The 115,343-nt window shown below is 45.6% G+C and carries 94 protein-coding genes (1 of these 94 running past the window's edge); 52 read left to right on the top strand and 42 right to left on the bottom strand.

The genetic code is table 11. The features are described from left to right. The 3 genes from KI655_RS03300 to KI655_RS03290 all read left to right on the top strand — a co-directional run. Positions 1–120 carry the final stretch of a YoaK family protein gene (locus KI655_RS03300; protein WP_285401704.1) on the top strand. 555 nt of this gene lie to the left of the window's left edge, so the window shows 120 of its 675 coding nt (coding positions 556–675); the start codon falls outside the window, past its left edge; the stop codon is at positions 118–120. 227 nt (positions 121–347) lie between these two features. After that, positions 348–1,718, top strand: coding sequence for a YjiH family protein (locus KI655_RS03295; protein WP_285401702.1), 1,371 nt, complete (start codon positions 348–350; stop codon positions 1,716–1,718). A gap of 420 nt (positions 1,719–2,138) precedes the next feature. Next, positions 2,139–4,010: a methyl-accepting chemotaxis protein gene (locus tag KI655_RS03290; protein WP_285401700.1), complete on the top strand. Its 1,872-nt coding sequence runs from the start codon at positions 2,139–2,141 to the stop codon at positions 4,008–4,010. A 163-nt stretch (positions 4,011–4,173) separates the two neighbouring features. Here KI655_RS03290 and KI655_RS03285 read toward each other — a convergent pair whose 3' ends face one another. Both KI655_RS03285 and ppiC read right to left on the bottom strand, forming a co-directional pair. Beyond that, positions 4,174–5,571, bottom strand: a complete 1,398-nt coding sequence (locus tag KI655_RS03285; protein ID WP_285401698.1) for an alpha-amylase family glycosyl hydrolase — start codon at positions 5,569–5,571, stop codon at positions 4,174–4,176. A 277-nt stretch (positions 5,572–5,848) separates the two neighbouring features. After that, positions 5,849–6,127 carry a peptidylprolyl isomerase PpiC gene (ppiC, locus tag KI655_RS03280; RefSeq protein WP_032550441.1) on the bottom strand — a complete coding sequence of 93 codons (279 nt, stop codon included), beginning with the start codon at positions 6,125–6,127 and terminating at the stop codon, positions 5,849–5,851. Positions 6,128–6,308: 181 nt separating this feature from the next. On the opposite strand from ppiC, the gene KI655_RS03275 reads away from it, so the two are divergent. Further along, positions 6,309–7,235: a chemotaxis protein gene (locus tag KI655_RS03275; RefSeq protein ID WP_285401696.1), complete on the top strand. Its 927-nt coding sequence runs from the start codon at positions 6,309–6,311 to the stop codon at positions 7,233–7,235. Between the two features lie 51 nt (positions 7,236–7,286). On the opposite strand, the gene KI655_RS03270 is transcribed toward KI655_RS03275, so the two are convergent. The 4 genes from KI655_RS03270 to hutW all read right to left on the bottom strand — a co-directional run bounded on the left by KI655_RS03270 (position 7,287) and on the right by hutW (position 10,618). After that, entirely contained in the window at positions 7,287–7,823 is a 537-nt protein-coding gene (locus KI655_RS03270; RefSeq protein WP_285401694.1) for an ATP:cob(I)alamin adenosyltransferase, read from the bottom strand. A 139-nt stretch (positions 7,824–7,962) separates the two neighbouring features. Next, positions 7,963–8,493 carry a heme utilization protein HutZ gene (gene hutZ / locus KI655_RS03265; RefSeq protein ID WP_285401692.1) on the bottom strand — a complete coding sequence of 177 codons (531 nt, stop codon included), beginning with the start codon at positions 8,491–8,493 and terminating at the stop codon, positions 7,963–7,965. A 172-nt stretch (positions 8,494–8,665) separates the two neighbouring features. Further along, on the bottom strand, positions 8,666–9,187 hold the full coding sequence (hutX, locus tag KI655_RS03260; protein ID WP_285401690.1) for a heme utilization cystosolic carrier protein HutX: 522 nt from the start codon (positions 9,185–9,187) through the stop codon (positions 8,666–8,668). Positions 9,188–9,208: 21 nt separating this feature from the next. Further along, entirely contained in the window at positions 9,209–10,618 is a 1,410-nt protein-coding gene (gene hutW, locus KI655_RS03255) for a heme anaerobic degradation radical SAM methyltransferase ChuW/HutW (RefSeq protein ID WP_285401688.1), read from the bottom strand. Between the two features lie 161 nt (positions 10,619–10,779). Here hutW and KI655_RS03250 point away from each other — a divergent pair, with 161 nt between their 5' ends. From KI655_RS03250 to KI655_RS03225, 6 genes are all read left to right on the top strand, one after another. Further along, positions 10,780–11,607, top strand: coding sequence for an energy transducer TonB (locus tag KI655_RS03250; protein ID WP_285402003.1), 828 nt, complete (start codon positions 10,780–10,782; stop codon positions 11,605–11,607). A 3-nt stretch (positions 11,608–11,610) separates the two neighbouring features. After that, positions 11,611–12,300 (top strand): MotA/TolQ/ExbB proton channel family protein, encoded by a 690-nt coding sequence (locus KI655_RS03245; protein ID WP_285401686.1) that lies wholly within the window; start codon positions 11,611–11,613, stop codon positions 12,298–12,300. A gap of 2 nt (positions 12,301–12,302) precedes the next feature. Then, positions 12,303–12,719 (top strand): biopolymer transporter ExbD, encoded by a 417-nt coding sequence (locus tag KI655_RS03240; RefSeq protein WP_285401683.1) that lies wholly within the window; start codon positions 12,303–12,305, stop codon positions 12,717–12,719. 101 nt (positions 12,720–12,820) lie between these two features. Beyond that, positions 12,821–13,732: a hemin ABC transporter substrate-binding protein gene (locus tag KI655_RS03235; protein WP_285401681.1), complete on the top strand. Its 912-nt coding sequence runs from the start codon at positions 12,821–12,823 to the stop codon at positions 13,730–13,732. 35 nt (positions 13,733–13,767) lie between these two features. Further along, on the top strand, positions 13,768–14,805 hold the full coding sequence (locus tag KI655_RS03230; protein WP_285401679.1) for an iron ABC transporter permease: 1,038 nt from the start codon (positions 13,768–13,770) through the stop codon (positions 14,803–14,805). Then, a complete protein-coding gene (locus tag KI655_RS03225) occupies positions 14,805–15,587 on the top strand; it encodes a heme ABC transporter ATP-binding protein (protein WP_285401676.1) in 783 nt (260 codons plus the stop codon). The genes KI655_RS03230 and KI655_RS03225 overlap by 1 nt, the downstream gene beginning before the upstream one ends. 315 nt (positions 15,588–15,902) lie before the next feature. Here KI655_RS03225 and KI655_RS03220 read toward each other — a convergent pair whose 3' ends face one another. Beyond that, entirely contained in the window at positions 15,903–16,364 is a 462-nt protein-coding gene (locus KI655_RS03220; RefSeq protein ID WP_285401674.1) for a TetR/AcrR family transcriptional regulator, read from the bottom strand. A gap of 529 nt (positions 16,365–16,893) precedes the next feature. Here KI655_RS03220 and KI655_RS03215 point away from each other — a divergent pair. Beyond that, complete coding sequence (locus tag KI655_RS03215) at positions 16,894–17,193, top strand: YfcZ/YiiS family protein (protein ID WP_285401672.1); 300 nt, start codon at positions 16,894–16,896, stop codon at positions 17,191–17,193. A gap of 33 nt (positions 17,194–17,226) precedes the next feature. On the opposite strand, the gene KI655_RS03210 is transcribed toward KI655_RS03215, so the two are convergent. Next, positions 17,227–17,496 carry a DUF1496 domain-containing protein gene (locus tag KI655_RS03210; protein ID WP_285402001.1) on the bottom strand — a complete coding sequence of 90 codons (270 nt, stop codon included), beginning with the start codon at positions 17,494–17,496 and terminating at the stop codon, positions 17,227–17,229. A 130-nt stretch (positions 17,497–17,626) separates the two neighbouring features. Here KI655_RS03210 and KI655_RS03205 point away from each other — a divergent pair, with 130 nt between their 5' ends. Then, entirely contained in the window at positions 17,627–18,226 is a 600-nt protein-coding gene (locus tag KI655_RS03205; protein ID WP_285401670.1) for a hypothetical protein, read from the top strand. 112 nt (positions 18,227–18,338) lie between these two features. Here the strand turns inward: KI655_RS03205 and KI655_RS03200 are convergent, their stop codons facing one another. Beyond that, positions 18,339–19,445, bottom strand: a complete 1,107-nt coding sequence (locus tag KI655_RS03200; protein ID WP_285401668.1) for a 1-acyl-sn-glycerol-3-phosphate acyltransferase — start codon at positions 19,443–19,445, stop codon at positions 18,339–18,341. A gap of 176 nt (positions 19,446–19,621) precedes the next feature. Between KI655_RS03200 and KI655_RS03195 the strand changes: the two genes are divergently transcribed. After that, positions 19,622–20,248: an AraC family transcriptional regulator gene (locus KI655_RS03195; protein WP_285401666.1), complete on the top strand. Its 627-nt coding sequence runs from the start codon at positions 19,622–19,624 to the stop codon at positions 20,246–20,248. A 124-nt stretch (positions 20,249–20,372) separates the two neighbouring features. Here KI655_RS03195 and KI655_RS03190 read toward each other — a convergent pair whose 3' ends face one another. Continuing rightward, entirely contained in the window at positions 20,373–20,858 is a 486-nt protein-coding gene (locus KI655_RS03190; RefSeq protein ID WP_285401664.1) for a hypothetical protein, read from the bottom strand. 27 nt (positions 20,859–20,885) lie between these two features. Beyond that, on the bottom strand, positions 20,886–21,407 hold the full coding sequence (locus KI655_RS03185) for a nicotinate-nicotinamide nucleotide adenylyltransferase (RefSeq protein ID WP_285401662.1): 522 nt from the start codon (positions 21,405–21,407) through the stop codon (positions 20,886–20,888). 107 nt (positions 21,408–21,514) lie between these two features. On the opposite strand from KI655_RS03185, the gene nadE reads away from it, so the two are divergent. After that, a complete protein-coding gene (gene nadE / locus KI655_RS03180) occupies positions 21,515–22,345 on the top strand; it encodes an ammonia-dependent NAD(+) synthetase (protein ID WP_285401660.1) in 831 nt (276 codons plus the stop codon). A 125-nt stretch (positions 22,346–22,470) separates the two neighbouring features. Here nadE and KI655_RS03175 read toward each other — a convergent pair whose 3' ends face one another. Next, on the bottom strand, positions 22,471–24,312 hold the full coding sequence (locus tag KI655_RS03175; protein WP_285401658.1) for a hybrid-cluster NAD(P)-dependent oxidoreductase: 1,842 nt from the start codon (positions 24,310–24,312) through the stop codon (positions 22,471–22,473). 226 nt (positions 24,313–24,538) lie between these two features. Between KI655_RS03175 and KI655_RS03170 the strand changes: the two genes are divergently transcribed. From KI655_RS03170 to KI655_RS03160, 3 genes are all read left to right on the top strand, one after another. Next, positions 24,539–24,697 carry a YqaE/Pmp3 family membrane protein gene (locus tag KI655_RS03170; protein ID WP_032550463.1) on the top strand — a complete coding sequence of 53 codons (159 nt, stop codon included), beginning with the start codon at positions 24,539–24,541 and terminating at the stop codon, positions 24,695–24,697. Positions 24,698–24,891: 194 nt separating this feature from the next. After that, positions 24,892–25,920 (top strand): dihydroorotase, encoded by a 1,029-nt coding sequence (gene pyrC, locus KI655_RS03165; protein WP_285401656.1) that lies wholly within the window; start codon positions 24,892–24,894, stop codon positions 25,918–25,920. A gap of 376 nt (positions 25,921–26,296) precedes the next feature. Next, positions 26,297–27,226 (top strand): M14 family metallocarboxypeptidase, encoded by a 930-nt coding sequence (locus KI655_RS03160; RefSeq protein WP_285401654.1) that lies wholly within the window; start codon positions 26,297–26,299, stop codon positions 27,224–27,226. Between the two features lie 126 nt (positions 27,227–27,352). On the opposite strand, the gene KI655_RS03155 is transcribed toward KI655_RS03160, so the two are convergent. The 3 genes from KI655_RS03155 to KI655_RS03145 all read right to left on the bottom strand — a co-directional run bounded on the left by KI655_RS03155 (position 27,353) and on the right by KI655_RS03145 (position 31,526). Then, positions 27,353–27,925 (bottom strand): hypothetical protein, encoded by a 573-nt coding sequence (locus KI655_RS03155; RefSeq protein ID WP_285401653.1) that lies wholly within the window; start codon positions 27,923–27,925, stop codon positions 27,353–27,355. Positions 27,926–28,269: 344 nt separating this feature from the next. Beyond that, on the bottom strand, positions 28,270–30,456 hold the full coding sequence (locus KI655_RS03150; protein WP_285401651.1) for a malate synthase G: 2,187 nt from the start codon (positions 30,454–30,456) through the stop codon (positions 28,270–28,272). 116 nt (positions 30,457–30,572) lie between these two features. Further along, on the bottom strand, positions 30,573–31,526 hold the full coding sequence (locus KI655_RS03145; RefSeq protein ID WP_032550470.1) for a LysR family transcriptional regulator: 954 nt from the start codon (positions 31,524–31,526) through the stop codon (positions 30,573–30,575). Between the two features lie 131 nt (positions 31,527–31,657). Here KI655_RS03145 and KI655_RS03140 point away from each other — a divergent pair, with 131 nt between their 5' ends. Continuing rightward, a complete protein-coding gene (locus tag KI655_RS03140) occupies positions 31,658–33,256 on the top strand; it encodes an isocitrate lyase (protein ID WP_285401649.1) in 1,599 nt (532 codons plus the stop codon). 192 nt (positions 33,257–33,448) lie between these two features. Beyond that, positions 33,449–34,027, top strand: coding sequence for a hypothetical protein (locus tag KI655_RS03135; protein WP_285401647.1), 579 nt, complete (start codon positions 33,449–33,451; stop codon positions 34,025–34,027). Positions 34,028–34,155: 128 nt separating this feature from the next. Here KI655_RS03135 and KI655_RS03130 read toward each other — a convergent pair whose 3' ends face one another. Both KI655_RS03130 and KI655_RS03125 read right to left on the bottom strand, forming a co-directional pair. Beyond that, on the bottom strand, positions 34,156–35,499 hold the full coding sequence (locus tag KI655_RS03130; protein ID WP_285401644.1) for a TldD/PmbA family protein: 1,344 nt from the start codon (positions 35,497–35,499) through the stop codon (positions 34,156–34,158). Further along, positions 35,499–36,884: a TldD/PmbA family protein gene (locus KI655_RS03125; protein ID WP_285401642.1), complete on the bottom strand. Its 1,386-nt coding sequence runs from the start codon at positions 36,882–36,884 to the stop codon at positions 35,499–35,501. Before KI655_RS03125 ends, KI655_RS03130 begins: the two co-directional genes overlap by 1 nt. Positions 36,885–37,420: 536 nt before the next feature. On the opposite strand from KI655_RS03125, the gene KI655_RS03120 reads away from it, so the two are divergent. The 5 genes from KI655_RS03120 to KI655_RS03100 all read left to right on the top strand — a co-directional run bounded on the left by KI655_RS03120 (position 37,421) and on the right by KI655_RS03100 (position 43,183). Beyond that, positions 37,421–37,804 carry a hypothetical protein gene (locus tag KI655_RS03120; RefSeq protein ID WP_285401641.1) on the top strand — a complete coding sequence of 128 codons (384 nt, stop codon included), beginning with the start codon at positions 37,421–37,423 and terminating at the stop codon, positions 37,802–37,804. Between the two features lie 191 nt (positions 37,805–37,995). After that, a complete protein-coding gene (locus tag KI655_RS03115) occupies positions 37,996–38,616 on the top strand; it encodes a heme-binding beta-barrel domain-containing protein (protein ID WP_285401639.1) in 621 nt (206 codons plus the stop codon). 223 nt (positions 38,617–38,839) lie between these two features. Further along, positions 38,840–39,559 (top strand): ABC transporter ATP-binding protein, encoded by a 720-nt coding sequence (locus KI655_RS03110; RefSeq protein ID WP_285401637.1) that lies wholly within the window; start codon positions 38,840–38,842, stop codon positions 39,557–39,559. Continuing rightward, a complete protein-coding gene (locus KI655_RS03105) occupies positions 39,546–42,071 on the top strand; it encodes an ABC transporter permease (RefSeq protein ID WP_285401635.1) in 2,526 nt (841 codons plus the stop codon). The genes KI655_RS03110 and KI655_RS03105 overlap by 14 nt, the downstream gene beginning before the upstream one ends. Further along, entirely contained in the window at positions 42,071–43,183 is a 1,113-nt protein-coding gene (locus KI655_RS03100; protein ID WP_285401633.1) for a lipocalin-like domain-containing protein, read from the top strand. The genes KI655_RS03105 and KI655_RS03100 overlap by 1 nt, the downstream gene beginning before the upstream one ends. A 62-nt stretch (positions 43,184–43,245) precedes the next feature. Here KI655_RS03100 and KI655_RS03095 read toward each other — a convergent pair whose 3' ends face one another. Then, on the bottom strand, positions 43,246–44,262 hold the full coding sequence (locus KI655_RS03095; RefSeq protein ID WP_285401631.1) for an AraC family transcriptional regulator: 1,017 nt from the start codon (positions 44,260–44,262) through the stop codon (positions 43,246–43,248). Between the two features lie 275 nt (positions 44,263–44,537). Between KI655_RS03095 and KI655_RS03090 the strand changes: the two genes are divergently transcribed. The 3 genes from KI655_RS03090 to KI655_RS03080 all read left to right on the top strand — a co-directional run bounded on the left by KI655_RS03090 (position 44,538) and on the right by KI655_RS03080 (position 47,815). Continuing rightward, positions 44,538–45,662 carry an AI-2E family transporter gene (locus tag KI655_RS03090; RefSeq protein WP_285401629.1) on the top strand — a complete coding sequence of 375 codons (1,125 nt, stop codon included), beginning with the start codon at positions 44,538–44,540 and terminating at the stop codon, positions 45,660–45,662. An 81-nt stretch (positions 45,663–45,743) separates the two neighbouring features. Next, positions 45,744–46,805, top strand: a complete 1,062-nt coding sequence (locus KI655_RS03085; RefSeq protein ID WP_285401627.1) for an HlyD family secretion protein — start codon at positions 45,744–45,746, stop codon at positions 46,803–46,805. 5 nt (positions 46,806–46,810) lie between these two features. Beyond that, on the top strand, positions 46,811–47,815 hold the full coding sequence (locus KI655_RS03080; RefSeq protein ID WP_306416435.1) for a DUF2955 domain-containing protein: 1,005 nt from the start codon (positions 46,811–46,813) through the stop codon (positions 47,813–47,815). 125 nt (positions 47,816–47,940) lie between these two features. Here KI655_RS03080 and KI655_RS03075 read toward each other — a convergent pair whose 3' ends face one another. Continuing rightward, positions 47,941–48,729: a helix-turn-helix domain-containing protein gene (locus KI655_RS03075; RefSeq protein ID WP_285401624.1), complete on the bottom strand. Its 789-nt coding sequence runs from the start codon at positions 48,727–48,729 to the stop codon at positions 47,941–47,943. Between the two features lie 99 nt (positions 48,730–48,828). Between KI655_RS03075 and KI655_RS03070 the strand changes: the two genes are divergently transcribed. The 4 genes from KI655_RS03070 (at position 48,829) to KI655_RS03055 (ending at position 52,798) form a co-directional block, all read left to right on the top strand. Continuing rightward, positions 48,829–49,722: a DMT family transporter gene (locus tag KI655_RS03070; protein ID WP_285401623.1), complete on the top strand. Its 894-nt coding sequence runs from the start codon at positions 48,829–48,831 to the stop codon at positions 49,720–49,722. 238 nt (positions 49,723–49,960) lie between these two features. After that, on the top strand, positions 49,961–51,583 hold the full coding sequence (locus KI655_RS03065; protein WP_285401622.1) for an ABC transporter substrate-binding protein: 1,623 nt from the start codon (positions 49,961–49,963) through the stop codon (positions 51,581–51,583). Positions 51,584–51,884: 301 nt separating this feature from the next. Further along, positions 51,885–52,379, top strand: coding sequence for an acyl-CoA thioesterase (locus KI655_RS03060; RefSeq protein ID WP_285401621.1), 495 nt, complete (start codon positions 51,885–51,887; stop codon positions 52,377–52,379). Positions 52,380–52,552: 173 nt separating this feature from the next. Then, positions 52,553–52,798 (top strand): hypothetical protein, encoded by a 246-nt coding sequence (locus KI655_RS03055; RefSeq protein ID WP_285401620.1) that lies wholly within the window; start codon positions 52,553–52,555, stop codon positions 52,796–52,798. Positions 52,799–53,319: 521 nt separating this feature from the next. Here the strand turns inward: KI655_RS03055 and malG are convergent. The 3 genes from malG to malE all read right to left on the bottom strand — a co-directional run bounded on the left by malG (position 53,320) and on the right by malE (position 57,056). After that, the gene (gene malG / locus KI655_RS03050; RefSeq protein ID WP_239839628.1) at positions 53,320–54,210 is read right to left on the bottom strand and encodes a maltose ABC transporter permease MalG; all 891 of its coding nucleotides are present in this window, start codon (positions 54,208–54,210) and stop codon (positions 53,320–53,322) included. A gap of 11 nt (positions 54,211–54,221) precedes the next feature. Then, a complete protein-coding gene (gene malF / locus KI655_RS03045; RefSeq protein WP_285401619.1) occupies positions 54,222–55,793 on the bottom strand; it encodes a maltose ABC transporter permease MalF in 1,572 nt (523 codons plus the stop codon). Between the two features lie 78 nt (positions 55,794–55,871). Next, positions 55,872–57,056: a maltose/maltodextrin ABC transporter substrate-binding protein MalE gene (gene malE / locus KI655_RS03040; RefSeq protein ID WP_285401618.1), complete on the bottom strand. Its 1,185-nt coding sequence runs from the start codon at positions 57,054–57,056 to the stop codon at positions 55,872–55,874. A gap of 686 nt (positions 57,057–57,742) precedes the next feature. Between malE and malK the strand changes: the two genes are divergently transcribed. Beyond that, on the top strand, positions 57,743–58,855 hold the full coding sequence (malK, locus tag KI655_RS03035) for a maltose/maltodextrin ABC transporter ATP-binding protein MalK (protein ID WP_285401617.1): 1,113 nt from the start codon (positions 57,743–57,745) through the stop codon (positions 58,853–58,855). 251 nt (positions 58,856–59,106) lie between these two features. Here the strand turns inward: malK and KI655_RS03030 are convergent, their stop codons facing one another. After that, positions 59,107–59,304: a hypothetical protein gene (locus tag KI655_RS03030; RefSeq protein WP_032550492.1), complete on the bottom strand. Its 198-nt coding sequence runs from the start codon at positions 59,302–59,304 to the stop codon at positions 59,107–59,109. Between the two features lie 132 nt (positions 59,305–59,436). Then, positions 59,437–61,353 carry a methyl-accepting chemotaxis protein gene (locus tag KI655_RS03025; RefSeq protein WP_285401616.1) on the bottom strand — a complete coding sequence of 639 codons (1,917 nt, stop codon included), beginning with the start codon at positions 61,351–61,353 and terminating at the stop codon, positions 59,437–59,439. 378 nt (positions 61,354–61,731) lie between these two features. Between KI655_RS03025 and KI655_RS03020 the strand changes: the two genes are divergently transcribed. From KI655_RS03020 to KI655_RS02995, 6 genes are read left to right on the top strand one after another with little or no spacing between them, the layout of a single operon-like run. Then, positions 61,732–62,688: a MoxR family ATPase gene (locus tag KI655_RS03020; protein WP_285401615.1), complete on the top strand. Its 957-nt coding sequence runs from the start codon at positions 61,732–61,734 to the stop codon at positions 62,686–62,688. 8 nt (positions 62,689–62,696) lie between these two features. Further along, positions 62,697–63,629 carry a DUF58 domain-containing protein gene (locus tag KI655_RS03015; RefSeq protein WP_285401614.1) on the top strand — a complete coding sequence of 311 codons (933 nt, stop codon included), beginning with the start codon at positions 62,697–62,699 and terminating at the stop codon, positions 63,627–63,629. Further along, the gene (locus KI655_RS03010; RefSeq protein ID WP_285401613.1) at positions 63,619–64,086 is read left to right on the top strand and encodes a DUF4381 domain-containing protein; all 468 of its coding nucleotides are present in this window, start codon (positions 63,619–63,621) and stop codon (positions 64,084–64,086) included. Before KI655_RS03015 ends, KI655_RS03010 begins: the two co-directional genes overlap by 11 nt. Beyond that, positions 64,083–65,060 (top strand): VWA domain-containing protein, encoded by a 978-nt coding sequence (locus KI655_RS03005; RefSeq protein WP_285401612.1) that lies wholly within the window; start codon positions 64,083–64,085, stop codon positions 65,058–65,060. The genes KI655_RS03010 and KI655_RS03005 overlap by 4 nt, the downstream gene beginning before the upstream one ends. Continuing rightward, complete coding sequence (locus KI655_RS03000; protein WP_285401611.1) at positions 65,053–66,909, top strand: VWA domain-containing protein; 1,857 nt, start codon at positions 65,053–65,055, stop codon at positions 66,907–66,909. The genes KI655_RS03005 and KI655_RS03000 overlap by 8 nt, the downstream gene beginning before the upstream one ends. Positions 66,910–66,911: 2 nt before the next feature. Then, on the top strand, positions 66,912–68,561 hold the full coding sequence (locus KI655_RS02995; protein ID WP_285401610.1) for a BatD family protein: 1,650 nt from the start codon (positions 66,912–66,914) through the stop codon (positions 68,559–68,561). Positions 68,562–68,669: 108 nt separating this feature from the next. Here the strand turns inward: KI655_RS02995 and KI655_RS02990 are convergent, their stop codons facing one another. From KI655_RS02990 to KI655_RS02970, 5 genes are all read right to left on the bottom strand, one after another. Continuing rightward, a complete protein-coding gene (locus tag KI655_RS02990) occupies positions 68,670–70,814 on the bottom strand; it encodes a GGDEF domain-containing protein (RefSeq protein WP_285401609.1) in 2,145 nt (714 codons plus the stop codon). A gap of 284 nt (positions 70,815–71,098) precedes the next feature. Beyond that, positions 71,099–71,848 carry a phosphate ABC transporter ATP-binding protein PstB gene (pstB, locus tag KI655_RS02985; protein ID WP_285401608.1) on the bottom strand — a complete coding sequence of 250 codons (750 nt, stop codon included), beginning with the start codon at positions 71,846–71,848 and terminating at the stop codon, positions 71,099–71,101. 109 nt (positions 71,849–71,957) lie between these two features. Further along, positions 71,958–72,821, bottom strand: a complete 864-nt coding sequence (gene pstA / locus KI655_RS02980; RefSeq protein WP_285401607.1) for a phosphate ABC transporter permease PstA — start codon at positions 72,819–72,821, stop codon at positions 71,958–71,960. Between the two features lie 16 nt (positions 72,822–72,837). Beyond that, the gene (pstC, locus tag KI655_RS02975) at positions 72,838–73,767 is read right to left on the bottom strand and encodes a phosphate ABC transporter permease subunit PstC (protein WP_239839615.1); all 930 of its coding nucleotides are present in this window, start codon (positions 73,765–73,767) and stop codon (positions 72,838–72,840) included. 98 nt (positions 73,768–73,865) lie between these two features. Continuing rightward, positions 73,866–74,687, bottom strand: coding sequence for a phosphate ABC transporter substrate-binding protein (locus KI655_RS02970; protein WP_285401606.1), 822 nt, complete (start codon positions 74,685–74,687; stop codon positions 73,866–73,868). Positions 74,688–75,127: 440 nt separating this feature from the next. On the opposite strand from KI655_RS02970, the gene KI655_RS02965 reads away from it, so the two are divergent. Continuing rightward, positions 75,128–76,771: a methyl-accepting chemotaxis protein gene (locus KI655_RS02965; RefSeq protein WP_285401605.1), complete on the top strand. Its 1,644-nt coding sequence runs from the start codon at positions 75,128–75,130 to the stop codon at positions 76,769–76,771. A 63-nt stretch (positions 76,772–76,834) separates the two neighbouring features. On the opposite strand, the gene KI655_RS02960 is transcribed toward KI655_RS02965, so the two are convergent. The 7 genes from KI655_RS02960 to KI655_RS02930 all read right to left on the bottom strand — a co-directional run bounded on the left by KI655_RS02960 (position 76,835) and on the right by KI655_RS02930 (position 87,321). Then, a complete protein-coding gene (locus tag KI655_RS02960) occupies positions 76,835–77,401 on the bottom strand; it encodes a DUF1566 domain-containing protein (RefSeq protein ID WP_285401604.1) in 567 nt (188 codons plus the stop codon). A gap of 1 nt (position 77,402) precedes the next feature. Next, complete coding sequence (locus tag KI655_RS02955; RefSeq protein WP_285401602.1) at positions 77,403–78,839, bottom strand: DUF1566 domain-containing protein; 1,437 nt, start codon at positions 78,837–78,839, stop codon at positions 77,403–77,405. Positions 78,840–78,872: 33 nt separating this feature from the next. Beyond that, complete coding sequence (locus KI655_RS02950; RefSeq protein ID WP_285401600.1) at positions 78,873–81,155, bottom strand: proprotein convertase P-domain-containing protein; 2,283 nt, start codon at positions 81,153–81,155, stop codon at positions 78,873–78,875. 9 nt (positions 81,156–81,164) lie between these two features. Further along, positions 81,165–83,309, bottom strand: coding sequence for a TonB-dependent hemoglobin/transferrin/lactoferrin family receptor (locus KI655_RS02945; protein ID WP_285401598.1), 2,145 nt, complete (start codon positions 83,307–83,309; stop codon positions 81,165–81,167). Beyond that, the gene (locus KI655_RS02940; RefSeq protein ID WP_285401596.1) at positions 83,310–85,319 is read right to left on the bottom strand and encodes a prolyl oligopeptidase family serine peptidase; all 2,010 of its coding nucleotides are present in this window, start codon (positions 85,317–85,319) and stop codon (positions 83,310–83,312) included. Positions 85,320–85,502: 183 nt separating this feature from the next. Beyond that, positions 85,503–86,375 (bottom strand): lipase secretion chaperone, encoded by an 873-nt coding sequence (locus KI655_RS02935; protein ID WP_285401594.1) that lies wholly within the window; start codon positions 86,373–86,375, stop codon positions 85,503–85,505. 16 nt (positions 86,376–86,391) lie between these two features. Next, positions 86,392–87,321 carry a lipase family alpha/beta hydrolase gene (locus KI655_RS02930; protein WP_373417259.1) on the bottom strand — a complete coding sequence of 310 codons (930 nt, stop codon included), beginning with the start codon at positions 87,319–87,321 and terminating at the stop codon, positions 86,392–86,394. 479 nt (positions 87,322–87,800) lie between these two features. On the opposite strand from KI655_RS02930, the gene KI655_RS02925 reads away from it, so the two are divergent. Further along, entirely contained in the window at positions 87,801–89,048 is a 1,248-nt protein-coding gene (locus KI655_RS02925) for an SGNH/GDSL hydrolase family protein (protein WP_285401590.1), read from the top strand. An 85-nt stretch (positions 89,049–89,133) separates the two neighbouring features. On the opposite strand, the gene KI655_RS02920 is transcribed toward KI655_RS02925, so the two are convergent. After that, a complete protein-coding gene (locus tag KI655_RS02920) occupies positions 89,134–90,465 on the bottom strand; it encodes a DEAD/DEAH box helicase (protein ID WP_285401588.1) in 1,332 nt (443 codons plus the stop codon). A 361-nt stretch (positions 90,466–90,826) separates the two neighbouring features. On the opposite strand from KI655_RS02920, the gene KI655_RS02915 reads away from it, so the two are divergent. Continuing rightward, a complete protein-coding gene (locus KI655_RS02915) occupies positions 90,827–91,093 on the top strand; it encodes an Lpp/OprI family alanine-zipper lipoprotein (protein WP_285401586.1) in 267 nt (88 codons plus the stop codon). Between the two features lie 146 nt (positions 91,094–91,239). Here the strand turns inward: KI655_RS02915 and KI655_RS02910 are convergent, their stop codons facing one another. Further along, positions 91,240–92,223, bottom strand: coding sequence for a L,D-transpeptidase family protein (locus KI655_RS02910; protein WP_285401584.1), 984 nt, complete (start codon positions 92,221–92,223; stop codon positions 91,240–91,242). Between the two features lie 343 nt (positions 92,224–92,566). On the opposite strand from KI655_RS02910, the gene deoD reads away from it, so the two are divergent. The 4 genes from deoD (at position 92,567) to KI655_RS02890 (ending at position 98,067) form a co-directional block, all read left to right on the top strand. Further along, positions 92,567–93,277, top strand: coding sequence for a purine-nucleoside phosphorylase (gene deoD, locus KI655_RS02905; protein WP_032550517.1), 711 nt, complete (start codon positions 92,567–92,569; stop codon positions 93,275–93,277). Positions 93,278–93,358: 81 nt separating this feature from the next. Continuing rightward, positions 93,359–94,828 (top strand): lactate dehydrogenase, encoded by a 1,470-nt coding sequence (locus KI655_RS02900; protein WP_285401582.1) that lies wholly within the window; start codon positions 93,359–93,361, stop codon positions 94,826–94,828. Positions 94,829–95,018: 190 nt separating this feature from the next. After that, entirely contained in the window at positions 95,019–96,506 is a 1,488-nt protein-coding gene (locus tag KI655_RS02895; RefSeq protein WP_285401580.1) for a hypothetical protein, read from the top strand. Next, positions 96,487–98,067 (top strand): GGDEF domain-containing protein, encoded by a 1,581-nt coding sequence (locus tag KI655_RS02890; protein ID WP_285401578.1) that lies wholly within the window; start codon positions 96,487–96,489, stop codon positions 98,065–98,067. Before KI655_RS02895 ends, KI655_RS02890 begins: the two co-directional genes overlap by 20 nt. A 124-nt stretch (positions 98,068–98,191) precedes the next feature. Here KI655_RS02890 and KI655_RS02885 read toward each other — a convergent pair whose 3' ends face one another. Then, positions 98,192–99,079, bottom strand: a complete 888-nt coding sequence (locus tag KI655_RS02885; RefSeq protein WP_285401576.1) for a DMT family transporter — start codon at positions 99,077–99,079, stop codon at positions 98,192–98,194. Between the two features lie 192 nt (positions 99,080–99,271). Between KI655_RS02885 and KI655_RS02880 the strand changes: the two genes are divergently transcribed. The 6 genes from KI655_RS02880 (at position 99,272) to KI655_RS02855 (ending at position 104,816) form a co-directional block, all read left to right on the top strand. After that, positions 99,272–99,670 carry a DUF3302 domain-containing protein gene (locus tag KI655_RS02880; protein WP_285401574.1) on the top strand — a complete coding sequence of 133 codons (399 nt, stop codon included), beginning with the start codon at positions 99,272–99,274 and terminating at the stop codon, positions 99,668–99,670. Next, positions 99,670–100,800, top strand: a complete 1,131-nt coding sequence (locus tag KI655_RS02875; protein WP_285401572.1) for an HlyD family secretion protein — start codon at positions 99,670–99,672, stop codon at positions 100,798–100,800. Before KI655_RS02880 ends, KI655_RS02875 begins: the two co-directional genes overlap by 1 nt. Before the next feature lie 288 nt (positions 100,801–101,088). Next, positions 101,089–101,637 carry an ECF-type riboflavin transporter substrate-binding protein gene (locus KI655_RS02870; RefSeq protein WP_032550524.1) on the top strand — a complete coding sequence of 183 codons (549 nt, stop codon included), beginning with the start codon at positions 101,089–101,091 and terminating at the stop codon, positions 101,635–101,637. 7 nt (positions 101,638–101,644) lie between these two features. Next, a complete protein-coding gene (locus tag KI655_RS02865; RefSeq protein ID WP_285401569.1) occupies positions 101,645–103,339 on the top strand; it encodes an ABC transporter ATP-binding protein in 1,695 nt (564 codons plus the stop codon). Further along, the gene (locus tag KI655_RS02860; RefSeq protein WP_285401567.1) at positions 103,336–104,175 is read left to right on the top strand and encodes an energy-coupling factor transporter transmembrane protein EcfT; all 840 of its coding nucleotides are present in this window, start codon (positions 103,336–103,338) and stop codon (positions 104,173–104,175) included. Before KI655_RS02865 ends, KI655_RS02860 begins: the two co-directional genes overlap by 4 nt. A 170-nt stretch (positions 104,176–104,345) precedes the next feature. Beyond that, on the top strand, positions 104,346–104,816 hold the full coding sequence (locus KI655_RS02855) for a TetR family transcriptional regulator (protein WP_285401565.1): 471 nt from the start codon (positions 104,346–104,348) through the stop codon (positions 104,814–104,816). A 109-nt stretch (positions 104,817–104,925) separates the two neighbouring features. On the opposite strand, the gene glgB is transcribed toward KI655_RS02855, so the two are convergent. From glgB to KI655_RS02840, 3 genes are all read right to left on the bottom strand, one after another. Continuing rightward, complete coding sequence (glgB, locus tag KI655_RS02850) at positions 104,926–107,106, bottom strand: 1,4-alpha-glucan branching protein GlgB (RefSeq protein ID WP_285401563.1); 2,181 nt, start codon at positions 107,104–107,106, stop codon at positions 104,926–104,928. A gap of 175 nt (positions 107,107–107,281) precedes the next feature. Beyond that, positions 107,282–109,462 carry a 4-alpha-glucanotransferase gene (gene malQ / locus KI655_RS02845; RefSeq protein ID WP_285401561.1) on the bottom strand — a complete coding sequence of 727 codons (2,181 nt, stop codon included), beginning with the start codon at positions 109,460–109,462 and terminating at the stop codon, positions 107,282–107,284. A gap of 130 nt (positions 109,463–109,592) precedes the next feature. After that, the gene (locus KI655_RS02840; protein ID WP_285401559.1) at positions 109,593–112,046 is read right to left on the bottom strand and encodes a glycogen/starch/alpha-glucan phosphorylase; all 2,454 of its coding nucleotides are present in this window, start codon (positions 112,044–112,046) and stop codon (positions 109,593–109,595) included. 567 nt (positions 112,047–112,613) lie between these two features. Here KI655_RS02840 and malT point away from each other — a divergent pair. Continuing rightward, on the top strand, positions 112,614–115,322 hold the full coding sequence (gene malT / locus KI655_RS02835) for an HTH-type transcriptional regulator MalT (RefSeq protein ID WP_285401557.1): 2,709 nt from the start codon (positions 112,614–112,616) through the stop codon (positions 115,320–115,322). Positions 115,323–115,343 lie beyond the last annotated feature (21 nt).

Here is a 115,343-nt window from a genome sequence, read left to right as displayed (position 1 = left end):
TGCCTATTCCAACAATACCAAATCACCGCTCTGGCTTTCCCAGCCTCTTTTGCGTTTGTGATTGCCTTTGTTTATTGGCTCTACCTATATCGCCAAACAAACAGGGTCGATCTTTTATAAAAAGCTAGCAACACAACCAAAACAAAAGTAACATCTGCGAAACTTTATACTAGACTTTCAGGCAATGGCAGAATTTCGACGGTGAATATTTACCGATATACGATGAATAGTATTGCAAGTTGGCATAATACTATGTAGTCTTGCCGCAAATGAAAGAATACGGATGTTTAGTGCATAAAAATGCCAAGGATGTGGCTTTTTACGAGTAGATATACGAGAACTATACAATGTCTAACAACATGAACACTGCGAATACTGAAAAATCAAAAAGCAGTTTCTGGATTTTCTTAATCCCTTCGCTCATCGGTTTATTCTTATTCATGGCACCTATCAGCTATGAAGGCGATCTAACTATTCCCGTTGCAATCCTTGCTAAATCAATCCAAGCCGTTTTTGGTGATGTTTTGGTCCCTGCAATTACTGCAATTGTTGCGTTTATGGCGGTTGCGTCACTTTGCACTAAACTTTTCAAGCCCGCTTTTATTCAATCTAGCCCATTCTTAAACGGTTTATTCAACCCATCTCCACTTTGGCTAGCTGTGCGCGTTATTGGTGGTGCTGCGGCAGTGATGACCTTCTTCCAAGTTGGTCCAATGGCGGTATGGGAAGAGAATACTGGCGGTCTCGTGCTTGAAGGCCTACTGCCAACGCTATTCTCTGTATTCATTTTTGCTGGTCTACTACTACCGTTACTGCTTAACTTCGGCTTACTCGAGCTATTTGGCACACTACTAAGTAAAGTAATGCGTCCAATCTTCAACCTTCCGGGTCGTAGTGCAATCGACTGTATGGCCTCTTGGTTAGGTGATGGTAGCGTTGGTATCCTGCTAACCAGCAAGCAGTACGAAAATAAGTTCTACACTCAGCGTGAGGCTGCGGTTGTTGGTACGACGTTCTCTGCGGTTTCTATTACATTCAGCCTAGTGGTTATCGCACAGGTAGAACTAGAGCACCTATTCCTGCCTTTCTACGCAGCTATCTGTTTAGCGGGTTTCGTTGCGGCGGTTGTTATTCCTCGCCTACCGCCACTGAGCATGAAGAAAGATACCTTTATCGATGGCTCTAAACCAAAAGAAGACGCAGACGCAATCCCTGCTGGTCACAGTACCTTCTCTTGGGGTCTTGAACTTGCGGTTAACAAAGCATCACAAGTGAAATCAGCGAAAGGTGTCTTCGGTGAAGGCGTTCGTAACGCCGTTGATATGGTGTTTGGTGTACTACCTGTCGTTATGGGTTTAGGTACCATCGCACTGATCATCGCTGAGTACACGTCTATCTTCGCTATTCTGGGTCAGCCATTCATTCCATTCCTAGAGCTACTGGGTGTGCCTGAGGCTGTAGCAGCGTCTGAGACTATCGTTGTTGGTTTTGCAGACATGTTTATCCCAGCGATTCTTGCAGCCTCAATTGATAACGAGATGACACGTTTCGTGATTGCAGCAATGTCGGTAACACAGCTTATCTACATGTCTGAAGTGGGTGCTCTACTACTGGGTAGTAAGATTCCAGTTAACATTTTTGAACTGTTTATCATCTTTATTCTTCGTACGCTGATTACGCTTCCAGTTATCGCTGGTGTCGCGCATATGATATTCTAAATAAACGTCGTACAATTATATTTAAAGCCTCACTTATGTGGGGCTTTTTATTTTCCTGCGTATATAAAACAAGCTGCACAATATTTAACCACCCTTCCCCCTCTATAAATTACAACCCTTCCATACACTGAGAAAATAACTAGGTTAACACCTCTTGTTGCTTGGCATAAAAAGAGCCCAAGCCTTATGCATCATGGGCGCGCAAACGAATGACAGTTTGTTATCACAAGTCTATGAACTTTAATGATAAATATATAAATGAGCAGCATACGGAATTTTATGTTGTTTATTTTGTTGTGGTTTTGTAATCTTTTTTGTGAAAATATCTTCAAGTAAGAAATTTATTTGCCGATATATATAGAACAATAAAAACAATAGTTAATTTGGTCTTCGCAAAGCCTGTGAGAAGGGGATTATTAAATGAAATTTAGCCATAAGGTGGTCGCAGCATCATCGGCCTTACTGCTAGTCACAGTATCACTACTGTCTATTCAGCAACTATACACCGTTCGAGGAGCCGTTGAGAATCACGTCAATGCCAGCCTCAAAGAGATGGTTGCAGGTGTAAAAAATACGGTTGTTTCAGAAATGACGGCCAAAAAAGCACTCGCTCAATCGACAACAGAGGTTATCGAGATAGCGCCACAAGACCGTGATTACGTTAAAACGATCCTTGAGAAACCAAAACTCAAGAGCAGCTTCTTAGCGGTCGGTTTTGGTTATGAAGCCAATGGCTTTGTGATTGAAAACGACGATGGTTGGGAAGCGGGTCCAGATTACGACCCTCGTGTTCGCCCTTGGTATATCGATGCAAAATCGAAAAACTCTCTTGTTGTAACGGCACCTTATGTAGATGCATCGAGCAAGAAAGTAATCATTTCTGTTGGTACACCGGTTAAGGACAACGGTCAATTCACAGCAGGTATGTTCTACGACCTAGAACTGACTAACCTTGCGACACTTGTGAATAAGGTAAACCTATTCGATGCGGGCTACCTATTCCTAGTGACAGCAGAAGGCACCACCATTGCCCACCCAGATGCGAAGAATAACGGTGAGAAGCTTTCAAGCTACCTACCACAAGCCTCTATTCGCGAGGGTTCGCAGTCTATTGAAATCGATGGCAAACCATTCCTTGTTAGCTTTACTCATATCCCAAGTGAAAACTGGTACGTGGGTGCAATTCTCGATGAAGAAATCGCGTTCCAAACAGTCGCAGAACTAAAAAACAGCTCAATCATTTACTCTTTGATTGCGGTTGTACTGAGTGTGATTGCTCTGACTGTACTGATTCGCGTATTGATGCGTCCACTGGATGCGCTTAATGAAGCGATCAACGATGTAGCAAGCGGTCAAGGTGACCTGACTAAACGCCTAGACACTAACACAGATCAAGAGTTCTCTGAGCTAGCTAAAGGCTTCAATACCTTCACTGAAAACCTGCAAAAGCAGATCATTCAGTCGAAAGCAATTGGTGTTGAAATCAAACGCGGTACAGAGATAACGGTTCAAGGCGCTGAAGAGTCAGCAAATGCTATGGGCACTCAACTGCAAGAGCTTGAGCAGCTAGCAACAGCAATGAACGAGATGGCAGTAACCGCGACCGAAGTAGCAAACAATGCTCAAGGCGCAGCAGCAGCGGCTCGTGAAGCAGATGAAGCAACGCTGGACGGTACTTCGGTAGTAAGCGATACAACTCAAGCGATTGATAACTTGTCATCTCGTATCGACCAAGCGGTAGCAGAAGTTGAAGTTCTTGAGTCTGCGACAGCAAACATCGAAACAATCTTGAAAGTAATCAACGACATTGCTGACCAAACAAACCTACTGGCATTGAATGCAGCTATTGAAGCCGCACGTGCGGGTGAATCAGGTCGTGGTTTTGCGGTCGTTGCTGATGAGGTTCGTACTCTAGCACAGCGTACTCAAGAATCGACCACTGAGATTCGTAACATGATTGAACAGCTTCAAGCTGGTGCAAGCTCGGTATCGAATGCGATGAATCAGAGCAAAGACACGGCGACAGATGCCGTAGAACGCGCTCAGCAAGCGAACTCGGCACTCGACCGTATCCGCGATGCGATTCAACGTATCTCTGATATGAACATTCAGATTGCATCGGCGGCGGAAGAGCAGAGCTTAGTTGCAGAAGAGATCAACAACAACACTGTGAAGATCAAAGACCTGTCTACTCAGGTATCAGAGTCTGCACAACAAGCGAATGAAGCGATGCAAATCCAAACGGACAACGTTCGCCAACAAGATGAGCTATTAAACAAGTTCATCGTGTAGCTTCTTAAAACATTTACTTCAGCAAAACATTAGCTTCATTAAAACAGTAGCTTAATCGTTATACGAAGCAAAAATCAAAGGCCGGTTTGAATATCAAACCGGCCTTTTTTATCAGTATTTTATAACACAAGTGATGAAGCTTAAGCTTTGAATCAAACTAAAGCTAAGCACTCTCTGGCTGAGCTAACAGCATCAAGCAACTGTTCGACGCCACATTCAATGTCAGTGTCTTCTCTTTGCTCTCAAACGTCTTACCCGTCAGTGTATCAACTACGGAACCACACCATGTTAGAGTCGCGGTCTTGCTGCGCTTGGATTTGTTGATCACCACAATGCCTTTATCGCCACGAACAAATACCAGCAAGTCGTCATTCGCCTCAACCACGCGCATTGTCTCGCCATGAACATGGTTGTGGAATTGAATCATGCCGCGCATATACGGCGCTTTCCAATCATTGAGCCAGCGAGGTTGTCCGTTACTGTCTTTGATTCCACTGGTATCGAGTTCACTGTACACCAATGGCACACCGCCATCTCGACCTAAGATGAATGCCGTAGCGAGCTGCTCCGCCTCTTCTCCCATCACATATTCAAGGAATACATCGTTATTCGGAATATCATGAGTCACAGCAAACGTAATCGCACGGGTATTCGACAACGCCTGACCGAAACAGTAAGGGTTGATCAACGACTTAAAACTGCCCTTTTTGTCGAACGCCTTGAATATGGTGTTAAACAGTGGGAAATCATAAGCACCTAAACGCGTGTGCTTAAGATACGGCTCTAGAAAGAGCTCGTACTCTTCTTCCGTCGCTCCGCCATCGGTAATAATCTCACCAAAGATATGCATCTGTTCACAAATGTCATCCGTCCACACCTTACGCAGGTGTGACAGGCTCATATGCTTGGCAGCATCAATACGGAAGCCTTTCACGCCCATTGCTTTAAGCGCTTTGAGGTAACTGCGTTGCTGCTCTACAACGTTATCGTTGTCCAATAAAGTCGGCAGCCCCGGATCCGTCGGTCCGCCCGTGATGCGGCCATTTTGCACTTCCCATTTGTCGCGCCAGTTCTTGATGCCAAACGCCTCAACGAAGTCATTCTCATCAAACAATGGTTTCGACAAATCACCAAAGAGGCATATCGAATCGTAATATTCGCGCTCTTGTTGGTAAGCGTTAAGGTCAGTTTTATTTGGGTACGTTAGATCGCTGCGAATGCTTGACTCATTCGCCATGTGGTTAAACACCACATCAACATAGGTTCTAAGGCCATGCTGTTTAAGCGTATCGACCATAGCGGCGAAATCCAACGTATCGCCTAATTCGTTGTCGATAACACGATAATCTTGGGGTTGGTAGCGCTGCCACCATTGGGTTGGTTTCTGTTGTGGTTTGTTCTTGTCGCTACGAAGCGACTTCATTGCGGGTGAAACCAATACTGATTTGTAACCTAGTTCTTGAATCAGTGCAGCGTTGTCTGCGATGTCCGCGTAACGCCAATCAAAGGCGTGCAAAATAACATCTGTGGCTGGTTGGTTTAACATTGCTGAACTCTCCATGTGGTTCTCCTACCAAACTCAGTCGCAACCTTAAACTACAGAGTATAAAACGAAGGTTGCAGATAAATTTTATCTAAGAATGCCGTTCATTATATTGCCATGCCTTAAATTTCCATCCTCCTAACCAATAAGGGCTTAGGGGGATAAAACAGGGCGTAGCCTAGAATATCGCACAACATTTGGGATGAAGCGCTCCGCCATATCTCAATAAAACCTGCCGTAGGTAGCAAAAAAGGAGCGTATTTACGCTCCTCTATATTCCATTGAATGCTTACAGCTAGGTGCGGTAAAGCACTTTCACTACGTGCCAGCCGAATTTGGTTTTCACCAAGTGTGGCACTAATGTTTCTCCGGTAAAGCACACTTTGTCGAACTGAGGCACCATTTGGCCCTTTTTAAACTCACCTAAGTCGCCGCCTTTTTTACCTGATGGGCAGGTTGAGTACTTCTTAGCGAGCGTCTGAAACTTAGCGCCTTTTTTCAGCTGCTTAATGATGTCTTCTGCCTGTTCTTTATGCTTCACCAAGATGTGAAGCGCTGCTGCGGTTCTTGCCATGATCATTCTCATTGTGTTGCGATGCGCCGATTTTAACTCAAGACTGAGCAATCTTCACTCCATTAAGCCCTGCATGGCCTAAAAGAACGGTAAAATTGATTCAGTCCCTTGCCGCACCGCCCAATTCCCTTTACATTGATTTTTATAAATAACAAAACAGTGACGAAATCAGGAGACAACAATGGCGAAAACGATCAGCAAGGCGAGCCAGTCTCAGGGGATGCTCATGTTTAAGCTATCTCTAACTCAGAGTTTTGCTATAGGCACATTGAAAGTGAGAGAGATCGTTCCCTTTCAGCCAATGACTCAGCTTCCCTACTCTCATCACCATGTTATCGGCACTGTCACTATTCGCGACCTTACCGTTCCTGTTATCGATATGTCGGCTGCAGTGGGCTTTCGTCCTATCTCACCAGAAGAGTACCAAAGCTGTGTTTTGATCGTCACAGATTGCTTGAGAACCGTAGTCGCCTTCTTAGTTCGCTCTATCGATAAGATCATCGAGTGTGATTGGCGTAGCATTGAATCGCCACCCGCTAGCGTGGGACAAAATGTTTTCGTAACGGGTATTACTCGCTTTGAAGATCGCATCGTACAGATGCTTGACGTCGAACTGCTGTTATCAAAGATCTATCCAGAGTATGAAAATGCGCAGATCCCTATGCTGACCGACATAGAGCGTGAGCGTCTTAAAGCCCTCAACATTCTATTGGTCGATGATTCCCTGATCGCAAGAAAACAGCTCTCTGATGCACTCGATAGCATCAACATTCCTTACAGTATTTGTAACAACGGTATGGATGCACTCAACTTGATGCGCGAACAGGCTCAACGCGGACAAGCCATAGATCTATTGGTGAGTGATATAGAGATGCCGGGGCTTGATGGCTATGAATTAGCATTTGAAGTACAGAACGATGACACACTTCGTCACGCTTACTGTATTTTGCATACATCGTTGTCGAGCGAGATTTGTGTCGACCGCGCACAGCAGGTTGGCGCTCATGAGGCGTTAGAGAAATTTAACGCCGGTGAGCTGATAGAAGCGATGCTAAAAGGTGCGAAAAGCCTTGAAAATGCACCTAATAAGCAGAAAATAACCATTTAACGGTGAGTAATATCTCACCGCTATAAGGTGCTCTATTTCTTGCGTTATTTCTTATTTCTTCGGCATTGGGTAGCTTTTGCTAACAAACTCCACCTCTTCCACGCCCTCTATGAAATTGGTTAACGAAGCCAGAGCATATAGGGTGTTGGCGACTAGGTTGGCGTATTTAAACAGAATATCCGCGGGTGACTTCTTACCACTGTGCTCAATCGCAACTAAAGCTCTCACGACTTTTTTAGCTTGGCAGCGGGCTAAATGCAGCTCGCTGGCAACACGGCTGCCTCCCGGTAAGACAAAGCCAGAAAACCCACCCTCTAGTCTCTCTCGGATTGCATGGTAATCGGCCTTGAGTTCATCTAAATCTTGTTCTGTGATCGCCAATTTACCGCGTACCGAGCCATTTAGGTGATAAACATTGGGTTGCAGACGAGCCAAAACGTCACGCACTTGAGGCTCTAGTTCCATCGTAAGAACCAAACCTATTCGACAGCAAAGCTCATCAGACAGGATTTCAAAATCGCATGCTGGGCTCTCTTCATAAATAAATGGGTAACAGAACTCATCCCAATCTCGGCTTACTGGTTTCACTTAACGCTCCTCATGTGTGGCTCGGGCACACTATTAGATATTACTTTGGCAAAAGCAAACACAAACGTCATCCTGAACGCATAAAAAATGGCTCCCACCTAGGGTGAGAGCCATTTAATCATCGGATAAAAAAGTAAGATTACTCGTTAGATACTTTTTTGTGACCTTCTTGTAGGTGAACGAAGTCCACTAGATCATCACCAGATACTTGGTAAGCCTGACCAAAGCCTTTTACGAATAGACCGTTTTCAGCTTTAAGGTTGAATAGTGAGAAGTCTTGCAGTTGGCTCAGACCATCAATGATCTCACCAAAACGATCTTTCATTTGAGCAATAACTTGTGTCCAAAGCTCGCTCTCACGCTCTACCACTGATGCCGTTGCATCAAAAGTTAGACGCTTGCGTGCGTAAAGCTGCTTTGAGCTCTCTTCGTCTTCGATCATCATCAATGAAACTTGCGGGTTCGCCTTAAGGTTACGAGCGTGACGCGCAATATCAGAAATTAAAACAAAATAGCCCTCTTGGTTTTGAACAAACGGCGCGTAGCTAACGTTTGGGCGGCCTTCTTCATCAACAGTAGCCAGTTGCAGCGTACGGCGTTCTTGGCGGAACTCTTTGATTTCTGGACCTAAACGACCTTGAAGACGTTCTTGTTTTACTTGCTGTTCCATGGTAATTCCTTTGTATACTTTCTCTGAATTATTATATTTTTACTAAGGGAAGAGCTTGCCTTCTTCCCTTAATTCGCTCTGTTTGTTTTCTTTCCCAAGCCTCTTATAAGCTTGAGTTTTGAAATCGGTGTTTCTAATTGTCGCTTGAAGCTTAGCTATTTGAGTTGAGTCTTTATGCTTGAGCTTTCAATGCGTTGAAACGTTCTACTTGATCCGCAATCAGTTCACGTTTTTCATCGCGGCCAAGGTAAATCTTAAAGATGTTTTCACCCGTTTCGCTGAAGAAACCAAAGTAGTGGCTCTCACGCCCCATGAATGGCTTGCTTACCAACGCAACGTGCTTAACGTTGTCTAGTTTTAGGTGACCGTGTAGCTCACCCTCTTTGCCCATTAGGTTGTAGTAACCACGCGCTACTTTACCTTTCGGGAAAGGCGCTTTTACTTCAAAGATTGAACCAAAAGAGTGAACGATGGTTGTCACTGGTCCCCAGCCAACAAGACCTTCCAAGATCTCTTGAGCACGTGCGCCGTCTAACATTACAGACATCTCGCCTGGGAAAGCAGCGACAACTTCAGCTTCTGTTACATTTAGCTTTTCAGCAATCGCTGTAGGAAGTAGCTTTGGCTCTTCTTCAAGAATACGAGCTACGCTCTGCTCTAGTGTTTCGATCATGTCTACAGTTGTATCTGTCATTGAATCCATTTCCATTATTAATTATGCGTGTTTCTTTACAGCATGAGGGTGATGAGCGGGACGCGAAGGCCTCGCTTGTGGGTTTGCTTCAAAGTACTCAGCATTCAAAATCTGAATGACACTTTGCGCTAAAGTCACAGCCCAAAAGCTGCCTGCATTAGTAAGAGTTAAGTAGTCTTCTGACAATTCGACCAGACCATTACTCTGCCAATGCGAAAATAGGGGTTTTAAATAATCAAACGTGTCTTGTCCCATGAAGGTAGGCAGTAAGCTTCGACGTACTACTCCAGAATCAAAACCCGCTTTTAGTGAAGAGAAAACTGGCTCAAGCGAACTCTGCTTGGTCATCATAGCGATTGGAAGCTCACCACGTTTCACCGAGTCCATATACGTTTCAAGTGTTCGATGCTGCATGATGCCATGCCCACCAACGTTACCGCCGGCGCCACAACCAATAGGCAGCACTTCAGCGTAAGTTTTTGCCAAGCTGTTGTAGATACTGCGTTCACGGTTATCGCGAGCCCAGTGATTCACACTCAGTTTTTTGACCTTGTGTTTTTCCATAAACTCTACACCCGCCAAGTACATGCTTGCTTTGTCAGGTGTTGTTGCTGGCGGCGGGATTTTCCCTTTATCAACAAGATTAAGCATCGGTGCATCACCACCAACAATCAGTTGGTAAAGGTCAATGCCGTGAGCGCCCGTTGACATGTAATCTTGTAGATCTTGCTCAAACACGTCCATGGTTTGGTGAGGTAGCCCATAAAGCAAATCAAGAACAATAGGGGCCTGCTCTGTTTTGCTCAATGAGCTAATTCTTTCTAGAACCACCTCTCTGTCATCGAGTCTTTTAGCACTGCGACGCACTTTGGTATTAAAGCTCTGAATACCAAAAGAGAAACGGTTGAATCCGCCCTCTAAGGCACGATCAAACATCTCATCACTGAATCGATTAATGCGCCCTTCTAAGGTCATCTCAACATCATTCGCCAGAGGGAAGTGTTCGCGAATTGCTTTACCAAGCAGCTCAACTTGGAGTGCCGATAAATCCGTCGGAGTGCCGCCACCGATGTATACGGCGTGGAAAAGACCAGACTGTGCCCAAGGCGTTTTTGCTTTTTGCTTCAGCTCGCACAGTAAAGCTTCAAAGTAATCATCGACGAGTTTACGGCTCGCTGCGTTCTGGAAAAAGTTGCAGAAAGTACAGCGAACTCGACAGAAAGGAATGTGGATATACAGGCATCGTTTATCCTGCTTCTTGCCTTCAGTTAGCATCAAATCATCGAACAAATTCAACTTCTTATCTTGTGCTATCGGAGTCGCACTTCCTCCTGCGTGAGCAGAGTGCTTTTTGGCAAACGCAAAGCGCAATGGATCAGGCGTGGAAACACCCAAAATTGATTCGTCAAATTTATAAATATCGAGAGTCATATAACTTACCTAAACGCTTACCGAGCAAAGCTTGGAAGACTATTCGCTAAAAACTGAGAGAATCATAAATATCCTGAAATGATAATGCAATTGATAATTGATCTTATTTAGATTCTGAGCAATAATCCGTGACAGATTTTCGTTTAGGTGAAGGGTTAATTGTGAACGTTCCAAGGTATGTCATAGCGGGTGGAGCCTCTTTGGTGATTCATGCTGCATTGCTGTTTGTTGCTCAGGAATCAAAAGTATTCGCTATGCCTGCTGGTGCCGAATCTAAAACTGTCTCTCTCAACTTTACACCGCAAACCCTGCCATCGGCGCAACGTGAAGAAACCGTCACTGAACCTGTCGAACCTGAACCAACACCAGAACCTGAAATTACAGAAGCGCCCGTTGAGCCCGTAACACCTCCGCCTGTTACAGAACCAAAAAAGGTGAAGCCGAAAAAAGAGGCGATCACCAACAAGCCGAAACCAGAGCCTAAGAAAGAGATCGTCAAAAAGCCTGAGCCTAAAAAAACTCCGGTGAAAAAACAGGTGCAGAAAAAACCGGTAGAGAAAAAACCGATCGAAAAGAAAGTCGTGGAAAAGAAACCTGAACCGGTTAAACCACAACCTGACAAAAAAATCGCCGAGAAAAAAGTGGAACGTAGCGAGCAGCAAGAAGCGCAGCCAGCAGCGGTTAATCAAGGCGTTTCGAACTCAGAGCCTGTTCTCGTGACCAAACCAAGTTTTAGTGCACGCCCTACTCCACCTAAATACCCAAGACAAGCCCGTAGACGCGGTGTAGAAGGCGTCGCGACCTATGAGATCTGGCTTGATGAAGACGGCAAACAAGTTAAGCAAGCGCTCGTCAATTCTTCAGGTGCACTGCTTCTCGACAAAGCGGCACTCGACGCAATCAAAAAATGGAAATTTTCACCACATACCGTAAATGGTCGAGCGATCGCTCACCGTGTACAAGTACCTGTTCGTTTTAAGTTGGACTAATCAATGCAACAAATCAGTTATTTACAAGAGCAGCTGGGCCTAATGACGTGGCCACTGCTTATATGCTCAGCACTTACCGCAATGATCATCGTTGAGCGAATTTTCCAAGTGATGTTAAGTATCGGTGTTGGACGCCGCGCTATTCGTAAAGAGCTTCATCAAATCTCTCCAACAGACACTCGCCAAATTGAAGGCTTAGCCGCTGACCTATCCAACAAGAGACCACTGCTTTACAAGGGCGTCTCTATGCTGCTTGCTCACCACTATTTTTCTAAGGGTCTGCGTGAAGATGCGGCGGGTATCTGGCTTCAAGAGAAACGCCACCAGCTTCACGCAGGTTTAAGACTGCTTGGTTTAATTGGTGTGATTAGCCCATTGATCGGCCTTCTAGGTACGGTTCTTGGTCTGATTGAGATGTTTAAAGGCGTGGCCGCAACAACTGGCAGCATCACACCTAACGACCTAGCCGATGGTCTTGGTCTTGCGATGCGAACAACGGCAGCCGGCCTGATTATCGCCCTTCCAGCTATTTCAGGTGCACAACTGCTTGGCCTGTGGGCTGATCGTGTTTTGGCTCAGTTGGAACATACACTGAATTACGTAAATGTTTGGCTTGAAGGCATGTCAATGCAACCAACGACCAATCAAGAGGAATCTTCGCAGCAAGCTTCAACAGCTCAAGGTACACACTAACCATGATTAAAGTCTCTCAGAATTACAATTCGTCGAGTTTAACGCCAGACCTGACTCCACTCCTCGACATCATCTTTATCGTGATGGTGTTCTTGCTGCTGACCGCTTCAGTAAAGCTGGAATCTTTGGATGTTGAATTGCCAAGTAACGACAGTAGCAACGTCTCTGAGGTACATAAAGATTCTATCAGCGTTAACTTGCTGAACCGCGAACCTTATTGGGCAATCAATGGCAAAGAGTACATTGACTGGGAGAACTTTAAGCTCGCGCTACTGGAAGAAGTCGGCTCAGACGACAACAAGAAACCGATCATCATCGGTGCCGACAAAACAGCCGATGTGCAGAACTTAGTTAAGCTGCTCTCGTTCCTTCAAGACAATGGTATCCCAGCAACGCAGCTGCTCACCGAAGGCGAGTAATTAATTTTTAAGGGCGCTGTGATTAGCAGCGCCTTAAACACCACTTTCAAATCGTGAGGCCACACAAACGGTCAATCACAACAAACAATAAGAATAGAATTATGAACATATTTAAAGAGCTCAATCATCAAGATTCCATTAAACAACCGCTGAAAAAAGGCTTACTTTCTGTCGCGGCGGTTTTAGGTTTATCTTTTGCAACACACTCAGCGACTGCAGCTGAAGGTACTCATGAACAACGCATCATCAGTGCGGGTAGCGCTGTAACGGAACTTGTATTAGCGCTTGGTGCTGAAGACCAATTGGTTGCTATTGATGTCACTAGCCGCTTCCCTCAATCTGAAAATCTCCCTAAGATCGGCTACCACCGCAACCTATCTGCAGAGGGTCTTATTGCCCTGCAACCTACAACCATCATTGGTTCCGATGAAATGGGTCCGGACACGGCGATTTCACAGCTAAAATCTGCGGGCGTTGATGTTGAGATCGTTAACACAGACGCAAGCGTTGATGGTCTTCTAAAACGTATCGACCAGATCGCAGAGATCACTCACACCGAAGAGAACTCAAAAGCTGTAAAGGCGAGTGTGAATGAGAAAATTGCAGCGCTTGAAGCGAACCAAGTTCCAGAAAATGAAGCGAAAAAGGTGCTATTCCTGCTTCTTCATGAAGGTCGTCCAGCAAACGTTGCCGGTGGCGAAACATCACCGAATGCCATTATTGAACTGGCTGGCGGTGTTAACCCTGCCGCTGACAGCCTGACGTCTTACAAACCACTATCAATGGAATCTATGGTAGAGATGCAACCAGATGTGATTCTTGTGAGCGGCCGTAGCTACCAAAAAATGGGCGGCGCAGATGCCATCCTTAAATCACTACCTATGCTTGCAGCAACACCAGCGGGCATGAACAAACAGATCATCACGGTTAAGGGCAGTGCGCTGGTTGGTGGTTTGGGGCTTGCAAGCCTAGCAGAAGCAAAACGCTTGAACGCACGTATTTACCCAAAATAGTCCACAGATAATGCGTCCAGTTTAAGGCTCTGATTATGTTGTTAAGAACCGTACCTTTAAAAGCATCCATGACAGGCTTTGGCATTGCCTTAGTCTTCATTGCGCTATTCTCTATCACTGTTGGACCAATGAACATAAGCTTGAGCGACAGCGCGGCGAGCTTGTTCAATCCTAACAATGACTTAGCGCCTCACATTAATCTTGTCATCCAAGAGATTCGCCTACCACGAACCATTCTTTGTATGGTTGTAGGAGCGATCCTTGCGCTGTGTGGCGCAGTCATGCAGGGTCTATTCAGAAACCCACTGGCCGAACCAGGCATCATTGGTGTCTCTGCCGGTGCAGCCTTGGGGGCAGCCTTAGCGATCGTTCTTTTTTCAGAGTTGAGCCTTAGCTACCCAGGCTTCATGAACTTTGCAGCGGTTCCTGTGTTTGCTTTCCTTGGTGGCGCGCTAACCACACTCTTGGTTTACAAGCTGGGTACAGGCAAGTTCGGTACTTCTGTCACCATCATGCTGCTAGCGGGTGTGGCTATTAGTGCTCTCTCTGGTGCTGGTATTGGCTTTTTGAACTTTATCGCTGACGACCAAATGCTTAGAGACCTGTCACTATGGTCAATGGGTTCGCTTGCAGGCGCAAAATGGTCAGGAATTGTTCTTGCTAGCGTTACGCTTATTGTTCTGTTTGCACTGTTTTATCGCCAAGCAATGTCACTCAACGCTTTACTCCTCGGTGAATCAGAAGCGCAGCATTTAGGTATTCCAGTTCAGAAACTTAAACGACAGCTGATTTTGCTGACGGCGGCAGGTGTGGGCATCACGGTCAGCCTGTCAGGTATGATTGGATTTATCGGTCTAGTGATTCCTCACCTAGGTCGCATGCTAGCCGGGCCAGATCACCGCGTTCTCCTGCCCCTATCAGCGGTATTGGGCGCTCTACTGTTGACGGCAGCGGATATGTTCTCACGTATCGCTCTGGCACCTGCTGAATTGCCAGTGGGTATCGTAACAGCGATCATCGGCGCACCGTTCTTCTTATACCTACTGTTTCAACAAAAAGGGAGAATCCTGTAATGCGCTCCCCAGCCCTAAAAGCCAGCGATATTCACGTAAAGTTTGGCAACAAAGTTATATTGAATAACGTCTCTATTGAGATTGAAGCGGGCAAAGTCACCACGCTTCTTGGTCCTAACGGTGCCGGAAAAAGTACTCTGCTCAAAGCGTTATGCCAAGAGATCGAAAGCCAAGGTGACATCGATTATTTTGGCCAAAGCAGAAAACAGTGGTCACAGAGCCAGTTGGCGAAACACTTGGCGATGCTGCCACAGCACAGCACTCTTACGTTTCCGTTTCTTGCCAATGAAGTGGTTGAACTAGGTGGCATACCACTGCAAGAGTCAAATAAAGCTCTGACCAAGATCGCACAAGAGAAGATGGATACCGCGGATGTCTCTCATCTTGCCAATCGTCTTTACCCATCATTGTCAGGTGGTGAAAAACAGCGTGTACATTTGGCGCGCGTGTTGACTCAACTTCATCACTCTGGCGACCAATGTGTGTTGATGCTTGATGAACCAACCTCTGCACTCGATTTGGCTCATCAGCACAATACGCTCAAGATCGCGCGTAAGATGGCGGACGAGCAAGGCGCGGCTGTGATTGTGGTACTGCATGACTTGAATCTTGCAGCCCAGTATTCGGATCGTTTAGTGGTGTTAAAAGGCGGTCATTTAGTGTGTGATGGCACACCATGGCAAGCGCTCAAGCCCGAGATGATCGAGGACGTTTACGGCTATCGAAGTATTGTTGAAAAACACCCAACAATGAACTTCCCTCAAGTCCATCCTGCAGCCTAAATACAAAAAGAGCACCTAACGGTGCTCTTTTTAGTTTCTAAAGGCTTAAAACGCCACTCACAGCCATTTAAGCTATTGTTCAGATTGACAATAGGTATTCTTACTAGAGATTCATAAAAGTTCGAACGATTGGATGCTCTAAATCAGACACTTCTCACTAGATAAAAGACTTTCCAAATGTCCGATGCTTCGTTGTTTTTAAAGCCATCATGAGAGCCAAGAATAATTAGCTATAGAAACAACAAGAGCTACAAGAGCCAGAAAAACAGCAAGCACAAAAAAAGCTCCTAATAAGGAGCTTTTTCTACAAATGGTTTATTTGCTCATTTGAATTAGAGACTTACCAATCAACCACTCAAGTTCTTTACCGCTTGTATCACCAAACTGAGTTTCTGTCAGTTTGTATAGGCGGTCAATACCGTTAGCAGCGAACTCGTGTGCGCTCTCTGAAGTAACGATATGGTGGAATAGCAGGCGTAAGATTGCTAGGAACTCAGCATCTTCCAGGGCTTTAATCCAGCTATTAGAAAATGCGTCCAACCCATTTTCAAAATCAATGTGTTCCATGAACATTTTGAAGATACGACCATCAAGCGCTGCCGTAAAATCTGTCTTCTTTGGAAAGTGGTGACTAATACCAGTACGAGAAACACCCGTTTGTTGACTTAACGTCGTGTATGACATCTTGTCGTAACCCAGTCTTAGTAGCTGGTCAACTACGGCATCCATGATTTTCTGGATAGTGATTTCTGTATCTTCTTTACTACGCTTTGGCATATTCAGGCTCTTCTTTTTGTAAATCCATCTAACTCATCAAATGAAGTCAGAATGAAAATCGTTATCAGCATTATGTGAGTAAGGCAATTTTTCGCAAGTATTTACGCCCAAAATCACGGAAATACTCTGTACGACCAATTTTACAGTGTTGCGTCTTTGCGCACTTCGTATAATTAATCTTCAAAAAATACCATACACTTCTAAAGCAGCGTTTTAAAATAACCGCATAGAATATGAAATACGAAACGATAAATTCATTATATAAATACCTATCAAGCGATAGATACTCTTATAAAATCATTCGTGGTGCAACTAACTGAATGATGTTCTGACAAAATAATGACACTAATTTTCAGAAAAATATGAGATTGATCACACCCACATTCACATTTATAAAACGCCATGCTCATTGTTTTCCTTAACAAACAACATAGCATACCAGTACAAGATAGGCCAAAGGATTTAATTTTTGTAGATACAGATCAAATTGCTCGCTAAAATAACCTCAGATTTTGTAAGAGGATTATTTATGAACCAAGAAGTTGGAAATAATGATGTATGTGAAGCTTGCGGCTGCGCAGGTGAAATGGGCTTCATCATTAAAGAAGGCGACGATGTAGCAGAAGTTGTAATCTACGGTAACTCAAAAGAGACCATGGAAGCAGAGCTTGCTAAGTACATTGATTTAGCTAAGCAAGTTTCTAGCAATGTTGAGTTTGAATCAACAGAGCTTACTGGAGAGAGCAACGAACTTCGCACACGCTTCAAGTTCGAAGTTAGCGCAGAGAAAATCATCTTTGAGCTGAAGACTCGCTCAATCGCACGATAACACGCGCCACACTATTTGATTAAGACGAGTCTATTACTCGTCTTTTTTTTCGAGCGTTTTCCACGACAACGCACCGTTTGTCTCAAAATCATTCAGCTCCGCACATTGAATCACAACACCCGATATTTCGAGTACAGCGCCTAGGCTGTAGGCCTTGTCGTCATAATAACAAACTCTTGGGTGCGTATTCTTTTGTGAAACAACGACCGCTTTTTTTGCCGGAACCGAAATAATATTGTTGGCATAAACGTTTGCGTTATTTCCAAATAGACCGAAAATCACTGTCAAAGATATGACTTTAATTGCATTTAATCTTTTCACTTATATTTCGCTCGCTTTTATATTGGCTATATTTAACAATTATCGGCGATATTTCTGGGCTCGTATTCAATTTTCGCTATAGTAGTCGCTACTCTGTTGGAAGATGTTCATTATGCTCAGAATCGTCACATTACTCACGTGTCTACTCACCATATCAAATAGTTACTCGCTGCCCCTCGATCACTATCAAATATTGAATCATCTCGACAACTACGGAAACCTGTATCTGCGTAATAAGCCCTACACAGAACTTCCCTCTGGCCTAGTTGTTAAAGGCAATCTAAATATAGAGAAAACTTCGATCAAACGACTCCCTAAAGACCTAGAAATTGGAGGAAGTTTGCAGGCTGCCAACAGTTTACTGTCGCGTGTCCCAGCAGGAACCTCAATCAAAGGTTACGCCAATTTACTCGGCAGTCAGATTCAGAGCTGGCCAAAAGGCGTCAAGGTGGGCGGTTTTATCAACTTTACCGATACGCCTTTGCAGAAGCTGCCAAATGGATTTCGCGTCAAAGGTGACCTAAGCCTGATTCGGACACCGTTAACAGCGCTTCCGAATGGTCTCATTGTTGAAGGTAACCTTTATATCGGTGGGTCGAGCATTACCGAGTTTCCCGACGTGATGACAGTGAACGGCAACATCTTCCTTGGTGGGAATGTGATTAGCAAATGGCCGACAACTTTGAACCTTGGCGGTGCAGTCGCTCGCTGATTACCAAGAGTAATTGAAATGTACAGCGATCAAAAAAGGAGCATGACGCTCCTTTTTATTGCTTAAAAGCTTGTCGTTCAAGCCGTTAACTTATCGATACCACTTAACTGGGTTAGCCGATATTTTTCACTGGGTTCGCATAGCTGTCGATCAGGTACTGGTGCGCACCATGAGGAATGCTCGCCAGTTTCTCCTCAAACTCACGCTTCACTGTATCTGTGATGCTGTCGTCTTCTTTTTCAGCTGCAAGCAGGTTCACTGGGAACAGTTTGTAGTTCTCGTGAATCTGACGGTCAATCTCTTCCGCTAACGCTTCTGGCGTTTCGAAATCTTGGTTGATTACCGAGCCAAACCCTACGTGGACGTGACCTTTATTACCGACGATACCCTGAATGATGCTTTCGATATCTTCAAACTCACCTTTTTCGTATGAGCCATGAACGTCTTTTTCAAACAGCTCCAGTGCTTTTGCCGTATCACAAGGGTCATTTTCATACGAGATCGCTACTGGTACGATCTTCAGAGACTTCACGTACTCTGCAAACGCAACCTTCTGCTTACGACCCTCAACATGGAACATCTTAAGAATCGCTGGATCAGTAAAGTCATTGCCGTCTTTAGCACGACCCTCTTTTTGAGCGATCCAGATTGAGTTGCCCGTATCTAGAGAATGCTTGATGTAAGAAGAAAGCTGCCCTAGCGCTTTCATCATCTCACGCGGACCTTTTAGAGAGCGCTTAACAATAAAGCTCTTATTCAAGCGCATCAGCTCAGTCGCACAAGGTTTCTTTAGCAAGTTATCGCCAATCGCAATACGGCAGGTATTGTGATTCTGTTGATGCAGTGCGTAGTTAACCAGAGCGGGATCCATAGCGATATCGCGGTGGTTAGAGACAAACAGGTATGACTGGTTTTGATCTAACGACTCAAGCCCTGTGTAAGTGACACCTTTAGTGGTGTTGGCTAACGTATCACGAAGGTACTTTTTCACTTCGATCTGAATCGCTTCAACACTCTGCAACTTACTCCATTTCATTTTTAGGTAAACGCGCAGAATTGGGCTCATGATCGCTTGGAACCAAGCGGCATGGTTTGAGAAACGATAGTTTAGGATCGCGCTGATGAATTCTTCATCATTGATGAGGCGATCAAGTGCCGCAGGAATTTCGTCGTCGTTATAAGGACGAATATCAATATATGGATCAGTCTGAGAGGTCATTTTTCACTACATCTAATAAAAAGCTGGCTCATTCTACGCATTGTTTTGCTTTCTCGCAGCTACAGAGCCCATACTTTTGACAAGGTCAGACCAGAAACAGGGAATTTACCTGCATTATTGTTGGCATACGTTAAAATTAACGGTAATCTTAGCGGCCGCAAAACTAAGGACCTTCTATGAACTTCGCTATCGAATACACATCGGCTTACTACTCTCACCTAGAGATCACTCCTAGAAAAAAAGTGGTAAAACATAGCCTTGTATCCGTTGAGAGCGGATTAGTTTTGATTAAGATTGGTAAGCAAGAACACGTCATTGAACCGGGTCAAAGCTTGTGGATCCCGTTTGATTGTCTGACTTCACTGACCTACTTCCCGAATACTCAGATCGCTCGCATCGACTTTTCCGTACGCCTAACCGATGCTTTCCCTAAGCAGGCTGGCTACGTAAACCAGACGGCGCTATCTCAAGCCCTGTTAGATAAGCTAGCAACCTTGGCTGTGAAGAACAAAGACACGAACAATGCCTCTACGCCGTTTAAAGAGTTACTCGCAGTACTCAAACAAGAAGTTCTCACCTTCAAGCCTCTGCTATGTGAAAGTGAACTGTCGCAGCGATTCAATCGTTGGAATGTGGATGACTCTCCGCTATCTCAAGAGCAAACCCTAGTGATGGTGATGCGCGAAGCGAAAAAGCGCATGCAGTCTGGCCAGAAAAAAGAGAAGGTCATCGAAGAGCTGTTCTCTGGTCAAACAGAAGAGTTTGAACAACTGTGTATGCTGGTATTTGGCGACACGCTATAAACTGAAATAGTCTGCCCAAGCATAGTCTGCCGAAACAACGAAAAGCCGCGAACTCTATGAGAGTCGCGGCTTTTTTAATTCGGAGTGTTTTTCCAGAGCCTACTTTTGCCTGAAATGAGTTCTGTTAGAACGGAAATTCAATCTGCATCATCATGTCGGCTTCTCGCGCATCATGCCAGCGATAATCAAATCGCATACGAGGTTCACCTTCGATTTTCTCACCAAACCCGATGCTTAGTTGAAGGCCGTGATTAAGAATCCACTCTTCGGTGCTCATGTCGTACTTCTGATCTTCAAGATCTTCAGGGAACCACATACCTAGACCGACATAATTCGATTCTATGCTCTGAGTAAATAGAGGAGAGTCTTTGGTTTTCAATACCCAATCAGACCAATAGTCATTAGAGGATTCGTCTGTTTCATCCGCAAAGCCACTCAAGCTCATCATACGTTGGCTGAACGATTCGAGACTGTCAGAGAAATCGAGGCACGCTGTCTGCTCATCTGAGTTAAACATGATTGAGTCTAAGCTGAATAGATCACAATCAGCATGCGCATGCAGGCTGAAGGTAACGACAAAGCTTGTCGTTAAAAGTGCTCTTTTTAGCATAGTGCTCTGACCTCTAGAATATAAGGACTACATTGTCTTATACAGCCCGCCGTCTTGCAACATGTTTGTAACTGACTTTGTGCTCAAGTTTGTAATATTGTCACCATTTATAATCGCATTGCGGATATCGGTGCTACGAACCTTCACTTTTTCTGGGCAAGCCATCACAGACCAACGCTCAGTAATCTCATCTGATTTATAAAAAGAGGAGAACTTAAAGAAGTTATCCGGTCCGATTACAAATGTTATATCGGCGGTCGGGTGAGATTCTTGAAGTTTTTTTAATACCGCGTACGTTGTGACGCTCTCACCTGGGGTGTACAAACTTTGCTCTACTAAAGATAGCTCAACCTGCTCAATAGCCAAGTCATTGATAAATGCCTCAACAAGCTGGCATCGAATATCATAATCCAGCATGGTTTTCCCCCACGCGTGAGCAATGCTCGGAACAAGTAAAATTCGGTCGAAGTGCACCAAAGATTCAATGACACTTTTATGCCCTAAACTTGGTGGGTTAAATGCACTGCCAAAAACCGCTATTTTTTCCATCGCTTGTCGCTGCCTTCTTTTATCTCACTGTGTAAAGAGGTTTTTATCTCTCTTGATTTCGGTATGATAACACTAGATTTCAATTTGCTTGCAGGAAAGGAATACGAATGGAACAGTTAATTCGTGATGAAATGCGCGTTCTACCATCAATTGACGCTCAATTTGAAGTGGATCGTCGTGTAGAGTTCATCAAAACCAAATTACAACAATCAGGATGTAAGTCTCTTGTACTGGGTATCAGCGGTGGCGTTGACTCAACAACATGTGGCCGACTCGCTCAGCTAGCAGTAGACAGCCTTAACGAATCAAGCAACAGCAACGACTATCAGTTTATTGCCGTGCGCCTACCTTACGGCGAGCAAAAAGACGAAGACGAAGCACAGCTTGCTCTCTCTTTCATCCAGCCTTCTCAATCAGTGTCAGTAAACATTAAAGCGGGCGTTGATGGTCTACATGCCGCATCTCATGTTGCACTTGAGGGTACAGGTCTACTTCCTACTGACTCAGCTAAGATAGACTTCGTAAAAGGCAACGTAAAAGCTCGTGCTCGCATGATCGCTCAATACGAGATCGCAGGTTACGTTGGTGGCTTAGTTATCGGTACTGACCACTCGGCAGAAAACATCACTGGTTTCTACACTAAGCACGGTGATGGCGCTTGTGACCTTGCACCACTGTTTGGTCTAAGCAAACGTCAAGTACGTGAACTTGCAGCAACACTAGGTGCACCTGAGCTTCTAGTGAAAAAGGTACCTACGGCTGACCTTGAAGAGCTAGATCCTCAAAAAGCAGACGAAGATGCACTGAACCTAACTTACGACCAGATCGATGACTTCCTAGAGGGTAAACCTGTCTCTCAAGAGGTTTCTGATCGCCTAGTCAGCATCTATAAAGCAACTCAACACAAACGTCAGCCGATCCCAACGATCTACGACTAAGCTCAAGCCTCTCACGCGGTAAACTGCGTAATTATGAGCTCGAGATACAGCTAAGCAAAAGGCCGATGGTGAAGTTCACCATCGGCCTTTTCAGTTCTATCGCCAATTACATCTGAGCGATCATTTTAGTCGACTACTTCGATATCAGTTTGTGGCACACAGCAACAAGCCAACACCTGCCCCATATTGCGCTCATGCTCTTGCAGTGCAGGCACGTCAGGCTGATGTACTTGACCTGACTCCAGTGTCACCTTACACGCACCGCAGAACCCTGCTCGGCAGCTTGATGCGATCGAGATACCCGCCGCTTCCGCTTGGTCAAGCAAAGTACCTTGGTTATTGCCCTCAAATAGGTAGCCATTCACGCTCAATTGAAGTGTTTTAACAGCTTCTTCCGTTGCTTGGTTCACACCAAACGCTTCTTGATGATAATGCTGTGGGTTAAGCCCCATCTGAATCAGCATTTTCTTCGCGCTATCCATGAAGCCATCTGGGCCACATACAAAAGCTTGGCGACGGTGTAGGTCGTCGATCTTTGCAATGTGCGACACACTCAAGCGTCCAGATAGACCTTGCCAATCTTTAGCGGGTTGACTCAAAGAGTAGATCACCTTCAGGCCGGAGTGCTGCTGCGCGATCTCTTCGATCTCTTTTTGATAAGGGATATCCTGTTCACTGCTGCATTGATGATAGAACACCACATCTTCTACTTGGTTGTGATCGGCAAGGTAACGAAGCATAGAAAGCATTGGCGTTACACCGCTGCCTGCAGAAAGCAGCAATAGCGGGTGATTTGGATTCTCTTCCAGATAGAAAGCGCCGTCTGGGTTTTGCGCTACTAACGTATCACCCACTTGGAAATGGTCATTAAGCCAGTTTGAGATTCGGCCATCATCGACACGCTTTACCGAGATCGCAAGGCGACCTGCGCGTGATGGGCTTGAAGACAGTGTATAACGACGAGAAATCTTTTCGCCATCGATGGTCATCTCAATCGGTAGGTGCTGACCTGGCTGGTAGCTAGGTAGGACGTTGTCACCTTTGGCAGGCTCCAACCAAAACGTTGTAAAGTCGCGCGCGATCTCTTCACGCTCAACACATGTAAGATGCAACGACTCAACCCACGTATCTTCATACTGCTCTTTAGGTTTGGTCTCTAGCACTTCAATCTTATCGCCTTCCTTAATCACACCTTCGTTTTTCGCTACAAGGTTCTGACCAAAGAAAACACCGCCAGTCTCATCAGCGCGGAACTGAGAGAAGGTATTCAGTGGCTCTTTTGAAGGGCGGAACTCACCTTTATCTACATCAACTGTTGTTAGAATACAGCGCTGACACGGTTTCACCGCTTCAAACTCGACTTCGCCAATTCGAATGCGCTTCCAACCATCTTCGGCGAAAGCTTCGGTATCAGAAACAACTAAGTTGGTACGAAATTGATCCATGGTGTGTAGCTCTGGGCTACGACGGTTTAGCTCTGCTAGTGATGCTTCACTAATAATCAGCATTGGATAACCATCGGCAAAGCTTACGTTGTGACCAAGCTTTTCACGCACACGGTTTGATTGCTCGCCAGTAAACAGTAGCTCGACACGTTGACCAAGAACATCACTGAACCAGTCGTCAGCGGCATCATTGGTGGTGTAAGCCGTGAAGCTGTCTTTCCACACCGTCGCTGGTGTCTCTTGCATCTTGAACTCGCTGTACTTCACGCGCAGCGCAGGTTTACCTTCGCAAGTAAAAATCAGACCATCCGGCTGTAAACTAGAGGATACTTTAACCATCTGTGGGTATTTGCGAGCCGTTACCATTGACCCATCAGCCAGTGCCAACATAAAACGTCGGTCAAAGCTCAGACCTTGTTTCTCGACCCATGCACTTGATAGTGAGATACCACCAACCGATTTAACCGGGTAGACATTCACTTGAGAGAGATAAGGACTTTGCGCTTCCGAGGACTTTGACATAACGACTCCAGTGTTATTAGATTTTTAACAATGCTAACAAATGCGATTACTTTTAGGAACTCACTCGCAATAAACACTTGATACTAAGCTATTATATTGAGATGTTAGCAAAATACGATTTTAACCATCACTCATGTTATAAATCGATAGCATCTTGCTGATTCACGCAATACCTCGAAAAGTAAGATGCGGCTTTTGGAATTTCATTGAATAAAAAGGAATTATCATGAATAAACTTCTCGTCATCATTTTATGTGTTCTTCTACCACCACTGGGCGTGTTCGTTGCTCGCGGCGCTGGTAAAGACTTACTAATCAACATTGTGCTTACGATTTTCTTCTGGGTCCCAGGAATGATTCACGGCTTATGGGTCGCGACACGATAATCGAGCACATTTAATACAAATCAACACTCTTACGAGTACAGATCGAAGCTTCTACCGATCAAGTAGTAAAAATAGGATGAAATAAAACGGCTTTTCCACTATCATCCTGTCGCCTAAACGTAAGCGATTGCTTTCACAGATTTCGCCTCGTTTAGGCTCCAACTACATAACATTTCAATTGGTGGGAGCTTTCAATGACACAACTTACGATTACTCGTCCTGACGACTGGCACGTTCATCTTCGCGATGGCGATGTACTGAAAGATACGGTTCGCGATATCAGCCGTTACAATGGTCGAGCGTTAATCATGCCAAACACTGTCCCACCTGTAACTGATACGGAAATGGCTCTCGCATACCGTGAACGTATCATGGCAGAAAAGCCAAGTGAGCAGTTCGAGCCACTGATGGCACTTTACCTAACAGACAACACGACTCCTGACGAGATCCGCAAAGCGAAAGCGTCTGGCGCAGTGGTAGCAGCAAAGCTTTACCCAGCTGGCGCAACGACGAACTCTGATTCAGGTGTGACATCTGCAAAGAACATTTACCACGTACTAGAAGCGATGCAAGAAGTAGGCATGTTGCTACTGGTACACGGTGAAGTAACCACACACGATGTTGATATCTTTGACCGTGAGAAAGAGTTCCTAGAGACGGTACTGGCTCCTATCGTTAACGATTTCCCGAACCTTAAGATTGTTCTAGAGCACATCACAACAGCTGATGCAGCAACATTTGTTAAGAACGCTAACGAGAACGTTGCAGCAACCATCACAGCGCACCACCTACTGTACAACCGTAACCACATGTTGGTTGGCGGCATCAAGCCACACTTCTACTGCCTACCTATTCTTAAGCGTAACACCCACCAGCAAGCGCTAATTGAAGCTGCAACAAGTGGTAGCAAGAAGTTCTTCCTAGGTACAGACTCAGCACCTCACGCGAAAGGCGCAAAAGAGTCAGCATGTGGTTGTGCAGGTTCATACACAGCACACGCAGCAGTCGAGCTTTACGCAGAAGTGTTTGACCAAGAAGGTAAGCTTGAAAACCTAGAAGCTTTCGCAAGCCACAATGGCCCAGACTTCTACGGCATGCCACGCAATACTGACACTGTGACTCTTACAAAAGAAGAGTGGAACGTATCAGAGACAATGCCTTTTGGTTCAGACATCGTTGTGCCAATCCGTGGCGGTGAGACCATCGCTTGGACAGTGAAATAATCACCTCGACGTCTATGCCGCTCCATAGGGGCGACTAGCCAAAAATCAAAAATGCCGCTGACTTTTATCAGCGGCATTTTTATTAAAGCTAGTTAAACGGCGCTAGATACGACTAAGCAACCGACCTACCCATTCAACTTGGCCATATTCAATCAAATCAAATGCCGTAAAGAAGATAGCGCAAATCACAGCAAGCTTTAAAAGACGAACAAGAATTAGCATGATATTTCCCTTGGGATTCTCTCCCATTCCAATTTCTGTGCGTAGAATAAGTCTTTTGTGTCAATTGTTCATCAACATCCTTCTAATTGATTGTTTTACTGTCTATTGCCCTTTATCCTCCCTTGTTACTTAGTTCAAATAATAGGACATGGACATGCAAACCTCTTCAACTTACCCAATCGGTATTTCTGGACAAAAATGGGGCGAAGCTGAACGTCTACAATGGCGTGAAAGCCAAACAATCAAACGTGAATACCAACAAGAAGTTGTGCCAAAAATCAAAGCGCTGGCAGAACGTTTCGACGTTGAGCAATATGGTGCCCTCAGCTACGACGAAGCACGTTTCCCTCTATTCTCAATCAAAACCAAAGCTTGGGATGAGAACAAGCCAACGGTACTTGTTACTGGTGGTGTACATGGTTACGAAACCAGTGGTGTTCATGGCGCACTCAAGTTTGCCGACACACAAGCAGAGCATTATAGCCAGTACTTCAACATCGTGATCGCACCTTGCGTGAGCCCTTGGGGTTACGAGGTAATCAACCGTTGGAACCCTAACGCTGTCGATCCAAACCGATCTTTCTATGAAGATACTCCTGCTGAAGAGTCTGCTAACTTGCGTGCGTTAGTTGCTTCACTTCCTCAAGAAGCTCTTATGCATATCGATCTTCATGAAACAACCGATTCTGATGAAACTGAATTCCGCCCAGCTCTCGCTGCGCGTGATGGCATTGAATACATCGAAGGTATGATCCCTGATGGCTTCTACACGGTGGGTGATACAGAAAACCCACAACCTGAATTCCAAGCGGCTGTTATCGCTTCTGTAGAGAAGGTGACGCACATTGCACCTGCTGATGCCGACGGCAAGATCATCGGCTCAGAAGTGACTCAACACGGTGTCATCAACTACCCGATGAAGAAACTTGGTCTTTGTGGTGGCGTGACTAACTGTAAGTACGGCACAACGACGGAAGTTTACCCTGATAGCGAAAAAGTGACTGATGAAGAGTGTAACGACGCTCAAGTGGCCGCTATCGTGGGTGGTCTAGAGTACGTGATTAAGCACGAGCTAAACGCTTAATCGTTACTCTGCGAAATTTGCCTCTAATTAAATGGCTTATAATGAACAAGAGCGACAAGCATTTTCATATTTGTCGCTCTTTTTTATATCTAATGTATAAGGTTGTCCGGCTTTGTTGAAGTCACCTTACAGCGCGAAGCTAAACCCTAAGCTGTAATCATCACCGTTTTTCGCAGTATATTCTTTATCTTCACTGCACGCGGTAGGTCGACCTTTGTCGTCACCTTGAACCAAGCTTACCCAATGGCGAATGCCCGATGTGTAGCTCTCTTCCGTTTGACCAAATGTGGTACATGTCTCTAATTGAATATCTTCGATATTTACAAGCTCTAGGCGACCAGTACCAGCGCGAGCGCCAATGGTCACTTCAACATGAGTTCCACTCTCGTCACGGAACAAAATCGCTGAAGGCTTAGATTTGTCGCCTGCGTAAGCCACAAAGTGCTTAGCTCTTTTCAGACCCGTGTGTTCGCCATTCTTAAAGTAAACTTGCACGTGACGGTAATCGATCTCATAGCTAACTGCATCTTCATGTGAGCCGCTTTCTAGAGGGAAAAGCGTGTCTAGCAGTTGCTTCGCCATGCGTTGCTTTTCCATCTGTTTATCGGCTTTAACCATTTCGACAGCAAAGACAGCTTCAGCGATAAAGGTAGAATGATTTCTGTGTAGTTCTGTTTTATCCAATGTAAGCATATTCATAGTCTTTCCCTCGTACGGCTTTAAAATTCCATCTAGATCAAAAAGCTTAATCGACCCGTTTCTAATTGATTATTGCGTTGTGTTTTGCAGTAACTAAAGACTACATTGATTTTAGAAACAATTTCACAACAAAAACTTCACAGTGTTAATTTTACAGATTTTGTCAATTTTACAGTGTGAGATCATTGTTGTGGAATAACTCAACGCCTAGCTAAAGAACACTCTATCTTCATGAAATTTAAAATAAAAAAAGCCGCACTAAATAGTGCGGCACCTTGGGCTTGGTAAATAACAGGGATTTTACCGTTTCACTTTTTTGTGAAATTCGTTTTATTAGAATTCTGTTATTGGGTCGATTCTTTTAACTTCAGGCGCATCGCATGAAGCACGGGTTCAGTGTAACCACTAGGCTGAGCACAACCTTCAAACACCAGCTGACAAGCAGCGGAAAACGCAATGCTGTTTTCAAAATCATCCGCCATGTTACGGTAAATTGGGTCTCCTGCGTTTTGCTCATCAACCACCGCAGCCATACGCTTCATGGTTTGCATCACCTGAGCTTCATCACAAATACCGTGGCGTAACCAGTTAGCAATGTGCTGGCTAGAGATACGCAATGTGGCACGGTCTTCCATCAAGCCAACATCGTTGATATCTGGCACCTTAGAACAACCGACACCTTGGTCAATCCAACGTACTACGTAACCCAGAATACCTTGGGTATTGTTATCCAATTCACCCTGGATATCTTGAGCCGTCAGCTTCTGGTTACCTAGTAATGGAATCGTTAGGATGTCGTCGACATTCGCTCTCACACGTTCGCGAAGCTCTTTTTGACGACTAGGAACACTCACTTGATGGTAGTGAAGCGCGTGCAACGTTGCTGCAGTCGGTGAAGGAACCCATGCGGTGTTCGCACCGGCTTTAGGGTGACCCAGCTTAGCTTCCATCATCTTGGCCATGTTGTCTGGTTCTGGCCACATGCCTTTACCAATTTGAGCTTTACCTTGCAGGCCACACGCCAGACCAAGATCAACGTTTTGGTCTTCATAGGCGCCAATCCAAGTCATGGTTTTGAGCTGCGCTTTTGGAGCAAACGGGCCTGCTTCCATACTGGTATGAATCTCATCACCGGTACGGTCTAGGAAACCGGTATTGATGAATACCACACGGTCTTTAGCGGCGCGGATACACTCTTTGAGGTTAACTGAGGTGCGACGCTCTTCATCCATGATGCCGACTTTAATCGTGAAACGCTCAAGGCCTAGGGCATCCTCAATGCGACCAAACAACTCATTGGTAAACGCGACTTCTTCAGGGCCATGCATCTTAGGTTTTACGATGTTGATGCTATTGGCCGTCGAGTTTTGATATGGGCTGTTGCCCTTAAGATCATGCATAGCGATAAGAGAGGTGATCATGCCATCCATGATGCCTTCTGGTACTTCATTGCCGTTTTTGTCGATGATTGCCGGGTTAGTCATTAGGTGACCAACATTGCGCACAAACAGCATGCTTCGACCTTTGAGCGTGATTTCTCCGCCGCTAACACTGGTGTACTGACGATCTGGGTTGAGGCTGCGAACAATAGTCTTACCATTCTTCTCAAGCGACTCTTGTAAGTCACCTTTCATCAAGCCTAACCAATTGCTGTACGCGAGCGCTTTGTCTTCACCATCTACCGCTGCTACCGAGTCTTCACAGTCCATAATCGTTGTTAACGCTGATTCCACCAGAACGTCTTTAACCCCAGCAGCATCTACGCTACCGATAGGTGCACTCGGGTCAATCTGGATTTCGATATGAAGGTTATTGTGTTTTAGAAGGATACAAGAAGGCGCACTCGCTTCACCTCGATAACCAATGAATTGGCCATGCTCAATCAGCGTGACCTCTTCACCGTTCTCTAGCGTTGCCGTAAGAGTATTCCCAACACTGACATTGCTGATGCTGTATTTAGTGACGTCTTTATGGGAGACACCATTCAGCGGTGCAGCTTCGTCTAGAAACTCGCGAGCGTAAGCGACAACTTTCGCACCACGTACTGGGTTAAAACTGCCGCCCTTTTCTGCGCCATCGTCTTCACTGATCACATCCGTGCCGTAAAGGGCATCGTATAAGCTACCCCAACGAGCGTTTGCTGCATTAAGTGCAAAACGCGCGTTCATGATAGGCACTACAAGTTGCGGACCAGCTTGTGTGGCGATCTCTGGTTCTACGCTTGCTGTGGTGACTTCGAAATCGTCACCTTCTGGTACAAGGTAACCAATCTGTTGTAAGAATTGCTTGTACTCAACCGGATCCAGCGTTTGACCAGCACGCTCTTGGTGCCACGCATCAATTTGATGCTGAAGGTCATCACGCTTAATCAATAATTCTCGGTTCTTTGGGGCAAGGTCTTTAAGGATATCAGCAAAAGATTGCCAAAAATCTTCGGCGTTAATGCCTGTTCCCGGAATGACCTGTTCATTAATTAACTGGTAGAGGGTGCTATCAATGTTCAAGCTTCCCTGTTGAATACGACTGCTCATAAAATCTCTCTAAAATTAACCGATGACTACTCAATAAACTACGTAACGGACCAAAATTTAGCTAATTTATGCCATTTATATTGAATATTCATAAAAAAAATACCCGTAAATCGGGGCTATCCTGTCACGCCGCTCTCTATTTCACTCGCGACACTTTTAATCAAACGACGCATCCATTGGTGGTCGGGATTACTCTGCAATAACGGACTCCATGCCATCTTTACTTCAAAAGGTTCGATAGCAAATGGAGCTGGCTTGATCAGCAAATTAGGGTTATCTCTTTGCAGTTGAGCCGCCTTTGTTGGAATCGTCAGAATCAGATTCTTCTGTTGGGCAAAAAGAATGGCCGACAAATAATGTCGCGTAAACACGGTGATGTTTCTCGTTTTACCGATGCGCATTAGTGCCTCATCTATCCACCCCAATTTCTGTGCTTCACTTGGGTTGATCCCGACGCCAGTACCCATTCCCGTCTTGCTTACCCAAATATGTTGAGCTTTTAAATACGACAAAAGGCTAAAGTCATCGGCAATTGGGTTGTCACAACTGAACAAACAGGAGAACCCGTCGTGCCAAAGGCTCATCTGATGGAAGGACTGAGGGATGTTGTCAAAACGGTTGATAATAATATCAACGGTGCCCTGTTCTACGTCCTGATAACTCACGTCACTGGGCGTCATAATATCGAGACGAATCTTCGGCGCAATCTCGCTAAGCCTTCTTAATAAGGGCTGAATAATGGTCGATTCTGCGTAGTCACTCGCCATGATTCGAAACACGCGTTCGCTGTCCTCCGCCCGGAATTCGGTGGTTGGCTGCAATGTCTTCTCTACATTAGCCAATATATTTCGAATCAACGGCTGAAGCTTCTGGGCGCGCTCCGTCGGTATCATTCCTTCACTGGTTCTCACCAATAATGGGTCCTCTAAAAGATCGCGTAATCGACGAAGTCCATTACTCATTGCTGGCTGAGTAATACCCAATTGTTTGGCTGCGCGAGTCACGTTTCGCTCTCGCAATAACATGTCTAAATACACAAGTAGATTAAGGTCTATACGAGCAATATTCATATAAAAAATACCGAATATAATAACTATAAATTAACAAAATTATCACATATGTGATTATTCTTTGTCCATAGCAAAGTTTTAATCCAAGCCAAATTTGGCAAACATACCCCACGTGAAACTAAGGAATAGTTATGTCGCAAATCACACAAGATATCGAAATGATCGAAGTTGCAAAACGTGCTGCTGGTGCTCCATGGGATGCTATCAACCCTGAATCTGCTGCTCGTATGCGTGCTCAAAATAAATTCAAAACCGGTCTAGACATTGCGCAATACACGGCAGACATTATGCGTGCAGATATGGAGGCTTATGACAAAGACAGCTCTCAATACACTCAATCTTTAGGTTGCTGGCATGGTTTTATCGGTCAACAAAAACTGATTTCAATTAAAAAGCATTTTGGCGGTAAAACAGATCGTCGTTACCTATACCTTTCTGGTTGGATGGTTGCGGCATTACGTTCAGAATTCGGTCCTCTTCCAGACCAATCAATGCACGAAAAAACAACCGTTGCTGGCCTAGTTGAAGAGCTATACACATTCCTACGTCAAGCAGATGCTCGTGAGCTAGGTGGTCTATTCCGTGAACTAGACGCAGCACGTGAAGCAGGTGATATTGATCTACAAGACTCTATTCAAGACAAAATCGACAACCACGTAACACACGTTGTACCAATCATTGCGGATATCGATGCAGGTTTCGGTAACGCAGAAGCGACTTACCTAATGGCTAAGCAGATGATTGAAGCGGGTGCTTGTTGTCTACAGATTGAAAACCAAGTAGCGGATGAGAAGCAATGTGGTCACCAAGACGGTAAAGTAACGGTACCTCACGCAGACTTCCACGCGAAACTACGTGCACTTCGTTACGCTTTCCTAGAGCTAGGCATCGACAACGGCATCATCGTTGCGCGTACTGACTCACAAGGTGCAGGTCTAACAAAAGAGATCGCTGTAGTGAAAGAGCCAGGTGACCAAGGCGATATCTACAACTCTTACCTAGATGTAGAAGAGATCGATGTAGCTGACATGAAGCAAGGCGACGTTTGCTTCAACCGTGACGGCAAGCTTGTTCGTCCTAAGCGTCTACCTTCAGGCCTATACCAATTCCGTCAAGGTACTGGTGAAGACCGCTGTGTATTTGACTGTATTGAAGCAATCAACGCAGGTGCTGACCTACTTTGGATTGAGACTGAGAAACCACACATTGGTCAAATCAAAGAGATGATGGACGGCGTTCGTGCAGTACACCCTAATGCGAAACTGGTTTACAACAACTCACCATCATTCAACTGGACACTAAACTTCCGTCAACAAGCATACGATGCAATGGTTGAAGCTGGTGAAGACGTTTCTGCATACGACCGCGCTAGCCTAATGAGTGCTGAATACGACGAAACTGAGCTGTCTAAGCGTGCTGATGAGAAGATCCGTACCTTCCAAGCAGATGCGTCTCGTGAAGCAGGTATTTTCCACCACCTAATCACGCTACCAACGTACCACACGGCTGCGCTATCTACAGATAACCTAGCGAAAGAGTACTTCGGTGACCAAGGTATGCTGGGCTATGTTGCAAACGTTCAACGTAAAGAGATTCGCCAAGGCATTGCTTGTGTTAAACACCAAAACATGTCTGGTTCAGATATGGGTGATGATCACAAAGAGTACTTTGCTGGTGAGAACGCACTGAAAGCTGCGGGTGAGTTGAATACTTCACACCAATTTGACTAATCGCTTAACGAGCTTCCTCTCTTCTTCTCCTGGTGAGAGGGGAAGCTCATCTTACTAAGCTTTTATCCCCCGAAGGCTTGGTATCAAATAAACAAAACGCGATTTTTTCAAAAGCCAGATTTGCGTGATAAACCAGTGTCCCTTCTCGCTCTTCTGGCTAAACTAATACCATTCATGTTGTTGAGAGTGCCTATGATTTCTGTACCTACCTACTTACAAGATGCAAAAGAACTGCTAACTGACGATGGCTTTGCAACCGGTGATATTTGGTATCACGGGACCTCTTCAGCCTTGCTTGCTTCCATTAAAGGTCAAGGGCTGAAACGCTCTGGAGACAAAGCACTGAATGAAGCCGCGCAGAAAACAATGGCCACGATTGGCAATAACTACACCGAATCGACTGAGCCTGTATTCCTGACTCAAAGTAAAGAGCTGGCATACTACTGGGCGCAACAAACGGTACGTGAACGTAGCGTACGTTTCGAAGGTGATGAGCAACCTATCGTACTGGCGGTTAACTTATCAGAAAAGCAACGAGCGAAAGTAAGACCGGACGTGGGTGCAATGAGCCTATTAATGATGAGTATCGGCGAGAACTTCATGGCACACTTAGCTAAGGTATACCAAGAGTGTGGTATTGAAGGACCGGATATCGACCTTCGCTCCGCAGATCGTATGGACTACCAAAATAAGCTCGGCATGGCGTATATCAACGAAGACATCAGCCGCGCATGCATCAGCGAAGTGCTTGAACCAGAAATGGCTGACTGATTGATATCACATTAAGCTTATATAGAATTAAAAAGAGGACTCATTGAGTCCTCTTTGTCGTTTTGGTGCTGCTAATTTTCTTAGCTGAATAGCCTAGGTCATTATCAGACCGCTATTTGCCGCCAATGCTACTTACCACCAATGCTTAGACGCGCGAAGCGAACATCTGGAGCAAAGAAGGTACGGCTATCATTGCTGAGCTGGCTATTACCTACAGCATCAATTTCTTGCAGCATCTTGTAGAAGTTGCCAGCAACTGTGATACCACGAACTGGTTGAACTCGCTCGCCATCTCGGCATAAGAAACCACTAGCACCAAATGAGAAGTCGCCGCTCACCGCATCTGCTCCCGAATGAACACCTTGCAGTTCCACCAGCTCTAAGTACTCGCCCGCTTTCACTTCTGCTACGCTACTTTGACCTGTTGTAATCACACGATGATTTGCTGATACATCTAAGCTCGATTTAGCACCACGCGCTGCACTTGCTGTCGATGTTGCACCTAGGTAGCTCGCTGTTTGGCTGTTATGAAGTAGTGTATTTAACTGACCATCGACAATAATCGCATTGTCTTGAGTCGCAAAGCCTTCGCTATCAAAGCCCGCGATCGCCATGCCATTAGGCATATACGCTTTATCGGTGAACGACAGCAGTTCACTCGCGATACTTTGGCCTAGCTTGTCACCAAGCGGCGTAATGCCTTTCATAGCACTCACACCAGAAAACGCACTGCCAAACGCGCCGAACAAACTGCTAAGCGCATTGATGTGGAAAATCGCTGAGTAGTTGCCTGTCGTCACTGGTGCGCCATCAAGCAGATCACGTGCTAGGTTGTAACCTTGTTCAATGCAGTAGGCTGGCTGCAGCTCATCGAAGCGACGACCCACTGACATTTTGCCCGCCATCGACTGCTTGCCATCTTTCTCAAATAGCGTGTAGGCATAGCAGTTAAATGAACGCTCAAAATGCTTACACAGTGAGCCTTGAGTATTGGCAATGATCAATTGTGACTCACCATCGCTGTAACCATTGTAAGGCGAGCTCTTCGCATGAGGTTGACTCACCACACCTTGCTCAAGCGCCAAAGAGAGCTCGATTTTTTCATCGACCGACGTTGTGTCTTGTTGAGCAATTTCAGCCACATCCGTCGTAATTGTGCTGTTTACACAACTGATGGTTTGATGCTCATCCTGCTTAGAAAAACGAGCACTCTGCAATGCATTTGTCAGCAGTAGATCAAGGCTTGGTTGCTCTAGGGATTCCGAGTAACTGGTCGCGACACGTGCATCTTTGACCACACGCACACCCAGAACTTGGCTTGAGCTCACTTTATATTCATCAAGCTGACCTTGGTTCGCTTTAAGCGAGAAACTATTACTGCTGTTAACGATAACGTCTGCTTCCGCACCTTGGCGTTTCGCTTCAGCAAGTACGTATTCAACGGCATTAAGAAGTTGTTGTTCTTGGCTCATTAGTTACCGCCTCCTACTAGGATGTTATCGACCTTCAACGTAGGTTGACCAACCGTCGTCGGTACCGAACCACTCACCGAACCACACATACCCGGTGCTAACGCCATATCTTGTCCAACCATGCTGATCTCTTTCAGCACTTTAGGACCAGTGCTAATCAAAGTCGCTGTCTTCAATGGCTTGGTGACTTTACCATTCTCAATCAAGTAAGCTTCGCGAACCGCAAAGTTAAACTCACCAGTGCCCGGCTGCACCGATCCACCGCCTAGCTTCTTCGCGTAGATACCGCGTTCGATGCCTGCGAACATCTCATCAAGAGTGTGCTCTCCCTCTTCAATGAAGGTATTACGCATACGAGACGTTGGCGCAAACTTGTAGTTTTGACGACGACCCGATCCCGTCGGTTCATAGCCAGTTTTCATGCCGCCCATTTTGTCGACCATAAAGCTGGTGAGCTTACCGTCTTTGATAAGCTGAGTACGCTGTGTCGGCATACCTTCATCATCAACATGAATGGAGCCCCACTCATTAGTCATGGTGCCATCGTCCACTGCGTTTACAGCGGTATGCGCGATCATTTCACCCATTTGGTCATGGAATACAGATGCTTTCTTAGCAACAGAAGTGGTCTCTAGTAAGTGACCACACGCTTCATGGAAAATTACCCCACCAAAACCATTACCAATCACCACTGGCATTTCACCAGATGGACAAACATCCGCACCCAGTTTAATTAGGGCTTGCTGGGCAATACTTTGACCAAGTTCTTTGGGATCTAACTGCTCGCTAAACTCCCAACCAGCAAGTGCGCCCGGACCTTCCATACCAGAAGACTGCTCAGTACCTTTTTGAGCAACTGTGTTACCCGAGACACGAATGTAGTGGCGAGTATCGTCAACGTGAAGGCCTTCCGAGTTGAAGATAGAGACTTGCTGCTCGCGTTGTAGCGCACTGCCGATAAACTGACTGATGTACTCACTTTCTGCACGAGCCGCTTTGTCCGCTTGCAGTAAGAACGCAATTTTTGAATCAAGGTTCGCGTCTTTGCTCAATGGCATACGACAGTCATGCTGCACTGGGTAGCGATTCAGATTCAGAGCACCTGCAGAAGCGATTTGCTCACGTTTGTCTTTTGCCGCAAGCAGTGATGTTACGCGTTTTAGTTCATTCTCATCGGTGCTGTTGGTATAGCCATAAAGGACTTTATGACCGAAGAAGAGGCGGATACCGATACCAAAATCGATGCCCGAATTAACCTTATCCACTTCACCAGACGCAATTTGTACGCTGCTGGTCTGGTGGTGTTCAACGAATAGCTCTGCGAAACCCGCCCCTAAAAAGAGAGCGTGATCAATCACCGCTTTCGCCGTTACAGAATTAAGCATGAAGTCTCCTTGCTCGTTGATATTCCTCGTCAACTCGACCGGAAGTTGCCTCCCAATTTATCAAGCGATTCAGCCAATTGGAAAACGATAGGTATGTTGACAATACGTTAAATTTACCATTTTTCTCAGGCAACCTCATAAGAAAAGCAGAATTTATTACGTTAGTAAAAAGCTAAAAAATTTACACCAAGTGTAAAAAACCAGAAAAGTAATCAGCCTCTCCATCCTATAAAGTTTCGATATGGGGACACGGCAAGCATAGCCACCACCAAATTATAGGAAGCCAATTAGCAGGTACGGCATTGGCCTAACAATCAGATTTTGCTTCGTAAGTCGACGCAAACCTACGAGGCTAAGCATTCACAGAGGTCTCTATTTAAGAACATCAACTGACATTTCAGCGCGAAAACCACAGCGAAAGTCACAACTAAAAAGCGGAACAAAATCAGGGGCACTTTATACCGCATTAGCACCAGTATTGGTGGGTAAACTAGTCATGGAAAGACAATCGCGAAACCGAAAACGGAGTAGCCAGTATGAATGACGACGCGCAACACCTTCTTAAGCAGCTTTGTACAGAATACGATGCCCTTTCTAAAACCTGCCAATCTCGGCCATTTCCTGAGTTTTCTGAAACCATCAAAACGGATTACGGCCACTGCTTTGTTCGCTGTCCAGTCGGTAGCCAGCGGTTCAGTATTGTAGCGATTAATTTCGTGCCCTCAGTGCGCAATCAGGGCGTACTCACCGAGTTTATCGAGTATGTGAAAAGGTCACCCTACCACTACCGTGGCATTGAAGTCGCGATCATCGAAAATAAGAGGCTGGCGCAACATTTACTATCCCTAGGCTGGCAGTATAAATCTCTATTTACCAAACTTTTCCGCTCCAACACACCGACACTCGTTCAAGACTTTTAATATTTGCGGGCTTGGTGTAGATCGCCAACCATACTCAATCGTATGACTAATTCATGGCTGATAACCGACTGATACATTAGGTTACAAATCGCTTTAAAAACGACCAGCAATACTGATCTGAAATAATAAAACGCCGAACATTTAACCTTAAATTAATTGTGGTTTAATAATAAAAAGATAAGGAAGCAGTCATGAAAAAAGCCTTAGCATTGGTTATCGCGGCAACCATCTCAACACCTACATTCGCTCATCACAACATCATCGATGGGTTGGACTTTGGCCCACTTGCAAAGCTTGTCGGTACTTGGAAATCGATTGAAGCAGCAGGCGTTGATGTGTCACCAGGTCAAAAAGGAACTGACGTCGGTGCTGGCGGCCCAGCAGTCACACCATTCTATGAAGTAATGACATTTGAAGTCGCAGCCGATGCCACCAACGCGAGCGATCAGTACCTCGTTGCACTCTATTACAAGCAAGAGGTGTTCAGAAAATCGGACGACTCTAAATTCCACGATCAACGTGGCTACTTCATTTACGACCAAAAGAATCAGATCGTCTACAACTCTTTCTGCGTACCTCGAACCACATGTGTTACCGCAGAAGGCCCAGCTGGCGACACTATGACACTGGTATCCTCTAAACGAGGCATAGCAGAATCAGAGTACATGACAGACAATGCTAAGACGACAGACTTTACGATGAACTTGGTGATTTCCGAAAACCAGATCACCTACACGCAATCGACCGGTCTAGAGATCTATGGCAATGCCTTTGCGCATACTGACTCAAGCACACTTGTGAAAGTCGAATAGCGAGAGCTCAAAACAAGCTTAATCAATAAGTTCGTACCCAGAACAGTTACAACGCCCAATGCTCCCTGCTTTGGGCGTTTTTTAAATTCCTCTTTCCTCCAACCGCTAATACCAAGTCATTAATAATTCGAATAAATCACGCCTTTCGCCTTGTTTATGAGCTAAGATTTTAAGTAACTCAATTAATAAGCGTTCAACTAAAACAAGCCCTTAGGGAGAGGTGATGGAAAGCCCACTCGTCGCACTTAAACGTGCCAGTAAAAGCTTTGTTGATGGCAAAGAGACACATCGCGTGTTGGAAGGGGTCGACTTTACGTTGAACACAGGAGCGAGTGTTGCACTGACGGGCGCCAGTGGTAGCGGTAAAAGTACCCTACTCAATATCATCGCTGGCTTTGAGCCGCTATCTTCCGGAGAGCTATGGCTAGATGGCGACAATACCACCCTCTGGAAAGACCCACAGTGGAGCCAGTTCCGCCATCAAAAACTCGGTGTTATCTTCCAGCAATTCAACCTATTAACGCCGCTCAACGTGCAGCAAAACATCGCCTTCCCTCTGCATTTGAATCAGCAACAATGGAATGACTGGTGTGATTATTTGGTCGAGACACTTGGCATCAGCCAACTGCTCGATAGACATGTATCTGCCCTTTCCGGCGGCCAACAGCAACGAGTCGCCATCGCTAGAGCATTAGCCCATAAACCTAAGCTTCTGCTAGCCGATGAACCCACAGGTAACCTCGACCAAAAAGCAGGTATCGAAGTGATGAAACTGCTCAGTGAAATTACTACCCAAGGCAATACGGCGGTGCTGCTAGTCACCCACAGCCCTGACTGCGCTGAGTTCATGCAAACACGCTTGCGCCTTGAAAATAGTGAACTGTATAACGATCAATTAGTGCATCAACAAAGCCAAAGTGACCTCGCATATGAAGCCCGCTAAAGTTAACGCTTTCAGATTCAGCCATACCAAACTTGCGCTGAATCTGTTCGCCGCTCACTATAGGCAAGCGCCCCTTCAAGCCGCGGCTATTTTGATTGGTATTGTATTGGCCGTGACCCTATTTGTCGCAGTGCAAGCCATCAACCTCAATGCCAAGCGCAGTTATGCAGAGTCTACAGAGCAACTCAGCGCACAAGCTCAGAACTTAATTATTCCACCAGCAGGGCAAAACTATCTGCCCGAGTCGCTCTACTTCACCCTTAGACAAAACGGGCTCAGTGCTGCACTACCTGTAATCGAAGGGCGAGTGAGAGATGAACAAGGGCGTCGCTGGTCTGTACAAGGTAGCGAGTTGATTACCGCCATCTCTTCACGCTCTCGGTACTCTACAAACGGAAAGTCATCGGATAATGAGCAGAACGTGTCTTTGTTCGACAGTGCGTTACCTTTACCTGAGCTTTTGGCCGGTAAGCCGATTGTGATGATGAGCCAATCTCAACATCAAAACTTAGGAGAGGTAGAAACCCTAACTCTAGACGACATTCCAACCCAAGTGGTGGTGCTACCTGACGAATGGCAGTTAGGTAGCCGAATGTTGATGGACATTGGTTTTGCCCAGCAACTGCTCAATAAACAAGGACAGCTCAGCTACATTGCGGTTTTCCATGCGGGCGATAAAGGAAATAAAGACGCGCAAGCAAAATGGCAGAACATTATTGGTGAGCAAGGACAATGGATTTCCAATAATCAAAGTACAGACCTTGGCTCGCTGACCGACAGCTTTCACCTCAATCTCACCGCAATGAGCTTACTCGCCTTTTTAGTCGGGCTGTTCATTGCTTACAACGGCGTAAAGTACAGCTTGCTGAAAAGAAACCGACTGCTCGTGCAGATTCAACAGGCGGGTGTTGCGCCGAGCATTGTGTTCTCTGCGCTGTTAGTTGAACTCACTATTCTCGTTACCATCGGCGCTACACTCGGTTTTGTATTGGGCATGCAGCTTAGCCATTGGTTGCATCCGACCGTGGCACTGACGCTAGAACAGCTTTACGGCGCGACACTGCTGCCCGGCACTTGGCAGTGGCAATGGTGGGCACAAGCGCTGCTGCTCACGTTAGCCGCCACCCTGTTGGCTTGTTGGCAGCACTTTAAACAGCGAGTGCGCCAGCCTCTCTCTTCTCATGGCGGGTTTTATCAAGCGCCAGAAACTTCTAACGAAAACCAATTGTTCCTGATAGGTGCTGCGTTGACGGCTCTCGCGCTCCTAGGATTATGGCTGAGTGAGCATCACCGCTTCACTATGGCGTGGCTCGGCGTGCTTGTGGTGTCGATTCCTTTGTATCTCCCCAAAACACTCAGCGTGTTAGCCAATTGGTGTGAAAAGCGCACCAGTTCCGGTTTGATGCAGTATCTGTTTGCAGAGCTGCGCGAGCTGATTTCTCCGCTTTCTCTCGCCATGATGGCACTGCTACTCGCCGTGACTGCCAATATGGGGATGAACACCTTAGTAGGCAGTTTTGAATCGACGTTAAAACAGTGGTTAGAACAAAGGCTACACGCTGATATTTATGTTAGCCCCGCACAGGGTGAAATCGCTGATGTGACGCATGCATTAGGGCAGTTCGACAATGTTGAGACCGTCTACAAGCAATATTACGTAGACGATAACCTGCAAGGTTTACCGATTTTGCTTGGTACCAAAGACAAAGACACCTTAGAACAAACCATGGTGTTCAAATCGCGTATGGAGAACTTCTGGCAGCGTTTTTACCAAGGTGAGCTAGTAGCCATCAGTGAACCTACTGCGATGAAACTTGGGTTATCGCTTGCAAGTGAATTTAAGCTCGACGCGATTCCCAACAAAGAACTCATAGTCGGTGCTGTTTTCCATGATTATGGTTCCCCAAATGGAGAAGTACTCTTAGCGCCACAACTATGGCGACAAAGCGGATTCACTGACTTGCCCACCAGCCTTGGAATTAAAGTCTCTGGCAATCCAGAGCTGGTTTATGAACAGTTACGTAAAGATCTAAACCTGCACCCAAGTCAGCTCTACGATCAGGCGCAGATCAAATCCATTGCCTTAGACATATTCTCGCAGACCTTTGCCATTACTCGAGCGTTAAATGGCGTCACATTGATGGTTGCTGTAATCGGCCTGTTCACCGCCTGTTTTATGTTGCTCGATGCGCGCAAAGCTGCAATTGCAAGGTTGTACGCACTTGGCGTCAACCGTCGTAAATTAATGACCATGGTTGTCGGGCAGATCGTCGCGCTAGTCAGTTTCACTCTGGTTATCGCCTTACCATTAGGTTCTTTGGTTGGTTATGTACTCACCGATATTGTTACCCTGCGCGCCTTTGGTTGGAGCTTGAACTACCTATGGGATTGGAGTGATGCACTGAGCATCGCTGCCGTGACCATTGTGGTCGGCGTGATTGCCACCCTGATACCACTTTGGCGCTTAGTGAGTAAACCTGTCGTCTCCAGTTTGCAAAGTGAGGTTTTGTAATGATTCACCCCATCAAACCCACCACTCTTGCGCTACTCGCTCTGGCACTTGTTGGTTGCGAAGAGCAGCAACCTCAAACCATGGGAACACTATTGGGAAGTGCAGGAAGCGACCAATCACAAGATGACCAGTTCACTCCGGTTACAGAAGGAGTTGAAATCAACTTCCCCGCAGATCACCAAGCCCACCCCGACTTTCGTCATGAATGGTGGTACTTAACCGCTAATTTAATTGATGAAAATGGGAAATCACTCGGTGTGCAGTGGACCCAGTTTCGCTTTGCCGCCGCCCCACCATCTAATTCAAACGAAGCCAAGAAAACGCAATGGCAAAGCAGCCAGATCTACATGGCGCACAGTGCTGTCACTACGCAGAAAAAACACTACGCAGATGAAAAATGGTCTCGTGACCACGCCGCTTTGGCTGGTGTCGATGTTTCACCATTTCGTGTTTATCTTGATGATTGGCAATGGACATCGTCAACCGATGATCTTTTCCCTGCCACGTTGAAAGCAAAATCCGACCAATTTAGCTATTCACTCATACTCAACAGTAGTGCGCCTTATCAAAAGCAAGGCGAGCAAGGTTACAGCACCAAAAGTGCCGATGGGCAAGTTGCCTCTTACTACTACAGCCAACCGTTTATTGATGTTTCTGGTGAAGTCATCATTGATGGCAACATCCATCAAGTCTCCGGCAAGGGTTGGATCGATCGAGAGTGGAGTTCGCAATTCTTACTCGACTCACAACAAGGCTGGGACTGGTTTGCTCTCAGGCTGAGTGACGAAACCAGTTTGGTGGTGTTCCAATTGCGGGATTCCAAAACCGGACAAGCCAGTTACTCCAGCGCAAGACTGATGCAGCAAGATGGTTCTGGCATTGCCATTTCTCAACAAGACATTCGCTTAAAGGCAACCAAGCAAACAGACATCCAAGGGCGAAAGTATCCAACCGAGTGGCAAGTTTCGATTCCTAATCAACAAATCGAGCTTACGATTTCTGCACTCAACCCGAACGCGAAAATGCCACTTTCGGTGCCTTATTGGGAAGGTCCAATCACCATCCAAGGTTCTCACTCTGGAAGTGGTTATATGGAACTGACGGGGTATTGAATAGACTTATCGACTTAACCATCTATATTTCAGACACGAACGACCTGAGCTACTCTTAAGCCTTAAGTCATGCTATCGGCATTTAAAATCGTCATTTGATACTTTTGTGGGCTCAAGCCACTTACCCTTTTAAATGAGCGAGAGAATTGAGGTAAATCGGCAAAGGAAAGTTGAGTAGCGATATGGGTTAACGGATAGCCCTCTGTCATCAACTCGACAGCGCAGGTGAACATTAAACTGTCTTTTAGTGCTCTGAATGTCGTGCCCTCTTCACCCAATCTGCGTTGTAAGGTTCTGGGTGACATTTTCAACAGATCAGCAGAGCGCCCAATGGTCAAGTCGAGATCCTTGGCGTAAGGGTACAAAGCTGTAAACACTTTCTCGGTATAACTAGAATACCAATCTTGCTCTAACAGCGGCTTATCCAGAACTCTTCCCGGCAAGTGCAGTTCGGTATCTAAGATCGCATCTTCGACGTAGATTTCGATTTTTGAATCATTGACATAATATTGGCAGGTACTTGAAATAACAGACCTGTGATATTCGACATTTGGAGACTGAACCTTAATCTTCGAAGGTTGCCAATCTGTGCGAGACAAAGCACGAATGAGTTCAACAATATATGCGATCGCGTAGACTTCCGACCAAACAAATTCAGAACTGTCTTCTACCTTACGTTTACACCAATACCAGCTCTCTCCATAAACAACATCCAACCCAACATTTACGTTGGTGGAGTCATGCAGATAAATATTGCTGGTTTCGCGCAGCGCATCGCGCACCGTCTTGCAATGTCGAAACTCCCCAACCAATCGCTGCACAGAATTTCGTTGCAGCGCCGTTTTGACTAGCTGTTTAAACTGCTCTACCTCAAGCTTTTTTGCTAACAAGGTCACCAGTTTCTTAACAGAGTCATGTGGCACAAATGCCTCATCGAGATCCATAAGTTGCGAAGGGAGACCAGATTCAGCAATCAACGGATGAGGATCAAACCCCAATTTTTTATAACCCGCCACCAAATATTGGGCATATCCACACTTGATTAGAGAAACTATCTTTTTAGCGTCCTGCTCTTCCATTCCAACCCTCACACTCTGCGCTTAAAGTGACAACCATTAAAATCTAACCGTTTGGCGTAAAATGCCAAATTCACATAAATAAAGTGGTTAAAATTTTCAAAAATTGCGAGCCATTACTTCATTAATTTTTTGAATTTACTACAAAAGTAAACTAATTTTTTTATTAACACAGTTAAATCGTATGCCTACTTGCAACGACTGCAATTGGCATCAATGAAGTATAAACGCACTCAGCACAGTCACCAGAAAACGTCACTTTTATATGGGAACCACTCATGAGAAATAACGAAGATTTAGAAGTTGTGATATCTAATGCATTCACCAAGTCTTTGATCCGATTTTCCACACTAGCATTTATCATCATCGTTTGTTCTTGGGCATTTCTTCCGTTCCTGCCTATTTTACTATGGGCGCTAGTACTGGCAATTGCACTTTACCCTGTTCGCCTATTCATTGAAAAGAAGACCAAGTGGACACCAGCAAGAAGCTCAACCCTGATTGCCATCATAGGGGTCTTAATACTGGGTGTGCCAACTGCTTTAGTTGGTAATGCATTCGCAACAAACATCTTACTAGCGTTTGATGCCTATGAGGCAGGCACTCTTGTACTACCAGCACCAACCGAGAGTGTCAAAGACTGGCCGATCATCGGCGCCAATATCTATGATGTTTGGAAAGAAGCATCCCTTGATTTCACAGGCTTCGTAGAAGATCGTCAGCCTCAAATCAAAGAAGTATTGAATTGGTTTGTTGAAACAGCAAGTGGCGCGGCGAAGAGTGTATTTCTGCTGATCGGAGCCATTATTATCGCAGGCATCATGCTCGCTTGGGCGCAACCAGCCACTCTCTCAATCAAGAAGATATTCATCAGCTTCTCCAACGAGCAACGTGGTGCGGAGCTACATAAACTGACAACCGCAACCATTCGTCAAGTGGCGATCGGTATTATCGGCATCGCTTTCTTAACCGCTTTGGTATTCGGCCTTACTGTTAATCTTGCATCGGTACCTGCGGCACCGCTACTGACTATTGTGGCGCTTGTATTTGCTATCTGTCAGATCCCAGTGACCTTGGTTGCTATTGTTGCTTCGGCTCTACTTTGGTCAGGAAACGACACCTCAACCTTACACAACACCATCTTCACAGTGTTGATGATTGCAGCTAGCTTAACTGACAACTTCCTAAAACCAATGGTACTTGGTAGAGGCCTAGCGGTACCAATGCCTGTCGTTCTCATTGGTGCTATCGGCGGTATGATGTCAGGTGGAATCCTGGGTATGTTCATCGGTGCAGCCTTCCTCGCAGCAGGCTACCAAGTATTCATGGCGTGGGTAGCGACGGAAAGTGATACCGCAACACAAGCTGTCATTGAACAACAGGAAACGAGCGCAGACAGCTAAGCCAACCAAATAGAGCGGTGACCATGCTTACCGCTCTCTCCTCACTCAACAACCATTCCTTAATTACAGTGATAAAGAATAATGGATAGATTCGTAAAGATCGTCGCTTGCCTCGCCGTGGTTATTTTTCTTTGGTATGTCGGCGCAGACAGAACCACACCGTTTACTTCCAACGCCAGAGTAAAAGCCGTCGTGACGCCTATCATTCCGATGGTGAGCGGGACTGTCATCGATATACAAGCTGTGAATACCGAAGCGGTAAAAGCAGGCGCTCTACTCGCTCGTATCGATCCTCGTCCATTTGAACTTGTTCTCGAAAGAAGAAAAGCGGAACTAGAGACCGCCACTCAAGATGTTGGTGCCTCTTCGTCTGAAGTTGAACGTGCACAAGCACAGTTAATTCGACAACAAGCTAATCTAGAAAGTGTCAAAGTTCAGACAGCAAGATGGCTTGAGTTAGAAAGAAAAAGGCTGATTCCTAAAGCCAAAGCAGATGAAGCAAGAGCAAGCCTGTCTGATGCTGAAAGCGCCGTCGAGGTTGCTCGTGCAGAGTACAAGAGTGCTGCATCGCGACTGGGCAGCGATGGCGAGGACAACCCAAAGGTTCGCTCTGCTTTAGTGAACCTTGCGCAAGCTGAACTCGAACTGACTTACACTGAATTGAGAGCACCATCCGATGGTGGCGTGGTCAATTTGTCAGTTGCTGCAGGGGCTCACGCACAAGCAGGTCAACCAATAATGACGTTTATTGATGGCAGAGATATCTGGATAGAAGCCTACATGACAGAAAACAATGTCGGCAAAATCGATGCAGGCGACAGCGTCAGTGTTGTGTTAGATACACACCCAGGACGAGTGTTTGAAGGGGAAGTGGAAAGCATTGTTTCAGCCGCCTTTCACGACAACCTAGGGGCTGATGGTCTTCCCAACCCGACCGCCAACAACAACTGGCTGAGAGAGCCACAAAGATTCCCTATCAGAATCGTACTAACTGAATACCGAACAGCCAATGCCGATGATGACGTTAAGCTGTTCCTCAATGGTCAAGCAGACGTCATCATTTACACTGGCGACAACACAATGATGAACCTGTTAGCATCTGCCTATATCAGGGTTATGTCTCTGTTTAGCTACCTCTACTAGTCGATATGTCGATGTTGTTATCAGATTCTAAACTCAGATATGGACTCCGAGTTACCCTCACTCCTTGGCTTATTTTTGTCTTGGGGTTGGTGGTAGGTTGGAAGCTATCTTTTGTCGGGGCGGTACTCACTAGCCTGTTTATTCTAAGCCCGAAGCCAGTGCCCGTTCAGTATGCTATCAAGCTGATTATCGTCGCTTACGTTTATATGATTGGCGCGTGGTATCTCTCTGCGACCACGCGCTTTTATCCGGGCGCAACGTTACTGTTGGTTTTTATTGGGGTCGTGTTGTCGTACAAGATTCTAGTGGTCAAAAAAGACATACTCACAGTGGTTATGGCGCTACTTGGCGCGCTGCTGATTCCATTGCAGATGAAGTCGGACCCAGATATCGCTTGGGATCTTGCTATTTGGCTGCCGCACAATCTAGTCATTGCATGGCTAGTCAGTAGCCTCGCGTTCTATCTACTACCCGCGGATGATTCGGCGCAATCATCTCCAAAACCTGATGACAACTATTGCGAAAACAGACGCTGGCTACGGCTAAGCATGGCATTTTTGCCATTTGTGGCTTTCTCATTTATTACGAGCAGTGTTAGTGCGTTCACGCTCACCTACCTTGCCGTACAAGTCACTCAGTTCGCCGCCAGCTCTAACAACAATTTCGACATGATAAAAGGTGCCATGATTGGCAATATCGCTGGTGGTTTAATGGCCGTGTTGGCTTATGAAGTCACGGTTATCGCGCCATTTCTTCCATTGCTTGCTCTTGTGCTCTTGCTTGGCTACGCGCTATTAGCCCAGCAACTGCTAAAGGGAAACGCGCTCGCTGCCACCGCCATGACCGCCTTTACGGTTGTATGTGGCGTCTCATTGGGGCCGATTATGGATGATGCAGAAGGGAAAATTTTTGTCAGGTTGACTCAAATAGCTTTCGCAATGGCCTACATTTTTGTAGCTATGCTAGTCATCAACAAAGTTCTCCCCGACAAAGAGTGTCAGCAAGCATAACACTCTATCGCTGGCTTATGACTTTTGTGAGTGGTTTAAGAGCTCATTTACCGCTGTTGTTCGTTGAAGCGATACCACCTTATTAGAGGTGGCTAAAGAGCAAAAACTTGCTGACACAAAACCTGTTACAACAAGCGATTCTTATATTGCTCTGGTGTCTGTCCGGAATACTTTTTAAACATTGAGATGAAAGGGCTGGCTTGGTTATAACCTAGAGTTAGCGCAACCTCTTTCACCGATTGACCATTACGGAGCAGATCCATTGAGTAGAGATAGCGAACGCGCAAGCGCCACTCGGTGAAGCTCATGCCTAATTCACTTTGGCAATGGCGTGACAAGGTACGCTCTGTGGTGTGAACGCGTTCAGCCCAATCTTTTAGAGAGATCTCATCGGTTGGGTTTTCTTCAATCGCTGCTAGGATTGGGGCTAAGTACTTATTGTCTGTCGATGGCAGGAAGTGGTGTTCAACCTGTCGCTCAGCCAATTGATCAAGCAAGACCTGCACTAAACGCTTATCTGGTTCGCTCTCTGCAACATTAACTCCCCTATCTCGAAAGTCATCAATGATCGACGACACGATCGGTGTAATCTTGATTAGGCTGGTCTTTTCTGGAAGGTGCTGAGTCAGCTCTGGTGCAATATTCAGCGAACAGTAATCTAATGGCTTGCGGTTGTAACTGCAGTGCATCACGCCAGCCGGTACCCAAATCGCAAGGTGTGGCGGAGCTAAGAATCGGGTTCCCTCCGCTTCCATCTCTAATATTCCTCCGCTGATCAGCTGCACTTGTCCCCAAGGATGGCTGTGCACTCGTGTTTCGGTATTAGAAAGAAACGCTTCAAAATTCATAAATACGTTGGATGGAGCCTTATCAATTGATAAGGAGGGGTGAAGGTTTCTTGATTGTTTTTTCAAACTTGTCTTCCTATCGCGTTCGATGTCTTTTTAAAGATATCTGTAAGTGTAACGACCTGTCAAACTACGCACATCAACTCATTCTGCGATGGAATTCACATGTCATATCTTCTGCCATTTTTTACTGTTTGTATCTGGGGTGCCAATGCCATTGTGAATAAGATGGCGGCGAGCGTTATCGAACCAAGCGCAATGAGTTTCTTCCGTTGGTTTGTCGCCATGCTCATTCTTACGCCCTTCTGTTTGCCAAGCGCGATTAAACAGTGGCCTGCAATTAAACCGAATCTGACTAAGCTAGCATTTCTGGCCTTACTGGGAATGGTGTTGAATCAATCTCTTGGTTACTATGCTGGCCTTACCACCAGCGCATCAAACATGGCGCTGATTACCTCATTAGTGCCATTGATTAGTGTATTTCTGAGTGTCCCACTGCTACACAAATCAATTTCAGGTCTGAGCATTGTCGGCGGTGTGCTGTCGCTATCAGGTTTGGCGTTTATGTTGGGTAAAGGTGACCCACTGTTTTTCTTGCACCAAGAGCTTACCCAAGGTGATGGCTACATGTTGATTGCGGCTCTTGTCTACGCCTCTTACTGTGTACTGCTTAAACGCTGGAAGATGCCAGTAAGCAATTGGGTGGTGATTTACATGCAAGGCTTGTTTGCAGTCGCGATGTTAACGCCACTATGGCTAACTAGCGAACAGTTGATGCCTTCACAAGAATCGCTACCACTTATCGCTTACGCTGCGATAGCGGCCTCGGTATTAGCACCTTGGATGTGGGTAAAAGCCATCGACGCAATTGGTGCAGACTCCAGTGCTATGTTCATGAACTTGCTGCCTGTTGTCGCCGTCGTTCTTGCAGCAACTTGGCTTGGTGAAACGGTACATGACTACCACTTCATGGGCGGCATCATGGTTATCTCTGGTGTAATTATGGCCCAAATCAAAAGAAAGCAAGTGGTCAAGGAAGCCATTCCTCAGCAGAGTTAATACGAAGAGGGTGAGGTTTCAGTAAAGCCCTTCAGCTAGGAGCCACCACAGAAACCAATCTTTAATAAACTGATCCCTAGAGGCGAAACGAGACCTTGTGCTTGCTTCACTTTTTCTTTTCAAATCACTTTAGAACCCCATACTGTTATCTATCAATAATACCCCTACTATTTGTTGCAACATTGTAATTATTCCGTTTTAATGCATAAAGTTCTGTTTAAGTCGTAAAGGAATTACAATGACTAAATCACCCCTCTCTATTCTTGTTCCTACTCTATTGGCGTTAGGCTCAGCTTCCACAATGGCCGCACAGGTTCCATCAGATGTCCTTCTCTCCAGCGAGCAACATTTTGTCCGCGGTAATGGCGCTGAACCCAATACACTGGATCCTACTTTTGTTAATTCAGGTATGCCGGGCGATATCATCGTTAATGACATGTTTGAAGGCTTCGTAATTGAGAATCGAGACGGGCAGATCATCCCCGGTCAAGCTCAAGATTGGCGTTTTAGCAATGGCGGTAAGACAGTCACCTTCACCCTAAAAAAAGGACTTGAGTGGTCGAATGGTTCGCCTGTCACCGCAGATGATTTCGTATTTGCTTGGCAACGTGCCGTCAACCCAACAACCGGTAATAACACCAGCTTTGTATTCAAGACAGCTAACGTACTTAATGCTGAAGAGATCATCGCTGGCAATAAAGCGCCTTCAGAATTGGGGATTAAAGCGCTCGACCCGCTCACTGTCGAAATCACGCTAAGTAAACCTACGCCCTATTTCATGAGCTTAATGAGCATCAAGACCTTCTTCCCTGTGCCAAGTCAGCTAGTGAAGGAGAAAGGGGAGCGTTGGACACGCCCAGAAAACATAACTACAAATGGCGCTTACACGCTCTCTGAATGGGTGCCAAACGAGTATGTGAAAGTAGAGCGTAACCCTAAATATTGGGACAATGACGCAACCGTAATCAACGGTGTGACTTACCTAGGCTTATCATCACAAAATGCGGAGCTGATTCGTTATCAATCCGGTGAAATTGATATGACCAACCGAGTTCAGCTCGAATACTATCAAAAGCTTATTCAAGAAAATCCAGAGCAAATCAAGGCACAAGCTCTGCTAGGCTCTTACGTTTATTCGTTCAACACACGCCAAGCTCCTTTCGACAATGTAAACGTTCGTCAGGCATTAAGTATGGCGGTGAACCGCGAGATCTTGGTCGATAAGATCACTGGTCAAGGTGAGCCAGAAGCATACAGTGTGACTCCGAACAACATCCCAAATTACCAAGCGCCGACGTCGGAATTCAAACAGTTAGATACAAACCAGCGCCTCAAGCAAGCGAAGCAACTGTTAAATGAAGCGGGGTACGATCAAAACAACCCTCTCACCTTCAAGTTGACCTACAACACCAGTGAGAACCACAAGAAAATCGCACTGGCCATCGCTTCAATGTGGAAGCCATTGGGTGTGAAGGTGGAATTAGAAAACATGGAGTGGAAAGCTTATGTCGCCGCAAAAAGCTCTGGCGACTACCAACTGGCTCGCTCTTGGGCATTTGGCGACTACCCTGAACCGTCTGCTCTACTTGAGGGCTTCACCTGCGGGCATACAGCCAATGAAAGCGGCTATTGCAACCCAGAATTCGATAAACTGATGCAGCAAGCAAGTGTTATTACCCAACAAGATGAGCGCTTCAAGGTATACCAGCAAGCCGAGGCGCTACTCAATGAATCAGCGGCAGTGATCCCTCTTTATCACTACAACCACACTCGTTTGGTACGTAACACATTGAAGGGTCTACCAATAAACAATCCCAAGGGGAACATCTACGCGAAAGACCTATATTTTGTAATGAAATAATCGAAGAATGGCTAGTAATAACACGGCTATCAGTATAACATGCGATTTAATTAACCAGATGAACAACGGTTAGTTGGCTTAAAAACGAGAGGCTAGATTACCAGCCCCACAATTGAAAAACACCGAACTGATACTTCGGTGTTTTTTCATATCTGCAGCCGCGAATTTTAATAACTCCTCCAACCTCAATATTTCCCTGCTCAACCAACAAACTCTGCTTTTAATTCCTACGACTAAAGTATATGTTATTGGTAAGTAACATAGTTGTTGCAGTACAACATAAGAATAAAAAGGACTTAAGATGAGCAGTAGTCAAAACGGGAAACGCGACGTAACCCTTCGTTTTTTAGCTGAGCCCGGAGATGTTAACTTTGGTGGTAAAGTTCACGGTGGCGCCGTGATGAAATGGATCGATTTGGCGGCCTATGCTTGTTCAGCCGGCTGGAGTGGCAAATATTGTATTACTGCTTACGCAGGCGGTATTCGCTTTGTCGCACCGATTCACGTAGGTAACTTGGTCGAAGTAAGTGCTAAGGTTATTTACACAGGCTCTTCGTCTATGCATATCGCTATCGACGTGCAAGCCAGCGACCCCAAAGAGCTTAACAACCGCCTAACCACCCACTGTATTGTTATCATGGTTGCAGTTGATGAGAACGGCCTCCCAACCAAAGTGCCAGAATGGGTGCCAGAAACGCCAGAAGATATTGAACTGCGCGACTCTGCAGTTCGCCTAATGAACATGCGTAAAGAAATTGGCGAAGAGATGGAAGCTCACGTCAAATACTTAAAATAGCTTATCATCCAAAAGGTTGCACTGGCTGCTGAGTCTTGTGCGACCTTACTTCCATTCCAAATCCGCAATAAACCACTATTCAGTAAAAAAATATAACTGTAATAAAGTCGTCATTTAGCTCTGCTTAAATACTGCCATCTAAAATGGATCGTACTGTATTTCTGGAGCACCTTTTGAGCGTTACGCGCACCACTCTGAGTGAATCGACCCTAAACAACCTTAAGGCGGTTGAATATCAATGGGTCAGAACCCTATATGTAGAAGGCTACAATGAAGAAGAGATTAATCACTACATCCAAACCTGTTTTGGTGGTGATAATACCTTTGCCGATCTATTTAGGCGTGTCGCGTTAGACCAAGAGAGTATCTATGTATTGCTGCAACATCTCGGCTGTGCTCCTTCCAATAGAGAACTCTAACCCGATATATTTCAGTTGTTTATAAATACCAAACTATTGATAAACACCCTACTCTATCTTCTATTCAAGTCTTCAAACGCCTTGCCATACAAAATTTATGCAACAAGAATCATTGTTGCATGACTTTCATTGAAGTCTCACGCAGTGGGCTTTGACCAAAGTATCAATTCACTTTTGCCTATTTATACTGACTCTGTGATTCATTACTAGAGATGTGATGTGCTACCAAGATAAAGGAAGGGTTAATCTTCTCTTATAGGGGTTAAAAACTCTTAGAGCTAGGTAAGCTCTTTTAAAGGAAAGGGGTTCTTATAGGCATAAAAAAACCCAAGTAAATACCTGGGTTAGAGTTACAAAAACCACTAATCATTGAATAGCGTAAGGAACCTGATTAGTAGCCAGCTATGCGTAACCTGAGGGTTATTTTTATTACTGATCGGCGGCCAAACCAAATGATGTAATAAAAATGCCAATATAGAGCGACCTTGCGGTCGCTCTTTGTCTTTCTTATAAGCTCTAGCTTATCCTTTTACACCACCTGCCGTCAAACCACCAACTAGCCAGCGTTGCGCTAATAGGAAGACGATAGTGATAGGAAGTGCCGATAGTACTGCTGCTGCCGCAAAGTCACCCCATAGGTAGTTTTGTGGGTATAGGTACTGCTGCATACCTACCGCTAGCGTGTAAGAGTTCACATCTGAAAGCAGGATAGATGCAACCGGAACCTCACCAACAACACCGATGAACGATAGGATGAATACTACCGCTAGAATTGGCACAGACAGTGGTAGTAGTACCAATCGGAATGCTTGCCATGGCGTAGCACCGTCTAGTGCTGCTGCTTCTTCTAGAGAGTTATCAATCGTTTCAAAGTAACCTTTGATTGTCCAAACGTGCAGTGCAATACCCCCTAGGTAAGAGAAGATAAGACCACCGTGTGTATTCAAGCCTAGGAACGGAATGTACTGACCTAGTTTGTCGAACAACGCGTAGATTGCAACCAGTGCTAATACCGCTGGGAACATCTGGAAAATCATCATCGCTTTTAGGATTGTCTCTTTACCTTTAAAGCGCATACGAGCAAATGCGTAAGCCGATGTGGTAGACAGTGCAACAATAAGGATTGATGTGATACCTGCAACTTTTACTGAGTTCCATAGCCAAGTTAGTACTGGGAACGGAGGTGGTGTTACCGAGCCATCTGCGTTAGTTACTGGGATACCCAGTGCTAGTTTCCAGTGCTCCAGTGATGGGTTTTCTGGAATCAAGCTACCTGTTGCAAAGTTACCTTCACGGAATGAGATCGCGATGATCATCAGTAGTGGGAAGATAATCAGTGCTAGGAAGCACCACAGCGCAATATGCGTTGCCCACACTCGGTATTTCAGGCTTTTACCTTGTACCATTGCCATTGTCGTGCTCCTTAATCTTGAGACAGTTTAGTGAAACGAAGGTTTAGTAACGCTAGGGCACCTACTAGTAGGAAGATAAGCGTTGCGATAGCACTTGCTAGACCGAAGTCTTGACCGCCGCCGCCTTCAAACGCGATTCGGTACGTGTAGCTTACAAGCAAGTCTGTGTAACCCGCAGGCTCAGAAGTACCAATCATGTTTGGACCACCGTTCGTCAACAGCTGAATCATTACGAAGTTGTTGAAGTTGAATGCAAACGCTGCAATCAGTAGCGGTGTTAATGGCTTAATCATTAACGGGAACGTGATGCGCTTGAAGTTGTCGATAAAGTTCGCACCATCGATCGCAGACGCTTCGTATAGGTCATCAGGAATAGCCTTCAATAGACCCATACATAGGATCATCATGTAAGGGAAACCTAGCCACGTGTTTACAATCAACACCATGGTCTTAGCTAAGATTGGATCAGAGAACCAGTTCGGCTTAAGACCGAAGATGCTCTCTAGCACCATGTTGATTTCACCAAAGCTCTGGTTGAACAAACCTTTAAAGATAAGGATTGAGATAAACGCAGGTACAGCGTAAGGCAGAATCAGTAGTACACGATAAACAGCGCGGCCTTTTAGTTCTTCCCATTGCACGATGTTCGCAAGAATCAAACCGATCGCCAGAGTGAAGGCCACAGTACAAATCGAGAATACAACCGTCCAAATAAAGATGCTGATGAAAGGTTCTTTGATGCCTTCGTCTTTCCAAACACGCTCAAAGTTAGCCGTACCGATTTCAACCACAAAGCCCGGAGAGATAGTGTTACCAACAAACGTGCCGTTTTCATCAACTGGTTGGTAGAAACCCACTTCCATATTTGGTTTTAGAGTTTGACCGGTCTCATTGTTGTAAAGTGTTTCGCCATCATCTTGCATTGTGTAAAGCGGAGCAACTGCAGCAAACTTACGTAAGCCGCTCATGCGGATGTCTTCACCCGTTGGAAGGTGGAAGTCGATAGCACTGATTGCTGTGCGATTTTGGATGATCGTTTTGATCTTCTCTTTTTCGCCTTGAGCCGCATCGATAACCGCAAGATCCATATCACTGATGTTCAAGTTATCAAGCGAGAACTCATCCGTCGCCAGAAGCTGCTCACCATCTTTAACCACGATTTGATGGCCGTTATCTGTTTTGTACAGAGTAAATGGGAAGCTGTCACCGCTTTGGAACGTACGGTCCATTAGGACGCTTTGAGTACGCTCAAGCGAAAGTTGGTTTTTTGCACTGTAGTTAGTGAACGCAAGACCGACGGTATAAGCCAAAGGGAAGAGAATGAATAGAATCATTCCGGCAATACCAGGGTAGATATAACGGTGTGCGTAAGTTTTCTTGCTACCGAAAACGTAAAGAGCTAAAGCCGTTAGGATCACTGTAAGCAACGCGAATGCGAGCTCACCGCGAGAATACATTAGGATTGTAGCGTAGCCATTGATTAAGCCTACGCTACCAAGCAATCCCCACTTAATGAAGACGCTTTTACTTCCTGGAAGGCTTGTTGGTGCTGGAATAGCATCTGTACCTTGAACTGACTGCATAGAGGAACCTGCTAGCGATATATAAAATAGAAAAGTAAGGAGGGGTTGCCCCCTCCTTAAAAGGGTGTTTCGTCGATATTATTTAGTCATACGTGTTTCAGCAGCTTTCAGAGCTTGGTCTACAGATTGACGACCGTCAACCACGTTACCAATTGCTTCTTCCATGCTGTACCAGAACGTTGTGAACTGAGGGATGTTAGGCATGATTTCGCCGTTCATCGCGTTGTCCATTGTTGCTGCGATACGCGTGTCGCTGTCTAGTTGACGTTGGAAAGAGTTAAGTGCTACTGCACCTAGTGGCTTGTCATCGTTCAGGCTCTTAAGACCTTCATCTGTTAGCAGGTAGTTTTCCATGAACTCAACCGCTAGGTCACGGTTAGGAGAAGCCGTGCTGATACCACCCGCCCAAACACCAACGAAAGGCTTAGATGCTTTACCGTTGAACTTAGGTAGAGTCGCAACACCGTAATCTACGCCAGATTTCTCGATGTTTGCCCAGCCCCAAGGGCCGTTGATTGTCATTGCAACGTTACCTGCAACGAACTCAGATTCTGCAACAGAGTAGTCCATGTCTGCAGAGATCACTTTGTCTTGTACCATCTTCTCGATGAAACCTAGAGACTTCTGAACACCGTCAGTCGCTACACCAGCGTCTTTAATGTCGTAACCTTCAGCGCCTTGCTTGAATGCGTAACCGCCGTCTGCTGCAAGTAGAGGCCATGTGAAGTATGCGCCACCACGTAGAGGCCACATGATCGCTTTCTTACCGTCTTTTTGTAGCTCAGCGTTAAGTGCTGGAATTTCTTCCCAAGACTTAGGCGGCGTTTCGATAAGTGCTTTGTTGTAAATTAGAGAAACTGACTCAACGGCTACAGGGTATGCAATTGTTTTACCTTCGTAAGACACTGCGTCCCATGCGAAATCTACGATACCTTCTTTAGTTTCTTTAGAAGGTTTGATATCCACTAGAAGACCCGCTTCTGCAAAACCACCAAAACGGTCGTGTGCGTAGAAGATCATGTCTGGACCATCACCAGCCGCAGCAACTTGAGAGAACTTCTCTTCTAGTTTGTCTGGGAAAGCAACGGTTACTTTTACGCCAGTATCTTCTTCAAAGCGTTTACCTACTTCTGCCATGCCTTCGTAAGCTTTATCACCACCTACCCAGATAGTTAGTTGACCTTCTTCGATAGCAGCGTTTGCACCGAAAGAACCCAGAGCAACTATTGTACCTAGAGCTACAGCGCTTAGAGCGTTTTTCATGTTAATATCCTTTTTATATTTATACGTAGGGCGCATTCATTTAAGACGAGCCAGTTTTCGATAGGTATGATCTGAAAAAACCGTCTTAAGCTCATCATCCTAGCCACTACGCCCCAGCTATTATGGCTTAAATTCGTGATCATCATCGGGTCGGTTTAGAGAGCAAAATCACAAAATGCGTAAGCACCGTGATCAATATCACCGTTATCCGATGAATTTATTTGAAGTGGATCGCTTATTCCCTTTGACCCTATATATCTACTCCTCCCCTCCTACTCCCCCTCGTTAATTTTTCATTAGGAGGATGTACTCTTTCTTGGATTCACCGAAACTGCAGTCATCCAAGAGTGGATAGTAAGAACCCTTTACCGGCACTTGTTTGTTGCTCTTATATAGACCGAACAATACTTGTTGGCTTGCATTGCCCGCTTTTGTCTTAAATTAAGCATCAAGCTAAACCAGTGATGGAATCACGGGGGAGGTTTAGCTTGATGTGGGGGAAAGAGACATCTGCTTGGCTATGAGGGTGTGCTTGGTTGGACTGATAATTTATTGAAACCACCAAGCACACCCGTTTTTTCTTACACACTCAATGCTTACCAATTCCTACAGTTACTGCTGACCCAATAATCTCTTATAATGATAAGCAGTAGATTTTAAAATTTGATCGATCGAGGACGAGCTAGATGGCGAGTGTCACGTTAAAAAACGTTTATAAATCATATGGTGATGTACAGATTTCTAAGGACGTAAACTTAGAGATCAACGAAGGTGAGTTTGTAGTATTCGTTGGACCATCAGGTTGTGGTAAATCGACACTATTGCGCTGTATCGCAGGTCTAGAAGATATCACTTCAGGTGATTTGTACATTGGCGACCAGCGTATGAACGACGTTGAGCCATCTAAGCGCGGCGTGGGCATGGTATTCCAATCTTACGCTCTATACCCTCACCTAAACCTATACGACAACATGTCTTTCGGTCTTAAGCTGGCAAAAGCAGACAAGGCTGAGATCGACAAACGTGTTGAACATGCTGCCGAAATCCTACAGCTAGGTCACTTACTAGAGCGTCAACCAAAAGCACTTTCTGGAGGTCAACGTCAGCGTGTTGCTATCGGTCGTACTCTGGTTTCTCAACCAAACGTATTCCTACTGGATGAGCCTCTGTCTAACCTAGATGCGGCGCTACGTGTTCAAATGCGTTCTCAAATCACTAAGCTACAACGTCAGCTTGGTTGTACCATGATTTACGTAACGCACGACCAAGTAGAAGCAATGACGATGGCAGACAAAATCGTTGTTCTTGATGGCGGTTACGTATCTCAAGTCGGTAAGCCTCTTGACCTATACCACTACCCTCAAAACCGCTTCGTAGCAGGCTTCATCGGTTCACCTAAGATGAACTTCATGTCTGTTCACATTGAAGCAGTAGAGTCTGAGCGTGTAATGGTTCAACTTTCAAACGGCATGACTTTCTGGATTCCAGTAGATGGCACGACAGTTAACGTTGGTGACCGTATGTCACTGGGTGTTCGTCCTGAGCACTTGCTGTCTGCAGAAAACGGCGACGCAACCATCGAAGGCGAAGTGATGATTGTTGAGAAACTAGGTAACGAAACTCAGGTTTACTTAAACCTAGAGAGTGCAGATGCTGACGTTATCTTCCGTCAACCAGATACATTAGACGTTGAAGTAGGCGACAAGCTTGCTATCGGTATCCCAGCGCACCGTTGTCACCTATTCCACAGCGACGGTAAAGCATGTCGTCGTCTATACGTAGAAAAAGGTACAGAGTAAGCCTCGACGATAGATTCGAGCTCTGTTTCTAAGAATAAATTGCCCTATCAAAATCCCTCCTCGTGAGGGATTTTTTTGTCTCAAAGGTAGGGTGAATTGATATCAGCTAGATGACCAACATGAGTCACCTAGAAGGAGGTTCTACTCCCCTACTCCAAACCATCTAAAAGCCCTGTCAGCGCCTACAAAAAAGGCCCAGCATTCGCTAGACCTTTGTCATTCTTTAGGGGTTTGCCCCGACACCGACCAGATTAGTGGATTGGTGTGTTCTTTTGGTTGAACTTACCGAAGTGCTCTTCTAGTACTTCTGGTGTCAGTTTACCTTCCGCTTCTAGACGCTTAAGCTCAGCAACAACGGCTTTTTGCTCTTCTAGTGACGGTAGTTTCACTTCTGGCTCGTCGCCCATCTCTTGAGACATAAGCTCAAGTTCTTTTTCAAAATCGCTCATGATTTTTTCTTACCTAAACATTAATACTAAGACAATTTTACTCATTTCTAAGCAATGATGCTAGGTGCTTTGGCCTTACCCCAAAAACTAAGGTAAGGCCGATGCGCAAATCAATATTTTAAAACTAAAAGCTTAAAGCTTGAATGAGCCAACCATCTTATCAAGACGAGAAGAGAGCGAACGTAGCTCTTGGCTTGCATCAGCCAGTTGTTCGGCTGTACCCGTCGTGACTTCGTTAATCGCGTTGATCTCTTCGATGTTCTGGTTGATGGTGTGAACCACTGTTGATTGCTCTTCAGTCGCTGTCGCCACTTGAGTGTTACGATCAGTGATGTCTAGGATTCGATCAGAGATACCACCTAGCACTTCAACCGCCTCATCAGAAGCAGTTACACCTTCCATCGTAATGATCTTGCCAGCACTCATTGCCGTCACTGCGTCTTTCGCATCGCTCTGCAGCTGGTTAATCATCTTCTGAATCTCTTCCGTTGAATCTGCAGTGCGGCTTGCTAGGTTACGAACCTCATCCGCTACCACGGCAAAGCCACGACCTTGCTCACCAGCACGCGCTGCTTCAATCGCTGCGTTAAGTGCCAGTAGGTTAGTCTGCTCAGAAATATCACGAATTACACCAAGAATTGAGCCGATGTCTTGAGTGGTTGACGCTAGCTGCTCGATTACCTGACCTGTGCTTTCAATGTCTTGAGCCAGTCGGCTGATTGCATCTTTCGCTTTGTTCACCACTTCACGACCGACTTCAGTATTGTCAGATGCGTGAGTCGCTGTTTCTGCCGCCGTTGCCGCGTTAGACGCGATCTCGCTGATGGTCATACCCATCTGGTTGATTGCCGCTACCACTTGGATGGTTTGGTCACGCTGCTCTTGGCTGTTGTCATGCGTTATGTGGGCTTTGCTCGATACGCTTTCCGCCGCAACTTGCAGCGCTTGGCTGGTTTCGCATACCTCTTTCATCGATAGGTGAATCTTTTCGATGAAGCCATTAAAGCCTGCAGATAGCTGTGCAATCTCGTCGTTACCTTTTACTTCGATACGCTGCGACAGATCGCCATCGCCTTTACCTAGGTCAGTAAAGCGCTCAGAAAGAAGTTTAATTGGCTTGGTGATACTGTTTGCTAATAAGAAGCCCATAAAGATGAACACTAGAGCGACAATCACAGTCATGATCAGCATCTTCTGTGCGGTTGCATCAAGTTCAGCAAACACTTCAGACGTTGGAACCACACCGATAACGAACCAATCCATTGAAGATACATAAAGACTTGCAACAAACAGCTCTTGGCCTTGGAATTCAGTCGTGATCAGGTTAAAGCCAGATTTGTTCAACAGTTGGCTGGCTTGAGCGCCATATAGTTGTTGTAGAGATGAATCGCTGCGTGCTCTGTCACGGTGAATTTGTACATCACCTTGGCTGTCGGTTAGAAATACAAAACCGGTATTCTCAATCTTGAAGCTATTCAATAGACTAACCATGTCATCCATTGACTTAGACAGACCTGACATCGCCGTGCCAGCAGGTTGCTGGTAGTTCGCGAACATCTTCACTTCGCCGTTCGCTTCTTGGAACATGCTCACCATGGTCGGTTGACCAGATTGAGTAAAGCCAAAGAACCAACCATCTTGTTGTTGGTTAAGCTGGCGTAGAAAGCCATTTTGGTTCCAGTAGTAAGCCGTTTCTCGGTTTGCCACCGAGGCATCATTCAACTGGTACTGATTACGAACATTATTGAGCTGCTTAACTAGCTTTGCTTCAACTTCAGGATCGCGATAGGTTGATTCAATCGCATCAGCAATGAACTCATTAGAGGCCACTTGCTCAGCTGCAAGTAGCAGTTGCGATACTTCACGGTCGATTTCGCCATTGATGCGCTCGAGTAAGCCCGGAAGCTCGATATCCACCAAACGGTGGCTTAATACGTCTCTAGCTTGGCGCTGTGCCATTGCACCAACGATAACCGTTGACGCTAGTACCGCAAAAGTGATTCCGGCAACCACTTTCTGCTTAATACTCATTGAATTTAAATTGAACATCTCTCTACACCTAAATTGGGCAAGTAAAATTGTAACTCACTTATATCGGCCAATTATTCATAAGCTTTAGCGTATAGCAACACTACACCTATAAGTCTCAATGACCTTTAAGCAAACGTTTGGAACGACAAACATTGCTACCAATATGCGTGTAAATGTCAGTAAAAGACGAAAAAACAATACGTTCTTCCGCTTAAAAATATTTGTTATTTTGATTGTTATCACTGAATTGAAGATAAAACCATCAATCAAAATCAGTTCTTTGTTAGTTCTTAACATTCTGCGGAACTTTTGGCTAGATTTTCTAACCAAGTAGCTAATACACTGTGATTACACAGAAAATTTCAACTTCAATACAAGACACTCCGAGACAACGTCATGCATTCAAACGCCTTCAACACGCTGAAAACTTATCTAGAGGCTCAAATCATTGGACAACAGGAGCTGGTTAAACAGCTGATGGTTGCGCTGCTCGCCGATGGTCACATTTTGGTTGAAGGGCCACCGGGCTTGGCAAAAACTCGCGCCGTTAAATCGCTTGCAGATTGCGTAGAAGGTGACTTCCACCGTATTCAATTTACGCCGGACTTATTGCCTGCCGATCTAACCGGAACGGATATCTTCCGCCCTGAGACGGGGGACTTTACCTTTCAGGCGGGGCCAATTTTTAACTCTTTGATTCTTGCCGATGAAATCAACCGAGCCCCCGCGAAGGTACAAGCTGCAATGCTAGAGGCAATGGCAGAAAAACAAGTGACAGCCGGGCGCAAGACTTACCCACTACCAGAGCTTTTTCTCGTCATGGCGACGCAAAACCCGATTGAGCAAGAAGGCACCTACCCGTTGCCAGAAGCACAGCTCGACCGTTTTCTACTGCACCTTGATGTCGCTTACCCAGATATGGAAAGTGAGCTGGCGATTCTGCGCTTAAATCGAGGTGAGGCTCAAGGCCAAGCACTCGATCAGCCAGAACCAATGCCACAACAAGCCGTATTTGAAGCGAGACAAGAAGTGCTTAACGTGCACATGGCTGAGAGCATTGAGCAATATATTGTGAGACTGGTTATGGCAACTCGTCAGCCAGAAAAATACAGCCCACAGCTAGCTCAATGGTTAGAGATGGGGGTTAGTCCTCGTGCCACTATTGCGCTCGATCGCTGTGCGCGTGCTCATGCATGGTTGTCTGGCCGTGACTATGTGACTCCTGAAGACGTACAAACGATGGCCTTCCCAGTGCTGCGTCACCGTTTATTGCGTAGCTACCACGCACAAGCTGAAGGTATCACGCCAAATCAGGTGATCACTCATCTTATTTCTCTTGTTGGCAGCGCGTAGTTTTTAGCATGAATCAGCAACTCCCTCGGCACAGTAACGGTGTGTTACTCAGCTTAGATGAGCTTTTACAATATAAAGCTCAGACGATTCGCTGGCTGCCACCTGCAAAAAGCCTTTGGTCCCAGCTCAACGGCCAACATGAAAGTCGCAGTAAAGGCAGAGGCATGAACTTTTCAGAAGTTCGTCAATACCAAGCGGGCGATGACATTCGCAGTATAGATTGGCGTGTCACTGCCCGCACGGGTAAGCCGCATACTAAGATATTTTCTGAAGAGCGAGAGCAGCCCGTCATCCTCTATTTGGATATGTCGAATAGCATGATGTTTGGGTCGACTCTGTTGTTAAAGTCGGTTCAGCTTGCCCATCTAACCAGCCAACTCTGCTGGCTGACGATTGCTGGTAAAGACCGCATAGGTGCAGTCATCGATGACGGCCAAACGCTAACTGAGATCAAACCGAGCGCCAGCCATCACGCGCCATTGCGTATCTTGCAACAGCTGATTGCCATTAATAACCAGTCGATACAATCGACTAGGCTTCCTTGTCAGACGGATTTTTCAATGGCACTCAAATCATTGAACCGGCTCAGCCCTAAAGGAAGCGACATTATTTTCTTAAGCGACTTCAATCGTTATAAAGATAGTGACTACTCACTACTCAATCAGATGCGTCAACATAACCGAATGCGATTTGTTCACTTCTATGATCCTTTAGAGCAAGGCAATACCACTTTTAAAGGCATGAAGCATGTCAGTGATGGTGAGCGAACTCAATGGTTTAACTTCTCGTCAAAAGCGGAGAAGAACAAGCTAAAGACCGCCTTCGAAGAGCATCAACAACAGATCAAAGACCTTTGCTTACGTCTTGCTATTCCTCATAGCTCAATCACCAGTGCAGAACCTTTGATGAGCCAAATATCTGGGGGCAAGCATGACGCCTAAATTAGAACTCAGCCCCGTCATTACTCCCGAAGCACCGCATTGGTGGCCACTCGCTTGGGGTTGGTGGTGCCTTGCTATTGCCGTCATCGCACTCATTGTGATTGGTCGATTGCTTTACAAAAAATATAAGCAGGAGCGCAAGGTTCAAAAAATCGCTCTAACCAAACTGATGCACAATAGTGAGCTTTCCCCCGCAGAGGCGCTCGCAACCGTTCGCCAAGCGGCAATGAGCTACTTCCCCCGAGAAGCGATCGCCTGTTTACAGGGAGATCAGTGGTATCAGTTTCTTGATGCGCAGTTGAAATCACCTCGTTTTGTGGACCATGCCGAGATGTGGCAACGAACTCTATATCAGAGCGAGCAGGTTGCAATCGATCCATCAACGCGCGAAATACTGGTCGATGACTGCATCTATTGGGTTCGCCATGCCCTACCACCAAAAAGAGTTCAATTATGAGTAGTTTATTGAATATTGAATTTGTGTGGTGGTGGATGTTCTTGTTGCTTCCATTACCGCTGCTTGTACTTCGTTTGGCACCTACAGCTAAGCCAGCAGATACGCTGACACTGCCCTTTTTGCCTAGCAACACGAGCGGTAAAGCGCCTAGTACTCGCCTACCTAAAGTTCTAGCCACAATCATATGGCTGATGTTGGTTACGGCCAGTGCTAGACCCGTCTGGTTTGGAGAACCGGTTGAGTTTCAACCCAAGCACCGTGACTTGATGTTGGTTGTCGACCTCTCTTACTCGATGAGCAAAGAGGATATGGCGTTTAATGGCGAGTACATCGACCGTTTATCAGCGGTGAAACACGTACTGAGTGACTTCATCGATAAGCGCAAAGGAGATCGCGTCGGACTCGTACTGTTTGCCGATCACGCGTATCTACAAACGCCACTCACGCTCGACAGAAACACACTCAGCCAGCAGCTTAATCAAACGGTGTTGAGACTCATCGGCACTCAAACAGCGATTGGCGACGGCATTGGCCTTGCCACTAAAACCTTTGTCGACAGTGATGCACCACAGCGTGTGATGATCTTGCTCAGTGATGGCAGTAATACCGCTGGCGTTCTCGATCCGCTTGAAGCGGCAGATATTGCTAAGAAATTCGACACCACTATTTACACCGTTGGCGTGGGTGCTGGCGAAATGGTGGTTAAAGAATTCTTTATGTCACGTAAGGTGAATACCGCTGAGGACCTTGATGAGAGAACTCTGATGGACATAGCAGAGCGAACCGGAGGTCAGTATTTCCGAGCTCACGATAGCCAAGATCTGGCAACCATCTATGACACCATCAATAGTTTAGAGCCAATATCAGGCGCAACTAAGGTGTGGCGTCCACAGCAGGAGTGGTTCCACTGGCCGCTTACAGTTGCTGTCGCTTTATCACTGATTTTGTTAGTCATTAGGAGAAACAATGTCTAACTTTACCTTTATCTATCCAGCTTGGCTGCTCGCTTTGTTTGCGCTGCCTGTGATTTTGATGCTATCGCGCCGTAACCAAAAGCAAGGGTTACTCGCGCCACACATCGCGCAGTACTTAGACCCAGCGAAAGTAACCAATTCGCGCAGCAAGCTATCACTTTTCTCTGTTTGGTGGACCATCACCATCATCGCGCTTGCGGGCCCAAGTTTCAGTACCAGCGAACGCCCAAGCTTTGAAAAGACTCAAGCACGAGTTTTGATCATGGATATGTCAATGTCGATGTATGCCACTGACGTGAAACCTAACCGCTTAACCCAAGCTCGTTACAAGGCGTTAGATCTACTTTCTCAATGGCGTGAAGGAGTAACGGGCATGGTCGCTTACGCGGGTGACGCATATACTGTCAGCCCTCTTACGACCGACAGCGCGACCATCGCAAACCTTGTCCCTAACCTGTCGCCAGATATTATGCCTTATCAAGGTGCTGATGCAGCCAAGGCGGTCGAGCGAAGTATCGAGATGCTGCAACGTGCCAACGTCTCTCAGGGCGATCTGATATTGATCGCTGACGACATCGACGACAACGAGAAAGGAGCGATCAATGACCTACTTTCTGGTACACCTTGGCGCTTGTCAATTTTGGCCGTCGGTAGCCAAGCTGGTTCACCGATCACGATGAGCAATGGTTCCATGCTCACTCAAGATTCAGGCCAAACGGTAATCGCCAAAAGCGACATCAGTAACATGCGTTCAATCAGCCAGTCCAACCAAGGTGCGTTTGCTTTGGTACAAGCTGACAACTCAGACATAGAGACAATCACTCAGTTTATTGAATCTCACAGCCTAAGCGCTGAAGTTGAGAAGACGACACAAGGGGTCACTAGCCGCGTCAATCACGGCTTTTGGCTGCTACCGCTGATTCTATTTCCTGCGTTAGGCCTGTTCCGACCGGGCGTGATTTGGAGCGTACTAGGCTTTGCGTTATTGGCTACTCAACCAAACCCAGCATTGGCTAGCCCTTGGAAAACAGATGATCAAATCGCCCATCAATACTATGAGGAAGGTGACTTTGAGCAGGCTGCAGAGCTGTTTACGGATCCTGAATGGAAAGGTGTCGCTCAGTATCAAGCTGGGCAATACCAAAAAGCAGAAAATACACTCTCTGCTCTAGATACGGAGCGTGCTCGCTACAACCACGCCAATGCTCTCGCACAGCAAGGTAAGTTAGAACCCGCCATTGACGAGTACAAGCGCATCCTTGAGAAGAATCCTAACCATGATTTTGCTAAGCGAAATCTAGATCTTCTGGAGCAACAGCAACAGCAACAGCAACAGCAACAGCAAGATGGTGACCAGAGTCAATCTCAAAATCAAGCGAATCAGCAAGGTCAGCAAGGTCAGCAAGGTCAGCAAGGAGAAAATGACCAAAGCAAGGATAGCTCGTCAAGCTCCCAAGACCAGTCAGAGCAGCAATCGGCAGATCAAAGCCAAAGCCAAAGCCAACTACAGAATGAGAACCACAGCGACAACCAAGCGTCGTCAGCGCCTGAACAGGCAACTGAGCAGCCGAGCAGCAGCAATGCTAGCCAAACTGAAGCCAATGATGAGGATGAAAAACAAAGCTCAAACGCCTCGGCTACGCCTACTTCAGCTCAGCAACAAGAGGCTGATTCCGAAGGTTCGCCGCAAATGGCACATGCTCAACCATCTAAAGCTTCGCAAGATCCAGACCGTAAGAAACTTGAGCAAGTAGAGAGTGTACGCGACCCAAGTCGTCTGCTTCGAGCTCAAATGATGTTACAAGCGCAAGAACAAGGCGCTCCGAATAACCAATCGAAAAAGTGGTAACCATGCAACGTATTCATACACCATTTTTGACGCTACTGTTCACACTCATAATGAGTATTTTCAGTAGCCATACCGCCTACGCAGCGACAGCCGTTGCCAGTGTTAGCGAGAACCAAGTTACTAAAGACGAAGTCTTTCTATTAAGAGTTTCAACCAATGAAAAAGTGAGCTCAGACGCTTTGGATCTGACCGCACTTGAAAGCGACTTTTACATTGGCAGACCAAACTTTGGCTCGTCGATTCGCATCATCAACGGGAGCCGCACAGTTTCGAGTGAGTGGACCATCACCCTAGCACCACTGCGACTGGGTAAGTTAACCATTCCAGCCTTTGATATCGAAGGGGCACAAACTCAACCGATTGAAATCAATGTCGCTCAAAACAAAGCCGCACCGACACAAGATCAGATGGCTGAGTTCAAACTCGACCTGAATAGAGACTCAATCTATGTCGGTGAGGTGGCGATTTTAGATGTGAAACTGATCATCAAGGCGGACCCAAGACGCTTGCAAGATCCGCGCATTGATCCGCCGAGTTCTTCGAGCCTAAAGGTTGAACCTATTGGTGAATCAAAACAGTACCAAGATGTATACCACGGCAAAGAGGTGACTGTTGTTCAGCAGAGCTTTGAGATATCGTCTGACACTGCGGGTAAGTTTGAGCTACGCGGGCCAAAGCTAACAGGTGCTGTGGTCTACTCTGCCAACAACTCAAACAAAACGCGTCTGTTTCAGCTCGATACGCCAGTTCAAACGCTACCAGTCGAGGTATTGTCTATTCCGGGCGATGCTCAAGGTGATTGGCTACCAACCGCTGACTTAAGCATCAATCAAGTTTGGAGCATCAACGATGAGAGGCTTACTCGCTCTCCTGAACAATTAGAGTTGGAAGCTGGTGACGCCTTAACACGTACCATTACCGTGAGTGCCAAGGGCATTAAAGCTCATCAGTTGCCAAGTGTTAATATTCAGTACCCAAACGGTGTCCGTATTTACGAAGAGAAGCCTCAGTTTGGTAAGACAGACTCAGGAGACAATCTTGTTGTCTATAAACAGGTATTAATTCCAAAGTCCGCAGGTACTATCGAACTGCCTGGATTGGAACAAGCTTGGTTTAACACGGATACTAAACAGAAAGCCACCAGCGAAATTAAAGGACTCACCTTAAAGGTCTCTGGTAATAACGCTGCGCCAGCACAGGCTCCAATATCAACAGATGAGCCAAATAACGTCGAAGTAATCAGGACTTATCAGCCGGGTATCTGGCCTTACCTAACCGCGCTCTTTGCCTCTTTGTGGTTAATTACCTCTGTAATTGCCCTAAATCTGTGGCGTAAAAGAGGTCCAACCAACAAAGTGACATCGAAAGTCATCAGCAAAGATGATACGCAATCTGAGTTAATCGACGCGATTCAGAGAAAAGATGCGCTAATGGCGAGCGCCAAACTCAGTCAGTGGCGACAAGAGAACCCGGATCTTTCACATCAACACCTTGATACTGTGAAGCAAGAGATCGACAAGCTCAACCAACACCTATTTGGTCCGCAAGCCGACGGTGGGTCTGGTTGGGCATCTAAAGCGGCAATCGAAGCTATTAATGCAGCCAACCGTGATCGCACGGCAAAAACAGGTGACCAACTTGCGGCTTTATAGCTCATCATCAGAAGCCTAAAGCGCAGATAAAACCAAGCCCCTGAGTTCTACTTCGAACTCAGGGGCTTTTGTTATCAGATCAAACGCCTGTTATGGCTTCACGCTTGGCTAATAAAATGTCGCTTCGATCTGGCTGTTCTCAAACGCTGATACGACGCGATTTCTCCCTCGGTCTTTTGCCTGATACAACGCCTTATCGGCCATGTTATAGAGCAGGTCGAAGTCCAGACAATCCAAGCTCGCACTCAAAGAAGCAAAACCTACAGAGGCTGTCAGGTACTCACTGGTTGAACTGTCACTATGCGGGATTTGTGCTTCTTCAATACAGCGCCGAATACTATCGGCTCGCTGTTTGGTTTCGCTGTCACTGGTGTCGACCATCAACAACATAAACTCTTCGCCGCCGATTCGACAGAAGGTGTCGTTCTCATTCAGTACGTGATCGCTTAGGATCTTTCCCACCGTTCGAAGGGCATCATCCCCTTCAGTATGACCATAGACGCTGTTGTATAAACCAAAGTGATCGAGGTCGAGCAAAATCAATCCAAACACCACTTTCTCATTCGGTCGAGACGGTTCAAAATGACTCGAGTTGAGGTTATCTAAAACCTGAGACAACATACGTCGATTGCCTAGGCGTGTCAGCGGATCCAATTTAGAGATGACATCGAGCTGCTCATTGGCCTGTTGCAGTTCAATGGTGCGTTTCTTGACCTCTTCTTCTAGCCTTTCATTGAGCTCTTTCAACTCCTCTTGCGCCATGGTCCTTTGCAGTACCTCAGCTAAGCTGGAGGCAAAGATACGAATCACTTCACGAAGCTGCGAGGTCAATGAGCTGCGTGTTAACAAGTTATCCGCAGCAATAAATGCGATAGGTACGCCAGTATTACTGGTTAGCATGGTCATCGCTGTCCAGCCGACACCGACTATATTGTAGTCATGGTATATCGGCACTGATTCTTCAAACGCGACCTCATTAGGACGCTTACGAGCTGCCGCGACAATGTCACGTTCAACCAAATCGGAGTGGTAATAGGACTCATCAACAATATTGCCTTGAATATCGGTGCCCCAAGTCCCTTGCATGTAAGAACATTGTTTGTCGGTTAAGAACACGGCCAAACGGTCAATGCCTAAATGTTGAATGGCAAAGCTCACCGCAGACTTACACACCGCACTGACGTTATCACAGCGAGATAGCTCCACCATGCTGGAATGTAACATGCGGATATTCTGCTCTTGACGCTTACGAATGTAGATTTGGGAAAGCAGAGAACCAAAAGACTCCAGCATCTGTTTTTGATAGCCAGTAATGGGAGCGCGGTTAATATAATTATCCATCGCTATCCAGCCAACGGGTTTATCCCCTTCCCTTAAGATCAGCATCCCATTCCACCCCTGTCCCACCACTTGACCTGCGGTATATAACGGGGCCTGTTCAATGATAACTAAATTGGTGTGGTCGTCAGAAAGCGCTTCTATGTATTCGCTTTCCAATTGGTGGAGATCGTACTGAGTATGATGCTCGCTGTTGGTTTTGCCATTTTCATCGGTGCCATAAGTACCACTAAAACAACGCTTCTTCATATCAAGCAGCATAAAGATAGCGCGGTCGAAGCCTAGGCGATCTCTAACCGCTTCTACCGAGGCTCTATAGAGGGCATCTAGAGAGTCAGGGTTAGAGAGGTCTAACGCCACTTGATGAACCAGTTTCATGTTCTCAACAAACTGCTCACGCAGCTTAATCTCGTCCAGATACTGCGCTTCTCGAGTATCACGATGCTTTATTTCAAGGGCGGCATTCTTTTCTGCACGTATGCACTGCCATCTTGCCGCTGCCAACTGCAATACATCGAAGCCGTCACTAAAGGTTTGGTTCACTCTCTCTGCAGAGCAGTTTTGGATAATCAGGTAGGTTCGATAGCTTGGAGAGTTATCAAGCATCAATATGAAAGACTCACCGCCAAGTACCGCTACATGATCCCAGTTACAGGTATTGATGACCATTGGGAGCACACCGTCAGCGGTATCAAATTGAGAGACCCAAGTCCAAAACGTGGCTGGATAGTCGTGTAGAGAAGAGAGCTCACCACATTGATACATTGGCGTGCGACTTAAAGCCGATTCAGGCTCAAGGAAAATACCAATACCTTGTGGGTGTAATAATTGCGAAAGGTACTCAAACAATGAGTCAGCCAAAAGACGGTGGTCGCGAGTGGAAGATATTTGTTTTGCAAAGGCTTTTACTGGCACGACGTTCCATCCAATGGTTGTAAGAGTGTAGCAAAAATACCTAAGCCTTAATATGCAATCAATCCAAGACAAAATGAGATGTTAAGCGACTCGCAATTTCCTATTTCCCTTTATCACAAGCTTGAGAAGCGCTACAAAAATGGGATTTTCTGCCCAAATTTTCATCGACAAAATGGCTTTCTTCGATACACAAAAAAGCCCCACTAAAAGTGGGGCAAAAGTCCATCGCTTATTATTGTAGTGATATGCCAGTAAATTAAGCGCGGTGATGGCAGAGGTTAAAATTAACCAAAGTCACCATTTACGTAACCCTTAGTACGATCGTCTTTCGGGTCACTGAAAATTACTTGTGTGTCATCGTGCTCAACCAATTCACCCATTAGGAAGAATGCAGTACGGTCAGAGATACGACGTGCTTGTTGCATTGAGTGCGTTACGATAACGATGGTGTAGTTCTTCTTCAGATCTTCCATCAGTTCTTCAATCTTGTGCGTTGCGATTGGGTCAAGCGCCGATGTCGGTTCATCCATTAAGATCACATCAGGTTCCATCGCGATAGTACGAGCAATACATAGACGTTGCTGTTGACCACCAGACAGACCAAATGCGTGAGATTTCAAACGATCCTTCACCTCATCCCAAAGTGCGGCACCGCGAAGCGAGTTCTCTACGACTTCATCAATGTGCTTCTTATCTTTGATACCTTGAGCACGTAGACCGTATGCTACGTTCTCGTAGATGCTCATTGGGAATGGGTTCGGCTTTTGGAAAACCATGCCAACGCGGATACGCAGGTCAGCTACATCAATGTCGCCATAGATGTTCGTGCCATCCATATCCAGCTTACCTTTAATCGTCACGCCTTCAATAAGGTCGTTCATGCGGTTCAGGCAGCGTAGAAGCGTTGATTTACCACAACCAGATGGACCAATCAGAGCCGTAACTTGGCGCGTTGGGATTGGTAGGTTGATAGATTTAAGCGCTTGGTTTTCGCCGTAAAACAGGTCTAGGTTTTCAATGTCAAATTTGTTCATGTTCTTAATCTCTAAATTCTTAAATTCGTGTCTAACTTGATGCTTTATCAGTGGGCTCTCCTTAGAGCCCTGTACTAGGGGCATTTCTCTGTTCTATGCCCAGGGATCGTTAGTACGTTGCTGTGTTAAAGCGTCTTGCAATTAGTTTTGTGACCATGTTGATCAGAAGAACAAGCACAATCAGGACTGTCGCTGTACCGTAAGCTTGGTTCCACTCATCAATAGTGAATAGCTCGGTAGTTAGCTTATATAAGTGAACTGTTAGGGTACGACCTGAATCGAATAGAGATTCTGGAACACGTGCCACCATACCTGCTGTTAAGAATACAGGTGCAGATTCACCGATTACACGACCAATACTAAGAATGACCGAAGTTAAGATACCTGGCATTGCGCTAGGCAAGATTAAGCGCCAGATAGTGTAGATTTTCGAAGCGCCAAGGCCGTATGAGCCTTCACGATATGTTTGTGGTACCGCCATCAATGCTTCTTCTGTAGTACGGATGATTACAGGAAGAATCAGGATACTTAGTGTCAATGCACCCGATAGAATCGAGAAGCCAAGACCCAGAATCGATACGAAGAAAGTCATACCAAAAAGACCAAAGATGATCGATGGGATACCCGCTAACGATTCAGTACAGAATCGAATGACTTTCACTAAACGACTGCCGACTTTCGCATACTCAGTTAAGTAAATCGCAGTCATGATACCCAAAGGTGCTGCCACCGCAATCGATGCGATTACCATGTAGATAGTCGCGATGATCATTGGGAAAATACCACGCTCTTCACCAGTACGAGTGTAATCGTCAGTGATGAAGTTCCAATCTACATATTGCAGACCGTTCGATAAGATGTACCAAATGATCCAAAATAGGAAACCAACTGTGACAGCCGCTGCAGCCCAAATAAAGGCATTTAAGATATTGTCTTTATTCTGGCGAGACTGTTTTAATTTTACACGATCCATTTTTTCCACCTTCCGCTTACTTCGCTTTTTCGCGGTTTAGATAAAGTAGAGCACCATTCAACATCATGATGAATACAAGAAGTACCACACCTGTTGCGTACAGAGCGTTAGCGTGAACACCACTTGCGTATGACATTTCAATCGCGATGTTTGCTGTTAGTGTACGAGCAGAGTCTAAAATGCCTTCTGGCATTGCTGGGGCGTTACCCATAACCATGATGATTGCCATGGTTTCACCAAGTGCACGACCGATACCAAGAATCACGCCAGTCATGATGCCCGAGCGAGCAGCAGGAACGAGAAGCTTGAAAATAGTAAAGATCTTAGACGCACCAAGTGCCAGAGAGCCTTCTTTGTAGGTACGTGGTACCGCGCGAATCGAAGTCTCAGAAACCGTAATAACGGTCGGTAGAATCATAATGCCCAGAACAATAATACCCGCCAGAATCGTGTTACCTGCAGGTACTGAGAAGATGTTCTGAATCATTGGAACGATAATAACAAGGCCAAAGAAGCCATATACCACTGATGGGATACCTGCCAACAGCTCTACTGCTGGACGAATGATGTCCGCAAGGCGTTTGGGCGCGATTTCAGCGATAAAGATAGCCGTCAAGACACCAACCGGAACACCCACTACAACCGCGCCTAGAGTTGATACGATAGAAGCAACAATCATAGTTGCAACACCAAACAACGCAGGTGGTAGCCAGTCTACACCGAGAACGATGCCAGAGACGCCAGCCTCTTGGAATGCAGGAATACTCTCTGCAACGATAAAGTAAGCGATTACTGCCAGTGATACGATGCCGATTACGGCGCTCGTTAAGAATAAACCGTGGAAAATGCGTTCTTTCCAATCAATACGTTTTTTTGTACGTAGGCTCGGCTTATTAACTTGTGTAGCTTCAGTATTCATAAGCTTTTCACTATGTGCGATGGTCATTTTTAAAAATCTCATGCTTTGCATTAAAACAAAGCTGAAAGAAAAGGCTCAGCCTAAAGGCAGGCTGAGCAATAATTAATTTCTTGGTAAGAGCCAGATTAGTTTACAGTGATGTAACCTTTCTTAGCTGAGATAGCTTGAGCTTCGTCTGCTACCATCCAGTCTAGGAACTTCTGAGTTTCAGCAGATGGTGCGCCGTCTTTGTAAAGAACTAGGAATGGACGAGCTACTTTGTAAGAACCGTTCTTAACGTTATCAACTGTCGCTGCTGCGCCGTCGATAGTTAGAGCTTGAACAGAGTTATCTACAGTACCTAGTGAGATGTAACCAATCGCGTATGGGTTGCTTGCTACAGATACTTTAAGAGCACCGTTACCGTTAGCAACTTGAGCGCGTTGAGAGATTGCTGATACTTTCTTATCACCAATTGTTTTCTTAAGCTTTAGGATGTCTTCGAATGCACCACGTGTACCAGAAGCTGTGTCACGAGTGATTGCTACGATAGGCTTGTCAGCACCGCCAACGTCTTTCCAGTTAGAGATTTCGCCTTTGTAGATTGCAGTGATTTGGTCTGCTGTTAGTGCAGATACTTCGTTGCTTGGGTTAACTACAACTGCGATACCGTCACGAGCGATAACTAGCTCTTTTAGGTCAGCTGATTTTTCTTCAGCTTTCAGGTCACGAGAAGAGATACCTAGGTCAGCACTTCCATTTTTTGCTGCTTTGATGCCTGCAGATGAGCCAGGAGCTTGAATCTCGATGAAAACTTCTTCACCTTTATTCATGTATGTTTCTGCAAAAACTTCAACCAGTGGAGAAGCACTGTTAGAGCCAACTACAGAGATAGTTTCTTTAGCTGAAGCTGTATTCACTGTTAGAGCGCCTAGTAGTGCCATTGCACCGATAACTGTCTTTTTCATCACAATTTCCTTAAGTGGCGTTATTGCCGTTGTGTTTTACTTGAACGGTGCTCACTTTAAGTTTCGAATATGACAGTTGTGTTTCAGTAAATTGAAGCCTATGTGACAACTGCAATTTTTGTATTTTTCTTAAGTCCTTTCTCTGATTGTCTAGTACTAACTCTCTGTTTCATAAAGATTAACTTTATTTATAAGATTTCAAATTAACCCTACATATCTATATTTCATTTCTGTAATATGTCGCACGGTTCACAATACCAATCAATATAAATGAGCGATTAATCAACACATTAATTACAAATTGTAATTCAACATAGCTCGCACATAACAAAATGTAATCTTTTATTGATTGAAGTATCAGTCTCATTAGTTAGAATCCAATCTCAACAATAACAAATAAGAACAATTCTCAATTACGCATTACCTAAGAGGACCTATTCATGCGCCAATTACTCAGTGGCTTGTCTATAAAAATGCAAGTGTTACTCCCCGTACTTTTCTCCGTCGTTCTATTACTCGCCGGTGTAATTATTGGTGGAGAGAAGCTTGAAGAAGCTTTCCAAGACGTATCCAAAGCCACCGATAATTTAATCATTCATAAAGAAGAGCTCAGTGACATCGTCGACAACAGCTATGGTATGCGCATTAAAGCCATCTACAGCCTATTCAACCCAGATGACGTTCGCACCCTCATCGATACTCTCAATGAAAAACGCGAAGATAATACTAAGCTGCTCAATTCACTTGATACTGTACCCGGCCTACAAGATGAAGTTTCGGCAATGCGTAAAGTAATGGGGCACTATGTCGACTTTTCTCGCACGACCATGCTACCTCTGCTACAAATCAAACACAGTAATGGCTTCCCACCAGCAGACTTCGACACTCAATACCAAATAGCGACCGATCAGTATCGCCACGCTGGTAATGAAATGGTGAAAGCGATCAACGCATTATCGAAAAAGCTAAATCATCTCGCGTTACAAGAAGTCGATAACAACGGCGCAGTACACGACACTACATTAATGTCAGCGAAAATTGGTCTGATTGTCATCCTATCCATCGCGCTAATCATTAGCTGGACGCTGGCAGGCGTGATCGTGAAACCGATTCGAGAACTGCAACAGACCATGCGCGAAGTCGCTAAAGGCAACCTACTCGTTAAGGCAAAAGCCGAGGGCAACAACGAGATCACTCATCTGGCTCAAGACGTCAACCAAACTGTTGACCAACTGCGTGAAACCGTAGGTTCTCTATCTCGCATTAGTATTGAAGTGGCGTCTGCGTCAACAGAGCTTGCTGCAGTGATGACTCAATCAAGCGTCAACTCTGACCAAGAGAAGCAAGAAGTGGAACAAGTAGCCTCGGCAATTAACCAGCTCGAATCAACGGCGACTGAGGTTTCAAGCAACGCTCAACAAGCTGACAATGCTTCAAGCCAAGCTAGCCAATTGACAACCCAAAGCCTCAACATGTTTGAAAAGAGCACACAGGCGAGCGAAAAAATGGCTGTTCAACTCAACAAAGCCGCTGACGTTGTTACCTCTCTGAAAGATCAGTCAGAGCAAATTGGTAAAGTGATTGAAGTAATCGAAAGCATCTCTGAGCAAACTAACCTGCTTGCACTCAACGCTGCGATTGAAGCGGCTCGTGCTGGTGAGAGTGGCCGTGGTTTTGCGGTTGTGGCCGATGAGGTTCGTATGCTTGCGGCTCGCACTCAAGAGTCGACCAAAGAGATCCAGACCATTATTGAAGAGCTACAGACTCAATCTGGCCAAGCGAACGAGAGCATGCACTCTAGCCTAGCAATGCTAGAAGACAACCGCGTCCTTGCAACTCAAGTGAGTGGTTCTCTTAGCGATATCAGTAACGCCATTGCCGACCTAAACAGCATCAATACTCAAGTAGCGACGGCCTCAGAAGAGCAAAAACAGGTGACTTCAGACATTAACAATAACCTGAGCACTATTTATGAACTAGTAAGCCAAAACGTAACCGGCATTACTCAATCTGCCGCTGCTGCTCATGAGCTGTCTGGTCTATCAGAAAGACAGAAGCAGGCGCTGAACTACTTTAAGGTATAGATAAAAAGAAGACATGCATAAAAAAGCACCGCCATATTGGCGGTGCTTTTACATCGAGTCCAGTTACTGGTCTTCGTCGGTTACCAGTAAAACGGAGTAAGTTTCAGAAGGTGCGTACTCATATACCTCACCATTAACAGAATCAAACGCGATTACTTGCGAACCATTACCATGTGGAGTGCTGCTCCAAATATAGCCAGCCAAATCGCCTACTTCTAGTTCATAACCACTGGCAAATGCGGTTCCGTTCAGCGCGGGTCCATAACAAGCATGCTCTGTCAGTGCTACTAACTCCTTAATGTTTGGTAGTCGCCAGTTCTTTTTGCCGCCAAATTCATATAATGCATGATTACCATTTTCATCACGAATCTGTTTTGCTGTAAGTAGCGCACTCTGCCATGTCACTTTATCAGCTGCGCCAGTACACGCTTCACTGTTGTTGTCCCAAGTTGTACCTACCGGGCAACGCATCCAAGTTAGACCCGTTTTAAGATCTGTCACAATACCAGCATCAGAGTACGTGTATCGTGTGTTAGGTGCAGATTTAGAAAAATCAACAGAACATTCTTGAGCTGCGAAAGCCATCTGAGAAACTAACGCTAAAGATAATACAGAAATAAGTTTTTTCATCTTACTGACCCTTTACTGCAACTAGACGAATTGGAAATTGGTAAGACGCACCGCTATCTTGATCAGCTTTATCTGTATAGATTTGATCAAAACTAATGTTGCCTCGGTAGTCTCCTCTGGTAACAATAAATGCAAAGTATTTTGCAGTATCGTCACCAGCTGTTGAGTAATTTATGTAACTAAAATCATGAACCCACATAGAGCCGGCTTCTACATCAGGACTTCCTATACCTTGATTTGGGAAATAGGCATGGTTTAAGCCATATAATTCACCGTCAGAGTCTCGCTCAGTCTCACCGAAATCTAATACATCGTACAATTCTAAATATGTAGGCAAACGCCATTCATTTACACCACATAATGATTGTTGATTGATATGAGCCGCATACTGGCTCGTTGAACAGATTTCATCACCGGCAGCGACACAACCTACAGCAGCCAAGTCTTCAGAATATGGCTTAAAGGTATCTGACTCGTAAACAAACGTACGGTCTTTAAACTGTACGGAATTTGTATCAGCACTCTTGTTTTCCCAAATAAGTCCTGTTCTTTCATCCAAAGTACACGACCATTCCGTTGCATCCGCCGCTAGGGTTGCACCTTTATCGTCAAGTTTTACGAATTTGAAGCCAGCACCCGTTGTTGCTTGTAGGTCGTCTTTATCAAATCCATACTCAGCATCTTGACCAGGGAAATCAGTCTGAGCGTCTGCAACGTCGCTAGCGCCATCAGCAAAGTGCAGCACCGCACCGGTGTCGTTCGAGCCTGATGTTTGAGCAGCAACAATAGATAACTCTTGAGTAAATGCTGTAGTTTCTGCCGGTGATAGTAAACCTGATACGAGAGATTTGTTCTCGTAACTCAACTTCTTAGCAACTAGAGCGACACCTTGAGTCATTTCTTCTTCTTTCATCTCAGTAAGTAGTGCAATGATATTTTGCTCAAGGTTGCTTAGATCATTTACCGCTGGGTCAGACATGACAGTTCCGCTTAACGACACACCCGCACTTGCTACTTGCGTTTTGACGGTTTCATCAGCTTGGGCAACTGTTTGACCGTCAATAACTAAACCTGCAACCAGAGTCGTAACTGCATTAATAGAGTTACCAGATGCTAAACCTTGACCTGGAGCGGCAATACGCAGTGTTTTGCTCGAACCGGCATCGACTTCTGCAAGAATGGTGCTATTCAAAATATTTTTGTCTGTCGAAGTCAGCGTAAATTGACCTGTATTGTCACTTTTCGCACTTGGCTCGTTACTATCACATGCGAAGTTTTGGTTTAAATCAATACAAACAGGAGTATCAAGTAAGGAACCTTGGGAGCGAATAGTACCAGCAACATCGTAAGTTGGTGCCGCAGCTGAATCACTACCAGAGCTGCCGCCACAGCCAGCAAGGGCCAGCGATACAGCAATGAAAGAATATTGTAACTTCATAAATTTATCTTCTTTTAATTAATAGTTTGTGGCTTACCGAGAGCGAATCACTCTCACCATTGATAGCAATAACAGGACAATCAAACCCAAAGTTGAACCACTACCACCTGAGCTACTGCTACTGCTTTCATTAGTGGTATCAGCACTACACTGATATTGAGCAAAGTGACTCACACCCCACTCTTTCAAGACCCCAGAATTTCCTGACACACGATCAGAAACTTCAAGGCGCCAAGTTCCCCAGCTCGGTTCACCAACAAGTTCTTTTAACTCATCGTCATACTGTGCTGTGAAATAACCTTTAAAACCATTACTGCTGCTTGATTGGTGGTTAAGTAGCACCACCGACTTGCCTTGAGGAGAAACCAATTTGACATGCAGATCTTCAAGCGAGGCATGTTCGATATTCAAATAGACTGCAAAGGTGTCATCAATCGTTAATTCTTTGTCAGACAAGTTTTGAATGAAGATTTTGTCGCCATAAGTTGTACGTCCGAGATCATCAATCACGGTATCAGGAAGTGTCGAGTTTGTAGTGGTTGGCAAGGTGCCTAACTTAGGTAGGCCATTTACCAGTTTCGAACTATTTAGCCATTGGTGTGTTTGGAGATCTTGACCAAATTGATAGTCTAGTGATACTTCAGAATCGAATTGCACACCACAAGCCAAGTTAGAAGGCAATGAAACGCTCATACTTGATGAATCAGACAACGTTTGATCAATGTCGAAAACCGACTCACTATTCAGTCGCCATTGACCTTTCACTGTCGCTTGGCGACCATTTTGTGCCAAATGAACAGTTACATCATCGCCTTCACCGATATAGCGATTATCGTGGCGAACCACAAAAGGAGGCTTCAATAAGTTATGTTGATTGAAGCTATCAGTAAGAAATTGAGCATACTCTTTGTCTGGAAACAGTGCGTTAGCAGCAAATACCGTCGACTCAGCGAGATCGTGCATTTTTACGCCACGACCGACACCATAAAGCCCTTCAACAACAATGGCGTCGAACTCACGAAAAACGCTATCTGTGCCATCACCATAACGCTCTATAGCAGCTTTTAAAGCTTGGAAAAGCGGAGTTGACCAAAGTTCGTCACCTAGCTCTCCTCCTACACTCACGTGGGCAGGGTATTCTGCTCGTTCAAAGTAGCGCGCGCGCTGATTCCACAAACTACGAGTAGTGCGGCGAACACCAAACAAGCCATCCCAGTTAAACACGATATCCAGTTCGAATTCTTGTCCACGACGAGAAGCGTCTAAGTATTGTGAACGATAGCTCGCACTACCAGCCCAATAGTCACCGATACCTTCGCCAATTGCACCAGTATGACCGTAAGCCCAATCCGGTACGGCTTGGTAATGAATACCGTGTCCAAGTTCGTGCAAGACAACATCTGAATCAACAGCATCTGGTGAAGCACCGCCGATACCAAAAGTGACCACCCTCGGACCGTAATAGTATGATGAGTTATCGAGAGATAACCCTCTTCCATCAAAGCGCAACGGGTCATCAAATAATTGATAAGACAAACTTTCTAGATATTTCAAAGACGTATCAAGGTGATAAAAAGCCATAATCTGCGGAAAAGCATCATCACCAAAACGCACATTTTCAATGGCTTCAACGCTATCGAACGATTGAACACCTTCTGGGCTCAAGAAACTAGAAGTGTCTCGAACCGGTTCTCCTCCGTCAGAGGGAACAGTGATTAGTGCGGTAACATCAACCTGGTTCAGCCTTGAATTAGACAGATAATAGTTACCACCAGATTGCAGAACCTGAATGGACTTAGTTACATATTCGATTGGCTGGGGGTATTCTGAAACCAATGACCAAGTCGATGCAGGCGCTTCCTGTTGCTGCATCGTTCTTAAATCAGGATCAAATAGAGATACATCGACATTCACCAAGCTCCCCGAGTTCAGTGGGGGTGGCGCATCCGCTTCAAGAGAGCGCGGCGCTTCCAATTCAGCAGCAACAGTAGGTACACCTGATCTTAATATCGTATCCTCAAAACTCTTAAACACCCGTACGATGCGTTGTGTCTTATCGGTAGTTACAACGACTGTACGTTGCGGCTGATATTCACCGTTGACCCAAACATTAAAATTGAAATGCTCTCCTAACTGCGATTCGGTTTTGTAACGAAATACAAAATCACCAAACTCAGAATAATTGGAGTCGAGATAGCTTTTGACTGCCGCCTGATCGCTAAGCAGAAGGTTAGCTGAAGGGTAATCCCACTCAGCAGCCTGAACGCTCGGAGCGCACGCTAGAACAAGTGATATTGCTAATGGCTTAAATTTCATAATTCTGCCTTAGAACTGATATTTGGCTTGTACAGTGAAGTAACGTCCAGGCTCCGTAGAGTAGTGCTTGTTGGACTCGACAATGCCCGCTACGTCTTGATATCGGATGTACTCTTTGTCAAACAGGTTGATTACGTTTGCAGAAACGTCTAACCCAAAGTTCCAAGAGTAACTGACGCCCATGTCGACCGTCGCCCAACCAGCGGTCGTAGCACAATCTACGGCTAGACCGATATCAGTTTCACATTCCGGAACGTCATCCATAGCTTGCGCCCAATTAAGCATGGTGTAAGCAGATAGAGATTCATTGTCGTAATTTAGAGCGACGTTTCCTTCCCACGGAGTCAATGTGCGGATCTTTTCACCCTCGTCATTTTCTCCATCAACAAAGCCCAGTTTTGTAGTGACACTCCAAGATTCATTCAAACGTTGTGCGGCGGTTGCTTCGAAGCCATAGGTCTCGACCCCACTAACATTCTGATATTGCTTGTAATACATCCCATTGTTATTCGTATCAGGACGAGACGTTATCTGCTTCACGTTAATAAAATCTTCAAACTTTTGATAAAAGACAGCGGCATAAAGCACTGTTTGACCATTGTCGAACTTACTCCCCAATTCAAATGAATCGCTGGTCTCTTTATCAAGATCTTCATTAGGCACAATTTCAAACGGTGTGATTGGCACAAAATCATGGTTCTGGTAACCGTAAATTTTGTCGTAAGTTGGCGCTCGGAAACCATGGTTATAAGAAATGTATGAGTTCAGTGAATCCGTCATTTGATAAGCGAGGGACAAACTTGGTGACAACTCACCTGTCGTTTTATCGCTTACCTTATACCCTTCAATTGAACTATCTGAGTCTGGTGTAATTTGGTGAATATCAACGCGAGCGCCTGCCGTAATTGTCCAACGATCTACTTCAATCACATCTCGTAGGTGCGCAGCAAAAACATAAGAACGTGCAGACGCAAAAGGCTTAGCGTCTTTCTGGGTAAGACCATTCCAGTCGAGGATTTGTGAGTTACTTGGTCGTTCATGAAAAGTGGTATCGAAGCTCACCCCATACGAGAGTGTATGAGTTAAACCCGATCGTGAGAAAGAACTGATAAAGTCAGCATCCGCACCGATAACTTCATCTGTGAAGTGACGATCATCGATCAATCGACGAAATGCAGTAATGTTACCTTGCTCTTGCGAAATAAGAGCATTCACCGCTTCGTCGGCTACAGTATTGCGCCAATAAATTTTGGTATCGAGCTCTTCAAACCATGAGTCTGTTGGGAAATATTCGGCTCCCACATAGGCAGTGTATGACTCGGTATAGGCTTGTTGGTCAAATTCTTCTGTTTCCCAGAGACCATCCTTTTGAATTTTGGCTAAGCCTTCTTTCCTACTAAGATTTTCTTTGTAGTAATCAACCTTAGCTTTGAACATAAGATCATCTTGCGCCCAGTAATTCAAAGTGTAAGCACCGCTAACACCATCAATGTCGCGTTTATACAAATTTTCGTCGTAATTTCGTGTTTCTCCACCTTCCCAGTAAGCCAGATTAATCAAGCTTTCAAAGCTACCAGATCTAAAAGCAAGCCTCGTTGAGCCTCGATATTTATCGCTCACACCAGTGTAGGTACCAGAAACATCACTGTAAAAATCACTATCTTTAAGATAGTCCCCTGGTTGTTTTGTTTTAATAACGACAGCACCGCCAATTGCACCAGAACCGTGAATCGAAGAACTCGCACCTTTGACAATTTCAACACTGTCAATGTCAGCAAGATCAAACGAGTTGCGGCCCACTTTGTCGTTAATGTCGCTTGCACCAAAACCATCCGATGACTTTATTCCATCCTTGACCACTAAAATACGGTTACCAGTCATGCCACGGATAGTAATGTTCTGTGGGCGACCAGCCCCGCCACTTACGCTCACACCGGGTTCATTTCTGATCGCATCGTAGAGCTCTGTAGCGCCCGATTTTTCAATCTGTTCACCATCAATTACCGCCACAGAGCCAGCCACTTCAGACAGAGGTTGCTCTATTTTATTCGCAGTAACAACGACCTCTTCAAACTGGAAAACCTCGGATTCGGCGTGCACGACGTTGGCAGCAAGTACACTCAGTACTGCCGCTGATAGGGGTGAAAGCTTCATTTACTGCTCCGCTTTAGTGTTTTTATGCGTAAGTGATAATAGGAATGCGTATTCAAACGCTTGTTGTGATAAAGACTGCCGCCTGTCACTCGAATGACCTTGGCTAAAATTAGTCGACAGCAAATAAGGGCCACTTCCTGTCGTCAAAGATTTCAACTTGGCTTGATACTTGGCGCCTTCCCAATAGGGAACCCGACGATCATTCAGGCCAACACTGATCAAAACTGGTGGATAGTCGCCTTGGGAAAGATTGAAATATGGGTCATAGGCCTTCATAGCTGAAAGTTCAGACTCTTTATGAGGGTCACCCCACTCGGCATACTGCTGTGCCGTCAATGGAAGTGAGTCATCTGACATACTGTTGACCACATCAACAAATGGGACCTTAAGGGAAGCGCCAGCAAACAATTCCGGAGCTTCATTTAGTGCAGCCGCGACTAAGGTGCCTCCAGCACTTGAACCCATCGCTAATATGTCTCGTTCGCCCTGTTCAAAATGTTGAAGTGTTCGAGCAGCAGCAACAAAGTCAGAGATGCTCTTCGACTTGTTGACACCTTTTCCAGCTTGATACCACACGTTACCTTTGAAACCACCGCCTCTGACATGAGCAATCGCATAGATAACTCCACGATCAAGCAAACTGATGGTCTGTGGCATGAAGTATGGTTTCATTGTGACTCCATAAGCGCCATACCCGTATAGAATTACCGGACTCTGCTTATTCAGAAGCTCCTTTCGGTAGGCGAGCGTCACTGGGACTGCATGCCCATCATTCTCAACATTCAGGGTTTGAGTCACGTACCTATCAGCTTGATAATTTGGGTAGAGATCTTGCCCTATCGATTCACGGGTTGCCGTGCGAGTATCAAAGCGCTCCCAGAGACCCGGTTGAATCATAGACATGCTTCGAATATGCAGTTTGTTACTCTGATAGTCTCCCACTTGGCTAACCCAGGCGACACCACCTTCACGCGCAACATTCTCAATGCTGATCAACTTATCTTGTTTATCTAAAACGTGCAGGCGTTGCTGACCTTGTTGGCTGGTTTGAACCACAATCCCAGAGCTGAATAGGTGGAAATTATTAATTGATACATCTTGCTTGAGATTCAACACAGAATGCCAAGTCTTAATATTCATAGATTGAGAGTCACTGACGCGATATAGCTGGAAACCTTCACGTTGATGATTGCTATTGATGTACACACGATCCGCAATACGATCGGTATAATATTCAATACCTTCTTTACGAGTCTGAATAGGCTGTGACAGTTCACTAGTCGTTAGGTCAAGAAAGCGCTGTTCACTGCTGTTCTCGCTATTGCTTTGCACAACGGCAAAACGACCATCACTAGTCAGATAGGTTGAAAGCAACCAGCTAGGGTCATTCTCTTCGAATACCATTGCCTCAACGCTACTCGATATAGATTTATTGATGAGTGCAAACGGGCGTTGAGTTTTGGCCTCTTGCTCCACTAAATACAAAGACTGGCTATCACTCGACCACACAATAGACGCTTCAACACCTGTCGTAATCGGCGTAACTTGATGAGTCGCTAACTCAATAACGCTTATCTGGTATTGTTCTGAACCATCAGTATCTTCTGCGATCGCTAATAAGCGCTCATCAGGACTGAGCTTCCATGCCCCAATCTGATAATAGTCATACGATTCGGCATGTTTTGTAGCATCGAATATCAGCGTGGCATTAAGAGTACCCGGTGTTCGTGCAAAAAGAGCGTAGTTATCCCACGAGTACTCTAGGCCATTGATTTCTCGCCAAGGTTTCTCTGAACGTTGCGGACGGTTTTCTCGCCACAGGGATTGCAGCGAGTTGATTTCGTTCTGTAAGGTCTTCTGATAGGCGTCAGTCGTCTCGTTTTGTTTCTCGAGATAATCTAATACGCGCTCACTGCTTCTAGAATCGTCTCGTAACCACGAGAACTTATCCGTAGCAGACACGTTTCCAGAGAGTAAAGTTGCTAAAACAAGCAGACAACACGATTTCATAAACCTAACAAATCCATACGCCAATTTAATAAATTTCGCGTATACTGCACTTAAATGGTAATGAGATCAATTATCATTTTCATGATTCAGTGATATAACTCTCAATTATTATCTGGGCAACATGTATCTTTACGGTTTATTACTCTATCTAATTATTCATTTACAGCCACTTAGTCGAACACATCAGTTGTTTCCACTATCGTGAATACGCTCTAGTGCTTCCACTCGTTTTAACTGCTGTTCCGGAAACAGACCACCTCTCAGTGCAGCGACTTGGTGTGATTGTTCTTCGGTACTCAAGCTAGGATTATCTAGAATCGTCTCTCTCTGCGCTATAAACTGCTGAAAATCGCTATCAAATTGCGCGCGCTCGGCGTCTAATGCACTTAATCGCTGTGCTGCACTTTCACCGACAATCTCTACTCGATTAAGGTATTTATGTTGGTTATCTAAACTGTTCGTGGACGATAGTTGACTTAAGACTAAGGCGTTTTTTTGCGTTTGTTGGACATACTCAGGTTGTAAGCTCAATGCTTCTAACCACTTCCTTTCGAATTCAACCGGATCAGAGTACTCCTGTCTTAACTTCAGCTTTTCAATCGCTAGCTCGCGCATTCTATTGTCATGGGCAAACAGCAACTCCTGTTCACTCACTGTGAAGTAATAGGCTTGCTGATCCATTAAAAACTCATGTAATTCTGTTAGCGCTTCAATGCTTAAATTAGAATAATTATTCGAATAATCTATCTGCTCTAGCGCCGATTTGTACTCCAAATATTTTTCAAATAACCGGTCATCTATCACGCTATTAGGTTCCATATTTTTGAAATCAGAGACATTTTCTTTGACCTGATTGAGGTCAACATCAACCATCGCCGCGATGAAATAATCCATCGTATCTTTCGCGGAACTTTGGTCGATCTCAGTATCGCTTTGAGATTTACTCTTGAGGTGATTTTCCGACACGGCTTGCGCACGCGATTGATCTTTAGAAAAGACCGCACTGAGGCTTCCTACAGCGATCATCGATATCAGTAACAGTGAGGTCTTTTTCATCGGTTAACTCCTTAATTTACAAGCCTGCAAGCTTGAGACGATTGGCGTGTTGACGATAGAGCGTGACAGGGTCTGTTTCAAAAAGGTGGTGGATCCCTAACGTCCCGTTGATTTCATCCAAATGATTCATTTTATAGCTATCACCAATCACTCGGCCTAAATGCGCACTACAGGTCTCAACTAAGCCATCGCTAGGGCCATCAAACGCCAAACCTAAAATCGTCATCGCTCCATCAGTTGGATCGAGCAAGTTAGTAAAGGTCGATGAGCCAGTCCAAGAGTAGTAATAAACACCATTACTGGCTTGCCACTCACCATCCCCACACGCCGATGTAGGTACGCCTTCTGGATAATGCTGATTGAATGCTACAGAGCCTTCAGTCGTTAGGGCTTCTAATGAAGCGAGCCCATCTTGTTCAAGATCGCTTCCGCCGGAAAGTAAGTTAATCAATGTGGTGAGTCCACCAGCCAACTTAACTGCGATCGACTCGGTGACGGATCCTTCTTCTACATTTCCTCTCACAAGATCAGCGACTGCAGACCCTTTATGAACCCCACCGACACTCGTTACCGATGCAACAAGATCGGGTCTCACTGAACCCACATACCTTGCAGTGGGCCCACCATGGCTATGACCAACCAAATTGACTTTCTCTGCACCGGTGACGGCAATGATCGTCTCAACTTGAGCCAGTAACTGCTCGCCTCGAATCTCTGAACTGTTCGTGGCAGACACTTGAGCGACATACACATTGGCCCCATCTTTCGCCAACGACTCAGGGATGCCATAGAAATAATCAACCCCAGCAAGTGTGTCAAAACCAAACAACCCATGTACCAAAACGATTGGGTACTGAGTTTGCGTATAACCTGACTGCTCCAGTGGAGTGGTACTGGTACCCGCCACTGAACTCGCACTTGCCAAGCACAAAGCTGCAATAAGCATCGTCTTCTTCAACGTCCTTCTCCTTAAACAAATTAGACCTCGGATGAGTTGAAAAGCTAGGAGAGGAAATCTAAAAATAGAAATTTATAAATTAAAAATCGTGAGCGGAGACTTTCATTCAACATCTAAATTGAACATCAACAACGCATTCACCAAAGAAAGATTTAATCTTTTCAGTTCGAAGGTAAACAGGGATTTACTGACAAAAATAAAGATAAGACTTTGTTTTAATGAGTTTTTGTTCGGTTATAACAACACAAAGATCGAGATAGTCTTCTGTAATCTGAAAGCACTATCGGTAGTTTTTAAACAGATTTACGTTGGAAAGTCGATCCTAGTGCCAGAACAGAAAAATTATAAAATCGAATGGATTGACCAATACGCATCACTAATACATATAGGTCTGACCAGTTTTATTAGTATCCGTTACTGATCGCTGGCTATTTCAACTTCCAACACTAAATAGACAGATCCTAATTATGAAAAAAACAACGTTAGCTTTGGCGCTATTGATGCCATTTGGTGCCGTTTCAGCACAAGACAACATGATGACGCCAGAGTCGATCACTTCAGCACAAGTAGCACAAACGCAATCAGATTCCACCTATACCTACGTCAGATGTTGGTATCGAACCGATGCAAGCCATGATTCACCCGCCACTGACTGGGAGTGGGCGAGAAAGGAAAACGGAGACTATTACACCATCGATGGCTACTGGTGGTCCTCAGTCTCTTTTAAAAACATGTTCTATAGCGATACCCCACAGCAAGAGATAAAACAGCGCTGCGTAGACACGTTGGATGTTCAACACGATAAGGCCGATATCACCTATTTCGCTGCCGATAACCGCTTCTCTTACAATCATTCAATATGGACGAACGATTACGGCTTCCAAGCCGAACAAATCAACCGTGTCGTGGCTTTTGGCGATAGCCTTTCAGACACGGGGAACTTATTTAACGGTTCGCAATGGATCTTCCCCAATCCGAATTCTTGGTTCTTAGGTCACTTCTCAAATGGTTTTGTGTGGACGGAGTATTTAGCGAATGCCAAGGGAGTGCCACTTTATAACTGGGCTGTCGGTGGCGCAGCAGGAACCAATCAATATGTCGCTCTTACAGGGGTCTATGATCAGGTCACATCATACCTTACCTACATGAAGATGGCGAAGAATTATCGACCTGAGAACACACTGTTTACCTTAGAGTTTGGTTTAAATGACTTCATGAATTACGAACGTGAAGTGGCTGATGTAAAAGCCGATTTTAGTAGCGCACTGATTCGCTTAACCGATGCTGGTGCCAAGAACATTCTTCTGTTCACCTTACCTGACGCGACCAAAGCGCCTCAATTCAAATACTCTACTGAACAAGAAATCGAGACAGTTCGTGGCAAAATTCTGGCATTCAACCAATTCATTAAAGAGCAAGCGGAGTACTATCAAAGCAAAGGTGACAACGTGATCCTATTTGATGCTCATGCACTGTTTTCAAGTATCACCAGTGAGCCACAAAAACACGGATTCAGAAACGCAAAAGATGCCTGCTTGGACATTAATCGCAGTGCGTCTCAGGATTACTTGTACAGTCATAGCTTAACGAATGATTGCGCTACCTATGGCTCAGACAGTTACGTGTTCTGGGGCGTGACTCACCCAACCACCGCAACGCACAAGTACATCGCAACCCACATACTGATGAATTCGCTATCCCGCTTTAATTTTTAACTAATCACTTTTGATTTCTGTGTCGTAACAAGCAGATAGCTAAACGTCAGATAAAAGAAAACCGCCATTGCGGCGGTTTTCTTGTTTACTCGTCGTCGACCTTAGGGGCAACTTTCTTTTTCGGGATGAAAACAGTATCACCCACGGCCACATTCTGGTGGAAGCTCTTATCGCGCTTAACCGGTTTCTTGGCTGTTTTCTTCGCCTGTGGCTTATTCGCCTTCTTCGCAGGGCCACCTTTCTTGAAGGCTGGTTTACGAGGCTTAATGCCTTTGAACTTACCTTTCAAACCCTCAAGAACTGAGAAATTAAGATCTTGCTGAAGGTAAAGCTCAACGCGCTTAAAGCTGTCCCAGTCTTTTGGACCAACCAAAGAAATTGCGTCACCTTTGTTACCAGCACGACCTGTACGACCTACACGGTGAACGTACTCTTCAGTATGCTTTGGCATGTCAAAGTTGATTACGTGGCTCACGTTTGGAATATCGATACCACGAGACGCAACGTCCGTCGTCACCAAGATCTTATACACGGCACGCTCAAATTGGCTCATGATTGCGTTACGTTGTGTTTGGTTAAGGTTACCACTCAACGCAACCGCTTTTAGTTTCTTCTCGTTTAGCTTATCAGTTAGACGATCTGTATCCGCACGTGTTGCCGTGAAGATCATCACCTGACGGTATTCAGCTTCTTCTAATACACGATCAAGAATCGCTTCTTTATGGTCAAGGTGATCACATAGGTAGAATTTTTGAGTGATGTCTAAGTGCTGCTCGTTCGATACACCAATTGCGATACGTTTTGGCGCATCCAGCATCTCGTTAGCAATACCATTCACTTCCGCATGATCCAATGTTGCAGAGAACATCAAAGTTTGACGACGACGGTGCTTAGCAGCATTAGCGATACGACGCAGCTCCGGCGCGAAGCCCAGATCCAACATACGGTCAGCTTCGTCTAGAATCAGTGTTTCAACACCATCTAAGAACAATGAACGATGCTCTAGGTGGTCGGCAAGACGACCCGGTGTTGCGACGATAAAGCGAGGGTATTTACGAAGTGCTTTTACTTGGTCGTTAAAGTTCTCACCACCAAGAATTAACGCTGCATCGTAAGATAGACCACCAAGCATGCTGCGAAGTTCGCCATACACTTGCTTTGCCAACTCACGAGTTGGAGCCAAGATTACACCACGAGGATCACGGGCAGAAAACGCTTTTGTTTTTAGCGCCTTATGAATCATCGGCAATACGAATGCCAATGTTTTACCTGATCCTGTTTTTGATGAAGCCAATAGATCCTTACCGGCAATAGCAACAGGGATCGCTTTCTGTTGGATCTCTGTCGCTTTCTTAAAGTCATAATGTTTTAAGTTCTTAAGTAAGCGATTATCTAAGCCTAAATCTTTAAAGTGCAAAGGACTCTCCAGTCTTGATGGTATTGAATAAAAATAATTTAACGTGACATGATACCGCGAAACCCCTTTATAAGGATAGAGATCACAGAAAATTTATCCGATTTTCTAATGTGGACTTTATTCGAGCCGCTATCGATTCGTATTAAACATCATAGAGATATCACTCTAAAAAAGTGGCAAATTACACGGTCTCATTTGTGAGAAACACTGTGACAGCTTGCTAATTACCTCAATAATTTGGCAATTTTTCGTACGATCACTTTTGCGCTTGGTAAATTAGTCGCTACAATCAATGTTGAAGCGACTATATGATTAAGAATGTATAGCGCATCTTTTGATGATCAATAAGCAAGGAGTTCTTATGAATAAGGTGTTAATCGCAGCTGCAGCCTCTGTGTTCGTATTGGCAGGTTGTTCTTCAGATCCAGAAGAGGCGGCAATGTCGGATATGGAACAGCTAACAAATCAAGTTGCTCAACTGAGCAGTGAAGTTGAAGCGCTTAAGAGTGAAAAAGCTGACGCAGAGATGAAAGCTCAAGAAGCGACTGACGCAGCGATGGCAGCAAAAGAAGAAGCGATGCGTGCGAATGAGCGTATCGATAACATTGCAAGCTCATACACTAAGTAATTCAATACATAACAAGATCTTGCGCCACTGTTTTCAGTGGCGCTTTTGTTTGTAGCGGCTTTTAGTTTTACAGAGAATAAAACGAGTCTGATGCACTCTATACAGAGAATACAAACGCTGTGCTATTGATAGCGTTGTGACAGGTATCACCACTCTTGCGTGGGTGGAGCAATTTCCACCGGCACACCATTTTGAGCAAAGATCACTGACTTGGCCTTGGAGTTTGAGAGATCGGCTTCATCTAGCCACCACTTCAACTCAATAGGAATGGCTAGTGGCTTTTTCGAACCATCGCTGCGAGTTAAAGGTTCATGAGCCTCGACAAACACACTACGGTCAGGTTCAAGTGCCACTTTAATCGGTTCATTAATAATGGTGACTTTCTCACCGCGATTCACCTTCTCAAATAGCCACTCGATATCTTTCGGCTCCATTCGAATACAGCCAGAACTGACACGAAGTCCTATGCCGAACTCCTTGTTGGTTCCATGAATCAGATACTCACCTGAGCCATACGCCAAACGTAACGCGTAATCACCCAATGGGTTTTCTGGACCAGCAGGAACCACTGGCGGCAGCTCAATCCCCTTTTCTAAATACTCTTCACGAATCGATTTGGGTGGTGTCCATGTTGGGTTCGGTCTTTTTTGACTGATAGTCGTGGTCATTTCTGGGGTATCGCGCCCAACTCGTCCAATACCCACCGGGAATACATGCACTAGGTTTTTGCTTGGCTCAAAGTAGTAGAGTCTTAATTCAGCCAAGTTGATCACCACCCCTTGGCGCGGTGCATCAGGAAGAATAAATCGACTCGGAATACTCAGAACATAGCCTTCAGCAGGCAAAAAGGGGTCAACACCTTTATTAGCAGCCATGAGTGACAGAAAGCCAATGTCGTACTCTTTGGCGATCAAAGCTAAGGTTTCCCCTGCGGTGACTTCATGATGCTGTATTCGGCCAACAACACGACTACCGTTGGGTGGCAACTCGAATGTCGCCCCAACACTCCAAGCTGAATAAAGGCTAGCTACGAGCAGTGGAACAACTGAAACTCGTTTTTTTGATATCTGTTTTCTTGATATCTGTTTTTTTACTACATTAAGAAGCGATGAGCTTGAGCGGTACGACATATATAACCCTATTTTTTATTATTATCATTTTAGATTATCGATGAGTCTCTGTCTCGGCAATGCTTACAAAACTGTATTTAGCGCACTAATCATCCCAGATTTGCTGTTTCCTCCCTCAAATCAACAGATATCTGCATGGCAAAATCGATTGCCTTTGCGCTTTCAACATATTTGGTTATCAATGATCGAACAATTGAAGTAAACGCCTCTTTTTGTGACCAGCCTCTCAAGGAATACCGCTTCAACTCGCTAATATTGCCTCATCGAAACGAATTCAATTCAACAGAAACGGTAATTAAAAATTCTGTTCCTATAATTACCGCTATAAATTTGGAGAACGACAATGGCTACACCTCATATTAACGCTCAAGCTGGTGATTTCGCTGAAACTGTACTAATGCCGGGTGACCCGCTTCGTGCAAAATACATTGCTGAAACATTCCTTGATGACGTGAAGCAAGTTTGTGATGTTCGTAACATGTTCGGCTACACAGGTACTTACAAAGGTAAGAAAGTTTCTGTAATGGGCCACGGCATGGGTATCCCATCATGCTGCATTTACGTTCACGAGCTAATTGCTGAGTACGGTGTAAAAAATGTTATCCGTGTTGGTAGCTGTGGCGCGGTACGTGACGACGTTAAACTAATGGACGTTGTTATCGGTATGGGTGCATCTACTGACTCTAAAGTAAACCGTATTCGTTTTAACGACCACGACTTCGCTGCAATCGCTGATTTCGGTCTTCTAGAAGAAGCAGTAAACCAAGCTCGTGCACAAGAAGTTCCAGTTAAAGTAGGTAACGTATTCTCTGCAGACCTTTTCTACACTCCAGAAGCTGACATCTTCGAGAAGATGGAAAAACTAGGCATCCTAGGTGTTGATATGGAAGCAGCAGGTATCTACGGCGTAGCTGCAGACCTAGGCGCTAAAGCACTGACTATCCTAACAGTTTCTGACCACATCATCCGTGGTGAAAAACTAAGCTCAGAAGAGCGTCAAAAATCGTTCAACGACATGATGAAAGTTGCTCTAGAGACAGCAATCAACATCTAATCCTTGATAAACGATACATTGAAAAGCAATACCTCGCAGCCAAGTTCGCTTGGCTGCCCAAATAATCCCGAGGGGGCGATCGTGTCCAACGACGAGCTGCCAAAAGACGCGGACGGTTTACAACTCAACTTTTGTAAAACATTGGCGTGTGACAACTTTGGCTTGAGCGATGCAAAACGCTATGTTTTGCAACATGCAAACCCGAAACGTCCAGCGATGGTTTGTCGTGAATGTGGAGCTTTCCCCCCCTTACTTAACAACCATGAAGTTTTGAACGAACTTCATCGGCTTCGTCACCTTCATAGTGACGGCCTCCCTGCTTGTCGCAATGATGACTGCGACAACTTTGGGCTCTCTGTCCACACTCACAAACACCTTTATCATGCCTTTGGTTATAGTGGCGACCGACAACGCTACCGTTGTAAAGATTGCCAATCAACGTTTGTCGATAAGTGGTCAGGCTCCAACAAAAAACTGCAATTTCAAGAAAACCTCATGGGCCTTTTGTTCATGGGTTATTCCGTACGTGAAATCTGCCGAAAGCTAGAGATCAATCCAAAAACCTTTTATGACCATGTGGATCATATTGCTAGCCGTTGTCGCCGTAAACTGGCGATGATCGACGCACGCTGGGTTAATCACGCAAAGAATTATCAGTTTGCTTCACACTACCAGCGCTTACAGCCTCAAAGTAATAACGGCGTGGTCTGGATTGCGACCGGTGAAGCACACTCTGGCTACATCTTGTGCCAACATGTTAACTACTCTCAAAACGAAGAGCCCGTCGGCAACGTTGACCACAATCCTTATGATGATGTGGCACGCTTCGTATCAAAAGAGCACTCTTCAGAAGCTAACCTAGAGTTACCAACACCATCGGATAACCTAAAAGAGCGTATTGAACAGCAATATCAGGTCATTCTGGCGCGTGGTAATGTTGAAGATCCAATGGGCAACCTCACCTCTTTTAGCTATCCATCGAAAGGCGCATTGGTTCGTCCACCGTATACCTCTTACGCACACTTCCTGCATGTATTGGATATGTGTGACGAGAGCAAACCGGTGTCTATCTACTTGCCTCAAGATCCACTACTTCGTTCGGCAGCTCTGAGTGTCTGTCTGCCTCGAATTCAGAACAACAATGTCGACCTGATGTATGTTGAGGAAGATTCTCTGTGGGATGACAGCCTAGGGTTTGAGAAGATCGACATTGTGCACATGAGTTGGTGGCGTGACCGTTGGGCGATTGCTAATCAAGGTGATAAGCAAAAAGGCATCTGTTACCTAGCTGGTAGTAATACGCAACCAGAACATTGGTTCGAACACGCATCACTCAAACAGACCAAATTCTATCAGCAGCGATTCCAAGTCCTGTTTGATGGCTTTATTAACGAACCAAGACGTAAACTGCGCCCTGGTGGTATCCTCCCACTGCTCGACATCTTCAGAGCTTGGCATAATTTGTGCTATCAAGATAAGCAGGGGTTAACAGCGGCACAGCGCTTAGGCGTTGCTGAGCAACCTCTTACCTTGAAGCAACTACTGTCGTAACGATTGCATAACCATCTAGATGAATATGCTAGAAGTTGTTGAATACCAAGTAATAACATGAGGTAACACTCATTAATCAAAAAGATCATTACTTGGTATCACCTCTTCGTTAGATAATTAGTGCTTATCCTAAATCACACACTTATAATGATGGTGTTATCAGTATGTTCGATAATTGTGGACTGAAGCCTTGGACAAAAACCAGTATCTAATTGAAACAGAGCTTGAACAACTCAAGAAACGCATAGACTCAGAACCCGCCGTCGTCTTCGAGGTTGCTGAGCAATGCCTTGTGAGAGCGGAACAGGTTTTGTTCGAAGAGGGAGCCATTCAATCACTGATGTTGATGTCTCGCTGTTGCTGGAATCTAATGGATTATCGCAAGGGTCTAAAGTACATAAAAGAAGCTTACAAGCGCCAAAACCGACTCGATACTGATCTCTTTCTTCCTGAAATTCTTCACCTTCATGCGCTCCAATTCTGGGGCCAAGCTAAATACTACTCCGCTCAACAATACTGGATTAACGCGCTCGAACAGTCTGCGTTGGTCGACGAACTTGAAATTCAAATCGAATGTCTAATTGGGCTTGGTAACATCTGGCGCATCACCCATGAGTACAAACTCGCACGCTCTACCCACCAGCTTGCCGTAAAGGTGGCAAATAATAGCCGAATTGGGTGGCTGGAAGGCAAAGCACGGATCCTACTCGCGTGGGACTACTACCTGCTCAATAACTACGTTGAGATGCTCTCGGTGCTTGATGGTGCAGAAGAAGCGCTAAAAGACCACCCAGATAACACGTGGCATGCAGAGGTTTGGGACTTTAGAGGATTGGCACTGCTTGGGCTTGAACGTCTTGATGATGCTGAACAAGCGACCGCCAAGGCGCACAAACTTGCCGTTGAACACAATTTGGTTTGGATGAAGGCACACTCATTCATCAGCCGCGCTCGTTTAGAGCTACTCAGAAAAAGACCTCAAGAAGCCTCAGAGCTACTGAATCACGCTGAACAGTCCGCCAATGAATTTGATAATGGCGAGTTACTTAGCCAGATCTGTTACCAGCAATCATTGGTCGCCGAAGAGAATCAAGATTATCAAGCAGCTCTGATTGCATTTAAGAAATACCGTCAATATTCGACCAACATGCTTCGCGAGCAGACGACTCGTGTCGGGTTAGATAAAGCACGCAGTTCAAAACGCCAACTGGAACAACGTGCTCGTAAATTGATCAACCGAATTCGTGGCCAATATGAGTATGATCCAGAGAAACAGTTTTCTCACGTGGTATCAGAGACCTTTTGGTGGGAGCAGTTGGTACTGTTCAAGACCGAGCTTAAGCGCTCAAACCACAGCATCATCATGTTCCAGCATGACGATCCAAACTACTTAGAGGTGTGTACAGAGCTCGCGCATACCTTCTGTAATCAAGAAGACTTTATCTCGCGATTGAGCAGCGAACGCGTGGCACTGATGCTGGCTGAAAAAGGCGACGCCGCACAAGCCATCTATGACAAGATCACAACCATGCTCGACATCTACCCGTGGCATCGAAAAGGACTGAAAGGCGCACCGCCAATTGTGACACTCAATGACATTTTGACCTTCCCGTTCACCCTTGAACAATTAGAAGAAGCCGAAGCTGAGAAAGAGATTGATGGAAACGTTATTAAGTAAGATCACGGACGCTGGCTTAGACCCTTCTTCAGTCTCTGGAGAAGAGGCGATCATCTTTTGGGATCACATTCGCCAGCACATCGCGACGACACAGCAAGAACAAGCTCACTGCTACATCATTAGCTCTGAGTACCGCGCTGAGCTGCAACAAAATCAAATCAGTATTGATGAGCTACGCGCAGCGCTTGATCTCTTAACACTCCCCAATGATGTTGAAGACATACTCACGGTAAAAACCAGCTTAAGCTCTCGCTTGCTCGAAACCGGGGACTACACCGCAGCCCTAAATGAGTTTATTAGTTCATCAAACATTTCTGTTGAACACGGGCATATAGATGAGTATGTCATGGCGATTCTCGGAATGGGGAATCTGTGTGATGCATACGGTGACCACAACCGCGCGCTTCGTTATTATCAGAAAATCAGCAGCATCGACCATGCGATCAGCAGCCGCCTGCTGCGTTTAAGATTCAAACTTCACATGGTCGCAAGTTTTATTCACCTCAACCGAATTACCGCAGCCAGTGACCTACTACGCGAATGTGAAGAGCTGAGCATCTTAGTGAGTAATAAATTACTGACAGCGCAGATTTCACTCTATCAAGCGAAAGTCTATCGTGCTCAGAAGAAATACCATGAAGCGCTTCGCTGTATCTCCTCTGTTCAACACACTGCCACCAACACACAAGCAAGTTGGCTCGCGACCATGATTCGCTTAGAACTTGCACACTGCCTGACCATTATCGATAAACAAGACTATGCCAGCATGATATTGGAAAGCACCAGTAAACGAGTGAAGAGCTACTCTTCGCCAGTGCTGGCAAAACGCTTCTATGATTCGATGAGTGAGGTATGCATGCACCAAGGACGCTATAAAGAAGCGCTGGAGCATGAGAAAAAAGGCTATCGCATTGAGACGGATCTAATGAAACAGATCCCGATAAGTGAACTCGGGGCAAGCCAGCTACGCCGCCTGTCGCGCTTTGAATTGCAACTCAAACTCATCTTATCCGAACAAGAGAACAAAGAGCTCAAAGAGACTACCGAGCAGCACAAAAACGCCGTGGCTCAGCTACAACAAGACGTATTCACCGACCCACTGACTGGTTTGCACAATCGCCGTTGGTTAGATGTGAAACTGAAAGATCTGCTGATCCACAACACCCCCTTTGCACTGTTGGTTGTGGATATCGACCACTTCAAATCGATCAACGATGAGTTAAGCCACTTAGTTGGTGATAAAGCCATCGTAAGCGTGTCACAAGAGTTATCCGGTTACTTTAAATTCCGCGGCGCATCATGCGTTCGTTTCGGTGGTGAGGAGTTCTTGGTGATCCTTGAGCACACCAACCAAGCGCAAGCAGAGATGCACGCAGAAAACTATCGAGAACGTATTTTCCAATTCGGTTGGCATCAGATTTTAGGTGAGCGAGGTCTTACGGTAAGTGTCGGTATCACGCTTCATCGTGATGGAGAAAATACTCAGCGTACCTTCTATCGTGCCGATAAAGCCTTGTATCGTGCGAAAGCCAACGGGCGTAATCAGGTCTGTACTGAGTAATTCTGTTTCAGTCATTACATCCGTTAGATACCAAAAATAGAGAGGCCAGCACCTCTCTATTTTTTACTGTTCGCCATAAACTATTGGCCGTTATAAGCTATTGATCATTATAAGTTATCGGCCACTATAAAAAGAACAGCGAAATTCCACCTACAGCACACAGTGTCCCAATCAGGCTTTGCCTAGAGATTGATTCGCCCTTTACGGCATAAATAACCAGAATGAACACGGGGCTGGTAGCAATCAATGTCTGGGCAATCGCTGGGTTAGCGTGTTTCAGCGCCACTTGTTGTAACCACAGCGCGAGAAATGTCCCAACAAAGATGGCGCCAAGTAACCAAGCTTTATCTTTCGTCGCCATCTGCTTTAGATGAGAGCGAATGTCTGAAAATGGCTTGGGTTCAAACAGTCGAATCATGACTATCACCGCCAATACTCCTACTGCCAGTCGAATCAATGCCCCAAGCAGCGGTGGAATGTCACCTGCGACCAAAGCATAGTGCGAGATAACCACACCAGATGCCTGACATACACTGGCCAATAAACCGTAGCCCACACCACTCCAATCGACAGACTCTTGTTGCTGGCTAGGTTGAAACACCACAAAGGTCACTGCAAGCGTGGTGATGATCACACCCAACCAACTCTGCATCGAGAGCGCTGCGCCCAATAACAATAACGCCAACACACCAGACAGCGGCGGAGCGAGAGATTCAAGCAGTAATGTTTTGTTTGCTCCAATCCTTTTCAGTGAAGCAAAATAAGCACTGTCACCTATCGCGATACCAATCACACCTGACACTGCAAGAACCCAAATATGGTTAGCCTCCAGCTTGAGTTCTGGCATTGGTATTAGAGGAATAACGACCATCATCATTGCCGAAGCGACCACACCCTTGACGATGTTCAGCTGCATAGCAGAAAAACGGTGGCTAAACTGACTGTAGATCCACGTTGCCCCAGCCCAAACAATAGCAGCACCAATTGCCGCCACTTCACCCATATAATTCATCGTCTCACCTTCTCGCTCTCCCTAGCTTGATAAAAGTAAGTACACACTTACAAAGGGAACAAATAGCGAGGAATTATTATTTATCGGTATCCGTTCTAAAAAACCATATACAAACAAATCATTTTTATAACAATTACTTGTACGATAGCGTACTATATTGATAACTCATAAATAACATTACAAGGATCTGTTATGTTTTTAGACTATTTTGCACTCGGCTTATTAATTTTTGTTGCACTAGTCATTTTTTACGGAATCATCGTGATTCATGATATCCCTTATGAAATCGCGAAGGAACGTAACCACCCTCATCAAGATGCCATTCACGTTTCCGGTTGGGTCAGCCTCTTTACACTCCATACTATCTGGCCATTCCTTTGGATTTGGGCAACCTTATGGCGTACAGACCGAGGTTGGGGCTTCGCAAAACTAGAAGAAGAACAACATGACACTCATCATCGTGTTGATACGCTAATCGACCAAGTGTCTGCACTCCAACAAGAAGTCGCCACACTAAAAGAAGCAGTAGCGCAACAAACTGCCTCTCCAGCGCCTAACCAAGAAAAGTCACAAGATCAGGAGGTTAAGTAATGGATTTACTACTGATAATGACCTATGCGGCACTTTGTATCACCATCTTCAAAGTGTTCAATATTCCTCTCAACAAATGGACAGTACCGACAGCCGTATTGGGCGGTGTCGTTATTATTGGCACTTTGATCTTGTTGATGAACTACAACCATCCATTTACTCAAATTGGTAACCAAGTTTACTCAACCACTCCGATCGTTTCTGGTGTCAGAGGTAAGGTCATCGAGGTGCCGGTTGAACCGAACAAACCTCTGCGTAAAGGTGACATACTATTTAAGATCGACCCTATCCCGTTTGAAGCAGAAGTCGCTAAGCTAGAAGCGCAAGTGAAAGAGGCAAGCCAAGGTGCTTTAGGTCTTGAATCTCAAGTGGCTGAGGCAGAAGCGGCTAAGATCAAAGCCATTGCCGAGCGAGATAAAGCACAACGTGAGTTCTCTCGATACGAGCGTGGATTCAAAAGTGGCGCGTTCACTGAGCAGCAACTGGATACTCGTCGCCAAGCTTACAAAGCGGCAGAAGCTGCATTGAAAGTAGCAGAAGCAAGCCAAGAGCAGGCTCAAATTGCCCTGAATTCAGAGATCGGTGGCGAGAACACCGCTGTGGCAGGGTTGTTGGCTGACTTACGTAAAGCTCAGTTCGATCTTGACCAAACGGTGGTGCGTGCGCCAACAGACGGCTATGTTACTCAACTTGCCCTTCGACCTGGTGTTATGGCCGTTCCGCTGCCACTCGCACCAGTCATGACCTTTGTACACACAGAAGAGCAATACTATACTGCTGCGTTCCGTCAGAACTCACTACAGCGCCTGCAACCTGGATATGAAGCAGAATTTCTCTTCCGAGCTCTTCCGGGGAAAGTCTTCAAAGGCCGTATTGAAGAGGTCCTTCCAGCGATTGGTGAGAGCCAAATCCAAGCTCGTGGTGCACTCCTTGGTACTGAAGCACTCAAAACAAGTGGTCGCGTGTTCGCTAAGCTAACGATTACGGATGATCTCTCTGAATACCACCTTCCTATGGGTACCGCCGTTGAAGTAGCCGTTTATTCAGAAAGCTTCACCCATGTATCTGTAATGCGTAAAGTGCTAATACGAATGAAGAGCTGGCAGAACTACCTATACCTCGATCACTAATCGAGAAAATAGGTTCTCTGTTGCTACAGGACCAATAGCAAAAGCCAGACAAGCGTCTGGCTTTTTTAGTCATTTGCACGCAAAAACAGCGGATAGGAAACACTCTTTGAGCAAGTGCTTTAAGTTGTCTAGACATCCAGACACTTATCTTTCCTTATGGAGTATTTCTACTGTATAATGCGCGCCTTATTTTTTATATTTGCCTAAAAAATCGTCTCTAAGACATCTTATAATTCAATGGCGAATACACGCTCTTTATAAAGCAAATTTTTTCATTTGAGGTTATCTATGAACTTTTCAGCGAAAACTGTCGTCGTCATTGCCATCGGCGCTGCCCTATATGGTATTGGTGGTCTACCTATGTTTGGTGTCCCTGTATTTGCCAACACCACTCTAAAGCCAGCAATGGCAGTGCTTGCGCTGTTTTCTGTTCTATTTGGCCCTATTGTCGGCTTCCTTGTTGGTTTCATCGGCCACTGGGTAACAGACCTTTTCGCTGGTTGGGGCGTTTGGTTAACTTGGGTATTAGGCTCAGGCATCGTAGGTATGGTCATTGGCCTATTCCCAGTAATGACTAAGAACCGCCTTGCTCAAGGCGAACTACCAATGAAAGATTTTGCTCTTTTCGTCATCTTAGCGTTAGCCGGTAACGTGGTCGGCTACGGTTGCTCTGCGTTCTTAGACACCATCCTATACGCTGAACCGTTCACTAAAGTCTTCACCCAGCTTTCTATCATTGCTGCGGGTAACACAGTGCTTATCGCTGTTGTCGGCTTCCTAATTCTAAAATCTGTTGCAAAACGCAATAAGCAAAGCCGTAACCTAACAGAGGCATAAGCGTTTAATGACTATCGCATTTTCGAACTTCTCTTTTAGATATGAGTCGCTGGATAAACCGACGCTAAAAAATATCAATCTAAGGATAGAGAAAGGAGAGAAAATCGTCATTATTGGACCAAGCGGCAGTGGTAAATCTACCCTTGGTCAATGTTTAAATGGCTTAATCCCTCACGCTATTAAAGGCGAAGTCACCGGTAAATTAGAGATAGCTAGCCAAGACAGTGCTGGCTTCTCAATGCATGACTTTACCGAGCAAGTTGGTACCGTACTTCAAGACACAGACAGCCAGTTTGTAGGTCTAAGCATTGGTGAAGATATTGCCTTTGCATTAGAAAACCAATTGATGTCGAGCATCGACATGTATCCGCTGGTTAAATCCACCGCCAAGATGGTCGACCTAGCAGACATGCTTGATCGCTCGCCTCATGATCTGTCGGGCGGTCAGAAGCAACGTGTTTCATTGGCAGGCATTCTTGTTGATGAGGTCGATACACTACTTTTTGATGAACCCTTAGCAAGCTTAGACCCGAAAACCGGTAAAGCGACGATTGAGATCATCGATCAGCTGCATCGTGAAACCAATAAAACCGTGATCATTATCGAGCACCGTCTTGAGGATGTGCTGCATCGCCATGTCGATCGCGTGATTCTAATGGACCAAGGTGAGATCGTTTCCGACTCAACGCCTGATGAGCTGCTTGCTTCGGGACTGCTTGAAAAGCACGGAATCCGTGAACCTTTGTACCTGTCCGCACTGAAGGCCGCTCAAGTACCGCTTTCAGAAAAAGACACACTTTCAAACTTAAAGTCTCTGGATTACAAAGCGTTTAGACCTACTGTTCAAAACTGGTTTAACCAACGCCCACCAGCACCAACAGAGAAACAGTACACACCACTGCTCGAAGTCCATGGCCTGACCTACTCCTACGACGGTGAGAAGAATGCACTTGAGGACGTGAGCTTTAAGATTGGTAAAGGCGAATTCGTTTCAATCTTAGGTAAGAATGGCTCTGGTAAGTCGACAATCACTAAGTTAATCATGGGTGTGATTGAAGCCGATTCAGGTTCGGCATACCTCAACGGCGAAGACCTAAGCACGCTCTCTATTTTTGAGCGTAGTCAGAAAGTCGGCGTAGTGATGCAAAACCCAAATCATATGATTTCACACCATATGATTTTCGACGAGGTGGCATTTGGTCTGCGTAACCGTGGTATTGATGAAGCAAGCATCAAAGAAAAGGTTGAGTCGGTACTTGAGCTTTGTGGGCTCAGTAAATTCCGTCACTGGCCGATTGAAGCACTGAGCTACGGTCAGAAGAAGCGCGTAACGATTGCTGCCATTCTTGTTCTAGAACCGGAGCTGCTGATCCTAGATGAGCCGACAGCCGGACAGGATTACCGTAACTACACATCGATGTTGGCGTTTATTCAAAAGCTCAACAGCGAATTAGGTATTACCGTGGTGATTATCTCTCACGATATGCATCTCGTGCTTGAGTACACAACGCGCTCTATCGTCATTGCCGACAGCAAGCTGATTGCCAATGCACCGATGACCGAAGTGTTCAGCCAACCCTCGCTGTTAGACCGCGCTAACCTGTGCACCACCAGTATTTACGAACTTGCGACCATGATGAAAATCGAAGACACCAACGCATTTATGCAGTACTTCATCGACTACGAGAGAAGCGCGCTATGAATGCCTCGAAAATAAAATTTGGTATTAACTACATTGATACCAAATCGCCATTGCACGCGTTGAATGGCATTACCAAGTTTGCTCTGTTTTTAGCATGGGTAACGGTTGTATTGACGACGTTTGATCTTCGCTTAATCGTGGTACTGATTACAACGGGTTTACTGCTACTCAAGATGACGCGCGTACCTGTGAGTGTATATAAGCCACTGTTGATTGGTACGGTTAGTGTGTTGAGCTTAAATGCGCTGTTCATGTATTTGCTTGCTCCGCAGCAAGGTACAGATCTCATCGGTAGCGAGCACATTTTGTTGACTCTTCCAGGTAACTACTCTTTGAGCCAGGAGACGCTGTTTTATCTCGTCACTGTCACGTTGAAATACATGAGTATGTTCCCTATCGCGTTAATTTTTGTGTTCACGACTCACCCAACAGAGTTTGCTGCGAGTCTTAACCGCATTGGCGTGCCTTACAAGATCGCCTACGCTGTCAGTTTGACACTGCGTTATCTACCAGAGGTGAAAAAGGACTTCGTTAATATCATGCATGCACAGCAGGCAAGAGGCGTAGAGCTATCAAAGAAAGCGCCACTTATCGCACGCATCAAAAACGTCGCGAAGATCCTTGGGCCACTTGTGTTCTCTAGCTTGGACCGTGCGGATGAGATCTCCAATGCCATGACACTACGTGGTTTTGGCCGTCACAAATCTCGAACGTGGTACAGCAGTGCACCATTGAAGAAAGCCGACTACATAGTACTGGCGGGTATTACGCTAATTGTAGTGCTCGCCATCACCAAGCGTGTGTTGGATTCACAACTGTTCTGGTATCCATTCTGATACTCATTGGCTAACTTTAAATGCCGCTTCAAGTAAGCGGCTTTTTAATATCTCCTGTTTATCGATCTTATTTTTCTATAAAAATTAATATGAATAAGTTGTTTCATAATTGCGATATCTAAGTTAAGGGCTTACCATACCCTAAATTCAGAACAGCATCCCAATACCGTATGGCACGCATCACTCAACAACAGAAACTCGAAAACCAGAAGAAGTACAATCAAGTCGTTCTAGAACTATTCTTGGCGGAAGGGCATGAAGCACTCACGTACGCACGTGTCGCAAAAGAGATCGGTGTCAGCCTCACTACGCTGCAAGGTTACTTTCCGTCAACTCGCGCTATCAGAGCAGCGCTACATGGTCATATTTTACCAATTATCATGAAGCCTCTAGATTTCACGACGGAACGCGCTTTCTACGAATCTTGGGATAAGGCATTAGAAGAGCCACAGTTTCAAAGTGTCATGAAATTGATCTTCTTCCATGCATCGCAAACAGAACAGTCAGAAGGCTTTGATTTACAGGCTGATGGTACGTTTCGAGAGAAAGCTATCGAAAGCTTTGGAAGTAATGCAAAGCAAGTCATTGAGACTGTTATTGGTCGCTCGCTTTTCAAAATGACTAACTTTAGACCCAGCTAAGCAAACAACTCTGCTGCTTGAACCGTAAGCAGACGAATCAGACATAAAAAATGGGAGCCCAGAGGCTCCCATTTTACTTTCTAGTAGTCTGAGCTAATTACCCAACAACTTAATTTAACTTGTAGAAAACCGTTGATAACGGCGGCAGACGTAGCTCAATTGATGCCTCTAGGCCTTCACTTTCTACGGATTCAATCTCAGCAACTTGCTTAACCTCAAAGCCACTGCCGTTGTATTTTGCGTCGTCAGTGTTCAGTAACAGGTTGTAGTTACCTTTAGCTGGGACGCCCAAACGGAAGTGCTCGTGTGGTACCGGCGTAAAGTTCGTTACCACTAGTACACGCTCACCCGACTCACTGATACGCTCATGAGCCAAAATGCTCGCTTCAGCAGAGTCTTGAAGACGCCACTCAAAGCCTTGTGGATCAAAATCCAAATCATGCATCGCAGCTTCATCACGATATAGGTGATTAAGATCTTTCGTTAGCTTCTGCACACCTTGGTGACGCTCGTAATCCAGTAAGAACCACTGCAGTTGGTCATCATGATTCCACTCCGCTGTTTGGCCAAACTCGGCGCCCATAAAGTTGAGCTTCTTACCCGGCTGTGCGTACATGTAACCCATGTAAGCACGCAGGTTAGCCGTTTGTTGCCACTCATCACCCGGCATCTTATTGTGGATAGAGCCCTTACCGTAAACCACTTCATCGTGCGACAAAGACAATACGTAGTTTTCACTGTGCGCGTAAACTAACGGGAACGTAATCGTATTGTGGTGGTACTTACGGTTAATAGGATCTTCTTGGATGTAAGATAAGCTGTCGTGCATCCAACCCATGTTCCATTTGAAGCCAAAGCCAAGACCGCCCATAAACGTCGGCGCAGACACGCCAGGGAACGCTGTGGACTCTTCCGCAATGGTCATCGCATTCGGGAAGTGTTTGTAAACCTCTTCGTTCATCCACTTAAGCGTTGCGATTGCATCGTAGTTTTCATTACCGCCATCTACGTTCGGCACCCATTGGTCATGGCTACGTGAGTAGTCTAGGTAAAGCATCGACGCCACTGCATCTACACGAATACCATCAATGTGGAACTGCTCAAACCAATACAGAGCGTTAGAAACAAGGAAACGACGTACATGCTCACGACCTAAGTCATAGATGTATGAGTTCCAATCCTGATGCCAGCCACGACGTGGGTCTGGATCGTGGAACAGAGGCGTACCATCGAAGTTCGCTAAACCATGGTCATCACTTGGGAAGTGCGCTGGAACCCAGTCCAGTACTACGCCAAGACCCGCTTGGTGACACTGGTCGACAAAGTATTTGAAATCGTCCGGAGAACCGAAACGGCTTGTTGGTGCAAACAGGCCAACAGGTTGATAACCCCAAGAACCGAAGAATGGGTGCTCTGAAACAGGCATCAATTCTACGTGGGTGTAACCAAGGTCGGTTAGGTATGGGATCAGCTCTGCAGCAAGGTCACGGTAGTTTAAGAAATCACCATTTGCGTCACGCTTCCAAGAACCAGCATGCAATTCGTAGAAAGACAATGCTTCTTTGCGCTTCTCAGTTACTGGGCGGCTTTGCCATTGGCTATCTTGCCACTCATAACGAGCGTGATCGTAAGTTACCGATGAGAATGACGGGTACTGCTCAGAGTAGAAACCCCAAGGGTCAGCTTTATGCGGAAGCCCTTCGCCATTTGGACCTTTCAGTTCATATTTGTACTGCGCGCCCTCTTCTAATTCAGGGATGAATAGACCCCAAATACCGTAGTCTAGGCGCTGCATTGGGTGACGACGGCCATCCCAAGCATTAAAGTTACCCACTAGGCTAACTGCTGAAGCATGCGGTGCGTAAACAAGGAATCGAGTACCAGAAATAGACTGTCCATCACGCTCAAGTGTTACAAATTGAGCGCCCATATGATGGTACATATCTTTTGGCGTATGCAATGCTTCGTAGCTCGCATACAACTCGTGATATTGATAAGGGTCATCTAAGATCTGCTCAACTCCAGCCCAATCAACCGCCAGCTTGTAGTGAGTAAAGCGTAGATCTCTCTCTTGCTTGAGAACGAAGCCACTGTCGCCCTCTCGCACTAATTCAACACGAGGTTCGTCGCCAACGATCAACTCAACTTTGTCTGCCCCCGGAATCCATACACGCAATGCGCCCTCTTCAGAAGGAATATATGGACCTAAACATGAGAATGGGTCTGCAAACGAAGCCTGTGATAGTTGGGTATATACTTGTTCTTGCTTTGAAATTGAACTCATTTCCAAAACCTTTCTCCCTAACCAAACATCCAAAAAATATAAAATAAAAATGCCCGCTATGGATGCGGGCAATATAACGACGATCTATTGTACCTGACGTACGGAAACGTTTGAGTGACCAAGATTATAGTTTCTTATGCAACAAGCAAAAATCTCAGAATTATCGGGCCACTCAAGCATTTTATTTACTCGCTTTCTCTCGAACATCAGTCAGACGAGAAGCGATTCGATTCACGCCTTCATGAGCAAAAATCTCATCAAGGTTCATCGATAGCTTACGGCGCCAGTTCGGGTATTCGTCTACCGTACCAGGAATGTTTACAGGCTGATCCATCTCTAGCCAGTCTTCTAACTGAACACTTAGTAGCGTTGAAGAACCTGCTGCAACGTGAAGTTGTAGCGCTTCTGCTAGGTAAGAGTCCATTGGTACTTGGCTCGCATCGCGACCAACGCCTTCAGGCAGGAAGCCGTGCCATGCAACAGAGTCTAGAATACCTTGCTTACACTCTAGGCGGTCATCAAACAGACCATTTAACTGCTCTTGATCTGGGTACAGACCAATCTCTTGACCCATTTTCAGGTCATCACAGTGCCAGAAACCACGAAGTGTTGGCATATCGTGAGTACACAATGCCGCCATTGATTGTGGTGCGTAGTGTTTTGGAGAGATAAAGCCACCGTCTTCTTCAGATGTTTCGAAGAAGAATACCTTGTAAGAGTGAACGCCTGCGTCCGCAAGAATATCGACGATCTCATCAGGCACAGTACCCAAATCTTCACCAATCACAGAACACTGATAGCGGTGTGATTCAAGCGCTAGAATCGCTAGCATGTCTTGCACTGGGTAGTAGATGTAAGCACCTTGTGTCGCATCTTCACCCTTTGGAATCCACCAAAGACGCAGTAGACCTAGTACGTGGTCAATACGCAATGCACCACAGTGTTTCATGTTAGCGCGCAATAGCTTGATATAAGCATCGTAGCCTGTCGCTTGAAGCACTTCTGGGTTTAGTGGTGGTAAGCCCCAGTTTTGGCCTAGAGGACCTAGAATATCTGGTGGAGCACCAATGCTTGCATCCATCACTAGGTTGCCTTCGTCTGCCCAAGTTTCAGAGCCAGAGTCCGCTACACCTACTGCAAGGTCACGGTACAGACCAACCGCCATACCCTTCTCTTCTGCCAAAGATTGTGCATCGTTGATCTGACAATCTGCTAGCCATTGTAGGTACATGTATAGGTGTACTTTCTCGATGTTCTCTTTGATGAACTTCTGAGTCGCAGGGCTTTCAAATGTGCGGTATTTCTCTGGGAATACCGGCCAGCCCCACATGTTTGAATCTTCTGCGTGCAGCTCAGCGTGCAGTGCGTCAAACGCAGCTTGATGCATTAGGCTGTCGCCGCCTTCTTCTACGAAAGCTAGAAATGCTTGTGCACGGTCGCTGTTTTTATCTAGGTGACGATGTTTGAATTCAGTAAATAGCAGCGGAAGAATGCTCATCTTCAGCTCTGATACTTCTGTGTAGTTCACCCAGTGTGCATCACGCGCTTTTTGTAGGCGCTGTTGGAACTCTGCGCTACCTACTGTTTGTTGCGCTTCTGCGCTCAACGCGAACTCAGGTACTGAGCTCACATCAATGTAAAGGATGTTCAACCAACGACGTGAAGATGGGCTGTATGGGCTCGCACCTTCTGGGTTCGCTGGGAATAGAGAGTGAATCGGGTTAAGACCCACAAAATCACCACCACGTGATGAGATGTCAGCAACCAGCTGTTTTAGGTCACCAAAGTCACCGATACCCCAGTTATGCTGAGTGCGCAGTGTGTAAAGCTGGACACTTGGGCCCCAAAGCTTTTTACCCTGCTCGATTGGGCTTTGTTTGAAACACGCTTTCGGTGTAATGATCAGTGTCATTTCATAAGGCTTTTTACGGCGCTTACGGCTAACAATAAGTTTGTGATAACCCCATGCCAAATCGTTTGGCAATGCAAACACTAAAGGGCCACCCTCTGCACGTTCGTCTCGTACAACTTGAGATTGAAGATAGCCTTCAAGTACCTCTCCTTGCTCGGTTTCTAAACGCCAGCTGAACTCACTTTCACGAGCACTCACACCTAGATTTAGTGCCACCTCTACAGGTTCACCATCGCGCAAGACAAGAACTGGGTCTAATACATCTTTCTTGTGTTTTTTCTCTGCAGACTTAAGCAGAGCATCGTCGCTGCTTGTGTCGTAGCCCAATGAAGCCAATAGACGAGTTAATGTTTCGTCAGATACTTGTGCTTCATCGCCCCACGCACTTACGTAACTGTCGGCAAGATTTGCCATTTCTGCGACTTGTTTTAATACGCTTTGTTCTTTCATCGCTCTCTCCGAAAACACGCTAGCATTTTCAATTTTGTAGGGTTATTTATTTAAGTTTATTTAATTCAATTTAGCTTTGAGCCAACTAATTGAGCCAAGGCAGAAACTGCCTTGGCTTATTTGGGGTCTATTAACGTTTAACCGCTTCTAGTTTCCAAATGTTGTTCACGTAGTCGCGGATAGAGCGGTCTGATGTGAACTTACCAACCAATGCGGTGTTCAGGATGGCTTTCTTAGCCCAGCCAGCTTGGTCTTTGTATTGCTTGTCCATGTCTTCGTGTGCTTTCACGTAAGAAGCGAAGTCCGCTAAACATAGGTATGGGTCACCGCCGTCTAGTAGGCTATCAAACGTTGCACGTAGAAGGCCTGGTTCGCCTGGAGTGAACTCTTCACCCGTTAGTAGGTCAAGTGACGCTTTCAATAGTGGATCTGCGTGGTAGTAGTCGTAAGGGTTGTAACCTTGCGCTTTCACCGCTTGAACACCATCAACGTCTAGACCGAAGATGTAGATGTTCTCTTCGCCTACTTCTTCGCGAATCTCAACGTTCGCACCATCCATCGTACCGATAGTTAGAGCGCCGTTTAGAGCCATCTTCATGTTACCCGTACCTGATGCTTCTTTACCCGCTAGCGAGATTTGTTGAGAAACGTCTGCCGCAGGGATGATGATTTCAGCCATGCTTACACGGTAGTCAGGGATGAATACCACTTTCAGCTTGTTACCGATGCGAGGATCGTTGTTGATCTTCTCTGCAACCTTGTTCACTGCGAACATGATCTCTTTCGCTAGGTGGTAACCCGGTGCTGCTTTCGCTGCGAAGAAACATACGCGTGGCTCACACTCAAAACCAGGTTCGTTCAGGATACGGTGGTATAGAGATAGAATGTGTAGCAGATCTAGGTGCTGACGCTTGTATTCGTGCAGACGTTTGATTTGAACGTCGAAGATAGCGTTAGTATCTAGCTCGATACCCATGTTCTCTTGAACCCAATCAGCAAGACGCTGTTTGTTTTCTTTCTTAACAGCCATGAATTCTTTTTGGAATTTCGCGTCTGTCGCGTACTTAGCGATGCCTTCTAGCTGTTCAAGTTTCGCAGGCCATTCTGAACCGATCTTATCTGTGATTAGCGCAGATAGACCAGGGTTACAGAACTTCAACCAACGACGTGGCGTAATACCGTTTGTTACGTTAGTCAGTTTACCTGGGAAAATTTCGTTGAACTCAGGGAATAGGTCTTTCTTAACTAGCTGTGAGTGAAGCGCTGCTACACCGTTTACTTTGTAAGAGCCAATTACACATAGGTTTGCCATGCGAACCATGCGGTGGAAACCTTCTTGGATGATAGAAAGCTTCGCTTGCTTCTCACCGTCACCAGGCCACATCTTACGAACTTCTTGTAGGAAGCGGTGGTTGATTTCGAAAATGATTTCCATGTGACGTGGAAGTAGACGCTGGATTAGCGACTCAGACCAAGTCTCTAGAGCTTCTGGAAGTAGAGTGTGGTTCGTGTACGCAAATGTGTGTGCACTGATTTCCCACGCTTCATCCCAAGATAGGCCGCGCTCATCGATAAGAATGCGCATTAGCTCTGGAATAGCGATTGTTGGGTGCGTATCGTTTAGCTGAATAGTCTCTTGCTTAGGAAGATCCGCTAGAGAGAAGCCTGCTGCTTCGTGACGACGTAGAATGTCACGTACAGATGCTGCAGAATGGAAGTACTGCTGCATTAGACGAAGCGTTTTACCCTTCTCGTGGTTATCGTTCGGGTATAGAACCTTAGTGATGTTACCAGCGTCGATCAGTGCGTGTTGCGCTTCGAAGTAGTCGCCGTTGTTAAAGCTTGCTAGTGAGAATGGTGCAATAGCCTGACATTCCCAAAGACGCAGTGGGTATACCGTGTCTGACTCGTAACCTACGATTGGTAGATCCCATGGCATTGCTTTAACAGACATGCCAGGTACCCATTTACGAACTTCTTTACCGTTCTCGTTAACCACTTCAACGTGACCGTAGAAACCGATTTCTTGTGCTAGTTCTGGACGAGCGATCTCCCATGGGTAGCCTTCAACGCCACGCCATGCATCTGGTGCTTCTTTTTGACGACCGTCTTCGAAAGACTGCTTAAATAGACCGTACTCGTAGTGTAGACCGTAACCTACTGTTGGGAATTCTTGTGCTGCACAAGAGTCCATGAAACATGCTGCTAGACGACCAAGACCACCGTTACCCAGTGATGGATCGCGCTCTTCTTCTAGAAGGTCTGTTAGGTTTTGACCTAGCTCTTCCATAGCGTGAGTGATTTGCTCGTACAGACCCATGCTGATCAGGTTGTTACCTGTTAGACGGCCAATCAAGAACTCAAGAGATAGGTAGTTCACGCTCTTAGCGTTCTTAATTTTTTCATCGTTTTCAGTAGCTAGCAGGTCAAACGTTGTTAGTTCTGCTAGTGCACGACCCATTGCTAGGTACCATGCGCGGCTGTCCGCTGTTTCTACTGTAGTTGCGTAGGTTGCAGATAGGTGTTTCTTTACACTTTCTTGGAACGACACTTTATCAAAAGTTTTTTGCTGAGTTGCTTTCATTTCAGAAATCTCGCTTTTATTTGTTCTAATTCATCTGTGACATATCGTGCATGGTCACAATTAACTAAACATCATCCCGGTCGTACGGCTAACTAGGAGTAGATGAGAGGGCGTAGGGGGCGTACTGACGTTGGGTTAGTGATCTAAATCTCATGTTCAGCTCCAGATTAAAAATTTGGAGTGATTATGATCACAAGCCCCCGTCCCATAACTTAACTTTGAATGATGAATTTTTTGTTTATCTATTTTCATCTTCTTGCGAGTTCTGATATTTAGATCACGAAATATTTTTCGTATTCTCATCTTTTTCACAAATTCTTGTGCGGAAATGAGCAACATCACGATCACAAACCGACCCATTAAGTGACAATCATCACAATTAAAGGGCGTAGTTGGGGTAAAATATGCCACAGTGCAAGGTTTCTGAGGCTGATCATGGTCTGAGCTAATTTGCTTCACGTAACATAGCCACAGAATTAAGTCATAACGGCTTTTGTTTGGACGGATGGTTTAACAAAACCAAATGCCCCTATAGAGACAAGAGCCATGGAATAGGTAACCTTCGACATGTGGATCCCGTCTAAACTGACTCGCCCTGGGCGATTACACAACGCAATCTTAAGACCGCGCGTATTAGATCTGCTACAAAATGCCGACTGCTATAAGCTCGTATTATTCCGCTCCCCTGCAGGCTATGGAAAAACCACCATGGCAGCTCAATGGCTAGTGGATAAGCCAAATGTAGGCTGGTACAGCATCGATGACAGTGATAACGATGCATTCCGTTTCATCAACTACCTACTGCAATCTCTAAACAAGGCAACTCAAAATGCCTGTCCAAATGCACAAAAGCTGGCTGAGAAGCGTCAATTTTCATCGCTACACTCTCTGTTAAGTGAAGTGTTTGCTGAAATGGCCAACTTCCATCATGAGTGTTTTCTGGTCCTCGACGACTACCACCTCGTCAACAATGATGATGTGCATGAAGCGATGCGCTTCTTCCTTAAACACATGCCAGATAACCTAACCTTGGTTGTAACAAGCCGTGGTACACCACCACTCGGTACTGCGAACCTGCGCGTGCGCGATCTGATGATTGAAATCGGTAATGATTCGCTGGCATTTGACACCGAAGAGACAACACGCTTCTTCAACCAGCGTGTTACTGACGGTGTCGACGATACCACTGCAGGCAGTATCTGTGCTTACGTAGAGGGCTGGCCTTCGGCGCTTCAGCTAATTGCACTGCAAGCTCAGCACCAAAAACGTACGCTGGCTCAGTCTGCGGAATCTGTGTCCCACTTTAACCATGCCCACTTATGGGATTACTTGGTGGAAGAGGTCTTTGACCTACTGGACAAAGAGACTCGTCACTTCTTGATGCAGTGTTCAGTGCTTGATCACTTCAACGATGAGTTAGTGTGTGCCCTCACCCAACGTGAAGATGCACTGGGCATGATTGAGTCCCTCAACCGATTTGGGCTGTTTATCTACCCATTAGAGGGTGAGAAAAACTGGTACCGCTTCCACAATCTATTCGGTGAGTTTTTGGCCCACGAACGTCAAGCACGCATTCCACAGCAAGAAGCGGAACTACATAACGCCGCAGCCCAAGCTTGGTTAAAACAGAACACACCTCATCAAGCGCTTCGCCATGCACAACGCGCAAATAATGCCGAACTTATCGTGCAGATTCTTGGCACTCATGGCTGGCAGATGTTCAACCAAGGTGAGCTCTCTTCATTAGAAATGGCGATCAAGCAGCTAACGCCAGACCAGCTTTACAGTGATCCTAAGCTTTCAATGCTGCGAGCTTGGTTAGCACAGAGCCAACACCGTTACGACCAAGTAGGTACGCTGCTTGAGGAAGCGGAGTCTCAATACCAAACACGCAATATCGAACTCGATACCCAGCAGCAAGGTCAATACAACGCACTTAGAGCACAAGTTGCTATCAACAGTAACGAGCCTGAAAAAGCGCTCGAACTGGCAGAGTTAGCCCTGAGCCAACTCAATACCACCGTCTACCGCAGTCGTATTGTTGCCACCTCTGTTGTCGGTGAGGTTAACCACGTGATGGGTAACCTAAGCCGCGCTCTACCTATGATGCAGCAGACTGAAAAACTGGCTCGCCAGTATCAGGTCTACCATCAAGCACTGTGGGCGATTCTGCAGCAGAGTGAGATTCTGATTGCGCAAGGTTACGTTCAGGCTGCATTCGAACTGCAAGACAGTGCCTTCAAGCTGATTGAAGAGCATCAACTGCAGTACGTACCGCTTCACGAGTTCTTACTTCGCGTACGCGCGCAAATTTGTTGGTGTTGGAACCGTTTGGATGAAGCGGAAGAGTGTTGCTATAAAGGGCTTGATATCTTGGGTCATCACTCTCCGAGCAAGCACTTGCATAGCTACTCTATGTTGGCTCGTATCGCTTTAAGCCGCGGTGAAATCGACAAAGCTGCGAAGTTTATCGACCAGATCCAACATCTGCTTCGCCAATCAACCTACCACGTAGACTGGACGGCCAATGCCTCCCTATCTCTGCTGCTATTCTGGCAGGTGAAAGGGGATAAAGAGGCCATTCAGGATTGGTTAAACGTCGCGGTACGCCCTGAATCAGCCAGCAACCACTTCTGTCAGTTGCAGTGGCGTAACATCGTTCGTGCGCACATTATGCTTGAGCAATTTGAAGAAGCAGAAGAAGCCCTAGTCTTCCTAAAGAGCGAAGCCAAGCGTTCGCATCTGGTGACCGATACCAACCGCAACTTGATTGTTGAGGCGGTACTGCGAATTCAAACCAACGACGAGGAAAGTGCACGTATCCTGCTTGAAGAAGCGCTGCACATGACCAACCAAACCGGAATGGTCGGTAACTTCCTTGTTGACGGCTCAACCATTGGCCACATTCTTGATAAGTTGAGCAATAAACCGGGCCTTGGCGATCTTGAGCGTCATCGTGCTCAACAGATCATGAAAGATATCTCGACCACGCAGCGTAGTCGCTCAGTGCACTTTGATGAAGACTTTGTTGAGAATCTGGTTAACCACCCGAATATCCCTGAACTGGTTCGTACTAGCCCACTCACACAGCGTGAATGGCAAGTACTTGGCTTAATCTACTCCGGCTTTAGCAACGAACAGATCGCGCAAGAGTTGGATGTGGCCGGCACCACCATCAAGACACACATCAGAAACTTGTATCAAAAGCTGAATATCGCCAACCGTAAAGAAGCGATCAGTACCGCTGAAAACTTGTTGCAGTTGATGGGGTACTAAAGAAGATTCGAGATTCGAGAT

Source organism: Vibrio sp. D404a (assembly GCF_030248535.1).
Classification (GTDB): Bacteria; Pseudomonadota; Gammaproteobacteria; order Enterobacterales; family Vibrionaceae; genus Vibrio.
Note: the sequence above shows the minus strand (reverse complement) of the source record. Positions and strands in the feature narration are given on the sequence as shown.

Coding starts and splice junctions, on each gene's coding strand:
- nadE (WP_285401660.1), top strand. CDS start 21,515: ATGGAACAGTTAATTCGTGATGAAATGCGCGTTCTACCATCAATTGAC.
- KI655_RS03235 (WP_285401681.1), top strand. CDS start 12,821: ATGAACATATTTAAAGAGCTCAATCATCAAGATTCCATTAAACAACCG.
- KI655_RS02950 (WP_285401600.1), bottom strand. CDS start 81,155: ATGAAATTTAAGCCATTAGCAATATCACTTGTTCTAGCGTGCGCTCCG.
- KI655_RS03010 (WP_285401613.1), top strand. CDS start 63,619: ATGACGCCTAAATTAGAACTCAGCCCCGTCATTACTCCCGAAGCACCG.
- KI655_RS03145 (WP_032550470.1), bottom strand. CDS start 31,526: ATGAATATTGCTCGTATAGACCTTAATCTACTTGTGTATTTAGACATG.
- KI655_RS03205 (WP_285401670.1), top strand. CDS start 17,627: ATGCTCAGAATCGTCACATTACTCACGTGTCTACTCACCATATCAAAT.
- pyrC (WP_285401656.1), top strand. CDS start 24,892: ATGACACAACTTACGATTACTCGTCCTGACGACTGGCACGTTCATCTT.
- KI655_RS03060 (WP_285401621.1), top strand. CDS start 51,885: ATGAGCAGTAGTCAAAACGGGAAACGCGACGTAACCCTTCGTTTTTTA.
- KI655_RS03245 (WP_285401686.1), top strand. CDS start 11,611: ATGCAACAAATCAGTTATTTACAAGAGCAGCTGGGCCTAATGACGTGG.
- malT (WP_285401557.1), top strand. CDS start 112,614: ATGTGGATCCCGTCTAAACTGACTCGCCCTGGGCGATTACACAACGCA.
- KI655_RS03020 (WP_285401615.1), top strand. CDS start 61,732: ATGCATTCAAACGCCTTCAACACGCTGAAAACTTATCTAGAGGCTCAA.
- malG (WP_239839628.1), bottom strand. CDS start 54,210: ATGGCAATGGTACAAGGTAAAAGCCTGAAATACCGAGTGTGGGCAACG.
- KI655_RS03095 (WP_285401631.1), bottom strand. CDS start 44,262: ATGGAAGAGCAGGACGCTAAAAAGATAGTTTCTCTAATCAAGTGTGGA.
- KI655_RS02875 (WP_285401572.1), top strand. CDS start 99,670: ATGGATTTACTACTGATAATGACCTATGCGGCACTTTGTATCACCATC.
- KI655_RS02970 (WP_285401606.1), bottom strand. CDS start 74,687: ATGAAAAAGACAGTTATCGGTGCAATGGCACTACTAGGCGCTCTAACA.
- KI655_RS03070 (WP_285401623.1), top strand. CDS start 48,829: ATGTCATATCTTCTGCCATTTTTTACTGTTTGTATCTGGGGTGCCAAT.
- KI655_RS03155 (WP_285401653.1), bottom strand. CDS start 27,925: ATGAATATGCTTACATTGGATAAAACAGAACTACACAGAAATCATTCT.
- KI655_RS03025 (WP_285401616.1), bottom strand. CDS start 61,353: ATGTTCAATTTAAATTCAATGAGTATTAAGCAGAAAGTGGTTGCCGGA.
- KI655_RS02930 (WP_373417259.1), bottom strand. CDS start 87,321: ATGCTTATTGCAGCTTTGTGCTTGGCAAGTGCGAGTTCAGTGGCGGGT.
- KI655_RS03160 (WP_285401654.1), top strand. CDS start 26,297: ATGCAAACCTCTTCAACTTACCCAATCGGTATTTCTGGACAAAAATGG.
- KI655_RS02955 (WP_285401602.1), bottom strand. CDS start 78,839: ATGAAGTTACAATATTCTTTCATTGCTGTATCGCTGGCCCTTGCTGGC.
- KI655_RS03130 (WP_285401644.1), bottom strand. CDS start 35,499: ATGAGCCAAGAACAACAACTTCTTAATGCCGTTGAATACGTACTTGCT.
- KI655_RS02890 (WP_285401578.1), top strand. CDS start 96,487: ATGGAAACGTTATTAAGTAAGATCACGGACGCTGGCTTAGACCCTTCT.
- KI655_RS03000 (WP_285401611.1), top strand. CDS start 65,053: ATGTCTAACTTTACCTTTATCTATCCAGCTTGGCTGCTCGCTTTGTTT.
- hutZ (WP_285401692.1), bottom strand. CDS start 8,493: ATGGAACAGCAAGTAAAACAAGAACGTCTTCAAGGTCGTTTAGGTCCA.
- deoD (WP_032550517.1), top strand. CDS start 92,567: ATGGCTACACCTCATATTAACGCTCAAGCTGGTGATTTCGCTGAAACT.
- KI655_RS03225 (WP_285401676.1), top strand. CDS start 14,805: ATGCGCTCCCCAGCCCTAAAAGCCAGCGATATTCACGTAAAGTTTGGC.
- malQ (WP_285401561.1), bottom strand. CDS start 109,462: ATGAAAGAACAAAGCGTATTAAAACAAGTCGCAGAAATGGCAAATCTT.
- KI655_RS03150 (WP_285401651.1), bottom strand. CDS start 30,456: ATGAGCAGTCGTATTCAACAGGGAAGCTTGAACATTGATAGCACCCTC.
- KI655_RS03200 (WP_285401668.1), bottom strand. CDS start 19,445: ATGACCTCTCAGACTGATCCATATATTGATATTCGTCCTTATAACGAC.
- KI655_RS03220 (WP_285401674.1), bottom strand. CDS start 16,364: ATGCCAAAGCGTAGTAAAGAAGATACAGAAATCACTATCCAGAAAATC.
- KI655_RS02940 (WP_285401596.1), bottom strand. CDS start 85,319: ATGAAATCGTGTTGTCTGCTTGTTTTAGCAACTTTACTCTCTGGAAAC.
- KI655_RS02960 (WP_285401604.1), bottom strand. CDS start 77,401: ATGAAAAAACTTATTTCTGTATTATCTTTAGCGTTAGTTTCTCAGATG.
- pstC (WP_239839615.1), bottom strand. CDS start 73,767: ATGACCATCGCACATAGTGAAAAGCTTATGAATACTGAAGCTACACAA.
- KI655_RS03015 (WP_285401614.1), top strand. CDS start 62,697: ATGAATCAGCAACTCCCTCGGCACAGTAACGGTGTGTTACTCAGCTTA.
- KI655_RS03295 (WP_285401702.1), top strand. CDS start 348: ATGTCTAACAACATGAACACTGCGAATACTGAAAAATCAAAAAGCAGT.
- ppiC (WP_032550441.1), bottom strand. CDS start 6,127: ATGGCAAGAACCGCAGCAGCGCTTCACATCTTGGTGAAGCATAAAGAA.
- KI655_RS03065 (WP_285401622.1), top strand. CDS start 49,961: ATGACTAAATCACCCCTCTCTATTCTTGTTCCTACTCTATTGGCGTTA.
- KI655_RS02865 (WP_285401569.1), top strand. CDS start 101,645: ATGACTATCGCATTTTCGAACTTCTCTTTTAGATATGAGTCGCTGGAT.
- KI655_RS03230 (WP_285401679.1), top strand. CDS start 13,768: ATGTTGTTAAGAACCGTACCTTTAAAAGCATCCATGACAGGCTTTGGC.
- KI655_RS02840 (WP_285401559.1), bottom strand. CDS start 112,046: ATGAAAGCAACTCAGCAAAAAACTTTTGATAAAGTGTCGTTCCAAGAA.
- KI655_RS03030 (WP_032550492.1), bottom strand. CDS start 59,304: ATGAGCGATTTTGAAAAAGAACTTGAGCTTATGTCTCAAGAGATGGGC.
- KI655_RS03100 (WP_285401633.1), top strand. CDS start 42,071: ATGATTCACCCCATCAAACCCACCACTCTTGCGCTACTCGCTCTGGCA.
- KI655_RS02855 (WP_285401565.1), top strand. CDS start 104,346: ATGGCACGCATCACTCAACAACAGAAACTCGAAAACCAGAAGAAGTAC.
- KI655_RS03140 (WP_285401649.1), top strand. CDS start 31,658: ATGTCGCAAATCACACAAGATATCGAAATGATCGAAGTTGCAAAACGT.
- KI655_RS03285 (WP_285401698.1), bottom strand. CDS start 5,571: ATGGAGAGTTCAGCAATGTTAAACCAACCAGCCACAGATGTTATTTTG.
- KI655_RS03215 (WP_285401672.1), top strand. CDS start 16,894: ATGAACCAAGAAGTTGGAAATAATGATGTATGTGAAGCTTGCGGCTGC.
- KI655_RS02910 (WP_285401584.1), bottom strand. CDS start 92,223: ATGTCGTACCGCTCAAGCTCATCGCTTCTTAATGTAGTAAAAAAACAG.
- KI655_RS02870 (WP_032550524.1), top strand. CDS start 101,089: ATGAACTTTTCAGCGAAAACTGTCGTCGTCATTGCCATCGGCGCTGCC.
- KI655_RS03185 (WP_285401662.1), bottom strand. CDS start 21,407: ATGGAAAAAATAGCGGTTTTTGGCAGTGCATTTAACCCACCAAGTTTA.
- pstA (WP_285401607.1), bottom strand. CDS start 72,821: ATGGATCGTGTAAAATTAAAACAGTCTCGCCAGAATAAAGACAATATC.
- malK (WP_285401617.1), top strand. CDS start 57,743: ATGGCGAGTGTCACGTTAAAAAACGTTTATAAATCATATGGTGATGTA.
- KI655_RS03105 (WP_285401635.1), top strand. CDS start 39,546: ATGAAGCCCGCTAAAGTTAACGCTTTCAGATTCAGCCATACCAAACTT.
- KI655_RS03170 (WP_032550463.1), top strand. CDS start 24,539: ATGAATAAACTTCTCGTCATCATTTTATGTGTTCTTCTACCACCACTG.
- KI655_RS03085 (WP_285401627.1), top strand. CDS start 45,744: ATGGATAGATTCGTAAAGATCGTCGCTTGCCTCGCCGTGGTTATTTTT.
- KI655_RS03115 (WP_285401639.1), top strand. CDS start 37,996: ATGAAAAAAGCCTTAGCATTGGTTATCGCGGCAACCATCTCAACACCT.
- KI655_RS03080 (WP_306416435.1), top strand. CDS start 46,811: ATGTCGATGTTGTTATCAGATTCTAAACTCAGATATGGACTCCGAGTT.
- KI655_RS02880 (WP_285401574.1), top strand. CDS start 99,272: ATGTTTTTAGACTATTTTGCACTCGGCTTATTAATTTTTGTTGCACTA.
- malE (WP_285401618.1), bottom strand. CDS start 57,056: ATGAAAAACGCTCTAAGCGCTGTAGCTCTAGGTACAATAGTTGCTCTG.
- KI655_RS03090 (WP_285401629.1), top strand. CDS start 44,538: ATGAGAAATAACGAAGATTTAGAAGTTGTGATATCTAATGCATTCACC.
- KI655_RS03125 (WP_285401642.1), bottom strand. CDS start 36,884: ATGCTTAATTCTGTAACGGCGAAAGCGGTGATTGATCACGCTCTCTTT.
- KI655_RS02885 (WP_285401576.1), bottom strand. CDS start 99,079: ATGAATTATATGGGTGAAGTGGCGGCAATTGGTGCTGCTATTGTTTGG.
- KI655_RS02915 (WP_285401586.1), top strand. CDS start 90,827: ATGAATAAGGTGTTAATCGCAGCTGCAGCCTCTGTGTTCGTATTGGCA.
- KI655_RS02965 (WP_285401605.1), top strand. CDS start 75,128: ATGCGCCAATTACTCAGTGGCTTGTCTATAAAAATGCAAGTGTTACTC.
- KI655_RS03175 (WP_285401658.1), bottom strand. CDS start 24,312: ATGTCAAAGTCCTCGGAAGCGCAAAGTCCTTATCTCTCTCAAGTGAAT.
- KI655_RS03135 (WP_285401647.1), top strand. CDS start 33,449: ATGATTTCTGTACCTACCTACTTACAAGATGCAAAAGAACTGCTAACT.
- KI655_RS02995 (WP_285401610.1), top strand. CDS start 66,912: ATGCAACGTATTCATACACCATTTTTGACGCTACTGTTCACACTCATA.
- malF (WP_285401619.1), bottom strand. CDS start 55,793: ATGCAGTCAGTTCAAGGTACAGATGCTATTCCAGCACCAACAAGCCTT.
- KI655_RS02945 (WP_285401598.1), bottom strand. CDS start 83,309: ATGAAGCTTTCACCCCTATCAGCGGCAGTACTGAGTGTACTTGCTGCC.
- KI655_RS03290 (WP_285401700.1), top strand. CDS start 2,139: ATGAAATTTAGCCATAAGGTGGTCGCAGCATCATCGGCCTTACTGCTA.
- KI655_RS03275 (WP_285401696.1), top strand. CDS start 6,309: ATGGCGAAAACGATCAGCAAGGCGAGCCAGTCTCAGGGGATGCTCATG.
- hutX (WP_285401690.1), bottom strand. CDS start 9,187: ATGACAGATACAACTGTAGACATGATCGAAACACTAGAGCAGAGCGTA.
- pstB (WP_285401608.1), bottom strand. CDS start 71,848: ATGAACAAATTTGACATTGAAAACCTAGACCTGTTTTACGGCGAAAAC.
- KI655_RS03005 (WP_285401612.1), top strand. CDS start 64,083: ATGAGTAGTTTATTGAATATTGAATTTGTGTGGTGGTGGATGTTCTTG.
- KI655_RS03240 (WP_285401683.1), top strand. CDS start 12,303: ATGATTAAAGTCTCTCAGAATTACAATTCGTCGAGTTTAACGCCAGAC.
- KI655_RS03190 (WP_285401664.1), bottom strand. CDS start 20,858: ATGCTAAAAAGAGCACTTTTAACGACAAGCTTTGTCGTTACCTTCAGC.
- KI655_RS03120 (WP_285401641.1), top strand. CDS start 37,421: ATGAATGACGACGCGCAACACCTTCTTAAGCAGCTTTGTACAGAATAC.
- KI655_RS03195 (WP_285401666.1), top strand. CDS start 19,622: ATGAACTTCGCTATCGAATACACATCGGCTTACTACTCTCACCTAGAG.
- hutW (WP_285401688.1), bottom strand. CDS start 10,618: ATGACTCTCGATATTTATAAATTTGACGAATCAATTTTGGGTGTTTCC.
- KI655_RS03110 (WP_285401637.1), top strand. CDS start 38,840: ATGGAAAGCCCACTCGTCGCACTTAAACGTGCCAGTAAAAGCTTTGTT.
- KI655_RS02860 (WP_285401567.1), top strand. CDS start 103,336: ATGAATGCCTCGAAAATAAAATTTGGTATTAACTACATTGATACCAAA.
- KI655_RS02925 (WP_285401590.1), top strand. CDS start 87,801: ATGAAAAAAACAACGTTAGCTTTGGCGCTATTGATGCCATTTGGTGCC.
- KI655_RS02935 (WP_285401594.1), bottom strand. CDS start 86,375: ATGAAAAAGACCTCACTGTTACTGATATCGATGATCGCTGTAGGAAGC.